The organism is Phenylobacterium sp. SCN 70-31, from assembly GCF_001724605.1.
GTDB lineage: Bacteria > Pseudomonadota > Alphaproteobacteria > Caulobacterales > Caulobacteraceae > Phenylobacterium.
Window position 1 is genome coordinate 1 of sequence record NZ_MEEX01000017.1, and the last position, 84,213, is coordinate 84,213.

The 84,213-nt window shown below is 69.4% G+C and carries 85 protein-coding genes, 3 pseudogenes and 1 riboswitch; of the genes and pseudogenes, 46 read left to right on the top strand and 42 right to left on the bottom strand.

Annotation, left to right across the window (positions count from 1 at the left end; genetic code table 11):
• The 11 genes from ABS78_RS13565 to ABS78_RS23920 all read left to right on the top strand — a co-directional run.
• A partial coding sequence (locus ABS78_RS13565; protein ID WP_293380000.1) for a hypothetical protein occupies positions 1 to 481 on the top strand: 481 nt, incomplete at its 5' end.
• Positions 474 to 764, top strand: a complete 291-nt coding sequence (locus ABS78_RS13570; protein ID WP_293380003.1) for a hypothetical protein — start codon at positions 474 to 476, stop codon at positions 762 to 764. The genes ABS78_RS13565 and ABS78_RS13570, both read left to right, overlap by 8 nt.
• On the top strand, positions 757 to 1,248 hold the full coding sequence (locus ABS78_RS13575) for a hypothetical protein (protein WP_293380006.1): 492 nt from the start codon (positions 757 to 759) through the stop codon (positions 1,246 to 1,248). The genes ABS78_RS13570 and ABS78_RS13575 overlap by 8 nt, the downstream gene beginning before the upstream one ends.
• A complete protein-coding gene (locus tag ABS78_RS13580; RefSeq protein ID WP_293380009.1) occupies positions 1,235 to 1,576 on the top strand; it encodes a hypothetical protein in 342 nt (113 codons plus the stop codon). The genes ABS78_RS13575 and ABS78_RS13580 overlap by 14 nt, the downstream gene beginning before the upstream one ends.
• Positions 1,566 to 2,093, top strand: coding sequence for a hypothetical protein (locus ABS78_RS13585; protein WP_293380012.1), 528 nt, complete (start codon positions 1,566 to 1,568; stop codon positions 2,091 to 2,093). Before ABS78_RS13580 ends, ABS78_RS13585 begins: the two co-directional genes overlap by 11 nt.
• Positions 2,090 to 2,407, top strand: coding sequence for a hypothetical protein (locus ABS78_RS13590; protein ID WP_293380015.1), 318 nt, complete (start codon positions 2,090 to 2,092; stop codon positions 2,405 to 2,407). The genes ABS78_RS13585 and ABS78_RS13590 overlap by 4 nt, the downstream gene beginning before the upstream one ends.
• Positions 2,404 to 2,565, top strand: a complete 162-nt coding sequence (locus tag ABS78_RS13595; RefSeq protein ID WP_293380018.1) for a hypothetical protein — start codon at positions 2,404 to 2,406, stop codon at positions 2,563 to 2,565. The genes ABS78_RS13590 and ABS78_RS13595 overlap by 4 nt, the downstream gene beginning before the upstream one ends.
• Positions 2,558 to 2,905 (top strand): DUF551 domain-containing protein, encoded by a 348-nt coding sequence (locus tag ABS78_RS13600; RefSeq protein ID WP_293380022.1) that lies wholly within the window; start codon positions 2,558 to 2,560, stop codon positions 2,903 to 2,905. The genes ABS78_RS13595 and ABS78_RS13600 overlap by 8 nt, the downstream gene beginning before the upstream one ends.
• 2 nt (positions 2,906 to 2,907) lie before the next feature.
• Complete coding sequence (locus ABS78_RS13605) at positions 2,908 to 3,138, top strand: hypothetical protein (protein WP_293380025.1); 231 nt, start codon at positions 2,908 to 2,910, stop codon at positions 3,136 to 3,138.
• Positions 3,135 to 3,554, top strand: a complete 420-nt coding sequence (locus ABS78_RS13610) for a thermonuclease family protein (RefSeq protein ID WP_293380027.1) — start codon at positions 3,135 to 3,137, stop codon at positions 3,552 to 3,554. The genes ABS78_RS13605 and ABS78_RS13610 overlap by 4 nt, the downstream gene beginning before the upstream one ends.
• Before the next feature lie 42 nt (positions 3,555 to 3,596).
• Positions 3,597 to 3,734 (top strand): helix-turn-helix domain-containing protein, encoded by a 138-nt coding sequence (locus ABS78_RS23920; RefSeq protein ID WP_363083271.1) that lies wholly within the window; start codon positions 3,597 to 3,599, stop codon positions 3,732 to 3,734.
• Here the strand turns inward: ABS78_RS23920 and ABS78_RS13615 are convergent.
• From ABS78_RS13615 to ABS78_RS13630, 4 genes and pseudogenes are all read right to left on the bottom strand, one after another.
• Positions 3,679 to 4,914 (bottom strand): site-specific integrase, encoded by a 1,236-nt coding sequence (locus tag ABS78_RS13615; RefSeq protein ID WP_293380030.1) that lies wholly within the window; start codon positions 4,912 to 4,914, stop codon positions 3,679 to 3,681. The genes ABS78_RS23920 and ABS78_RS13615 overlap by 56 nt on opposite strands.
• Before the next feature lie 218 nt (positions 4,915 to 5,132).
• Positions 5,133 to 5,986: pseudogene (locus tag ABS78_RS13620) on the bottom strand (IS630 family transposase); the annotation flags it as partial.
• A gap of 229 nt (positions 5,987 to 6,215) precedes the next feature.
• Entirely contained in the window at positions 6,216 to 7,244 is a 1,029-nt protein-coding gene (locus tag ABS78_RS13625) for an acyltransferase (protein ID WP_293380033.1), read from the bottom strand.
• Between the two features lie 284 nt (positions 7,245 to 7,528).
• Positions 7,529 to 8,158, bottom strand: coding sequence for a TetR/AcrR family transcriptional regulator (locus ABS78_RS13630; protein WP_293380036.1), 630 nt, complete (start codon positions 8,156 to 8,158; stop codon positions 7,529 to 7,531).
• A gap of 114 nt (positions 8,159 to 8,272) precedes the next feature.
• Here ABS78_RS13630 and ABS78_RS13635 point away from each other — a divergent pair, with 114 nt between their 5' ends.
• From ABS78_RS13635 to ABS78_RS13645, 3 genes are all read left to right on the top strand, one after another.
• A complete protein-coding gene (locus ABS78_RS13635) occupies positions 8,273 to 9,679 on the top strand; it encodes a hypothetical protein (RefSeq protein ID WP_293380039.1) in 1,407 nt (468 codons plus the stop codon).
• 119 nt (positions 9,680 to 9,798) lie between these two features.
• Positions 9,799 to 12,129, top strand: a complete 2,331-nt coding sequence (locus tag ABS78_RS13640) for a TonB-dependent receptor (protein ID WP_293380042.1) — start codon at positions 9,799 to 9,801, stop codon at positions 12,127 to 12,129.
• 68 nt (positions 12,130 to 12,197) lie between these two features.
• Complete coding sequence (locus ABS78_RS13645; protein ID WP_293380045.1) at positions 12,198 to 13,205, top strand: glutathione S-transferase family protein; 1,008 nt, start codon at positions 12,198 to 12,200, stop codon at positions 13,203 to 13,205.
• Between the two features lie 47 nt (positions 13,206 to 13,252).
• Here the strand turns inward: ABS78_RS13645 and ABS78_RS13650 are convergent, their stop codons facing one another.
• Positions 13,253 to 14,092 carry an FkbM family methyltransferase gene (locus ABS78_RS13650; protein WP_293380048.1) on the bottom strand — a complete coding sequence of 280 codons (840 nt, stop codon included), beginning with the start codon at positions 14,090 to 14,092 and terminating at the stop codon, positions 13,253 to 13,255.
• 2 nt (positions 14,093 to 14,094) lie between these two features.
• A complete protein-coding gene (locus tag ABS78_RS13655; protein ID WP_293380051.1) occupies positions 14,095 to 14,535 on the bottom strand; it encodes a VOC family protein in 441 nt (146 codons plus the stop codon).
• Between the two features lie 305 nt (positions 14,536 to 14,840).
• On the opposite strand from ABS78_RS13655, the gene ABS78_RS13660 reads away from it, so the two are divergent.
• The 5 genes from ABS78_RS13660 (at position 14,841) to ABS78_RS13680 (ending at position 21,191) form a co-directional block, all read left to right on the top strand.
• The gene (locus ABS78_RS13660) at positions 14,841 to 15,905 is read left to right on the top strand and encodes an efflux RND transporter periplasmic adaptor subunit (protein WP_293380054.1); all 1,065 of its coding nucleotides are present in this window, start codon (positions 14,841 to 14,843) and stop codon (positions 15,903 to 15,905) included.
• Positions 15,906 to 15,929: 24 nt separating this feature from the next.
• Entirely contained in the window at positions 15,930 to 19,163 is a 3,234-nt protein-coding gene (locus ABS78_RS13665) for an efflux RND transporter permease subunit (protein ID WP_293380057.1), read from the top strand.
• A gap of 67 nt (positions 19,164 to 19,230) precedes the next feature.
• Complete coding sequence (locus ABS78_RS13670) at positions 19,231 to 19,701, top strand: GNAT family N-acetyltransferase (protein WP_293380247.1); 471 nt, start codon at positions 19,231 to 19,233, stop codon at positions 19,699 to 19,701.
• A 384-nt stretch (positions 19,702 to 20,085) separates the two neighbouring features.
• Positions 20,086 to 20,778 carry an alternative oxidase gene (locus tag ABS78_RS13675; protein ID WP_293380060.1) on the top strand — a complete coding sequence of 231 codons (693 nt, stop codon included), beginning with the start codon at positions 20,086 to 20,088 and terminating at the stop codon, positions 20,776 to 20,778.
• The gene (locus tag ABS78_RS13680) at positions 20,778 to 21,191 is read left to right on the top strand and encodes a group III truncated hemoglobin (RefSeq protein ID WP_293380063.1); all 414 of its coding nucleotides are present in this window, start codon (positions 20,778 to 20,780) and stop codon (positions 21,189 to 21,191) included. Before ABS78_RS13675 ends, ABS78_RS13680 begins: the two co-directional genes overlap by 1 nt.
• A gap of 298 nt (positions 21,192 to 21,489) precedes the next feature.
• On the opposite strand, the gene ABS78_RS13685 is transcribed toward ABS78_RS13680, so the two are convergent.
• The gene (locus ABS78_RS13685) at positions 21,490 to 23,247 is read right to left on the bottom strand and encodes an ABC transporter ATP-binding protein/permease (RefSeq protein ID WP_293380250.1); all 1,758 of its coding nucleotides are present in this window, start codon (positions 23,245 to 23,247) and stop codon (positions 21,490 to 21,492) included.
• 247 nt (positions 23,248 to 23,494) lie between these two features.
• Between ABS78_RS13685 and ABS78_RS13690 the strand changes: the two genes are divergently transcribed.
• Positions 23,495 to 24,097: a TIGR00730 family Rossman fold protein gene (locus ABS78_RS13690; RefSeq protein ID WP_293380066.1), complete on the top strand. Its 603-nt coding sequence runs from the start codon at positions 23,495 to 23,497 to the stop codon at positions 24,095 to 24,097.
• Positions 24,098 to 24,143: 46 nt separating this feature from the next.
• Here ABS78_RS13690 and ABS78_RS13695 read toward each other — a convergent pair whose 3' ends face one another.
• The 5 genes from ABS78_RS13695 to ABS78_RS13715 all read right to left on the bottom strand — a co-directional run bounded on the left by ABS78_RS13695 (position 24,144) and on the right by ABS78_RS13715 (position 29,823).
• Positions 24,144 to 25,805, bottom strand: a complete 1,662-nt coding sequence (locus ABS78_RS13695) for a sulfatase-like hydrolase/transferase (protein ID WP_293380069.1) — start codon at positions 25,803 to 25,805, stop codon at positions 24,144 to 24,146.
• Positions 25,806 to 25,883: 78 nt separating this feature from the next.
• Complete coding sequence (locus ABS78_RS13700; protein WP_293380072.1) at positions 25,884 to 26,321, bottom strand: DUF1330 domain-containing protein; 438 nt, start codon at positions 26,319 to 26,321, stop codon at positions 25,884 to 25,886.
• Positions 26,322 to 26,662: 341 nt separating this feature from the next.
• On the bottom strand, positions 26,663 to 28,708 hold the full coding sequence (locus ABS78_RS13705) for an NAD(+) synthase (RefSeq protein WP_293380075.1): 2,046 nt from the start codon (positions 28,706 to 28,708) through the stop codon (positions 26,663 to 26,665).
• Positions 28,709 to 28,866: 158 nt separating this feature from the next.
• Positions 28,867 to 29,295 (bottom strand): RNA polymerase-binding protein DksA, encoded by a 429-nt coding sequence (dksA, locus tag ABS78_RS13710; RefSeq protein ID WP_293380078.1) that lies wholly within the window; start codon positions 29,293 to 29,295, stop codon positions 28,867 to 28,869.
• A gap of 93 nt (positions 29,296 to 29,388) precedes the next feature.
• On the bottom strand, positions 29,389 to 29,823 hold the full coding sequence (locus tag ABS78_RS13715; RefSeq protein ID WP_293380081.1) for a flagellar assembly protein FliX: 435 nt from the start codon (positions 29,821 to 29,823) through the stop codon (positions 29,389 to 29,391).
• A 190-nt stretch (positions 29,824 to 30,013) separates the two neighbouring features.
• Here ABS78_RS13715 and ABS78_RS13720 point away from each other — a divergent pair, with 190 nt between their 5' ends.
• From ABS78_RS13720 to ABS78_RS13740, 5 genes are all read left to right on the top strand, one after another.
• Positions 30,014 to 31,141 (top strand): flagellar basal body P-ring protein FlgI, encoded by a 1,128-nt coding sequence (locus tag ABS78_RS13720; protein WP_293380084.1) that lies wholly within the window; start codon positions 30,014 to 30,016, stop codon positions 31,139 to 31,141.
• Positions 31,141 to 31,455: a rod-binding protein gene (locus tag ABS78_RS13725; protein ID WP_293380087.1), complete on the top strand. Its 315-nt coding sequence runs from the start codon at positions 31,141 to 31,143 to the stop codon at positions 31,453 to 31,455. The genes ABS78_RS13720 and ABS78_RS13725 overlap by 1 nt, the downstream gene beginning before the upstream one ends.
• Positions 31,455 to 31,898 (top strand): flagellar basal body protein, encoded by a 444-nt coding sequence (locus ABS78_RS13730; protein ID WP_293380090.1) that lies wholly within the window; start codon positions 31,455 to 31,457, stop codon positions 31,896 to 31,898. The genes ABS78_RS13725 and ABS78_RS13730 overlap by 1 nt, the downstream gene beginning before the upstream one ends.
• Before the next feature lie 91 nt (positions 31,899 to 31,989).
• Positions 31,990 to 32,156, top strand: a riboswitch (FMN riboswitch).
• An 86-nt stretch (positions 32,157 to 32,242) separates the two neighbouring features.
• Positions 32,243 to 32,773: a 6,7-dimethyl-8-ribityllumazine synthase gene (locus ABS78_RS13735; RefSeq protein ID WP_293380093.1), complete on the top strand. Its 531-nt coding sequence runs from the start codon at positions 32,243 to 32,245 to the stop codon at positions 32,771 to 32,773.
• On the top strand, positions 32,770 to 33,198 hold the full coding sequence (locus ABS78_RS13740) for a PaaI family thioesterase (protein ID WP_293380096.1): 429 nt from the start codon (positions 32,770 to 32,772) through the stop codon (positions 33,196 to 33,198). Before ABS78_RS13735 ends, ABS78_RS13740 begins: the two co-directional genes overlap by 4 nt.
• A gap of 21 nt (positions 33,199 to 33,219) precedes the next feature.
• Here the strand turns inward: ABS78_RS13740 and ABS78_RS13745 are convergent.
• Positions 33,220 to 34,954, bottom strand: a pseudogene (locus ABS78_RS13745) (ABC-F family ATP-binding cassette domain-containing protein).
• A gap of 31 nt (positions 34,955 to 34,985) precedes the next feature.
• Entirely contained in the window at positions 34,986 to 35,954 is a 969-nt protein-coding gene (locus tag ABS78_RS13750) for an SDR family NAD(P)-dependent oxidoreductase (RefSeq protein WP_293380099.1), read from the bottom strand.
• Positions 35,955 to 36,114: 160 nt separating this feature from the next.
• On the opposite strand from ABS78_RS13750, the gene ABS78_RS13755 reads away from it, so the two are divergent.
• From ABS78_RS13755 to ABS78_RS13775, 5 genes are all read left to right on the top strand, one after another.
• Complete coding sequence (locus ABS78_RS13755) at positions 36,115 to 37,017, top strand: AraC family transcriptional regulator (RefSeq protein WP_293380102.1); 903 nt, start codon at positions 36,115 to 36,117, stop codon at positions 37,015 to 37,017.
• 86 nt (positions 37,018 to 37,103) lie between these two features.
• The gene (locus ABS78_RS13760; RefSeq protein ID WP_293380105.1) at positions 37,104 to 37,427 is read left to right on the top strand and encodes a hypothetical protein; all 324 of its coding nucleotides are present in this window, start codon (positions 37,104 to 37,106) and stop codon (positions 37,425 to 37,427) included.
• 186 nt (positions 37,428 to 37,613) lie between these two features.
• On the top strand, positions 37,614 to 40,514 hold the full coding sequence (gene uvrA / locus ABS78_RS13765) for an excinuclease ABC subunit UvrA (protein ID WP_293380108.1): 2,901 nt from the start codon (positions 37,614 to 37,616) through the stop codon (positions 40,512 to 40,514).
• Positions 40,515 to 40,609: 95 nt separating this feature from the next.
• Positions 40,610 to 40,990: a DUF3597 family protein gene (locus ABS78_RS13770; protein WP_293380111.1), complete on the top strand. Its 381-nt coding sequence runs from the start codon at positions 40,610 to 40,612 to the stop codon at positions 40,988 to 40,990.
• Positions 40,991 to 41,096: 106 nt separating this feature from the next.
• Positions 41,097 to 41,708, top strand: a complete 612-nt coding sequence (locus ABS78_RS13775) for a glutathione S-transferase family protein (RefSeq protein ID WP_293380114.1) — start codon at positions 41,097 to 41,099, stop codon at positions 41,706 to 41,708.
• A gap of 4 nt (positions 41,709 to 41,712) precedes the next feature.
• On the opposite strand, the gene ABS78_RS13780 is transcribed toward ABS78_RS13775, so the two are convergent.
• Positions 41,713 to 42,612, bottom strand: a complete 900-nt coding sequence (locus tag ABS78_RS13780; protein ID WP_293380116.1) for a hypothetical protein — start codon at positions 42,610 to 42,612, stop codon at positions 41,713 to 41,715.
• A gap of 122 nt (positions 42,613 to 42,734) precedes the next feature.
• Between ABS78_RS13780 and trmFO the strand changes: the two genes are divergently transcribed.
• Positions 42,735 to 44,132 (top strand): methylenetetrahydrofolate--tRNA-(uracil(54)-C(5))-methyltransferase (FADH(2)-oxidizing) TrmFO, encoded by a 1,398-nt coding sequence (trmFO, locus tag ABS78_RS13785; RefSeq protein ID WP_293380119.1) that lies wholly within the window; start codon positions 42,735 to 42,737, stop codon positions 44,130 to 44,132.
• Positions 44,133 to 44,144: 12 nt separating this feature from the next.
• Here the strand turns inward: trmFO and ABS78_RS13790 are convergent, their stop codons facing one another.
• From ABS78_RS13790 to yajC, 6 genes are all read right to left on the bottom strand, one after another.
• Positions 44,145 to 44,816: a squalene/phytoene synthase family protein gene (locus tag ABS78_RS13790; RefSeq protein WP_293380122.1), complete on the bottom strand. Its 672-nt coding sequence runs from the start codon at positions 44,814 to 44,816 to the stop codon at positions 44,145 to 44,147.
• A 78-nt stretch (positions 44,817 to 44,894) separates the two neighbouring features.
• Entirely contained in the window at positions 44,895 to 45,503 is a 609-nt protein-coding gene (locus tag ABS78_RS13795) for a urate hydroxylase PuuD (protein ID WP_293380125.1), read from the bottom strand.
• Positions 45,504 to 45,575: 72 nt separating this feature from the next.
• Positions 45,576 to 45,935: an MTH938/NDUFAF3 family protein gene (locus ABS78_RS13800; protein ID WP_293380128.1), complete on the bottom strand. Its 360-nt coding sequence runs from the start codon at positions 45,933 to 45,935 to the stop codon at positions 45,576 to 45,578.
• Between the two features lie 4 nt (positions 45,936 to 45,939).
• Positions 45,940 to 46,923: a protein translocase subunit SecF gene (gene secF / locus ABS78_RS13805; protein ID WP_293380131.1), complete on the bottom strand. Its 984-nt coding sequence runs from the start codon at positions 46,921 to 46,923 to the stop codon at positions 45,940 to 45,942.
• An 8-nt stretch (positions 46,924 to 46,931) separates the two neighbouring features.
• Positions 46,932 to 48,530, bottom strand: a complete 1,599-nt coding sequence (gene secD / locus ABS78_RS13810; RefSeq protein ID WP_293380134.1) for a protein translocase subunit SecD — start codon at positions 48,528 to 48,530, stop codon at positions 46,932 to 46,934.
• 24 nt (positions 48,531 to 48,554) lie between these two features.
• Positions 48,555 to 48,905: a preprotein translocase subunit YajC gene (yajC, locus tag ABS78_RS13815; RefSeq protein WP_293380138.1), complete on the bottom strand. Its 351-nt coding sequence runs from the start codon at positions 48,903 to 48,905 to the stop codon at positions 48,555 to 48,557.
• A gap of 131 nt (positions 48,906 to 49,036) precedes the next feature.
• On the opposite strand from yajC, the gene ABS78_RS13820 reads away from it, so the two are divergent.
• Positions 49,037 to 49,876, top strand: a complete 840-nt coding sequence (locus ABS78_RS13820) for an ATP-binding protein (protein ID WP_293380141.1) — start codon at positions 49,037 to 49,039, stop codon at positions 49,874 to 49,876.
• A gap of 9 nt (positions 49,877 to 49,885) precedes the next feature.
• On the opposite strand, the gene ABS78_RS13825 is transcribed toward ABS78_RS13820, so the two are convergent.
• The 13 genes from ABS78_RS13825 to ABS78_RS13885 form a co-directional block, all read right to left on the bottom strand.
• Positions 49,886 to 51,799 carry a LysM peptidoglycan-binding domain-containing protein gene (locus ABS78_RS13825; protein WP_293380144.1) on the bottom strand — a complete coding sequence of 638 codons (1,914 nt, stop codon included), beginning with the start codon at positions 51,797 to 51,799 and terminating at the stop codon, positions 49,886 to 49,888.
• Positions 51,800 to 51,896: 97 nt separating this feature from the next.
• The gene (locus ABS78_RS13830) at positions 51,897 to 52,553 is read right to left on the bottom strand and encodes a protein-L-isoaspartate(D-aspartate) O-methyltransferase (protein ID WP_293380147.1); all 657 of its coding nucleotides are present in this window, start codon (positions 52,551 to 52,553) and stop codon (positions 51,897 to 51,899) included.
• A 2-nt stretch (positions 52,554 to 52,555) separates the two neighbouring features.
• Positions 52,556 to 53,329 (bottom strand): 5'/3'-nucleotidase SurE, encoded by a 774-nt coding sequence (surE, locus tag ABS78_RS13835; RefSeq protein ID WP_293380150.1) that lies wholly within the window; start codon positions 53,327 to 53,329, stop codon positions 52,556 to 52,558.
• Positions 53,329 to 54,657 (bottom strand): serine--tRNA ligase, encoded by a 1,329-nt coding sequence (gene serS, locus ABS78_RS13840; protein WP_293380153.1) that lies wholly within the window; start codon positions 54,655 to 54,657, stop codon positions 53,329 to 53,331. Before serS ends, surE begins: the two co-directional genes overlap by 1 nt.
• A gap of 119 nt (positions 54,658 to 54,776) precedes the next feature.
• On the bottom strand, positions 54,777 to 55,676 hold the full coding sequence (gene tatC / locus ABS78_RS13845; protein WP_293380156.1) for a twin-arginine translocase subunit TatC: 900 nt from the start codon (positions 55,674 to 55,676) through the stop codon (positions 54,777 to 54,779).
• A complete protein-coding gene (gene tatB, locus ABS78_RS13850; RefSeq protein ID WP_293380159.1) occupies positions 55,673 to 56,317 on the bottom strand; it encodes a Sec-independent protein translocase protein TatB in 645 nt (214 codons plus the stop codon). Before tatB ends, tatC begins: the two co-directional genes overlap by 4 nt.
• Positions 56,318 to 56,387: 70 nt before the next feature.
• Positions 56,388 to 56,591 carry a twin-arginine translocase TatA/TatE family subunit gene (locus ABS78_RS13855; RefSeq protein WP_293380162.1) on the bottom strand — a complete coding sequence of 68 codons (204 nt, stop codon included), beginning with the start codon at positions 56,589 to 56,591 and terminating at the stop codon, positions 56,388 to 56,390.
• 119 nt (positions 56,592 to 56,710) lie between these two features.
• The gene (scpB, locus tag ABS78_RS13860) at positions 56,711 to 57,355 is read right to left on the bottom strand and encodes an SMC-Scp complex subunit ScpB (RefSeq protein WP_293380165.1); all 645 of its coding nucleotides are present in this window, start codon (positions 57,353 to 57,355) and stop codon (positions 56,711 to 56,713) included.
• Positions 57,352 to 58,164 (bottom strand): ScpA family protein, encoded by an 813-nt coding sequence (locus tag ABS78_RS13865; RefSeq protein ID WP_293380168.1) that lies wholly within the window; start codon positions 58,162 to 58,164, stop codon positions 57,352 to 57,354. Before ABS78_RS13865 ends, scpB begins: the two co-directional genes overlap by 4 nt.
• A complete protein-coding gene (gene nagZ / locus ABS78_RS13870) occupies positions 58,161 to 59,180 on the bottom strand; it encodes a beta-N-acetylhexosaminidase (RefSeq protein WP_293380171.1) in 1,020 nt (339 codons plus the stop codon). Before nagZ ends, ABS78_RS13865 begins: the two co-directional genes overlap by 4 nt.
• A complete protein-coding gene (locus tag ABS78_RS13875) occupies positions 59,177 to 60,007 on the bottom strand; it encodes an SPOR domain-containing protein (protein ID WP_293380174.1) in 831 nt (276 codons plus the stop codon). Before ABS78_RS13875 ends, nagZ begins: the two co-directional genes overlap by 4 nt.
• A gap of 106 nt (positions 60,008 to 60,113) precedes the next feature.
• Positions 60,114 to 60,338 carry a hypothetical protein gene (locus ABS78_RS13880; protein ID WP_293380177.1) on the bottom strand — a complete coding sequence of 75 codons (225 nt, stop codon included), beginning with the start codon at positions 60,336 to 60,338 and terminating at the stop codon, positions 60,114 to 60,116.
• 4 nt (positions 60,339 to 60,342) lie between these two features.
• Positions 60,343 to 61,521: a deoxyguanosinetriphosphate triphosphohydrolase gene (locus ABS78_RS13885; protein ID WP_293380180.1), complete on the bottom strand. Its 1,179-nt coding sequence runs from the start codon at positions 61,519 to 61,521 to the stop codon at positions 60,343 to 60,345.
• Positions 61,522 to 61,626: 105 nt separating this feature from the next.
• Between ABS78_RS13885 and erpA the strand changes: the two genes are divergently transcribed.
• Complete coding sequence (gene erpA / locus ABS78_RS13890) at positions 61,627 to 61,968, top strand: iron-sulfur cluster insertion protein ErpA (protein WP_293380183.1); 342 nt, start codon at positions 61,627 to 61,629, stop codon at positions 61,966 to 61,968.
• A 21-nt stretch (positions 61,969 to 61,989) separates the two neighbouring features.
• On the opposite strand, the gene ABS78_RS13895 is transcribed toward erpA, so the two are convergent.
• The 3 genes and pseudogenes from ABS78_RS13895 to ABS78_RS13905 form a co-directional block, all read right to left on the bottom strand.
• Positions 61,990 to 62,853: a hypothetical protein gene (locus ABS78_RS13895; protein ID WP_293380186.1), complete on the bottom strand. Its 864-nt coding sequence runs from the start codon at positions 62,851 to 62,853 to the stop codon at positions 61,990 to 61,992.
• Between the two features lie 13 nt (positions 62,854 to 62,866).
• Entirely contained in the window at positions 62,867 to 63,130 is a 264-nt protein-coding gene (locus tag ABS78_RS13900; RefSeq protein ID WP_293380189.1) for a glutathione binding-like protein, read from the bottom strand.
• Positions 63,131 to 63,329: 199 nt separating this feature from the next.
• Positions 63,330 to 63,512 (bottom strand): annotated as a pseudogene (locus ABS78_RS13905) (glutathione S-transferase N-terminal domain-containing protein); the annotation flags it as partial.
• 105 nt (positions 63,513 to 63,617) lie between these two features.
• On the opposite strand from ABS78_RS13905, the gene xth reads away from it, so the two are divergent.
• The 6 genes from xth to pyrC all read left to right on the top strand — a co-directional run bounded on the left by xth (position 63,618) and on the right by pyrC (position 68,875).
• A complete protein-coding gene (xth, locus tag ABS78_RS13910; protein ID WP_293380192.1) occupies positions 63,618 to 64,412 on the top strand; it encodes an exodeoxyribonuclease III in 795 nt (264 codons plus the stop codon).
• Positions 64,413 to 64,492: 80 nt separating this feature from the next.
• The gene (locus ABS78_RS13915; RefSeq protein WP_293380195.1) at positions 64,493 to 65,215 is read left to right on the top strand and encodes a hypothetical protein; all 723 of its coding nucleotides are present in this window, start codon (positions 64,493 to 64,495) and stop codon (positions 65,213 to 65,215) included.
• Positions 65,216 to 65,248: 33 nt separating this feature from the next.
• A complete protein-coding gene (locus ABS78_RS13920; RefSeq protein WP_293380198.1) occupies positions 65,249 to 65,941 on the top strand; it encodes an NnrU family protein in 693 nt (230 codons plus the stop codon).
• 73 nt (positions 65,942 to 66,014) lie between these two features.
• Positions 66,015 to 66,482 carry a Holliday junction resolvase RuvX gene (gene ruvX / locus ABS78_RS13925; RefSeq protein ID WP_293380201.1) on the top strand — a complete coding sequence of 156 codons (468 nt, stop codon included), beginning with the start codon at positions 66,015 to 66,017 and terminating at the stop codon, positions 66,480 to 66,482.
• Positions 66,483 to 66,608: 126 nt separating this feature from the next.
• Positions 66,609 to 67,589, top strand: a complete 981-nt coding sequence (locus tag ABS78_RS13930) for an aspartate carbamoyltransferase catalytic subunit (protein WP_293380204.1) — start codon at positions 66,609 to 66,611, stop codon at positions 67,587 to 67,589.
• Positions 67,586 to 68,875 (top strand): dihydroorotase, encoded by a 1,290-nt coding sequence (pyrC, locus tag ABS78_RS13935; RefSeq protein WP_293380207.1) that lies wholly within the window; start codon positions 67,586 to 67,588, stop codon positions 68,873 to 68,875. The genes ABS78_RS13930 and pyrC overlap by 4 nt, the downstream gene beginning before the upstream one ends.
• Before the next feature lie 33 nt (positions 68,876 to 68,908).
• On the opposite strand, the gene ABS78_RS13940 is transcribed toward pyrC, so the two are convergent.
• Positions 68,909 to 70,432: a PAS domain-containing methyl-accepting chemotaxis protein gene (locus tag ABS78_RS13940; RefSeq protein ID WP_293380210.1), complete on the bottom strand. Its 1,524-nt coding sequence runs from the start codon at positions 70,430 to 70,432 to the stop codon at positions 68,909 to 68,911.
• Between the two features lie 377 nt (positions 70,433 to 70,809).
• Here ABS78_RS13940 and plsY point away from each other — a divergent pair, with 377 nt between their 5' ends.
• From plsY to topA, 3 genes are all read left to right on the top strand, one after another.
• The gene (plsY, locus tag ABS78_RS13945; protein WP_293380213.1) at positions 70,810 to 71,469 is read left to right on the top strand and encodes a glycerol-3-phosphate 1-O-acyltransferase PlsY; all 660 of its coding nucleotides are present in this window, start codon (positions 70,810 to 70,812) and stop codon (positions 71,467 to 71,469) included.
• Positions 71,466 to 72,557: a DNA-processing protein DprA gene (gene dprA / locus ABS78_RS13950; RefSeq protein ID WP_293380216.1), complete on the top strand. Its 1,092-nt coding sequence runs from the start codon at positions 71,466 to 71,468 to the stop codon at positions 72,555 to 72,557. Before plsY ends, dprA begins: the two co-directional genes overlap by 4 nt.
• A gap of 122 nt (positions 72,558 to 72,679) precedes the next feature.
• Entirely contained in the window at positions 72,680 to 75,331 is a 2,652-nt protein-coding gene (gene topA, locus ABS78_RS13955; protein WP_293380219.1) for a type I DNA topoisomerase, read from the top strand.
• A 302-nt stretch (positions 75,332 to 75,633) separates the two neighbouring features.
• On the opposite strand, the gene ABS78_RS13960 is transcribed toward topA, so the two are convergent.
• On the bottom strand, positions 75,634 to 77,133 hold the full coding sequence (locus ABS78_RS13960) for a hypothetical protein (RefSeq protein WP_293380222.1): 1,500 nt from the start codon (positions 77,131 to 77,133) through the stop codon (positions 75,634 to 75,636).
• A 371-nt stretch (positions 77,134 to 77,504) separates the two neighbouring features.
• On the opposite strand from ABS78_RS13960, the gene ABS78_RS13965 reads away from it, so the two are divergent.
• The gene (locus ABS78_RS13965) at positions 77,505 to 78,341 is read left to right on the top strand and encodes an alpha/beta fold hydrolase (RefSeq protein WP_293380225.1); all 837 of its coding nucleotides are present in this window, start codon (positions 77,505 to 77,507) and stop codon (positions 78,339 to 78,341) included.
• Here ABS78_RS13965 and ABS78_RS13970 read toward each other — a convergent pair.
• Entirely contained in the window at positions 78,287 to 78,841 is a 555-nt protein-coding gene (locus tag ABS78_RS13970; RefSeq protein ID WP_293380228.1) for a hypothetical protein, read from the bottom strand. The two genes, ABS78_RS13965 and ABS78_RS13970, sit on opposite strands and share 55 nt — an antisense overlap.
• The gene (locus ABS78_RS13975; RefSeq protein ID WP_293380231.1) at positions 78,841 to 79,989 is read right to left on the bottom strand and encodes an iron-containing alcohol dehydrogenase; all 1,149 of its coding nucleotides are present in this window, start codon (positions 79,987 to 79,989) and stop codon (positions 78,841 to 78,843) included. Before ABS78_RS13975 ends, ABS78_RS13970 begins: the two co-directional genes overlap by 1 nt.
• A gap of 35 nt (positions 79,990 to 80,024) precedes the next feature.
• Between ABS78_RS13975 and rnr the strand changes: the two genes are divergently transcribed.
• From rnr to rpmG, 3 genes are all read left to right on the top strand, one after another.
• A complete protein-coding gene (gene rnr, locus ABS78_RS13980; RefSeq protein ID WP_293380235.1) occupies positions 80,025 to 82,313 on the top strand; it encodes a ribonuclease R in 2,289 nt (762 codons plus the stop codon).
• Positions 82,314 to 82,508: 195 nt separating this feature from the next.
• Positions 82,509 to 83,222, top strand: coding sequence for an NUDIX hydrolase (locus ABS78_RS13985; RefSeq protein ID WP_293380238.1), 714 nt, complete (start codon positions 82,509 to 82,511; stop codon positions 83,220 to 83,222).
• Between the two features lie 128 nt (positions 83,223 to 83,350).
• Entirely contained in the window at positions 83,351 to 83,518 is a 168-nt protein-coding gene (gene rpmG / locus ABS78_RS13990; RefSeq protein WP_293380241.1) for a 50S ribosomal protein L33, read from the top strand.
• A gap of 125 nt (positions 83,519 to 83,643) precedes the next feature.
• On the opposite strand, the gene ABS78_RS13995 is transcribed toward rpmG, so the two are convergent.
• Positions 83,644 to 83,997: a TM2 domain-containing protein gene (locus ABS78_RS13995; RefSeq protein ID WP_293380244.1), complete on the bottom strand. Its 354-nt coding sequence runs from the start codon at positions 83,995 to 83,997 to the stop codon at positions 83,644 to 83,646.
• Positions 83,998 to 84,213: the final 216 nt, after the last annotated feature.

The following is an 84,213-nucleotide window of genomic DNA, read 5'->3' on the forward strand; positions in this document are numbered from 1 at the left end:
CTTCGACAACGACGGCGAGGACCTCTGGCGGTTCGCCGGGTGGAACTGGAGCCAGGACTTCTGGTGCGAAGGCGATGGAACGCCCGTCGCTTTCATCGAACTGGACGCCGTGACCGCCCCCGATCCCTCTGCCGACGCCTGGGAACTGGTCGATAAGCTCACCAGGGCGCTTACGGGACTGACGTCCGGCGGCTCTGAGTTCTTTGTTCGTTGCGGCGAACGGTTCGTCGCTGACACCGATTCCTGCCTCGCCTACATCAAGGCCGCGCGCGACGGGCGTCTCGCCACTCTCAAGGCCGCCATCGCCGCCAAGCAAAAAGCTCAGGCCGAAGCCGACGCCCTACGGGCAGAGAACGAGCGGCTGAGGGCGGAGAACGCCGAGTTGGCCGCCGCGAACCAGCGCCTCGGACGTCTAGGTCGCATCGTCGAACGCGAGCGCGATGAACTCGCCGCCCGGAGCGTGGAGGGCCGCGATGGGTAAGCTGACACCCCACGCGCTCATAATGCGCGAGGCTCGCTCGACGGGGCAACTGAAGGACAAGGCGTCGACGCCGAGGAAGGCGCAACGGGATGCGCTGATCTACATCCTAGAGAACGGCCCAGGCACGATCCCGATGACGAAGGCGCTCCGCGTCCCGGCGCCTGTCCAACAGTGCGTCGAAGCGGGTTGGCTGGAGCCCCTGAACCGGCTGCGGCCGGGCCCACCAATGTACGAAATCACCGCGTCCGGCCGCGCAGCCCTGAAAGGTGGCGAGCATGACTGACCTGACCTCCCTCATCGAACGTATCGAAGCCGGAGACGGCGCGGATCGGGCGCTCGAATGCGACGTCGCTCGCGCGTTCGGATGGCATCGGGTCGAGCCGCGCTTCACCCGCAGCCGGCGCGGCGGTTGGATCGCGCCAGAGGACTTCATGGGCGTGGATCGCGACGGGCGCCCGATCCTCAGTGAAAGCGGAACCCCCATGTGGCCCGATCCGCCTCGGGTCACCACAGACCTGAACGCCGTCATCGCGCTGTGCGAGCGGGTGTTGCCGGGGTGGCAGGTTGTTCTTTCGACGGGCGACGCAGACCGAGTTCGGGATGAAGAGCGGCTGCCCAGCGCCACCTTGATACCGCATCTGCTCAATGACGCAGGGTGGGCGCTTGGGTCTAAAGCGCGCTCGCCATCATACGCCAAGACCCCCGCCCGCGCCCTTCTGGCGGCGCTGCTGCGGGCGAAGGAGGGGCAGAGCCATGACCCCCGCTGAACGGCGCGAGGCTATCGCGCGGATCGTGGACCCGGAGGGTTGGGAACTCGCAGACCAGAAGCAGGCCGCATTTCCTAATGACCCGCTTATCTACGAAACAGTACGCCTGAAACGTTCCCTCTCCAAGGCCGAACAGATCATGGCTCTGGAGGAATCCATGGGCACAAACGATGGATTCTTTTCGCAAGTATTCAAGATGTTGATCTCAGAGGCGGACCCAATGCCTCACGGAAGGTTGCTCTATCTGAGTGGCGAGCAATTTCGAATGGTCGAGCGTGCTTACGAGAAAGCCTCAACCGTCCTGAAAGCCCCCTCCCATGACCACTGAACCAGACATCAACGCCGCTGTTGAGCGGGTGAAGGCCAAAGCCGCGCGCCTGGAACGCCTCGCCGGGAACATGAGGGAGTCGGGCCAGAAGACGCTTGCAAACGAGCGAGCGAAGAGCGCCGCCGACCTCCGCCTCCTCCTCTCAGCCCTCAAGGCAGAGCGGGAGAAGGTGGCGGGGCTGACTGGGGAGCGGGACGAAGCGCGAGCGGTGGCAGGATACCCCGGATACGTTCGCGACCTTGTGCCTATGTGTTCCGACGAGATCGAGGGGCTGGCCGAGAAGTGGCCACGGGTCGTCAACACGATGATGGCCGCAGAGCGCGACAAAGAAGCCGCCGAGTCCCGCGCCCAATCCGCCGAAACCCTACTCGCTGAAGCGGCGGGGGTGCTGGAGGAGCTTGAACCCTTCCTGGACGCGATTGTCTGCTACGCGAGCAGCATGGACGAGCACGACCCCAATCGTCTCGCATTCAACGCCCGCACCCTCTCCGCCAAGCTGAAGGACCGTCAGCAATGACCGAGATCACCGACATCGACCGCGCGAGGGCGGAGGAAGCGAGGGCTCGCCACTTTGCCCAGTTCGCCCATTCCAGCGAAGCTGAGAGCGAAGCTGAGATCGCCGCCATGCTGGCCCGCATCGGCTGGGAGCCCGTCGATCCCGACCTGATCGCCACAAGGGAGCTTTGCGCCGAGGACGCGCGGCGCTGCGGCTTCGGAGAGTGGATGGCCGTCCAGTACCTTTCCGGACGACGCGACAGTTGCCCTCTGTTTCAACGCTCCCTCGCCGCCATCAAGCGAGGCCGCCAGCTTGAGCGGGAGGCAGGCCGATGATGCAGGTCATCCCAACCGGCCCATGCCGCCGATGCGTCCAGTGCGAGGGCATGGACCACCACTGGATGTATGTCGGCGACGAGGACGCGGACGGTGAGCCCGTCATGTCCTGCAAGCACTGCGACGCCGCGCGGCCATTCGAGGACGACGATGTCTGACCTCACAGACCAAGAGCTGATCGCGGCGCTGCGGGCTATGTCCGGCGAAGACGAGATGATCCACACGCTGCCCTGGCCGCTCATCAAACGGCTCCTCTCCCTCGCCGCCGACCGCCTTGAAGCGCAGGGGTGGAAGCCGATTGAGAGCGCGCCGAAGGATGGGACGCGGGTTCTCGTAACTCGCTGGCCTCGCACGGGACACACAGACCCGACTAAGATCGCGTGGTGCTACGCGGACAGTCCGGCGTTCAAGGAGTGGCGCATCCGACTCAACAAGGGCCTGCGTTACGATCCCACCCACTGGCGTCCCCTCCCCGCCCCTCCGAGCGAGGAAGCGTGAGCATGGCCGATCACATCAACATTTCTCAGATCGACCGCTTCGACTCCGAGTGGAACAGCCGGCTGGAGTTCAACAAGCTCAAGGCCGAATTGGACATCATGACCCAGCGCTTCAAACAAGCGCAGTCGAACCTGGACGCGATCTTCACCCGCATCGCTCGGGGTGAGGACGTCGAGTTGCACTACAGCAACGGGGACGTTGTTCGCGTCGGGCGGCTGAGCGAGGAAGCATGACCCCCGCGATCCTCGCCGCCGCCTTCCTGGCCAGCCTGATCGCAACGCCTGCCCTGGCAGACCCGTGCAAGGCGATCCCTGATCGCGGGCCCATGCCGACGTACCTGGCGGCCGGAAGCACGTTCACCGGCCCCGTCTCGTACATCGGTGACGGCGATAGCCTGTGCGTCTCGGTAGGCCCCTCGCCTGACGAGTGGGTCGAGGTTCGCGTCGCCGACTTCTACGCGCCCGAGCTGCACGAGCCCGGCGGCCCTGAGGCCAAGGCTGCGCTCGAACGCATCGTCATGGGCCGGACGCTCCACTGCACCGCGGGCCGTCGGTCCTATGACCGCGTTGTCGCCAGATGCACGCTCGATGGCGTCTCTGTCGGGGATCTCATGCGCCAGGCCGGCGTGCAGGAGGGAGGGAGGCGGTAGATGGAACAGAAGCTTTCATACACGATCCCCGAGGCCGCTCGGATGACGGGCGTGTCGAGGTCGTCCCTCTACAAGCTCATCAAGGCCGGCGATCTGCGCACATTCACGTGGTGCGGTCGCACGCTCATTCGGGCGGAGGAGCTGGTTCGCCATCTTGATCAGGCTTCGCGGGCTGCATGAGATACGTCGCCCAGGCATCCATGAGGTCCCTGCGTTTAGCCAGCGCGTCCCCGCGGCGGTAGGCGCGCTCGGTTTCATCCCCCACGACGTGGGCAAGGGCCGCCTCTATGGTCTCCTTCGCAAACTCCGTCCTGTCGCCCGCGTAGTCGCGAAAGGTGCTCCGGAACCCGTGCACCGTGATGACGCCTTGGTACCCCATGTCATCGATCGTGCGATCCATCGCGCCAGTTGAGAGCGGCTTTCCCCTTCGAAACAAGCTCGGGAACACCCACCCCGTCGCCTTCGCCGAAGCCGGGTTCTTGGCTTTCGCCAGGATGTCTAACGCCGCCTTGGATAGCGGGACTCTGTGCGCCCGGCCCGCCTTCATACGGCCGGCCGGCACGGTCCATATCTTGGCTTCAAGGTCGATTTCCGACCACGTCGCATTGATGACTTCGGACGTGCGAGCCGCGGTCAGGATCGCAAAGCCCAACGCGTAAGCCGCCATTGCATCCCGCTTCCCCAGGTCCGCCATGAACGCGGGCGCGTCGGCATACGGAAGCGCGGGATGGTGGCGGACCTTGATCTCCTGGCGCGGAAGGAGGTGTTGGAGATGGCCCTTCCATCGCGCCGGGTTCGGCGAGTCTGCCGGCGCCTTTCCCCCAGCGCGGGCGGCGTCCAGCACAGCTTCAATTCGCATACGCATCCGCCGCGCTGTCTCGGGTCGTGATGACCAGTAGGGTTTGAGCGCTGCGATCACGTCTTCCGTGGTGACCTCGCCGACGGGCGTGGTCTTCAGGGCGCCGACCCACTCCGTCATCATCCGCAGCCAGGCCGCGTGAGCCTTCTCCTGCTTCGGAGCGAGCGCGGGCGCCACCTCCCTCGCCCAAGCCGAGAACGTTAGATTGCGCGCCGCCATCGCAGCTCGGTTGGCCTTCCTCGCTGTGATCGGGTTGACGCCTTCGCGGATCAGCTTCCGAGCCTTGTCCCGCTCGGATCGAGCCTCGGCCAAGCTGACCTCCGAGGGGGAGCCCAAGCCCATCTCGGATCGCTTGCCGGCCAGGTGAATGACGAGAACCCACCGCTTGAAGCCGTCTGTGCCTATGCGAAGGTAGAGCCCCCCGCCGTCCGCGTACCAACCCGGTTCACGCGCCTTTCGCACCGCAAGATCGGTCAGCCGATTGAGGGTTCGGGGAGCCATCTACCGTCCTAAGTCTCGTCCTAAGCCGCGCGCGCGCTTCGTAGGCGATCACATGGACGCGGGCGGACGATCAAGCCTGGAAAGTTTAATGTTCACAAGGGCCGCATGGACGGATATCGTATCCCTTGTGTTCGCGTTCGGAAGGTGCTCGGGGAGCCACCGCAGAGAATTTCCCGGTTCCTTCCGTGCATTAGAGCGTGACCGCTTCGGCATGAAGCGTAACCGCTGTTGACGAGGTAGTTGGCGCACTCGGTCGGTGTGAAGTGGTCGAGGAGTTGTCCGATGCGTCGCCAGGTGGCTTCGACGGTGCGCTCGGCGGCCTTGCGCAGGAGAGTCTTCAGCTTGGCCAACACCTGTTCGATGGGGTTGAGATCGGGGGAATAGGGCGTCAGGAAGATGAGGTGGGCGCCGCGGGCCCGGATGGCTGCGCGGGCGGCCTTGCCGCTGTGGCTGCCGAGGTTGTCCATGATGACCACATTGCCGGGCTGGAGCACGGGAGCCAGGATCTTCTCGACGTACAGCCGGAAGGCCTCGCCGTTGATCGGCCCGTCGAAGACGAAGGGCGCGTCGATCCTGTCGTGCCTGAGGGCTGCGATGAAGGTCAGCGTCTTCCAGTGGCCATGGGGCGCGTAGGCCCTTAAGCGGCGGCCGCGCGGTCCCCAGCCGCGCAAAGGCGCCATGTTGGTCTTGATCCAGGTCTCGTCGATGAACACCAGGCGCGAGGCCTCGATCCGCCCCTGGTGCGCGCGCCAGCGGGTCCTGCGGCGAGCCACGTCAGGCCGCGCCTGCTCCTGGGGCGGCAGCGCTTTTTTGAAGCTCAGCCCCTCGGCGTGGACGGTCCGGCCGCGATCCGCCGCCGAAGCCACTCGGCGACCTCGCCAGACAACGTCCGCGGCTTGTAGCCGCCAACCTGCGCCGGCGCCGGCGAGCCGGTCTCCCGAACGCGCTTGGTCCACTTCGACACGCACGAGGGGGCGATTTGCAGGGCCTCGGCGATCTGCCGGTGCGTCTCACCCGCTGCCTTCCGCGCCAACGCGCGCTCACGAAGGTCCATCGAATAAGGAGTCGTCATCCAAGCTGCCTCCAGCCAGCTACCCAGATGAATCAGCTCCCAAGTGCCTTGAGAATCCCGATTCCGTCAGATCGGGGCACGCTCTAGATCAGCCGCCTCTCTGCTCCCACCCCACCAGGAGTAGGTGGACCCGTTCCTGCGATGTCTGCGGCGCACCGGAGGGCTGACGGACTGTCGGCGCAGGTCGATCGGGGGCTTCGGCGGTCTTTGGGGAGAAATTTCCGCCAATCTAAGCTGGGATCGTTGCTTTCCGGCGGTCTGCTAGGACTTTAAAGTACTTCCGCGCCGCATCTTCGAATGGATACGCGATGCCCGCGACGACTATGATGCCCGCCAAGTAGGGAAGGGCCAGTAGGTCACCCACCGCGCCCACGTCCATCCGCCCCCCCTCGGAGCTCCAGCCGAGAGCCCGCCCGATGTGCCAGAGCACAGCGACGACCAGCGCATGCACGATGTAGGCCGTGTACGACCGCTCTCCAAGCCATTGAACGGGCCTTGAGCGGAGCCAAGACGTCAGGCGTCCTCGCGACCCTGCAAAGACATACACGGCGGCGCCGAAGACGAAGGGCGCCACGAATTGCGCTTCCCCCGACGCGACGAACACTACCACACTGATTGCGGCGACCGCCTCGCCCCAGGTCCCGAAATCTCGTATCGGCGCACGCGCGATCAAGGCTCCCACAAAGAACCCAGCAACCCCCCTGGCAACCCCGAAATCAAACGTCGATCCCATGCCCGCTGGCGCGAAGGAAAAGAGGATGAAAATCGCTATGACAACGAGCGCCGCATAGACGAAGCGTCGCCACGGCACGAACGCCAGAAAGGCGAACATCAAGTACAAAAACCACTCGACGCTGATGGACCAACTCGGATCGTTCCACGTCAGCTCTCGATGAACACCCCAGGAGTGCACCATGAAGATATTGGTGATCAGGGCGATGGCGGAGTGCCGTTCGTCCGCGTTGAAATCGCCCTGAACCAGCGAAACAAGTACGAAGGCCAGCAGGACAGCCATATGCATTGGCCAGATACGTCCGAACCGCTTGAGGAGAAACGGCAGAGTGGCATCCGGTCGCCGATCCTGCACCGCCGCGATCACGAAGCCAGAAAGTACAAAGAAGAAATCGACGAACAAATAGCTGTGGCGAATGAACTCGTTCCCGGAGATCTGGCCAACGACAGGGAAGTGAAAAAGCGCTACCAGCAAGGCGCACAAGCCTCGCCAACTATCTAGCGAATTTCCTCTCAACGCATCCACTGTCGCACGCTAACATAACGATGATTCATGAGAACTCCTCATGCGGTCTGTTACTCACTATCCTCTGCGGCGCGCAAGTTCACGGCATAGGCGACGAATTCATCGACGGCGTCGAAGCTGTCCCCATTGTCTATGAAAAGTGCGGCGACATGAAAAAGCAAGACATCGCATGCCTTCTCCTACCCAAGACTAAATGAAGCGGTAGAACGGGTCCACGCTTTGACGACGCTTGCTCAGAGAGCCGCCGACATCCGCCCGAAGGCGGACCTTCGCGAACCCACACATCACCCTGCCGCATCGGCGCCCTCAGCATCCAGCGCCGCGACGCGGGCCTGGAGGTCGGCGAAGGACTCGGGAGTCATGGTGCGATTCAGGATGGCCAGCTTCAGGTCGAATCCCCTGCGCCATTGACCCGGCGTGGGCGCCGCCACGCCCTCGATCTCCCGCAGATGATCGGGCCAATGGCGGACGACCATCCACAGCGCCGCAGCCAGGTCGTCGATATCTACAGGGCCCGAGACGAACGCGCCCTCCCCCGCCAGTTCGTCCAGCAGGGCGCGCAGCCGATCGTACTGCTCGCGCATGAGGCCGGCGCCGGCCGAGGCGCGCCGGGCCGCCGCGTCCTCGGTGAGGAACCTGTGGTCCCACATCGCCCGCATGGTGCCCAGGGTGTAGCGGACGTAGCGCTCGGTCGCCGGCGCCGGGCCGTCGGCCTGTCGGAGGGCGGCGCGGTAGTCTCGGGCCGCCGCGAGCGACAGGGCCGCGCGAAGGTCGTCCCGGGTTCGGAAATGGTACCAGAGGTTTCCCACGGCGATACCCGCCGCGGCGGCCACCTGCTGGTTGGTCGTGTGCGCCTCGCCCTGTTCGTTGAACAGCCGCCGGGCCACGTCCAGGATGCGCGCCTTCGTCTTCATCGCCCCCTTCCTGCCTGTCCCCGCTCGCCTTGTCCCGCCTAGAATTAGGCTATACGACCTAGACTCGCCCGACCTGCGACGAACCGCGAGGTGGCCCGACGCAGGAGGCGAACCATGACCGCGCGAGACCACCTCTCCCCGCCCCCCGGCTACTATCCCTCGGTCTGGCCGGGCGAATGCGGCGGCCCGCGGCGACAGAAGGTGACGCGTGCGCCGGGCCTGCGGCTGCAACCCGGGGAAGCCCTGGCCGCCCGGACAAGGCGTCTGGACGACGACCGCTGGCCGGTGATGTTCGTGCTGCGAGATCCCGGCGAACTGTACCTCCAGGGCGGGACCCGGGCGGGCCAGAACCGCACCTCGTACGGCTGGGTGGAGCAACTGCACCCCGAGACCCTGGAACCGGTGAAGCGCTCGCCCGATCTTCCGTCCGGCGGGCACAACTGGTGCGGCGCAGCCTGCGTCCACGCCAACGGCGACATCTATGTGGTCAACGGCGCCTACGCCCACCGGCTGACGCCGGACCTCGAGGTCGTGGCCGAGCGCCGGCTGTCGGTGGACAACGCCCACAACGGCCACCTCGTCCTGAGCGACGGGGCGCTGGTGGCCAAGGACATCCAGAACGACCCGGCCAGGCGCTCGGTCTTCACCGTGCTGAGCCCGGACCTGGAGATCATCGACCGCTACGAGTTCCCCTGGAACAGCGTCGGGCGCTTCTCGGCCGACGCGCAGGACGGCGAGGACCACCTCTACGTCACCAGCGGCGCCGAGATCCGTCGGCTGATCTACCGGGACGGCCGGCTCTCGCTGGATCCCGACTGGTCCGCTGGATACCGGATCGCCGGCGAGGATCAGGCCTTCGCCTGGGACAGCACGCTGGGCGACGACTGCGCCTGGTTCATGGACATGGGCGAGAACGCCGTGGTCCGCGCCGTTCTGGCGGCCCACCCGATCGGGACGCAGGCGGTCGAGGTGCTGCCTCCCGCCGCGCTGGAGGCGCCGGACTCCCTGCGCCCGGCCCTGCGCCAGACGACGATGCAGCGCTATCCGAACGGCGCGCCGATCCATGCGGCGCCGCAGCGCCTGTTCCGCGTCTCGCTCCGCGACGCCGCCGACCGGGACGCCTTCGTGCTGTTCGATCAGCCCCAGGGCAACATCATCGCGCCGCCCCTCTACGACCAGGACCGCCGCATCCTGGTGGCGTTCGACACCGCGAACCGGCGGCTGGGCGCGTGGCGCTATCACGGACCGGGCGACCTGCGGCCCCTGTGGCAGCATCCGTGGCGGACCAGCAACCAGCTCACCCTCTACGCCGACACCGGGGAACTGTTCGTCGACGACTGCACCACGCCGGGACGTTGGGACGCCGTCGTGGTCGATGTCGAGACCGGCGTGGAGCGTGGCCGGGCGGACACTGGCTGCATCCTGTCCGGAGGCATGTGGTACACGCCCGGCTTCGGTCGCGACGCCTACACCAGCTCTCCGCTGGGCGCCATCGCGCGGCTGCACGTGGCCGACAGCTGAGGCCGCGGCGACCCCTTCCGGCGAATCAAGCGGTTGCCATCGCCCGAAATCCCGAATACGGACGCTAACCAGAATAGTAGTTCCGATTCCAATTAGCGGACTGATCCGGGAGGGATGAGATGCAAAGAGACGCTGGACGTCGTCGATGGCTGCTGGCGGCCACAGCCCTGGCGGCTGGAGGCCTCGCCACGGGCGCCTGGGCCCAGGCGGGCTCGGCTCAGCTGGAGGAACTGGTGGTCACCGCGCAGAAGCGGGCCGAGAACGTGCAGGACGTGCCGCTGTCGATCACGGCGGTGAGCGGCCGCGACCTCGAGGCGGCCAACGTCACCAATTTCCGCGAGCTGACCGCGATGGTCCCCGCCCTGCGGATGGAAGGCTCCAACAACACCCGCAACACCACCGTGTCGCTGCGGGGCATCGGTAATTCCGGCAACAACCCAGGGATCGAATACAGCGTCGGCGTCTTTCTGGACGGCGTGTACCTGCCGGGCCTGAGCGTGCTTCAAGGCGACCTCGTCGACATCCAGGCGGTCGAGGTCCTGCGCGGGCCTCAAGGCACGCTCTACGGCCGCAACACGCCGGTCGGGGCGATCAACATCATCACCCGCGAGCCCCAGGCCGAGCCCGAGGCGATGGTGACCGCCGGCTTCGGCAACTACCAGCAGCGCTACGCCAAGGGCTATCTGGGTGGCGCGCTGGGCGAAGACCTGTCGGCCCGAGCGTCGTTCTGGCTGCGCGACCGCGACGGCTTCGCCCGCAACCTGGCCACCGGCGGACGCGTGAACGACATGAAGGGCGGCGGCGCCCGGCTCCGCACCATGTGGACGCCGAACGACGACCTGAAGTTCAACCTGGTCGGTCACTACTCGATCGTGCGGTCGAAGGGCGGCGTCGCCGATGCGATCAACCCGACGGGTCCGGGTGGCGTGGCCACACCGGGCTTCCTCGCGGCGACCGCAGCCCTGGGCTACACCTTCCAGAACTTCACCGGCGGCGACTTCGTGGTCCAGGCCGACGACGTGACCAACGACAAGGCGATCTCCTACGGGGCCTCGGTCACGGGCGAGTTCGAGCTGCCGGCCGGCCACACCCTGACCTCGATCACCGCCTGGGACGTGAACGTGGGCGGAGCCGACCCCTACTCGGCCGACGCCCTGCCGCAGAACGTGGCCAAGCTGATCGAGCGGGGCGAGATCGAGTCGTTCAGCGAGGAATTGCGGCTGAACTCTCCGACCGGCGGCTTCTTCGAGTACATCGCGGGTGTCTACCTCTACCGGCAGACCTACGACTTCTGGTCCACCTTGACGGTCGGGCCGGACGCCAACCGGCTGTTCCCGCTCCCTGCGGCGGCCGGCGGGCCGCAGCCATTCCGCCAGGGCGACCAGCTGCGCTCGGAAGCCGACCTGAAGACGCGCAGCACCGCGCTGTTCGGCACCGGCCGGTTCAACTTCACCGACCGCTGGCGGGCCTCGCTGGGCGCCCGCTACGTCTGGGAGAAGAAGGACGGCGTCATCAATCACACCAACTCGCCGGGCGCCAACGCCGCCTTCCAGGCCCTCTTCGGGCCAAACCTGATCGGAGCGGTGGAGCGTAGCGAGGAGAAGTTCACCTGGCTGATCAGCACCCAGTACGACCTGACCCCCGACATCATGGCCTTCGCCAGCGTCTCGACGGGCTACAAGTCCGGCGGCTTCAACGCGCGTCGGCAAGCGCCGACCGCGCCGGTGCAGTTCGAGCCCGAATCCTCGATCGACTACCAGCTCGGCCTGAAGTCGCAGCTCCTCGACCGCCGGCTGCGCCTGAACCTGACGCTGTTCAACATGGTGCTGAGCGATTTCCAGGAGTCGATCCTGAATCCCGTCACCCGTTCGGGCTTCCTGACCGGTAACGCGGGCGAGCGGCGCGTGCGGGGCCTGGAGGGCGATTTCGTCGCCGTGGCCGGGCCGAACCTGAGGTTCTCGGGTGGCCTGACCTATCTGGACGCCGAGTTCACGGACTACACGATCGGCCCCTGCTTCGCTGGCCGCACGCCCAACGGCAGCCTGCCCAACACCTGCTCGTTCAACGGCCTGACACCCGTCAGCTCGCCCAAGTGGAAGTTCAACCTGGCGGGCGACTATAGCCGCCAGATCGCCGACGACCTGATGTTGAACGCCCGCCTGGAGGTGCAGCACACCAGCACGATGCTGCTCGACGCGGCGCTGGACCCGCGCTCCAGGCAGAAGGCGGTCACCCTGCTGAACGGCAGCCTGTCGCTCGGCGCCGAGGCGCGCGGCTGGTCGGGCCGGCTGTGGGTCAAGAACCTCACCGACGAGCACTACTACCAGCGGATCGGCGGCATCCCGCTGGCGCCGTTGGTCAGCACCGGCGGCACCGCCGGGGCGGAGGGCTTCCACGGCTACTACGCCGAGCCCCGGACGTACGGGCTGGAACTGACCTACCGCTACTGAGGCGGCGGGGGCCGGGCGGATCGCCCGGCCCCTCGCCTCGTCCATCCCCAGAAGACCGGAGTGCTCACATGGCCCAGAGCCACTACCTCATCCACGGAAGCCTCGGTTCGCCCTATACGATGAAGATGCGGGCGGTGATGCGCTACCGGCGGCTGCCGCACGTCTGGATCCGCGACGGCAACAGCCGGCTGGCCGGCCGCACGGGCCTGAAGGTCGCGGTGATCCCGGTGATCCAGTACCTGGACGGCTCGTATCACAACGACTCCACGCCGATGATCGACGATCTGGAACGGCTGCACCCCGGCGAGCGGTCGATCGTTCCGGACGATCCGGGCGACGCCTTCCTGGCCTATCTGCTCGAGGACTTCGCGGACGAGTGGGTGACCAAGGCCATGTTCCACTACCGATGGTTCCGGGCGCGCGACCAGGACCAGATGGGCCACTGGCTGGGCTTCGACCTCTATCAGGGACAGGGCCTGGCGAAGATCCGCGCCTTCGCGCGCGAGTTCCGCGACCGCCAGGTGGGCCGCCTCGCCCTGGTCGGATGCACCGAGGCGAACCAGTATCTGGTCGAGGAGACCTGCCGGCGCACGCTGGCGGCGCTCGAACGGCACGTGACCGACAGCTGGTTCTTCTTCGGCAGCCGGCCGTCGCGCGCCGAATTCGGACTGTACGGTCAGCTCTCGCAGTTCATCGTCGACCCGACGCCGACCGACATCCTGCGCGCCACGGCACCCTACACCGCCCGCTGGGTGATGAACATGGACGACGTGGGCGGGATCGACGGCGAGTGGTCGGTGAAACCCGTGTCGGCCAGCGTGGAGGCCATGCTGCAGCTCACCGGCGAGGTCTATCTGCCATTCCTCGTGGCCAATGCGCAGGCCTATGCGCAGGGCGCGGAGACGATGTCGTTCACCGCGCTCGGGGAAACCTATTCCCAGGGCGTGTTCCGATACCAGGTGAAGTGCCTGGAGACCCTCCGCACAGCCTACGCGGCGCTCGACGAAGCCACGCGAGGTCGGATCGATCCGCTCCTCGATAGGACCGGCTGCCTGCCGTTCCTGTGCAAAGCCTGACAGGGCCGGAGATCAGGGCCGGAAGATCAGGGCCGGAAGATCGCCGCCTAACCCGGCCTGTAGCCATAGCGGGCGAGGTAGGGATAGGCGTCGATCCCGCCCGGACGCTGCTGGTCGGGACCCGCAACCCGGGTGAGGCCCCACTGCTCGCCGGTTCCCGGCGGCAGGGCGACGATGTTGGAATCGCCCCGGCCCGGCGTCTCCGGCGCCGCCCGGCCGTTCGCCGGCGTCGCGAACGGCGCGAAGAACCAGCACACCTCATAGCCGGCGGCCTGGAACGTGCGGATCACCTCCGCGGTCGCCTCCGGGTGCTGGATCGTGGCCTCGACCAGCCAGACGGCGCGCCGGGCGGCGATCAGCGCCGCCGCCCCCGCCAGAACCTGCGGCTCGAATCCCTCCACGTCGATCTTCACCAGCCGGACATCCCGGGTGGAGATGGCGTCGAGCGTGACCATCGGAACCGGTCGCATCACCTCGGCGACGCTGTCGAAGCCGATGTCGCCGAAGTTGCGCTCGCCTACCAGCGGGACCGCGGGGAACTCGGTCACGCCGGACTCGGCCCCGGCCGCCGCCCGGACGACCGAGAGATTCGCCAGGCCGTTGGCCGCCGCATTCGCTTCCAGGATGTCGGCCAGTTCGGCATGGGCCTCGATCGCCAGGACCTTCCAGCCCGGCCGGCGATGGGCGAACGGCAGGGAGATCGCGCCGATATTGGCGCCGACGTCCAGCAGCGCACCCGCCTCGTCCGCATGATCGACGAGGAAATCCAGAATCACGCGGGCGAACTCGCCATAGTCGCGCAGCGAGGCGCCCACGGCGGTGTCGCCGGCCGGGAACCGGAATTCGAGGTCGTAGGCCCGAGCGGTCTCCAGCGGAACGGCCGACACCGTCACCACGTCCCCACATTGGGCATCGAGGCCCAGGGCTCGGCCGGCGCAAGGGCGGGGCCGGCCTGCAGCAGTTCCACGGAGATGTTGTCGGGGGAGCGGACGAAGGCCATGCGGCCGTCGCGCGGCGGCCGGTTGATCACCACCCCGGCGTCCTTCAGACGCTGGCAGACGGCGTAGATGTCGTCGACGGCGTAGGCCAGATGGCCGAAATTGCGGCCGCCCTGATACGCCTCGGCGTCCCAGTTGTAGGTCAGCTCCACCGTGGGCGCCCGCGCCTCGCGGGCAGCGGCCTCATCCCCCGGCGCGCAGAGGAACACCAGCGTGAAGCGACCGGCCTCGTTCTCGGTGCGCGAGACTTCCTTAAGCCCCAGCCTGTCACAATAGAACGCGAGTGATTCGGCGAGGTCGGTCACGCGGACCATGGTGTGGAGGTATCTCACGAGAGTGTGCGTCCTTCGATCATCGGGTATGGCGTTGGGCTGGCGCATGCCTCTTTACCGCGTAAAATGACACCGATGCGGACGACCGCATCGGCGAGGCTCCACCGAGACGTGCACTGAACTCTGGCCATGTTCCGATTAGACCCGCGACGCCACGTGACCGCAATTTCATTTGCGCTGACAGAACGGCGGCATCACAACCGGGCCAAGCCGCGAGATGACGGCGCCCGCGCATGGTGGAGACCACAGCGTACGTCGCCGGCTACCGAGCCGGGTCTGGTTCCGGGTACGGGGGAAGTCGCGTCATGCGCCTGAAGTCTCAGCACATTTTCATCCTCGCGGTGATCGGCGTGCTGATGATCTATTTCGTCGGCAGCCTCATCTTCCGACCGCTGAATCACGGCGGCGAACGGGCCGAGGCCAAGGCCGATCCCCTGCCCACGGTCCAGACACGGGTGACCCCCGAGACCACGCGGCCCGTGCAGGTGCTGATGCGCGGCCGCACCGAGGCGGCGCGCGCCGTGGTGGTGCGTTCCGAGACCGCCGGCGTGGTCGCCGCGACACCTACCCCCGAAGGCAGCCTGGTCCGCGAGGGGCAGGTTCTCTGCCGGCTGTCCGTCGACGCCCGCCAGGCCAGCCTTGACCAGGCGCGCGCGCAGCAGAAGTCGCGGCAGCTCCAGCGCGAGGCCGCGGCCCAGCTCGCCGAGAAGGGCTTCCGCTCGCCCACCCAGGTGCTCGAGGCGCAGGCCAACCTCGACGCCGCCAACGCCTCGGTGCGGGCGGCCGAGATAGCCTTGGGCCAGGTGAACATCCGGGCGCCGTTCGCCGGCGTCTTCGACCGCCGCGACGCCGAGATCGGGACCTATCTGTCGCCCGGCCAGCCGTGCGGCACGATGATCGAGCTCAATCCCCTCATCGTCGTGGGCGACGCCCCGGAAACCCAGGCCGTGAAGCTCCAGGTGGGCGCGCCCGCCCAGGCGCGGCTGGTCTCGGGTCAGGTGCTGACCGGCAAGATCCGCTACGTCGCGCGCGACGCCGATCCGCAGACCCGGACCTATCGGGTGGAGGTGGCGGTGGCCAACCCCGGCAACGCCGTGCGCTCGGGCCTCTCGGCCGAGCTGCGTGTGAGCGCAGGCGCAGGCGCGGCCCACCTGGTGCCCGTCTCGGCCCTGGTGCTGAACGCCGATGGCCGCCAGGGCCTGCGGTATGTCCAACCCGACGGTCGGGTGGCCTTCACGCCCGTGACCGTGCTGGAGGAGACGGCGGAGGGGATCTGGGTCAGCGGCCTGACCGGCCAGGCGAACGTCATCACGGTCGGGCAATCGTTCGTGGCCGACGGACAGAAGGTGCGCGTGACGGCCGCCCGCTAGGGCGCCGTCACCGGGGAGCAACAGATGATCGGTCCGCTCATCGACGGCGCCATCAAGCGAAGGAAGGTCGTCCTCGCGGTCACCCTGATCGCGGCGCTGTTCGGCCTGTTCGCCTATATTTCGATGCCGCGGGAATCCGAGCCCGACATCGACCTGCCCTACATCTCGGTTGTCGTTCCCTACCCCGGCGTCTCGCCCGAGGACGCCGAGCGCCTGCTGGTCAAGCCGCTGGAACTGGAGCTCCAGACCATTCAGGGCATCGAGTCGATGAATGCGGTCGCGCGCCAGAACGCGGCGGTCGTGACCCTGGAATTCGAGGCCGATTTCAACAAGGACAAGGCGCTCGAGGACGTGCGCGCCAAGGTCGACATGGCCCGCGGCAAGTTCCCGCCCGACGCCGAAGAGCCGATCATCCAGGAAATGAACTTCTCGGGCGAGCCGATCATCGGCATCGTCATCTCCGGCTCGGCGCCCGAACGCGAGCTGTTCCGCGTGGCCAGGCAGCTCAAGGAGCGCCTGGAGGGGACCGACGGCGTCCTGGAAGTCTTCATGAGCGGCGGACGCGAGGAAGTCCTCGAGGTCGCCATCGATCCCTTGCGGATGGAAGCCTACAACGTCACCACCAGCGAGCTGGCCCAGGTGATCGGGCGCAACAACCAGCTCGTCCCGGCCGGCAATCTACGCTCGGGCTCGGGCCAGTTCGCGGTGAAGGTGCCGGGGGTGGTCCAGGAGCCTGCCGACATCATGGCTCTGCCGATCAAGCGCAACGGGGACCGGCTGGTGACCGTGGCCGACATCGGCGACGTCCGGCGCACCTTCAAGGAGCCCACCTCCATCAGCCGGTTCAACGGCCATCCCGCCTTCGTGCTGGAGGTGACCAAGCGCGGCGGCGCCAACATTCTCGCCACGGTGGAGACGGTGCGCAAGGCCACCGAGGAGGACGCCCGGAGGTGGCCGTCGACGGTCCGCCTGGACTACATCTACGACGAGAGCGAGTTCATCGCGCGCACGCTGGTGGTCCTGGAGAGCGGCCTGATCATCGCCGCCATCCTGGTGATGATGATCATCGTGGTCAGCCTGGGCATCCGCCAGGGCCTGATCGTCGGCACCTCGATCCCCCTCTGCTTCCTTATCGCCTTCCTGCTGATCAACAGCATGGGCGTGACGCTGAACATGATGGTCATGTTCGGCATGGTCCTGGCCGTGGGCATCCTGGTGGACGGCGGCATCGTCGTGACCGAGTACGCCGACCGCAAGATGGCCGAAGGCATGCCGAAGGAGGAGGCGTTCACCGCCGCCGGCAAGCGGATGTTCTGGCCGGTGGTGAACGGCACCCTGACCACGCTGTGCGCCTTCGTGCCGTTCATGTTCTGGAACTCCATCGCCGGCAAGTTCATGAGCTACCTGCCGCTGACGCTGTTCTTCGTGCTCGGCGCCTCGATCTGCATCGCGCTGATCTTCATCCCCGCGCTCGGTTCGCTGGCCTCGCGGAAGACCGCGGTGGACGAAGAGCACCTGGCCGAGATCATGAAGTCCGAGCACGGCGACCCGCGCGAGATGTCGGGCTTCATGGGCTGGTACGCGCGGGCGCTCACCTACCTCGGCCAGCGCCCGACCCGGACGATCGCCGCCGGCGGCCTCATCGTGCTGGCGATCGTCGTCTCGTTCGCGATGACGAAGCACCGGACCGAGTTCTTCTTCGAGGACGACCCCGAATTCACCCAGGTCTTCGTGAAGGCTCGGGGCAACCTCTCGCCCGAGGCCCAGGACGGACTGGTGCGGCAGGTCGAGGAACGTCTGGTCGGCGTCAAGGGCGTGGAATCGTTCTACGTGCGGGCGGGCGGCTTCAGCGCCAACGGTGGTCCGAACTCGGCGCCCAACGACACGGTGGGCCGGATCCGCGTCGACTTCCTGGACTTCGAGGAACGGACCGCCCTCGGCCTGACCGGCAAGGCGATCGAGGACGAGGTCCGGCGCCGGGTGACGAACATCCCCGGCCTGCAGATCGAGGTGCGCGGGCCGCAGAACGGCCCCCCTGTGGGCAAGGACGTCCAGGTCCAGCTCCTCAGCAACGACCCGACGGCGCTGAACAAGGCCGCCGACCTGGTGTTCGACAAGCTGGCGTCGGACCGGCAGCTCATGGAGCTTGAAGACAACCGGACCTCGCCCGGCATCGAATGGAACCTGATCGTCGATCGCGAAGCGGCCGGCCGCTACGGCGTCGACGTGCTGTCGGTGGGCCAGACCATCCAGTTCCTCACCGGCGGGGTCCTGATGGGACGTTTCCGGCCCGACGACGCCGACGACGAACTGGACATCCGCGTCCGCTTCACCGCCGACGCGCGCAACGTGGCGGCGCTGGAGGAGCTGAAGGTCACGACGCCGCTGGGCCCCGTGCCGGCCAGCTACTTCATCAAGCAGGCCCCCTCCCAGCAGGTGACCCAGATCCAGCGCCGGGACGGCCAGCGCCTCGTCATCCTCCAGGCCAATGCGGTCGAGGGGGTCGCGGCGAACCAGAAGATCGCCCAGCTCCGGCCCTGGCTTCAGCAGGCGCCGATCGATCCGGCCGTGACCTGGAAGTTCACCGGCGCCGACGAGGAAGGCGCCGAGGCGGCGGTGTTCTTCGCCACCGCGATGCTGGCGTCCCTGTTCATGATGTTCGTGATCCTGCTGTGCCAGTTCAACAGCTTCTACGGGGTGTTCGTGACCCTCTCGGCGGTGATCCTGTCCACCGTGGGCGTGTTGCTCGGCGTGCAGGTGAACTTCGCCGACACCTTCCCGTACATCTCGGTGATCATGCTGGGCACGGGCGTCGTGGCCCTGTTCGGGGTGGTGGTGGGCCACAACATCGTGCTGGTGGACACCTTCTACCACCTCCGGCAGGCGGGCTATGCGGCGGACGAGGCGGCGATGCGGGCGGCGGTCCAGCGGTTCCGGCCGGTGCTGCTGACCACTCTGGTGACGGTGGTGGGCCTGTTGCCGCTGATGTTCCAGATCCACCCGAACTTCCACACCGGCCACATCGAGTACAAGGCGCCCGGCTCGGCCTGGTGGGTGCAGCTTTCGGCCTCGGTCGTCTGGGGCCTGTCGTTCGCCACCCTGCTGACGCTGGTGCTCACGCCCGTCATGCTGGCCGCGCCCAAGGTCTACTCGCGCCGGTTCGGCTGGCTGCGCGACCACCTGCCATGGGTGCGTCGGCGGGTGGCGACGCCGCCGGCGGCCGACCGGTCCGACGACCTGCCCCGCGCCGCGGAGTGACGGCTTGAGCGAAGGGCTGACGCATCGCCTGGCCACGCCCGAAGACGCGGCCGCCCTGGCCGCGGTGATGGACGCGGCGATCGCCGAGCTGCAACGCGGGTTTCTCGACCCGGGGCAGATCGCATCCAGCCGCACGATCATGGGCCTGGACCGGCAGCTCATCGCCGACGGCACGTACTTCCTGGTTCAGGACGGCGCGCATATCGCCGGTTGTGGCGGCTGGAGCCGGCGCGCCACGCTCTACGGCGGCGACCACACCCCCGGGCGCGACGCCGCCCTGCTGGACCCGGCCACCGAGCCGGCGCGGGTGCGGGCGATGTACACCCATCCCGACTTCGCCCGTCGGGGCGTGGGTCGCCTGATCCTCTCGCTGTGCGAACAGGCGGCCCGGGCCGAGGGCTTCCGGCGCGTGGAACTCATGGCCACGCTGTCGGGCCGCGCACTCTACAGCCAGTGCGGCTACCAGGACATCGAGGCGATCGAGGACGCCCGCGGCGGCGCCCCGGTGCCGCTGGTCCGGATGGGCAAGGCGCTCTGAGCGATCCCCTCCCGACCCCCGCGTCCTAAGGAGGCCGCGGGCGCGCATCCAGGCCATGAAGTCGGCCGGCCGCTGCATCGGCGTGGCGCCCTCGCGGCCGGGATAGCCGTAGCCGTGTCCGCCCGTCTCATAGAGATGAAGTTCGACGGCGCCTCCCGCCTCGCTCAACTCGGCCTTGACCGCGCCAGCCCGGGGATGCCGGTTCAGGGTCGGCGCCTCGCCCATGAACCGACCCGGGTGAAAGACGCTTCGCACGACGGTGATATGGGCCTCCGTACCGGTACCTAGGGGACGGACCCGGATAGTTGCGCCTCCGTGCTGCGGGCTATCTCCACAGCCGTCGCCGCCATGGGAGCGGCGACGCCGACATCACGAGAAGCCGCCATGTCACCTCCCCCGATCGACCTGACCGTCACCCATCGGCCCCGCGGCCTTTCCGACCGCGTCGCGTTCGGCTTCGTCAAGGCGCTGCGCTTCTGCGCCGACACCTTCTTCGCCAAGCGCTACGGCCACCGCGCCGTGGTGCTGGAGACCGTCGCGGCCGTGCCCGGCATGGTAGGGGCTACGCTCAACCACCTGAAGTGCCTGCGCCGGATGGAGGACGACCGCGGCTGGATCAAGACGCTGATGGACGAGGCCGAGAACGAGCGGATGCACCTGATGACCTTCATCGAGGTGGCCAGGCCGACGGCCTTCGAGCGTTTCGTGGTCGTCGCCGCGCAGTGGGTGTTCTACCTGTTCTTCTTCGGCCTCTACCTGATCTCGCCGCGGACGGCGCACCGGGTGGTGGGCTACTTCGAGGAAGAGGCCGTGATCAGCTACACCCACTACCTCGCCGAGATCGACAAGGGACGTTCGCCGAACGTCGCGGCGCCGCAGATCGCCCTGCGGTACTGGAATCTTCCCGCGGACGCGACCCTGCGCGATGTGGTCGAAGTGGTGCGCGCCGACGAGGCCCACCACCGGGACGTGAACCACGCCTTCGCCGACGAACTGGCCGGCGTGCGGCCGGCGACGAAGATCCCGGCGGTCTGGCCGCACGAGCCGCTGGAGCCCCACTGGCGCGAGGCGGCCTGATGGAGCCGCACCTCCGGATCGGCCCCGGCGTCGCCGCCGGCGTGGACGAGGCGGTGATCCGCACCCAGGTGCATACCTTCTATGGCCGGGTGCGGGTTCATCCCGTGCTCGGCCCCGTCTTCAATTCCGCCATCGACGACTGGGACGAGCATCTGGCCAAGCTGTGCGACTTCTGGTCGTCGGTGCTGCTCATGACCGGCCGGTTCAAAGGCTCGCCCATGGCGGCGCACGCGCGCCGGCCCGACATCCGCGACGAGCATTTCGCCGTCTGGCTGGACCTGTTCGAGGCGACCGCGCGCGAGGTCTGCCCGCCCGCGGCCGCCGACCTGTTCATCGACAAGGCCCGGATGATCGGCCGCAGCCTGCGCCTGGGGCTGGCCGTCCAGCGAGGCGCGCCGCTGCCGCGGGAGTGAGGCGCGCCAGGCCGGCGCGTCGCAGGCGCCGTATATCTTGGCTGCGAACCCGCACAAAACCACGAGCGGGCCCGAACTCCTCCTAGGCCCCTCGCGAGCGGAGGATCCGTCATGGAAAACCACGGAAGACACAGAAGGACACGGACGGTGAAGCTGCGATTTCCGTATCCTTCTGTGTCTTCCGTGGTTCCTTAGATTTGGAAGGCGCCGCTTCGCAGCCTTGCAGAACCAAACGCGGCGATCTCCATCGCGCGTCCATGGCTTTCAAATGCTGCCGTGGCCCATTTTTCAGCTGCGCCTAACCCGCCCGCGTCTGACGCCGCCAGAGGGCGGCGTACTCGGCGCCCTTGGCCAGAAGCTCGTCGTGCGTCCCGCGCTCCACGATCCGGCCGCGGCGCAGCACCAGGATCTGGTCGGCGTCGGCGATTGTGGACAGGCGGTGGGCGATCACCAGCGTGGTGCGGCCCGCCTTCACGCGGCGCAAAGTCTCCTGGATCGCCGCCTCCGTCGGGCCGTCCAGGGCGCTCGTCGCCTCGTCCAGGATCAGCAGCCGCGGGTCGGCCAGCAGGGCGCGGGCGATGCCGACACGCTGGCGCTCGCCGCCCGACAGCTTCAGGCCCCGCTCGCCCACGCGGGTCTCGAGGCCGTTCGGAAGGCCGTCGATGAACGGCCCCAGTTCGGCGGCGTCGGCTGCCGCGCGAACCTCGGCCAGCGTGGCCGACGGCCGGGCGAAGGCGACGTTGGCGTAGAGGGTGTCGTTGAACAGCGCCACGTCCTGGGGGACCAGGGCGACGGCGCGGCGCAGGTCGGCCTGGCGGGTCCGGCGCAGGTCGACGCCGTCCAGGGTGATGCAGCCGTCCTGCGGGTCGATCAGGCGCATGGCCAGCCGCACGGCCGTGGTCTTGCCCGCGCCCGAAGGCCCGACCAGGGCCACGGTCTGGCCGGGCCTGGCCTCGAAGCTCACCCCCAGCAGGCCCGACGACCTGGCGTCGTGGCGGAAGCTGACGTCCTCGAAGGCCAGGGCCGCCCCCTGCCCGCTCGCCGGCGGCAGAGACCGGGCGTCAGGCGCATCCACGATGTCGGGCGCCCGAGCCTTCAGCGCCACCATCTGCTCCATGTCGATGAGGCCCTGGCGGATCTCACGGTACTGGAAGCCCAGCATGCCCAGAGGCGCGTAGAGGCCCGAGAGCAGGAACACCGCCATGGTGATGTCGCCGATGTTCAGCCGGCCGCCCGAGACCTCCATCCCGGCCATGACGGTCATGGCGGCCAGGCCCACGTTCAGGATCAGCGCCTGGGCGCCGTTGAGCAGGTTGAGGGACGCGTTCGCCCGGGCGCTGGCGTCGACGTAGCGGCCCATGGCCTTCCCATAGGCGTCGACGAGGCGGTCCTCGGCGCCGAAAGCCTTGAGCGTCTCGTAGTTCATGAGCGCGTCGGACGAGAGGCCGGCCGCACGCGTCTCGGCCTCGTTCAGCTCCCGGCGGTGCGACAGGCGCCAGTCGGTGATGCGGAAGGTCAGCACGGCATAGACCACCAAGGTGGCGAAAGCCGTCAGGGCGAAGCGCCAGTCCAGCCGCACGGCCATGACGACCATCGCCAGGATCAGCTCCAGGAAGGTCGGCCCCAGGCTGAAGATCACGCTGCGGATCAGGAAGTCGGTGGACCGCGCGCCCCGATCGATCACCCGCGCCAGGGCACCCGACTGCTTGGTCTGGTGGAAGTCGAGCGACAGCGACAGGGCGTGGCCGAAGCTCTCCACCGCCGCGCGGGCCATGGTGGACTGCGAGACCCGGGTGAAGATGGCGTCGCGGGCGTAGGGCGCGCAGGCCGCCACCAGCCGCAGGATCGCGAAGCCGACCGCCAGGCCGATGAAGCCGGCGCCCACGACGACGGCTCCCTGCGCGACGGGCGTCAGGGTGTTGATCGCCTCGCCCAGGAGAACCGGGGCCAGGACTCCGCACAGCTTGCCCACGAAGACCAGCGCCAGGGCCGTCGCGATCCGCAGGCGAAGCTGTGGCGCGCCCGAACGCAGGACCAGCGCCACGAGGTCGCCCATCGCCCGCCAGAAAGCGAACCGGGCGTCGGCGGGCTCGACCGCGCCGGGGCCCGAAAAATGGGGGTGGGTCGTGTGGGCGTGAACCAAGGCGTCAACTCTCCCGGCCGACCGGGCGGCGCCGCGCAGGGCGATGGTGGGGCGCACAATTCACGGTTTACTTGTCACTCCATAACCCCGAGCCTAGCGACCTGGGACCCGGCGCTTCGCGAGCGCGTTGGGCCCGTGTGTTTCCACTGGAGTATGCGCGATGCGGCGTCAGAGCCAGCGCCTCGAATCGGCCTGCGTGTTCTGCGGCTCCTCCGACGCGGCGGACCCGGAGTTTCTGGCGGCGGCGGCGACCGTCGGCAAGGCGCTGGCGGACTCGCGTATCCGGCTTGTCTACGGCGGTGGCGGAGTCGGGCTGATGGGCGCGACGGCGAAGGCGGCGCACGAGGCGGGCGGCGACGTCCTGGGAATCATTCCGACCTTCCTGGTGGGCGTGGAACGCGCCCTGGAGACGGTGGAGCACATCATCGTCGACAACATGCACGAGCGGAAGATGTTGATGTTCCAGCGCTCGGACAGCTTCGTGGTCCTTCCGGGCGGGATCGGCACGCTCGAGGAGGTGGTGGAGCTGCTGTCCTGGCGGCGGCTCGACCTGCACGCCAAACCGGTGGTGTTCTACAATCCGCGCGGCTTCTGGGACCCGCTGTTCGCCCTCTTCAAGCACACGGTGGACGAGCGGCTGACCCCGCCCGATTTCATGGAAGCCTGGGTCTCGGTGACCGAAGCGGACCAGGTGGTGCCGGCGCTTCTGGGGCAGGCTCGCGAGCCCTTCCCCTCCGAGGCTGCGGTCGGGCGACGCGGATGAGGGGCGGCCGTTTCGCGCCTTAGCCGCCCCCGACCGCCGACGGGGGTCACCCGCCCCAGTAGATGTACTCGCCGTCCGGCGTCTGGGGCTCGGCCAGGGTCTGATCGAGCATGACCGGCGACAGGCCGAGCTGGGGCCAGAGCGGCTTGACCTGGGTGGCGTTGTGCCCGGCCAGCAGACGCTTTAGTTCGGCCACCTTGTCGGGCATGTTTTCGGCCAGGTTGACCCGTTCGGTGGGGTCGTTGGCGAGGTCGAAAAGCCAGTCCTTATCCGGACGGTCGGTGACCTGAAGCTTCCAGTCGCCTGCACGAACGACCTGATAGTCGCCGCTGCGCCAGAAGAGGACCTCGTGCGGCCGGCCCCGGGCCTTGCCCGTCACGTAGGGAACCAGGTCCACGCCGTCGATCACCCGGTCCTTGGGCAGGCCGACCTTCGCCGCCGCGACGGCCGTCGCGAAGATGTCGAAGTGCGAGACCGGCGCGCGATAGATGGTCCCGGCCGGGATGGCCGCCGGCCAACGCATGAGGTAGGGCGTCCGGACGCCGCCTTCGAAATAGGTCAGCTTCCATCCACGGAAAGGCCGGTTGAGTTCGGGCAGTCCGACGTAGCCGGCCCCGCCGTTGTCGCTGACGAACACCACGAGCGTGTTGTCCCGAAGGCCATCCTCCTCGAGCTGCTGCAGGACCCGGCCCACACCCCGGTCCAGCGCTCGGATCATGGCGGCGTAGACCCGCATCCGATGATCCTTGATGTGCGAGAGCGCGTCGTAGTCCGCCTTGGTCGCCTGTAGCGGCGTATGCGGAGCGTTGTAGGCCAGATAGGCGAAGAAGGGCCGGTTGCGGTTGGCGTGGATCGCCTTCACAGCTTCATCGGTCAGGTAGTCGGTGAGATAGGCCTTGGGCTGGAAGCCCGGACCGCCGTCTTTCTGGGCGTAGAACGGCATCGACTGCCAGAGGAACCGGTCGATCGGATCGAAATCCTGCTTGGAGTTGACGACGCGCGGGTCGTCCTTCGGCAGGTACATCGAGCCGCTGGTCAGCAGGCTTTCCTTGAAGCCGCGCTTCGTCGCCGCGAATTCGGGGGACTCCCCCAGATGCCACTTGCCGAAGTGAAGGGTGTGATAGCCGGCGCGCTGCAGCAGATCGGCAAGGGTGATCTCGCTCTGGGGCAGTCCCATCTTGGCGAACGGGATCATGTCCTTCTCCCGCTCGGGGAAGGAGATGCCGTTGTGAATGCCGTAGTTGAACGTCCGCATGTTCTTGGTGAGCGCAGCCGGGGCGGGCGTGAACTCGAAGCCGAACCGGGTCGGATAGCGTCCGGTGAGAAGGGCCGCACGGGACGGCGCGCAGGTCCCATGACCGGCATAGCCCTGTGCGAAGTTGACGCCTTCCCGGGCGATGGAATCGATATTGGGCGTGGGCGCCGCGCCGCCGGCGATCCCCCCGCCATTCACCGACAGGTCGTTGTACCCGAGGTCGTCCGCGACGATCAGCACGATGTTGGGCGGACGGCGCGTCCCGGACGGACGATCCGGGCCCTGCTGCCACGTGATCTCCACCGGCGGCCCCACCTCGGCGGGTCCGAAGGCTTTCGGGGCGGCCGGCGTCTGCGCCCGGGCGTCTGCGAAGATCGATGTGCTGGCCGCGAACGCCAGGACGGTGGCGACGGCCGCCGACGCCGCCAGGCGAAATTTGGTGTGTAGGATCATCTGCGAGCCTTCTTCGTATAAGCTGGGCGGACCTGCCGCCGTGGGTCGCCGCGCGGCGCGCGCTCTCACTCCTGCCCGCTAGGGAGCTTCGGCGACGACCTCGTTGCGAACATGCGGCCGGGTGCGGATATTCAGCTGGCCGGCGAGGCCGGCGTGGCGATGGTGGGAGATGGCCTGCATGCCCGGGCATCGCATCATCTCGCTCATCGCGGCGAGAGACGGGTACTCTGCGAGCGCGATCATGTCCCAGAGCTCCCCCACCTCACCGAGCAGGATCCCGGTCACGGCGCCAGCGTAGAGCGAACGACCGCCATACGAGGCCAGGAGCTTGCGCACCTCCACCGTGTAGCGCGCATACGCCTCGGCGCCCGTGATGTGAGCGTCCGATCCGTCGGGGTACTCGGCGAAGGGCTTGAACTTCAGAAGGTTGACCATGACGAAGCGACCGTCCTCCGGCCCGCTGAAGAACGCCTTCGCCTGTTCGCCGCCCGGCTGCACTGCGTTGGTCACCAGCATCACGACACCTCATCGGATTGGAGGTCCCGCCGGCCTTCCGGTGCGGAAATCGGAACCATAATTCCTATTTGTAAGCTGGAATCGCCGAAAGCATCAAGACGCTCCATCCGGATCGCCGGATCGAACCCTCGCCAGGAGCGCGCCATTTCAGAACACGGGCAGAGGCCGGGGACGCGACACGCGGACACTGCTGTCGCGGGTCACTGCGGGCGGCGTCAGCGCAGATCCGCGTCGCATGAGGGCGCGCTGCCGCCCAGCTTCGCCGTCACCCAGCCGGACGGCGCGGCCGGCGTTCCTCGCTGCGACCTTCGGCTTGGGAGCCAGATGGTCGGCTCACCGACCTAAGGAACGTTCGCCTCCAGTTCCTCCAGCCAGACCCGGGCCGTCCCGTCGCTGGGCGCCCGCCAGTCGCCGCGCGGGGAAAGCGCGCCCCCCGAGATGACTTTGGGACCGTTGGGCATGGCCGAGCGCTTGAACTGGCTGATCTCGAAGAAGCGGAACAGGAAGACCCCCAACCATTTCTTGATGGTGGCCAGGTCGTAGGCGTTGCGCGCCTCGGGCGGGAAGTTCTCCGGCCACAGCCCGTCCTGCACGTCGCGCCACGCATGCCAGGCCAGGAACGCCACCTTCGACGGCCGCAGGCCGTAGCGGGTGATGTGGAACAGGTTGAAGTCCTGGAGTTCGTACGGTCCCACCTTGGCCTGGGTGCTCTGGATCGCGCCCGTCGCGTCGGCCGGCACCAGTTCGGGCGAGATCTCCGTGTCCAGGATCGATAGCAGGGTGGCGGCCGGCCCGTCCGGGAACTGCCCGGTCTTCACGACCCAGCGGATGAGGTGCTGGATCAGCGTCTTCGCCACGCCCGAATTGACGTTGTAGTGGCTCATCTGGTCGCCGACGCCGTAGGTGCACCAGCCCAGGGCCAGTTCCGAGAGGTCGCCGGTGCCCAGGACGAAGCCGTTCCTCTGGTTGGCCAGCCGGAACAGGTAGTCGGTGCGCAGCCCTGCCTGCACGTTCTCGAAGGTGATGTCGTAGACCGGCTGGCCGTCGGCGAAGGGATGGCCGATCTCCTCCAGCATCAGGCGCGCCGTGGGGCGGATGTCGATCTCGGCGCCGGTGACGCCCAGGCCGTTCATGAGCGCCCAGGCGTTGGATTTCGTCCCCTCGCTGGTGGCGAAGCCCGGCAGGGTGAAGGCCAGGATGTTCTCGCGCGGCAGGCCCACGGCGTCGAACGCCTTGGCCGCCACGATGAGCGCATGGGTCGAATCCAGGCCGCCCGAGACGCCGATGACGATGTGCCGGCTCTTCGTGGCCTCAATCCGCTTGGCCAGCCCGTGGACCTGGATGTTGAAGGCCTCGTAGCAGTCCTTGTCCAGGCGCGCCGGATCGTCCGGCACGAAGGGGAAGCGGTCCAGCGGACGGATCAGGCCCACGTCGGCGAAATGCGGCTGATGGGCGAAGCGCACGCGGCGGAAGCGCTGCTCGGGATGGCCGGCGGCTGCGGCGGCGTCGTTGAAGGTGGGCGTGCGCATCCGCTCCAGGCGCAGGCGCTCGACGTCGATGTCGGCGGTCGCCATCTGCGACGCGGCGGGGAAGCGGTCGGTCTGGGCGAGGCGACGGCCCAGTTCGTGGATCGAGGCCTGGCCGTCCCAGGCGAGGTCGGTCGTGCTCTCCCCCGGCCCCGCCGCGGAATACAGGTAGGCCGACTGGCACCGCATCGACTGGCTGCCGCAGAGGATCTCGCGGTCGTCGGCCTTGCCGACCACGATGTTCGAGGCCGACAGGTTGCAGAGGATCAGCGCGCCGGCCAGCGCGCCCTGGGTGGAGGGCGGCGCAGGCGCCCAGAAGTCCTCGCAGATCTCGAGGTGGAACACGAAGTCGGCCAGATCCTGAGCCTCGAAGATCAGGTCGGTCCCGAACGCGACCTCCTGACCGGCCAGCACGACGGTCAGCCCCGTGACGCCCGCGCCAGGCGCAAACCAGCGTTTCTCGTAATATTCCCGATAGTTGGGCAGGAAACTTTTCGGAACGACACCGAGAATCCGCCCCCGCGAGATGGCGATCGCACAATTGTAGAGCCGCCCCGCCCGCGCCACCGGCGCCCCCACGACCAGCACCGGCTTCAGGCTTTCCGTCGCCGCCGCCAGGGCGGCGATCTCGGCCTCCACGCGCTTCAGCAGGGCGTCCTGCAGGAACAGATCATCCACCGCATAGGCCGAGATCCCCAGTTCGGGGAACAGCATCAGGTCGCAGCCTTCGGCGTCGCCCTGCCGCGCCATGCGCAACGTCTCGGCGGCGTTGAAGGCCGGATCGCCCGGCAGCACGGCGGGCGTACAGACGGCGGCGCGGACGAAGCCGTGCGTGTGGATCGCGTGGAACGGCCTCGTCACCGATCGCCCCTGTCCGGAGTAATGCTCAATTTGAGCATATATATATCACCGCATCACGGCCCGCAAAGCCGATCCCGAAGGCCTCGGATGTGCGAACGCCGGACGCGCCGGAGATTCACGCCGCCTGAAACGGACGGGAGCGGCCCAGGACGACAGGCTCAATCGTCGCGGTGGACGCGCTCGCGGCGCTCGTGGCGCTCCTGGGCTTCGAGGCTCAGGGTGGCGATGGGCCGCGCCTCGAGCCGGGCCAGACCGATCGGCTCGCCCGTCTCCTCGCAGAAGCCGTAGCTGTTGTCCTCGATGCGGCGCAGGGCCTCATCGATCTTGGAGATCAGCTTCCGCTGCCGGTCCCGTGTGCGCAGTTCAAGAGCGCGGTCAGTCTCCGAGGACGCCCGATCAGCAAGATCGGGATGGTTCTCGGTTTCCTTCTGGAGATGAGAGAGCGTTTCGCGAGATTCGCGAAGGATGTCCTCTTTCCATGCCAGGAGCTTCTGCTTGAAATATTCAAGCTGCCGCTCGTTCATGAACTCCTCGTCCTCGGAGGGACGATAGTCGGATTTGTCAGCCAGGACCGTGGCTGTCTTCATGAAAACCTCACGCCCCTTGGGGACCTTGAGACACGCGGCGGCTGTATAGCAAAACGACCGGCGGTTTCAACGCCGCCGAAAAGCACGGTTTCGTCAGGCCGCGCCAGCGGCCGACTCCAGCTTTGCAAGCTCCACCGCCGCGCGGGTCTCGATCTCGTCCAGAACCGCTTCCAGCCTGGGATCGTCGGTGGCGGCCCTCTGTTCGCGAGCCGCGCGGGCCAGGCGTTCCACCTGGGCCTTCGAGAGCTCTCCGCCCAGCAGGGCGACCTTGAGACCGTCCAGTTCGTCCAGGAGGCGGCCGGCCCGGTTGACCGACCGACGCCGACGCTCGACCGCGCTCTCCACGTCCTGCAACGCCAGCAGCGCCTCGACGCCCATCACGCCCGCAGGCCCGGCGACCGAAGAGGGCTGAACCGGAGCCGCAGGCGCGGCCGCGCCGGAGACGCTGAAACCCTGGCCGCCGGCCGCGCCGCGCGCGGGCCGGGCGACCGACGCGGGCGCGGGCCCGCTGGCGCCGTTGACCTTCATGGATGCGCTGTCCGGGCATTCCAAACCATGCGCCACCTTTTACCGGCTAAACTTGCAGCATGGTTAACAGGCGGCGGAATCTGCCTAGTCGATCTTGCCTCCCGCCGCATCGGGGCGCTGTTTTTAAAGCATTTTTCTCTTGGCATGGTTCTGGCCCTACTCTCCCGAACCCATACGCCCGAAGGTTGCCATGCGTCCGGCCCGCTTCCCGCTTCTCCGCCTCGTCTCCGCCCTGGTCCTCGCCGCCGGCGTCGCCGCGAGCGGCCCGGCCTGCGCGAAATCGCGGATCAAGGACATCGTCGAATTCGAAGGCGTCCGCGAGAACCAGCTCGTCGGGTACGGCATCGTGGTGGGCCTGAACGGCACCGGCGACGCCCTGCGGAACGCGCCGTTCACACGCCAGAGCCTGGAGGCCATGCTGGAGCGGCTGGGGGTCAATGTCCGCGACGCCAACCTCAACACCAAGAACGTGGCGGCGGTGATGGTGACGGCGAAGCTGCCGCCCTTCGCCGCGCCGGGCTCGCAGATCGACGCCACCGTCTCGGCGATGGGCGACGCCAAGAGTCTTCTGGGCGGCACGCTGCTGGTGACGCCGTTGCTGGGCGCCGACGGCCAGGCTTACGCCGTCGGACAGGGAACCATCCAGACAGGTTCGGTGAGCGCCGGGGGCGCCTCGGGTTCGGCGGTGCTGAAGGGCGTGCCCACGGCGGGTCGCATCGCCGGCGGGGCCACGGTGGAGCGCGAGGTGGGCTTCCAGCTCGCCAACATGGGCCAGATGCGCCTGACGCTGCGCAATCCCGACTTCACCACCGCCCGTCGCATCGCCGACGCGGTGAACACGCTGCACCCGGGGACGGCCGTGGCGGAAAACCCCACCATCATCGCCCTGCGCCCGCCCGCGGGCCGCGACATGGTCAGTTTCATGGCGCAGATCGAGAACCTCACCGTCGAACCGGACAACGGCGCCAAGGTGGTGATCGACGAAGTCGCCGGCGTGATCGTGATGGGCGAGGCGGTGCGCGTCTCCACCGTCGCCATCCAGCAGGGAAACCTGACCATCACCGTGCGCGAACAGCCGGCGGTCAGCCAGCCCGGAGCCTTCGCCCCGCGCGGAGCCGAGACCGTGGTCATCCCTCAGTCCGACGTCTCGGTGGACGAAGAGAAGGGCAAGCAGTTCCTGACGGTCCGTTCGGGCGCCTCGCTCTCGACCCTGGTGGCCGGCCTGAACGCCCTGGGCGTCACGCCCCGCGACATGATCTCGATCCTCCAGACCATCCGGGCGGCCGGCGCGCTTCAGGCCGAAATCGAGGTGATGTGATGACGTCTCCGCTCTCCCCGGCCCTCCTGTCCCCCACCCTGCTGTCGCCGACCTCGACCGCCACCGCCCAGGACATGGCCCGCAGCAAGGCCAGGGACGCCGCGCAGAAGTTCGAGACCCAGTTCCTGTCGGTCATGTTCCAGCAGATGTTCGCCGGTCTGGAGACGGATGGCCCCTTCGGCGGCGGCGCAGGCGAGGAGATGTTCCGCTCGCTGATGACCGACGCCATGGCGCAGCACACGGTGAAGGCCGGCGGCGTCGGCATCGCCGACACGATCCAGCGCGAGCTTCTCAAACTTCAGGAGTCGAACTGATGGCCATCGCCGCCACCGACGCGACCGACCGTGTCGACCAGCTCATCATCCTGACCGAACGGCTGACCGAGATCATCGCCGCCCAGGCCCAGGCCTTCGAATCGCGCCGACCCCAGGACGCGGCGAAGATGCAGGAAGAAGCCTCGCGGCTGGCCAACCTGTACCGGCACGAGAGCGCCCGCGTGCGCGCCGACCCGCGCCTGGTGGAAGGCGCGCCGGCCAAGGACCGCCAGCGGCTGATCCAGGCGACCGAGGCGTTCGACGCGGTGCTGGCCCGCCAGGGCCGCGCCATCGAAGCCGCCCGCACCGTGACCGAGGGGCTGGTGAAGTGCATCGCCGAGGAAGTCGCGGCCCAGCGCAGCCAGGCCAGCGTCTACGGCGCCACCGGAACCCAGAACGCCGCGCCGCTGGCGACGGCGATCACCCTGAATCGGCGGGCCTGACGCGGCGTTCGATCGGGCGACCACCTTCAAACACTTGTTTGACGGCGTGCAGGCGGCTTATACTCGGTCCGCCGTCGGATGGACCGGCGGCCTACGTTCTCAGGGCGGGGTGAAACTCCCCACCGGCGGTAATGCCCTCCCCTCGCGAGAGAGAGGGACGAGCCCGCGGGCGCCCTCCCGAGCTTCGGCGACGGAGGGGACGAGCAGAGCCGGTGCGATCCCGGAGCCGACGGTCATAGTCCGGTTATGAGAACGGTCATGTCGCGCATGAGGGACACTGTCCGTCGCGCGCCCGTGGCCTGCCCCTGAGTCGTGGTCCTTTGAACCCGGTCAGGGAGAAGACCATGACCCAAACTGCGACCTCCAAGCTTGAGACCCCCAAGCTCGAGACCCTCGAATTCCCCACCGCCAACGGCGCCTTCCGCGCCGGCCGCATCGCCTTCGTGCATGCGCTCTGGCACGCCGACATCGTCCGCGAGGCCTACCACGGCTTCGTGGAGGAGCTGGAGGCCCTGGGGCTGCCGGCCTCGGCCGTCGAGAAGTTCGAGACGCCAGGCTCGTTCGAGATCCCCCTGCATGCCCAGACCCTGGCGCGGACCGGCCGCTACGCCGCCATCGTGGCCGCGGGCTTCGTGGTGGACGGCGGCATCTACCGGCACGACTTCGTCGCCCAGACGGTGATCCAGGGACTGATGCAGGTGCAGCTCGCCACCGAGACGCCGGTGTTCTCGGTGGTTCTGACGCCGCATCATTTTCACGAGCACGAGGAGCACCAGACGTTCTTCCGCACCCACTTCCGGGTGAAGGGCGCCGAGGCGGCGCGGGCCTGCAAGGGCACGCTGGAGAGTCTGGCCAAGTTGGCCGGCGCCGCATGAGCGACGCCGCCAACGTCCCCGCGGGTTTCGAGCGCCACGACCGGCGCAGTCCCGTGACCGAGCCCTGGGAGCCACTGTGGCGGCGGCTCCAGGACGACGTGATGGTGCTGGGCGTCAGGGCCGCGCAGGCGCACTGCAACAGCCGCGGCTTCGTCCACGGCGGCGTCATCTCGGCGCTCTCGGACATCGCCATGGGAATGAACGGCTCCCGGCGCCTCGGTGGAGTGTCGATGCTGGTCACCGTGAATCTGTCCGTGGACTTCCTCCACAGCGCCCAGATCGGGCAGTGGCTGGAGTTCGAGACCGTGTTCGTGAAGACAGGCGGGACGCTGTGCTTCACCCAGGCCTTCATGAACGCCGACGGCCACCCCTGTGCGCGGGCCAACGCCGTCTTCCGCGTCGGGCGCAAGGCCGTCGCGGCCTGACCTGAGGGAGATCGCCCGGCTTCACGCCAGGGCGATCTCCCGCTCCACGCCGATGGCGGCCAGGAAGTCCCGGTCGTGGCTGACGACCAGGAGCGCGCCGTCGTAGCCGCGCAACGCCGCCTCGACCGCGCCGATGGAGTCCAGGTCCAGGTGGTTTGTCGGCTCGTCCAGGATCAGGAGCTGGGGCGGCGTCGCACCCGTCAGCACGCAGGCGAGCGCCGCGCGCAGGCGCTCGCCGCCGCTCAGCGCGGCGACGGGCTTCTCGGCGGCCGTGTTCCGGAACAGGAAGCGGGCCAGCGCGGGCGGCGTTTTCCCCCAATGTGGGATTCAACCGGCGGAACGCCGCGACCAGACTGACGTCGTCGCCCAGTAGCGCCGTCTGCTGATCCAGGAACGCGGTGCGCACGCCACGGCGGACCTGCCCGGCGGTGGGCTCGAGGTCACCCGCAGCCAGTCGCAGCGCCGTGGTCTTGCCGGCGCCGTTCGGCCCCACGATCGCCACCCGCTCGGGCCCGTCCAGGCGGAAGGTCAGGCCCGAAGGCCGGGGCGCGGCGCCGGGCCAGGCGAAGCCGGCCGCCTCGAACCTCAGGAGAGACCGCCCCGCGGGCAGCCCCGACGGCGGCAGCTCGAAGGCCAGCGTGCGCCCGCGTTCGACACGGGCCTCGGCCGCAGCGAGGCTTTCCGACGCGGCGGCCATCAGCTTCTCCGCCAGGCGACGTTCGCGGCCGCCGCTGGCCTCCGCGCGCTCGGCGCGGGCGTCGAGCAGCAGCTTGGGCGCATCGTTCTTGGCGCGGGCGCGTCGCCCGGCCGCGTCGCGCCGCGCCTTTCGCTCCGCCGCCTGCTGGACCTCGCGCGCCACCCGGGCGGCGGCCTTGCCGGCCTCGGCCACCTCCCGGGCGGCGGCAGCCTCCATCTCGGCCTTGCGTGCGGCGTAGGGGTCGTAGCCGCCGCCGTAGACCTGGGCGCCCAGGGGAGACAGCTCCACGATCCGGTCCAGGCCGCGCAGCAGGGCGCGGTCGTGGCTGACGACGATCGCCCCACCCTTCCACCTCGCAAGCGCCTGGGCGACGAGGCCGCGCGCCTCAGCGTCGAGATTGTTGGTGGGCTCGTCCAGCACCAGCAGGTCGGGTTGGGCGGCCATCAGGCCGGCCAGGGCCGCGCGCGTCACCTGACCGCCGCTCAGCGTGGCGGCGGGGCGGTCGAGGGCGAGGCCGGGCAGCCCCACGTCGGCGAGGGCCGCGTCGAGACGGGCCTCGAGGCTCCAGTCGGCCTGAGCGAGATCGGCTTCGGTTCCCTCCCCGGCCTCGATCCGGCGCAGGCGCGCGAGGTCGGCTTCGATCCCGAGCAGGGCGGCCACGGTCGCGCCGGGCGGCGGCCGGAGCGCCTGGCGCAACACGCCCAGCCGCCCGCGCACGCTCACCGCGCCGGCGGCAGGCGACAGTTCGCCCAGGATCAGGCGCAGCAGCGTGGACTTTCCCACGCCGTTCCGCCCGACGAGGCCGGTGCGCTCCCGCCCGAAGGCCAGGGTCAGGTTGTCGAAGAGAACACGGCCGTCAGGCGTGGCGTAGCTGAGACCGTCGAGCGTGACGAAGGCGGAGACAGGAGCGGACATGGGAGCAGGACATCGCGGCGTGGACGTTCGGGGTGGTCGGATTGTCCAGCGCGCGCCGCATCGGCCTGCTCCTCGTTCGCGGGCGGTATCTAGGAGCATCGGCGCCCGCCCGCAAGCGGACGCCGACGACGCCTCACGCCCCATGTCTCAGGCCCCATGTCTCAGGCCCCATGTCTCAGGCCTCGGGGAAGGTCTCGCCGACCATCGCCTCGCTCAACGCCCAGAGCGCCCGTGCGCGATCGGGGTCCAGCGCATAGGGGCGCACGCCGCCCCGGAGTCCCTCGCCCTCCACGATCCCGGCGACGTGGCAGTCCTCGCAATAGCGGCCCCCGACCTCGTCCGCGGGCGCCACGACCCCGGCCCAGACGCTGGTGGCCGCCCCCTGCGGGATCGTCTTCCAGGAAAACGCCTCCCCGCCGGCGTTCCGCATGTTGGCCACCAGGGCGTCCATCGTCTCCTGGGTCATGTGACGACCGAGTTCGGTCTGGATGCCGCCGGGATGCACCGCCGTAGCCCGCACGCCGCGGTGGCGGTGACGCCGGTCGAACTCCACCGCGAAGTGGATGTTCGCCGTCTTCGACCGCCCGTAGGCCACGAACTCGGCATACGGCGTGCGATCGAAGTTCGGGTCCTCCAGATCCACGTCCGAGAAGCGGTGCCCTGCGGACGACAGGTTCACCAGGCGCGCGCCCGGCCCCATCAGCCCGGCGATGCGGTTCACCAAAACGAAGTGGCCCAGGTGGTTGGTCCCGAACTGGGTCTCGAACCCGTCGGACGTCTTGCCGAACGGCGTCGCCATCACGCCGGCGTTGGCGATCACCAGATCGAAGGTCTCGCCGCGGGCGACCAGGGCGTCGGCGCAGGCGCGGACGCTGGCCAGCGACGCGAGGTCCAGTTCCACCAGATCCAGTCGCCCGCCATTGGCCGCGCCGGAGCGTACGATTTCCGTGGCCTTGCGGGCCTTGTCCAGGTCGCGCGCGGCGCCGACCACGTGCGCGCCGCGGGCCGCCAGCACGCGGGCGGTTTCCACGCCCAGGCCCGCCGAGACGCCGGTCACGAGAATTCTCCGACCGGAGAGATCGACGCCGTCCAGGACGTCGTCGGTTGTGGACTGGGCGCCGATGGCCTGGGTTGCGCTGGTCATGGTTGGTCGTCCTTCCGGAGTTTCGCTTGACCTTCATCTGGGGCCGCCCGGGAGGCGCCGTGCGCCTGTTCGTCGCGAAGTCTTGCCCGATCCTCTCAACCCGGCCAGTGGCGGGCGAGCGCCCCTTGCCGCCGCGCTGCCGCGATCCGATCATCTCCCCATGCAGGATATTCTGTCCGAGATGGGCGATATCGCCGCGCGGCACACGTTCGGCGCCCGCAGCCAGACGCCGGCGCCGCGCGTGTCGCTGTTCCAGAGCTTCGCCCGCACGACGCTTCAGCCGGTGCTGTACGAGCCGATGCTGTGCGTGGTGATCCAGGGCGCCAAGGCGGTGACCATCGGCGACCGTCGTCTCCGCTACGATCCGGCCAGCTACGCCATCGGCTCGGTGGAGATGCCCGTCACCAGCGGCGTGATCGAGGCCAGCGCCCAGCGGCCATACCGGGCGGTGTCGCTCGGGCTGGACCGGGGAATCCTGGCCGGGCTGCTGCCCCAGGTGGACGGCGGCGCGATGGAGCCCACCCCCTTCGGCTTCGACGTCTGTCCGATGACGCCGGACCTCGCCGACGCCTGGCTGCGGCTTCTTCGGTTGCTGGACCGGCCGTCCGACATCCCCGTGCTGGCCCCCATGCTGGAGCGCGAGATCCTGTATCGCCTGCTCCAGGGCCCGCAGGCGCGCATGCTGCGCCAGATCGCGGCCGCCGACAGCCGCCTGTCGCAGGTGCGCCGGGCCATCGCCTGGATCCGGGAGCACTACAGCAAGCCCTTGCGGGTGGAGCATCTCGCCGGACGGGCGGGCATGAGCGTGGCCACCTTCCACCGGCACTTCAAGGCCGCGACGGCGATGAGCCCGCTCCAGTTCCAGAAGACGCTCCGCCTTCAACACGCGCGAAGCCTGCTGATCGCCGAACCCGACGCGGCCCGCGCAGGCTACGCGGTGGGCTACGAGAGCGCGTCGCAGTTCAGTCGCGAGTATGCGCGGCTGTTCGGCTCGCCGCCGGCGCGGGACGCCCAGCGCCTGCGCCGCGACGCGGCCATGCTGGAGGGCGTGATCGCCCCGTGAAGACAGGAGACTGACGTTCTCGTGAGTCTGGAAACCAAAGGGTTCTGAAGGGGTTATGACGGTCGGTTCCATAAGGGAGATCGACCTTGTCCCACCGTCTTCCGGTTCTTCTGGCCGCCGCGGCCCTGGCCGCAGCTCCGCTGGCCGCCCACGCCCAGCCCGCCGCGCCGGCGACGGCGGCGTCCGGCGCTTCGAAGATGGCGGCGAGGGCTGAGGCGAAGCCGGCGCAGCGCACGCCGAAGCTGCGGGCCGTCCCCCGCATTCTTCCGGCGCCCTCGGTCTCGGAACGACTGGCGGCCCCGTCCCGCGACGAGCTTCCCGACGTGGGCGTACGCGCCAGGGCCGAGTGGTTCGACGACCAGGGCCTGCGCGTCGACGGCACGAAGATCGCCTATCGGCAAAGGTTCTGATCCGCCCTCGCCACGGCTGCGCCACAGATCCGATCTGCTGACAGCGTGGTGTCAGCAGGCCCTTCGCGCCCGCGAGACGCCGGCTTTGTTCCCACTCCGTTCCCGTGTTATCCGTGAGTCGCCTCACCTACATTGGGCGGTCCCGCGGGCGGTGGCCCGGCGGGCCGTCCCAGCTTACGGACTCCCATGGCCGACCCGCACAATCTCATCCGTGTCCGCGGCGCGCGCGAACACAATCTGAAGGACGTCAACGTCGACATCCCGCGGGGCGAGCTGGTGGTGATCACCGGCCTCTCGGGTTCGGGCAAGAGTTCGCTCGCCTTCGACACCATCTACGCCGAGGGGCAGCGTCGTTACGTCGAGAGCCTGTCGGCCTACGCTCGCCAGTTCCTGGAGCTGATGAGCAAGCCCGACGTGGACCTGATCGAGGGCCTGTCTCCGGCCATCTCCATCGAGCAGAAGACCACCAGCCGCAACCCGCGCTCCACCGTGGGGACCGTCACCGAGATCCACGACTACATGCGCCTGCTCTGGGCGCGCGTGGGCGTGCCCTATTCGCCGGCCACGGGCCTGCCCATCGAGAGCCAGACCGTCAGCCAGATGGTCGACAAGCTGACCGCCCTGCCCGAAGGGACCCGCATCTACCTGCTCGCGCCCGTCGTCCGGGGCCGCAAGGGCGAGTACCGCAAGGAATTCGCCGAGTGGCAGAAGGCGGGCTTCCAGCGCGTGAAGGTGAACGGCGAATTCTTCCCCATCGAGGACGCGCCGACTCTCGACAAGAAGTTCAAGCACGACATCGACATCGTGGTGGACCGGCTGGTGACCAAGCCGGGCCTGGAGGGCCGCTACGCCGACAGCCTGGAGACGGCGCTGCGGCTGGCCGAAGGGATCGCGGTGGCCGAATGGGCCGACAGGGCCGAGGGCGAGGCGGAACCGAAGCGCCTGATCTTCTCCGAGAAGTTCGCCTGTCCGGTCTCAGGCTTCACGATCAGCGAGATCGAGCCGCGCCTGTTCTCGTTCAACAACCCGTACGGCGCATGCCCGGTCTGCGACGGCCTGGGCGCCAAGCTGGCCTTCGACGCCGACATGATCGTGCCCGACAAGGACAAGAGCCTGCACAAGGGCGCCGTCGCGCCGTGGGCCAAAGGGCCCTCCCCGCTCTACACCCAGACGCTGCAGGCGCTGTCCCGGCATTACGGCTTCTCGATGGACGAGCCGTGGCGCAAGCTTCCGGAGCCGGCGAAGAACGTCGTGCTGTACGGCTCGGGCTCGGAGAAGATCCGGTTCGTCTACGACGACAACGCCCGCAAGTACGAGGTCAACAAGACCTTCGAGGGCGTGCTGCCCAACCTTGAGCGCCGCTGGCGCGAAACCGACAGTTCCTGGGTGCGCGAGGAGCTGGGCCGCTACCAGTCCGAGACTCCGTGCCTGGCCTGCGAGGGCTATCGCCTGAAGCCCGAGGCTCTGGCGGTGAAGATCGCCGGCCGGCACATCGGCGAGACCTCGCGCCTGTCGATCCGCCACGCCCAGGAGTGGTTCGAGGGGCTGGAGAGCCAGCTCACCGACAAGCAGATGGAGATCGCCCGGCGGATCCTGAAGGAGATCAACGACCGGCTCCGGTTCCTCGTCAATGTCGGCCTCGACTATCTCAACATGTCCCGAAGCTCGGGCACGCTGTCGGGCGGCGAGAGCCAGCGCATCCGTCTGGCCAGCCAGATCGGCTCGGGCCTGACCGGCGTGCTCTATGTGCTGGACGAGCCCAGCATCGGCCTGCACCAGCGCGACAACACCCGCCTGCTCACCTCGCTCAAGGGTCTGCGCGACCTGGGCAATTCGGTGCTGGTGGTGGAGCACGACGAGGAGGCGATCCTCACCGCCGACCATGTGATCGACATGGGTCCTGCGGCGGGCGTCCATGGCGGCCGTGTGATCGCCTCGGGCAAGCCGGCCGACATCATGTCCAACCCGGAGAGCGTCACGGGCCTCTACCTGTCGGGCGCGCGCGAGATCGCCGTGCCCGAGGACCGCCGCCCGATCTCGAAGAAGAAGGTGCTGCGCGTCGTCGGCGCGACGGGAAACAACCTCAAGAACGTCACCGCCGAAATCCCGGTCGGGACCTTCACCTGCATCACCGGGGTCTCGGGCGGCGGCAAGTCGACCTTCACCATCGAGACCCTCTACAAGGCCGCCGCGCGCCGGCTGCACAACGCCGCGGACGCGCCCGCGCCGCACGAGCGGATCGAGGGCTTGGAGCACTTCGACAAGGTCATCGACATCGACCAGTCGCCCATCGGCCGCACGCCGCGCTCGAACCCGGCGACCTACACCGGCGCCTTCCAGCCGATCCGCGACTGGTTCGCCGGCCTGCCGGAATCCAAAGCCCGCGGCTACGGCCCCGGCCGGTTCAGCTTCAACGTCAAGGGCGGGCGGTGCGAGGCCTGCCAGGGCGACGGCCTGATCAAGATCGAGATGCACTTCCTGCCGGACGTCTACGTCACCTGCGACGTCTGCCACGGCCGCCGCTACAACCGCGAGACGCTGGAGGTGATGTTCAAGGGCAGGAACATCGCCGACGTCCTGGACATGACTGTCGAAGAGGCGGCCGAGTTCTTCAAGGCCGTGCCCCCGATCCGCGAGAAGATGGAGACCCTGAAGCGCGTGGGCCTGGGCTATGTGAAGGTCGGCCAGCAGGCGACCACACTCTCGGGGGGCGAGGCCCAGCGCGTGAAGCTCAGCAAGGAGCTGTCGCGGCGGGCCACCGGCAAGACGCTCTACATCCTCGACGAGCCGACCACGGGCCTGCACTTCGAGGACGTCAAGAAGCTGCTCGAGGTGCTGCACGAACTGGCCGACCAGGGCAATACGGTCGTGGTCATCGAACACAACCTGGACGTCGTGAAGACGGCCGACTGGCTGGTGGACTTCGGCCCCGAAGGCGGCGACGGCGGCGGCGAGATCGTGGCCCAGGGCTCGCCCGAGGCCGTGGCGGACAATCCGCGGAGCTGGACGGGCCGCTACCTCCGGGAACTCCTGGAACGGCATCGGGCGCGGAAGGCCCCGCCGGCCCGGCAGATGGCGAGCGCCTAGGACCAGCTTCCTCCGGCGAAATGGGACAAGGCGGAAGCAACCTCTGCCTTGGATGAACCGTTATGGCGTCTGACAGCACTCCCGGAGGCGAGACCATGGGCATCTTCAGCTCGATGATGGACAAGATCTTCAACCGCAAGAAGCCGGCGGCCCCGGCGGCCGCCCCAGCTTCAGCGCCCGCCGCCACGGCCGCTCCAGCGGCGGCCCCGCCTGCCGAGCCCGTGGACGTCGAGGCCGTCCTCGTGGAACTCGCCGCCTCCAAGGGCGGCGGCGGCAACTGGCGCACCTCGATCGTCGACCTGCTGAAGCTCCTCGACCTCGATTCCAGTCTTGCGGCGCGCAAGGAACTGGCCGCGGATCTGGCGGTCGACGCCGGGCCGCACGGCAGCGCCGAACAGAACATCGCCCTGATCAAGGCGGTCTGGGTGGCCCTGGAAAAGAACGGCGGCAAGGTTCCGGCGTCGCTCCGCGACTGAGCGCGGCAGGCGGTTGGACGGCGGCCTGGCCGTACCGACCGCCCCTGTTGCTCCCGGGCGCATTTGCACTACCGTCCTCCCAAACAAGACCGCCCGGGAGGTGAATTTGATCCTGTATGGCGCGCCGATGCCGGCGCCGAATCCGCGCCGCGTGCGTATCTTCCTGGCCGAGAAGGGCGTCGAGCTGGCCGAGACGCCGGTCAGCCTCATGAAGCGCGAGCACAAGAGCCCCGAACACCGGGCGCGCAACAGCCTGGGCCAGGTGCCGACCCTGGAACTGGACGACGGGACCTGTATCTCAGAGACCGTGGCCATCTGCCGGTACTTCGAGGAGACGCATCCCAAGCCGCCCCTGTTCGGCACGACCGCCGTGGAGAAGGCCCAGGTGGACATGTGGATCCGCCGGGTGGAGTTCACCGTGATGTCGCCGGTCGGGAACTTCTGGCGCCACGCCCACCCGCTCACCGCGTCGCTGCTGACCCAGTACAAGGACTTCGGGGAGTCCAATCGCGAGACCTACGCGGGCGCACAGCGCTGGCTGGACGGCGAGCTGAAGGACAGGCCGTTCGTGGCCGGCGACCGTTACAGCGTGGCCGACATCTGCCTGATCTCCACGGTGGACTTCGCCGACTGGATCGGCCTGCCGATCGCCGACGAGCATGCCAACCTGAAGGCCTGGCGCGAGCGCGTCTCGTCACGGCCCAGCGCCGCCGCGTAGGCGCCTATTCCGTGCGCCCCGTCAGCCCCCGGTAGGCCCACGCCCCGGGGGCGGCGATGACCGCGTAGTAGACGGCGGTGAAGATGGCGCCGACCACCATGTAGGCGATCATGAAGGGGTTCAGGTACGTCCGGATCGTCGTCTCGTCCGGCTGGAACACGCGCGAGAGGTCGGCGAGGCTTCCGCCGATCGACAGCATGACGATCCCCGACAGCATGAAGAAGATCATCATCACCAGGATCGCCACGACGATCACGCAGCAGATCGCCAGGACATAGGCGCCCAGAAGCCGCGGGAACTGTCCTCTGGTGAGCGCCCACGAATCCAGGATCGCCAGCCGCTTGCGGTCGAACGTGACGACCGGCGCCAACGACATCCTTACGGCGACGTAGAACAGCAGGCCGAGGAGAAACAGTTCGGCGGCCATGAAGACGAAGGTGAAGGCGGCCTGGCCGGCCAGCGAGGCCACGAAGGACACCAGCCCCACCGCGATCTGGCCCGCGGCGAACAGACAGACGCCCAGCACGACATAGATCAGCGTGAGCGCCATCAGCCGGAACTCGTCAGGGCCCAGCCGCAGGTAGCTGAACTTGCCGTCCTCGGGCGCCAGGACGATCCGGTAGACCGCGGCCGCCATTACGCACTGGACCGCCAGACCGAAGAGGATTACCGGCGAAAGGACCGTGAGCGTCTGGATCAGCACCGCAGGGTCCGGCGGCTGGCTGGGGTCGCTCTGAAGCTGCTCCATCGCCTCGCGCGCCTCGGCCGGCATGTTGACCGTGATCAGGACGCTGACGACGCTGACCGCGAAGCAGAAGAGGGTCCAGGCAATGAGGGCTCGGGGCCTTTCTCGGGTGATCCGAAAGCCTTCCAACGCGGCGTCAGTCGCCGAAAACCCTGTCATCCTCATCCCTTCGGCCCGGCGTACGACGCAGGCCACCCTTCCCGTCGCAATGTGGCGCGCACCGGGGCGCGCCCGCAAGGCCTCGCTCGCGATCCTGCGACGGAGTTGCTACTAGGCCACGCATGTCGAAACCCATCCATGTGATCGGCGGGGGCCTGGCCGGCTCGGAAGCCGCCTGGCAGATCGCCCAGGCGGGCGTGCCCGTCGTGATCCACGAAATGCGTCCCGTCCGCGGCACCGACGCCCACCAGACCGACAAGCTGGCCGAACTGGTCTGCTCCAACTCGTTCCGGGCCGACGACTGGGCCGGCAACGCCGTGGGCCTGCTCCACGCCGAGATGCGGGCGCTGGACTCGATCATCATGGCGGCGGGCGATGCGCACCAGGTCCCGGCCGGCGGCGCCCTGGCCGTCGACCGCGAAGGCTTCAGTCAGGCCGTGACCGACCGCCTGTCGGCCCATCCGCTGGTCACCCTCGCCCGCGAGGAAGTGGCCGGCCTGCCGCCCGCCGAGTGGGACAGCGTGATCGTGGCCACCGGCCCCCTCACCTCGCCGGCCCTGGCCGGGGCCGTCCTGGCGTTGACCGGCGAAGACCAGCTCGCGTTCTTCGACGCCATCGCCCCGATCGTGAACGTCGAGTCGGTCGACATGGACGTGGCCTGGCGGCAGTCGCGCTACGACAAGGAAGGTCCTGGCGGCGACGCGACCGCCTACATCAACTGCCCGATGGACCAGGCGCAGTATGAGGCCTTCATCGACGCCCTGCTGGCCGGTCCGAAGTCCGAGTTCAAGGACTGGGAGAACGTGCCCTACTTCGACGGCTGCCTGCCGATCGAGGTGATGGCCGAGCGCGGGCGCGAAACCCTGCGCCACGGCCCCATGAAGCCTGTCGGCCTCACCAACGCCCACAAGCCGGACGAGAAGCCCTACGCCGTGGTCCAGCTCCGGCAGGACAACGCGTTGGGCACGCTCTGGAACATGGTGGGCTTCCAGACCAAGCTGAAGCACGGCGCCCAGACCGAGATCTTCCGCACCATTCCCGGCCTGGAGAGGGCGGTCTTCGCGCGCCTGGGCGGGCTGCACCGCAACACCTTCATCAACAGCCCGCGCCTGCTGGACAGGTCGCTGCGGCTGAAGGCCCAGCCGCGCCTGCGGTTCGCGGGCCAGGTCACCGGGGTAGAGGGTTATGTGGAGAGCGCCGCCGTGGGCCTGCTGGCCGGGCGCTTCGCGGCGGCCGAACGCCTGGGTCGCCCCATCGACCCGCCGCCGGCGACCACGGCCCTGGGCGGCCTGATCGGCCACATCACCGGCGGCCACCTGGAAGGCGGGGCCGGCTCGTTCCAGCCCATGAACATCAACTACGGGCTCCTGCCCCCCATGGCGCCGCCGAAACGCGACGCAGAGGGACGCCGCCTGGGCGCCAAGGAGAAGACGCGGGCGAAGAAGCGCATGATGGGCGAGCGCGCCCTGGCCGATCTCGCCGTCTGGCGAGAAGACGCCCGGGCGGCCGAACCCGCATAGGCTCCGCGCGGCTCAGATTCGCCCGCGGGCGACCGCCCAGGTCACACGCAGGCGCTTGCCCAGTTCGGTGCGCGCCGGATGCAGGGCCAGGGCGGCGTGGGCCACCGCGGGAAACGCCCGGACGCCCAGCCGGCGCGCGCCGGCCCTTGCGCCAACGGTGAGGGCCGCAGACAGGTCCGAGGCCGGCTTCGACACCAGGGCGGGATCACGTCGTCCCATCGCCCAGACGGCGCCGGCGTCCAGCGCGGCATCCGACGGCCCCCGGGGATCGAGGATGTACGCGACGGCCTCGGCCGCCCGTCCGCCGGTTTGCCTCGCCCACTCCAGGACCTCCGTCTCCGTCATCGGCGTGGCGTCCAGTTCGCGATAACGGCCGTCGATCATCGCCTCCAGCGGCGCCCGCGACAGGCCGTGGCGCGCGACCGCGGCCGCCAGCGCCTGGGCGGTCGGATGATGGCGGACGTGGCGCCCCTCGTAGATCTCGTCCAGCGCCTCGCGCCACCAGGTCAGGCGGATCTCGGCCAGCAGCGGATTGGAGGCCACGCGCGGCGCGCGGGCCAGTTCGTGATCGTAGGCGTAGATTGCGACCGCATCGGCCCGCAGGCCGCCATCGGCCACGAACCGGCTGGAGAGCCAGCGGTCGGGGTCGGTGCGGCGGATCAGGTCGTCGAGGTCGTCGCTCATGATCTCGAAACGCGGAATGGGGCGTAAAACGAAAAAGGCCCGCCGCAGGGGCGGGCCTTCCCGTCGGATGACTCCGGCCTAGCCGAAGATCGTCTGGCTCATGGTCATGGTGACCAGCATCGGCACCGACAGCAGCGTGTTGGTGCGCGAGAAGATCATGGCCTTGCGACCGGCCGCAGCCTTGGCGTCGGCGTCGCCCTCCACGATACCCAGCGCGATCTTCTGCGCCGGCCAGATGAAGGCCCAGACGTTGAAGAACATGATCGTGGCCAGCCACATGCCCAGGCCGATCAGCGTGATCTGCGGGTTGGCGAAGCCGCTCAGCGCGCCCAGGCTGAACGCGTCGAACAGATAGCCGCGCAGGTACGCCAGGATCACGCCCATGACCCAGGTGGCCAGGGCGGCGTAGCGGAACCAGAACAGCGCCTCGGGGGCGATGTACTTGGAGACCGCCGGCTTCAGCTCGGCCGGGATCTCGGGCATCTTCCGGATCTGGACGAAGTTGAAATAATACAGCAGCCCGATCCACAGGATGCCGAAGAAGGTGTGGAGCCAGCGCGCCACCGCCGTCCAGAAGATCTGATCCGCGCCGCCGCCGCTGTGTGCCGCGTAGCCGCCCACGATGACCAGCGCCAGCACGAAGCTGACGATCATCGTGTTGCGAAAGTTGGAAAGTAGTCCTGCCATCAACTTGCCCTCGTGAATCCCTGCCCTGGCGTGGAGGTATAGGGCCATTCGCGGCCCGCCGGAAGCTGACGCTCAGACAGCGATCAGCGCGGCCGCCAGCCGCCGGCCTTCCGACGTCAGCAGATTGTAGAGCCGCGCGGCCGAGGGGGTGTCCATGAACTCCAGGCCGATGCCGGCCGCCTGGAGCCCCTCGCGCACGCCGCGGGGCGGCAGGGCGTTGCGTGCGCCCACACCCAGCAGGACGAATTCCACCTCCGACGCCCCGGCGGCCAACACCGGTTCGAAGTCCGCCATCGTCAGGTCGGACAGCGCGCCGACAGGCCAGTTCCGCGGCTCGTCCCCGAGGATGAGGACCGACCCCTCGTGTCGCCCGCCCGACAGGCGGAATCCTCCGCCGCCGTAGGCCTCGATGACCGGGGCGTCGCGGGCCACCGCGTCAGGGCCGCGCGTCGAGCGGCTTGGCGGCCTCGGTCTCGGTCTCCTCGCCGCGCTTGACGCCGAGCAGGAGAACCACCGAGGCGGCGATGTAGAACGACGAGTAGGTGCCCACGACGATGCCGAAGATCATCGAGATCGAGAAGCCGAACAGGGTGTCGCCGCCGAAGGCCGCCAGCACGCCCAGGGCCATGACCCCCGTCACGCCGGTGATGATCGTCCGCGACAGCGTCTGGTTGATCGACAGGTCGATGACTTCGGCCAGCGACATGCGCTTGTATTTCCGCAGATTCTCGCGGACGCGGTCCAGAACCACGATCGTGTCGTTCACCGAGTAGCCGATGATGGTCAGGATCGCCGCCACCGCGTTCAGCGAGAACTCCATCCCGGTCACGGCGAACAGGCCGAACGTCAGGATCACGTCGTGGAACAGCGCCGCCATGGCGCCCAGACCGAACGTCAGGCCGAAACGGAACCAGATGTAGACCGCCATCAGGCCGATGCCGAGCAGCAGCGCCAGCACGCCGTTGGTCAGCAGTTCGCCCGACACCTTGGGACCGACCACCTCTGTCCGCACGAAGTTGACCGGACCCAGTTCACGGGTCAGCGCCGCCTTGACGCCCTCTGAGACGGCGTTCGCGTCCTGCCCCTCGGGGCTCTCGAAACGGACGAGCACGTCGTTGGGGCTGCCGAAGGCCTGCACCTGGACGTCGCCCAGGCGCATGCTCGACAGGGTCGAGCGGATCTGGCCGATGTCGGCGGGCTGGACCGTCTTCAGTTCCAGGACCGTGCCGCCCCGGAAATCGACGCCGCAGTTCAGTCCGCCGCATGGCGGCTTCAGCGGAAAGACCGTGACGGCGAGCGACGCCAGGCTCACGGCGATGGACAGCCCCAGCGCCAGCTTGGCGTAGCGCATGAACCGGAAGTTGGTCTGGACCGGCAGCAGCTTGATGAGCGGCCACCAGGACGAACGGGTCTTGCTCATGGGCGGGCTCACACGATCGGAAGAGACTTGGGACGGGCCGTCTTCAGCCAGACCGCCAGCAGGACCTGGGTGATCAGCACGGCCGTGAAGACCGAGGTGAACACGCCGATGGAGAGAGTCCAGGCGAAGCCCTTCACAGGGCCGGCGCCCAGGCCGAACATGATCAGCGCGGCGCCCAGGTTGGTGATGTTGGCGTCGAGGATCGTCAGCATGGCGCGGCCGAAGCCTGCGTCCATCGCCGATATGATCGTCCGTCCCGCACGAATCTCGTCGCGTATCCGCTCGTAGATCAGCACGTTGGCGTCCACCGCCACGGCCAGGGTCAGGATCAGGCCGGCGATCCCCGGAAGTGTCAGCGTCGCCTGGGTCAGCGACATGGCGGCCACGATCAGCAGGCCGTTCACCAGCAGCGAGACGATCGCCACGCCCCCGAAGAGGAAGCCGTAGGCCAGGATCATGAAGGCCAGCACCAGCACGAACGATCCGACCGCCGAGATCTGGCCGGCGACGATGGCGTCGGCCCCCAGTTCGGCGCCGACGGTGCGCTGCTCCTCGACGTTCAGGCGGGTCGGCAGCGCGCCGGCGCGAAGCACCACGGCCAGGTCGTTCGCCGTCTGCGGCGTGAAGCTGCCGCTGATCTGGCCCGAGCCGCCGGTGATCGGCTCGTTGATGTTGGGCGCCGACATGATGCGGTCGTCCAGCACGATGGCGAAACGCTTGCCGACGTTCTGGGTGGTCACCTGGCCGAACCGGCGGGCCCCGGTGGAATTGAAGCGGAAGTTCACGACCGCCTGGCCGGTCTGCTGGTTGAAGCCCGACTGGGCGTCCGTCAGCATCTCGCCGGTGATCAGCGACCGGCGCTCGACCACCAGCATCCCGCCGTCGTCGCTGGGCAGCAGCAGGCGGCCCGGCGGCACCCGGCCGGCCATCGCCGCGGCGACGTCGGCGGTCTCGTCCACCATGTGGAAGGTCAGTTTGGCCGTGCGGCCCAGGATGGCCTTCAGGCGCTCGGGATCGCTCTCGCCGGGCGCCGCCACCACGACACGGTTGACCCCCTGACGGACGATCGTCGGCTCACGCGTGCCGAGTTCGTCGATCCGCCGGCGGATGATCTCGATGGACTGCTCGACCGCCTTGGCGGCCTCGGCCGAGAACGCCTCGGGCACGAATTCGATGCGCAGCCGTTGGTTGCCCCGGTTGCTGATGTTGACGTCCCGCCCGCCCATCACGCCGACCAGCGCGTTGCCGATGTTGTTCCGCAGGAGCGTCAGCGCCGGACTCACCTGCCCCGCGTCGTTGATCCGCAGGTTGATGCCCCCATCCGCCACGGCCAGTTCCGAGAACGCGATGTCCTCGCCGCGGAGCGTGGTCCGCACGTCCTCGGCCATGTTGGCGAGCCGCTCGGCGCGCAGCGCCTCGGTATCCACCTCGAGCAGCAGGTACGAGCCGCCCTGGAGGTCCAGCCCGAGGTTCAGCGTGTTCTTCGGTATGAAGCCGGGAAGGCTGTCCCGCACCGACTGCGGCAAGAAGTTCGGCAGCGCGAAGAGCACGCCGAACACCACCGACACGACGACGAGAATGACCTTCCAGCGCGAAAGGGTGAGCATCGGAAGGGGCGTCCCTTAAGGGCCTCAGGCCTTGGAATCGTTGGCGGGCGCCGGTTCGCCCTTGGCGCGGACGTCGGCGATCATCGACTTCACCACCTTGACGGTCACGCCCGAGGCGACTTCGACCCCCACTTCGGCGTCCTCGACCCGGACCACCTTGCCCAGCATCCCCGAGGACAGCACCACCTGGTCGCCGCGCTTCAACCCGTCCAGCATGGAACGGTGCTGCTTCATCCGCCGCTGCTGCGGCCGGATCATCAGGAAGTAGAACAGGACGACCAGCGCGATCAGCGGCAGGAAGTTGATCAGCATCGCCTCCATGCCCCCCGGGGCGGCGGCTCCGGCGGCTTGGGCGTAGGCAGGGGTCGCGAACATCGTCTCTCCGAGAATCTCGCCGTGTATGGCCGCGGGCGCTCCCGCATATGGGCGCCCGCCAAAGTCGGCGGAAGCTATGCGCAGCGTCCCGCTTTTGCAATGGAACGGGACCGTGTGATAGGCGCCACGCCATGCAGAGCGACACCTCCCCCTTGCTGGCCCGCATCGCCGAGGCGCTGGAGCGCCTGGCGCCCCCGCCGCCCGCCCCGCCCGCGTTCGATACGGCGCGCCTGTTCCGGCACGACCCGGCCACCGGCGCGTTTCATCCGGCCCCCGACTATCCGCTCGGCCTGGACAGCCTCGTGGGCGTCGATCGGCAGAAGGCCCGGTTCGTCGAGAACCTGGATCGCTTCGCCCGCGGCGTGCCCAGCAACCACGCCCTGCTGTGGGGCGTCCGCGGGACGGGCAAGAGCTCGCTGGCCAAGGCCGCCTTCATGGCCGTCGCGACCCAGCGGACCGATCTGAAGCTCGTGGAGGTGGACCGGGATCAGGTCACGGCGCTGCCGGCCCTGTTCGATGTCCTGCGCGCGCGGCCCGAACATTTCGTCGTACTGTGCGACGACCTCTCGTTCGAGGAAGGCGCGGCGGCGGCCAAGGCGCTGAAGTCGGCGCTGGAGGGCGGCGTTTCGGGACCGCCGGCCAATGTCATGTTCGTGGCGACCTCCAACCGCCGCCACCTGATGCCTCGCGGCCACCAGGAAGATCGCGGGATGCTGGCCGCCAACGAGGACGCCGAGGAGGAAGTCAGCGTCTCAGACCGGTTCGGCCTCTGGATCGGCTTCCCGCCCATGGACCAGCCCACCTATCTGGCCGCCGTCGCCGCCTATGCCGAGCGCTTCGGCCTGGCGGCGCCTGACATGGAGCGCCGGGCCCTGCAATGGGCGCAACTCCGCGGCTCCCGCTCGGGCCGCGTGGCCTGGCAGTTCATCCGCGACCTGGCCGGGGAGCAGGGCAAGGCCCTGCCCCTCTGACGCCGACATTCAGCGCGGCAGGACCAGGTTCGGGTCGATCGGCCGCGCGCGTTCCTGCGGATTGGGCGCGTAGCGGATCTCGAAGTGGAGCTGGGGCTCGGACACGCCGCCCGTGGCCCCGGCCTGGCCGATCTGCTGGCCCTGGGTCACCTTCTGCTGCATCCGGACGTCCACCCGGCTCAGGTGGCCATAGGCCGTGACCCAGCCGTCGTCGTGCTTGACCAGCACGAGGTTGCCGAAGCCCGGCACCTGATCGCCCGCATAGACCACATCGCCATCGGCCGCCGCGCGGACCGGCTCGCCCGCTCCGGCGCGGATGTTCAGGCCGTCGTTGCGCGGCCCCTGTCCCCGACCCCCGAAGTTCGAGATGATCGCCCCCCGCAAGGGCCAGATGAACAGGCCGCGGCCCATCTCGGCGATCTGGGCGTCGGACGGCGCCGGCGTCGGAACCGGTGCGCCGGCCACGCCGCCCGGCGGGGCCTGGTACGGCTGCGGGCGGTCGGGCAGGCCTGACGACGGCGGGCGCGGCGGCGGACGCGAAGGCTGCGCCACGGGGGGCGGCGGCGCCACGGACGGCGGCGTTTCGGACGTCGGCGGCGGCGCAGGGCGTCCCGGCGCCGGAGTGGGCACGGGCGCCGGAGCGGGTGCGCGCACGGTCGTGGTGATCGGGCCGCGGTCGCGGTATCCCGCCGGCAGCGTCAGGCGGCGTCCCGCGGCCAGGCTCGCGCCCCGGCGCAGGCCGTTGGCCGAACGGAGCTGGGCCTCGGTGACGCCGAATCGACGGGCCACGTCGGCGACCGTGTCGCCACGCACCGTCACATAGGCCTTGGCCGTGCTGCCCGGTCCGCGGATCGTCTGCCCCGGCTGCAAGGTGTAGGGCGTCTTCAGCTTGTTGATGCGGGCCAGCTCGGCGACCGTGCTGTCGAGGCGTCGGGCGATGCGGTCCAGGTTGTCGCCAGCCTTCACCTTGTAGGCTTCGCCCGGGACCTGAACGTCCACCACCCGGCCGGTGACGAGACGCGTGGTGGTGGTCCGCTCGCCATCGGTGGCGGCGCTCGGCGCGCGGGACGGCGGACCCTGGGATGGCGGCGGCGACTCGGGGGCGACCTGCGTGCGGGACGCCAGCCGTTCGGCGAGTTCAGCGTCCTCGTCGGGCGCCGGCGCAGGGGCGCCCTGCCCCGGAATGCGCAATGTGCGTCCGGCCAGGAGCTGCGCGCCGTCCGACATGCCGTTGGCGGCGCGAAGGGCGTCGACCGTGACGCCGAAGCGCACCGCGAGACCGAACAGGGTGTCGCCCGGCTGCACGCGGTAGCTTTCGCCGGAACCCGACGCCGGAGCCTGCGCCGGCCGCTCGGGCGGACGGGCCCTGGCCGGAGGCGCGGCGTTGGGATTCTTGAGCACCTGGCCCGGCCGGATGCGATAGGGCGAGTTGAGGTCGTTGGCCCGCGCCAGGGCCTGCACGTCGGTCCCCAGCCGCTGGGCGATGGCCGCCAGCGTATCTCCGCTGCGAACGGTGTAGGTCGCCGGCCCTCCGCGCCCCTGCGCGCGGGCGGCGGCGTCCTGGCCGGTCGGAGCCAGCGCCAGGACTGGAGGTTCCGCGCGCGGCGTCCCGGCCGAGTACGGGGTGGCAGAGTACGGGGTGGCCGAGTTCGAGGTCGTCGAGTTCGGGGCGACCGGGCGTGGGGCGGCGGGAGCCAGCGGCGCGAGTTCCGCCGCCTGGACCGGCGTGGTGGCGGTAGGAACCGTCGGTGACGCGCCCCAGGAGTCGCCGGGCGCCTGGGCCAGCCCCGCAGGCGGCGGCGCCGCAGGATGGGGTGGGACCTGAACGAGCGGCGTGTGGATCGGATAGCTGGGGCTGGCGCAGGCGGTCAGCGCCGTGCCCGCCAGGAGGATCAGGGCCGTGCGTTCGAGGGGAAGAGTCATCGCCGCTCCGGGGTCGTTATTCAGAATCAGTCGGGGGCTGTCGGATGATGGCGGCGGGGCAGCGCCCCCGCCAACCCGCCTGCCGAACACGAAAAGGTCAGAGTTCCTTGGCCACGCCGTCCAGCAGCGGGACGAAGCGGACGTCGATCAGATCTTCCACCGCGAAGCCCCCCTGCCCGTCGCCGACGTATCGCCGCAGCACCTGCACCGGCCCACGGCCGATCGGCGCCACGAGGATGCCGGCCGGCTTGAGCTGGGCGAGAAGCGCCGCGGGCTCATCAGGCGCTGCAGCTGTGACCATAATGCGGTCGAACGGGGCCTGTTCGGGCCACCCTTCCCCGCCGTCGCCGAAGCGGGTGATGATGTTGGTCAGCGTCAGTTCCCGGAACCGCGCCTCGGCCTCGCGCATCAGCGTGCGGTATCGCTCCACCGTGTAGACCAGCCGCGCCAGCTTGGAGAGGATGGTCGTCTGGTAGCCGCTGCCGGTGCCGATCTCCAGCACCCGGTCGCGTCGGTCGATCTTCAGCGCCTGGGTCATCAGGCCCACGACGAAGGGCTGGCTGATGGTCTGGCCGCAGGCGATCGGCAGCGCCGAATCCTCGAAGGCCCGATCGCGGAACAGCTCCTGGGTGAACAGCGGCCGCGGCGTGGTCTCGATCGCCGTCAGCACCTTGGGCTCGGTCACGCCCTGCGAACGCAGCGCCAGCACCAGGCGCGCCATCTGGGTCTCGGGCGGGTCGATCGGCTCGGCCATGCTCAGACCTTCGGCGGAACGCCGCCGAGCTGCCCTTTCAGGTCGCGCAGGGTCGCGTTGTGCGTCAGGTCGATGTGAAGCGGGGTGACCGAGATCTTGCCGTCGTACAGCGCGCGCAGATCGGTGCCTTCCGGCGGGCTGGACCGCTCCTGGCGGAAGCCGACCCAGTAGTACTCCTTGCCCCGCAGGTCGGTGCGCTTTTCGGCGTGGCGGACGTGGACGTCCCGGAAGCCCTGCCGCGTCACCTCGACCTCCTGGATCTCCTCGACGGGCCGGTTCGGGAAGTTGATGTTCAGCACCACGTCGCCGGGCCAGCCCAGCTCGACCAGCCGCTTGACGATCCCGGGGCCGAACGTCTCGGCCGCCTCGTACGACGCGCCGGGTTCGTAGAAGCCCATCTGCGAGAGCGCGATGGCCGGAATGCCCAGCGCCATGCCCTCGATGGCCCCGGCGACCGTGCCCGACATGGTCACGTCCTCGGCGAGGTTCGCGCCCCGGTTCACGCCCGAGAGGACCAGATCGGGCCGCGCCCCCTGCACCAGTTCGTGGACGCCCAGCATCACGCAGTCCGTCGGCGTGCCGGTGGTCGAGAACTTGCGATCCGAGAGTTTGCGGATGCGGATCGGTTCGTCCAGCGTCAGGGCGCGGCTGGCGCCCGACTGCTCGTATTCGGGCGCGACGATCCAGACGTCGTCGGACAACGCCCGCGCGATGCGTTCCAGCGCCTCCAGGCCTTCGGCGTTGATGCCGTCGTCGTTGGTCACCAGGATGCGCATCAGCCCCGCCCCCCGATGTGCGTCACGCCGGGCATGTAGGGGTGCAACGCCTGCGGGATGGCGATGCGGCCGCCCTCGTCCTGGTAGTTCTCCATGATCGCCACCAGCGTGCGGCCCACGGCCAGGCCCGATCCGTTCAGGGTGTGGACGAACCGCGTGCCCTTCTCACCGGCCTTCTTGGTCCGGGCGTCCATCCGGCGGGCCTGGAAATCTCCGCAGTTCGAGCACGAGCTGATCTCGCGGTAGCGGTCCTCGGACGGCAGCCAGACCTCCAGGTCGTAGGTCTTGCGGGCCGAGAAGCCCATGTCGCCGGCGCACAGCAGCATGGTGCGGAACGGCAGCTCCAGGCGCTTCAGCACCGCCTCGGCGCATCCGACCATCCGCTCGTGCTCGTCTTCCGACTGCTCGGGCGTGGTGATCGAGACCATCTCGACCTTCTGGAACTGGTGCTGGCGGATCATGCCGCGCGTGTCGCGGCCCGAGGCGCCGGCCTCGGCCCGGAAGCAGTGGGTCAGCGCCGTGAGGCGCATCGGCAGCTCCTCCTCGGCCGTGATCTGCTCGCGCACGAGGTTGGTCAGCGAGACCTCGGCGGTGGGGATGAGCCAGCGCAGCTCGGGCGCCTCGCTGGGGTCGGCCACCGCGCGGGCGGTCTCCAGCCCCGGGAACGCCGCGAACTGATCGTCCGTGAACTTCGGAAGCTGGCCGGTGCCGAACATCGTCTCGCTGCGGACCAGCAGCGGCGGCGCCACTTCGAGATAGCCGTGCTCGCGGGTCTGGATGTCGAGCATGAACTGGCCCACCGCCCGCTCCAGCCGCGCCAGCTCGCCCTTCAGCACCACGAACCGGGCGCCGCTCATGCGGGCCGCCGCCTCGAAGTCCATGAGGCGCGACGCCTCGCCCAGGGTCGTGTGATCCTTCGGCGCGGCGATCGCGAAGGGCTGGCCCCAGCGCCGGACCTCGACGTTGTCGTTCTCGTCGGCCCCCGGGGGCACGTCGGGCGCGGGAAGGTTCGGCAGCGACGAGACGATCGCCCGGAGTTGCTCGCCGGCGGTCCGCTCGGCCTCGGCGTGCTCGGCCAGGGCGCCCTTGAGGGACTCCACCTGCGCCATCAGCGCCTGGGCCTCGGCCTCGTCCTTCCGGGCCTTGGCCTGGCCGATCCGCTTCGAGGCGTCGTTCCGCTCGGCCTGCGCCTGCTGACCGGCCGTCTGGGCGGCGCGCAGCCGGGCGTCCAGGTCCAGGATCTCGGCCACGCGGCCGGACGAGCCCTTCGCCGCCCAGGCTTTCTCGTAAAGCTCGGGGGTTTCGCGAATGGCTCGGATGTCGTGCATGGGCGCCGCTGGAGGATGTGGGAAGCGGTTTCTCTAGAGCGCGTCGGAAGCCGCGCCAACCCTTACCTCCCCCCTTACTTCCCCCGCCCTACTTCCCCTGCGAAGCGGCGGGGGCGGGATCAGGTGGCGACGATGTCCGTGCCAGGCGCTTCGTCGGCCTTCTTGCGGCGCAGCTCGATCAGCTTCACGCAGCCGATGGAGACGAAGTAGAGTCCCACGATGGGCGTCGCCAGCAGGAGTTGGCTGATGGGATCGGGCGGCGTCACGATGGCGGCCACGACCACCACGCCGAAGACGGCGTAGCGCCAGCCCTTCATCAGCATGGCCGAGTTCACGATCCCGGCCAGGCCCAGCAGCGTCAGCACCACGGGGAGCTGGAAGCAGAGGCCGAACGCCAGCAGCAGGGTCGTGACCAGGGTAAGGTAGTCCGACACCTTCGGCAGCAGCTCCACCGCCACGCCAGCGCCCATGATCTGCTGGCTGAGCGAGAACCACAGCACGAACGGCAGGATGATGAAGTAGACCAGCGCCGCACCCAGCAGGAACAGCAGCGGCGCGGCGAACAGGAACGGCAGGAACGCGTGGCGTTCGCGCTTGTAGAGCCCCGGAGCCACGAAGGCGTAGACCTGCCAGGCCAGGATCGGGAAGGTCAGCACCACCGCCCCGAAGCCGGCCAGCTTCAGTTTGGTGAAGAAGAATTCCAGCGGTGCCGTGAACATGAGACGCAGGTCGCCCGAGGCCGCCGGAGCCTCCTTGATCCCCGTCAGCACGAAGAGCAGGTCGAAGGGCCCCGCCCCGCCCCCGTGCCCCTCCTTGGAAGCGGCGTAGATCTGGGCCGCCATTTTGAAGGGATGCAGCAGGAACTGATAGATCGGGTCGGCGAACGCGAAGCACAGCGCGAAGCCGGCGATCACCGCCGCCACGCAGACGATCAGGCGCTTCCGCAGCTCGACCAGGTGATCCAGCAACGGGGCGCGGGACGCCTCGATCTCGGCTTCGTCGCGGTCGTAGTCGTTCACGCGCCGCCCTCGACGATCTTGGCCGAACGGCGGCGCGTCCTGGACGCCTCCGCCACCGTCTCGGCGGCTTTTCCAGCCGCCTTGCGGGCCGCGGGTTTGCGGACTGCGGGCTTGCCCGCCTCGGACTTGCTGGCCGCGGACTTGCGCGTCGTGCTCTTGGAAGAGACGGCTGCGGGCGCGGGCCCCTTCGCGGCCTTGGGCGACGCCTTCGCGGCGGCTGCGGGCTTACGCCGCCTGGACGGCGTCTTCGCGGGCTCGGACGTCGCAGCCGGCGCCTCCGCGATCTCCGGAGGCGGCTGCGGGGCGTCGTACGCGTAGCTCGAGGGTTGATTGAGCTGCACGCCCACGTCGCCCAGGCTGGACTCGATCTCGCTGACGGCCGACCGCATCTCGCCGCCCACGTCGCCGATGGCGCCGAACTGGCCGCGACGCATGGCCTCGACCTCCTTCCGCAGGTCTTCCAGCTCGGACTGCCGCGCCATTTCGTCGAAGCTGGAGCGAAACTCGGCCGCCATTCCCCGCAGCTTCGCGGTGAACTGACCCAGCCTGCGCATCATGACGGGCAGGTCCTTGGGACCGATCACCACGAGTGCGACGACCGCGATCACCAGCCACTCGAGACCGCCGATTTCCGGGAGCATCAGGGACGCCTAATGAGAAGCGCCGGCCCCATCAAGGCGGCCGGCGCGAAAAGCCGTGACCGACGCAGCCTCAGCTGCGCGCGCTGTCCTTCTCGTCCTGCGGCAGGCTCTTCTTGGCCTCGTCCGGAGCGTCTTCGTTCTTCAGGCCGTCGCGAAAGGCGCGAATGCCCTTGGCCGTGTCGCCCATCAGGCTGGAAATCTTCCCCCGGCCGCCGAACAGGACGGCGAAGACGACCACCACGAGAAGGATGTGCCAGATGCTGAGTGCGCCCATGCGCGGAACTCTCCCTGGGCGAAACCTGCGGCACCTGCGCCGCGCGCCCGTTCTTCAAACGCCTATATAGTCGCGACGGGGCGTCCAAGCCAACGCCCCGTCGCCGCACGCTTGCGCGATCAGCGCGGATCGTCCTCCGCAAGGAAGTCGACGTGGAATTCCGGCGAATCCGGCTCCAGCGGGTCCTCGTCGGGCGCGGGCGCATCGGGATTGGGGACTGCGAAGTCCGACGGCAGGTCCAGGGCCAGCAGCCCCGCGGCCTTCATTTCGGCCATTCCCGGCAGGTCCGCGAGGCTGGCCAGGCCGTAGTGCTCCAGGAAGGCGTCGGTGGTGCCGAAGGTGACGGGGCGGCCCGGCGTGCGCCGTCGGCCGCGCATCCGCACCAGTCCCAGCTCCAGCAGGACGTCCAGCGTCCCGCGGCTGGCCTGCACGCCGCGCACCGCCTCGATCTCGGCGCGGGTGACCGGCTGGTGATAGGCGATGATGGCCAGCGTCTCCTGCGCCGCCCGCGAGAGCCGGCGCGGCTCGTCCCGCTCCTCGGTCATCAGCCAGGCCAAGTCCTGGGCCGTCTGGAATCGCCAGCCCCCGGCCACGTTCGCCAGGACCACGCCCCGCCCCTCGTACAGGCCCGCCAGCAGCGCCACGCCGCCGGCGACATCCGCACCCTCGGGCAGGCGACGCGCAAGGTCGGCCTCGGTCAGCGGCCCGGCCGCCGCGAACAGCAGCGCCTCGATCTCGCGGGCGGTCTCGTGCGGGTCGGTCATGCCGTCGCCTCCCCGCCCTTCCGCGCCCGAAGATAGATGTCGGCGAAGGCCTCGAGCTGGCGGGCCTCCATCGCCCCCTCCTTCACCAGCTCCAGGCTGGCCGAGAGCGTCGAGGCCACGTAGCTGGCGCGGGTCGGCCCCGCCGTGGGCGTTCCCATCGGCGCCACCCCGGCCAGGGGCGTCCAGCGATCCAGGTCGGGCAGCAGGCGGCGCAGGCGGTCGCGGGCGTCCTCCAGGGGATAGGCGGCCGGCGGCTTGGGCTTGTAGCTGCGCTGGGCCTCCTTCTGGCGCTGGGCGATATAGGCGCCCATCAGTTCGTAGAGGTCGCCTTCGAGGCGTCCCGACGGGACGATGCGGATCGCCTCGGGATCGCCGCGGCCGAACACGTCTCGGCCCAGCAGGGATAGCTCGGCCAGTCGGTCCGACGCCGTGCGCATGGCCTCCAGCTTGGCCAGGCGGAACGCCAGCCGCTGGGCGATCTCCTCGGCCGGCGGCTCCTCGGCCTTGGGGCGCTCGGGCTTGGGCAGCAGCAGGCGAGACTTCAGATAGGCCAGCCAGGCGGCCATCACGAGGTAGTCGGCCGCCAGCGAGAAGCGCCGGCGGCGCGCCTCCTGCACGAACGCCAGGTACTGCTCCGCCAGCTTCAGCACCGACAGTCTGAGCAGGTCCACCTTCTGGGTGCGGGCCAGAGCCAGGAGGACATGCAGCGGGCCTTCGTAGCCGTCGATGTCGACGATCAGCGCCTCGCCGTCCTCGGCGGCCGTGGCCGCCGCGTGGAAGTCGAGCGTGGGCTGGAACGGGCCGCTCATGCCGCGAACCTTCCCCCGAAGGCGGCGTCGAAGCGAGCCTGGGATTCCCGCGCATCGAACGGCTCGGGCGCCCGCGGCCGCCGGGCCAGCGCCGCCCGCGCGCGGCGCGCCGAGGCGCCGCCGAGGCGACCCGCGCCGGCGGCGACCTCCCGCATGCCGCCCAGGTCGCCGGCCCCGTGCAGGACGACGTCGCAGCCGGCGACGCGGGCCGCCCGGGCCCGCGCTTCCAGAGGCCCCGACAGGGCCTTCATGCCGATGTCGTCGCTGATCAGCAGGCCGTCGAAGCCGATAGCGCCGCGCACGGCCGCCCGGATCGTGCGCCGCGACAGCGTCGCCGGCCGCCGGCGGTCCAGCGCGGCGAACCGGACGTGGGCCGTCATCGCCAGCGGCATGTCCGACAGCGCCCGGAACGGGACGAAGTCGCGCGCCGCCAGTTCGTCGAGCGAGGCCTCGACCACGGGCAGGACCTCATGGCTGTCCGCCCGGGCGCGCCCGTGCCCCGGGATGTGCTTGACAACCGGCAGCACGCCGCCGGCGATCAGGCCCTCGGCGGCCGCCCGGCCCAGGACGGCGACCACGTCCGGATCGCCGCCATAGGCGCGGTCCCCGATGACCCTGTGGGCGCCGGGGTCCGGCGTATCGAGGACGGGCAGGCAGTTCACGTCGATGCCGACGGCGGCGAGGTCGTGAGCCAGGAGGCGCGCGCCCAGCCTCACGAGGTCGGGAGTCGAGGCCAGGTCGCGCAGCCGGGCGAAATCCCCGGCCGCCGGGCGGCGGGGCCAGTGTGGCGGTCCCAGGCGCTGGACGCGCCCCCCCTCCTGGTCGACCAGGATCGGCGCATCCGCGCGCGCCACCGCCTCGCGCAGGGCGCCGGTCAGCGCCCGCACCTGATCGGGCGCGCCGATGTTCCGGGCGAAGAGGATGAACCCCCAGGGCTGCGCCTCGGCGAAGAACGCCCGCTCGTCCCGCGTGAGGACGGTCCCCGAACAGCCGAGGATGCAGGCGCCGACGGTCACCGGACGAAGCAGCTCTTTCCGGCCGCCTTGAGCCGGTCGCAGAACGCGGCCGCGTCGCTTCGCGAGGCGAAACCCGTGACGGCGGTGCGATAGAGCGTGGCGCCGTCGCGTTCGATCTTCTCCACGCTCTTGCCCTTGCCCGCGGCCAGGCCCGGCGCCGCGGCCACCGCCTCGTTCCAGGCCCGGTCGGCGAGCGCGGTCGAGGAGACGGCCCCGATCTGCACCGCGGCTCCGCCGGCGACGGCCTGAGGCTTGGGCTGTGGAGCCGTCTTGGGCTCGGCCGCCGCGACCTTCTTCTCGGGCGGCGGCGCGGGAGTCTTCTGAACCGGCGCGGACGCCACCGGGGCGGGCGCCGGCTTCGGCGCAGCCGGAATCGCCGGCTTCAGCGCCTGGGCGGTCTCGGCGGACGGCGGCGCGGCGGGCTTCACGGGCGGCGCCTGGGCCACCACCACCGGCGTCGTCGGGCGCGGCTGCGGCTGCTCGGGCGGCGGCGTGAACTTGGGCTCGGGCAGGGTTTCGAGCGGCGCCGTCGCGTCGGACTGGTAGATCTGCAGGCCCGCTGCGGGGTCCTGCGGCTGGGCCTCGGCCGGCGCAGGCGCCTTCAGTTCGGCCACCGGCGCGCCGACGACGGGCGGCGCATCGCCCGCCTGCCGGACTCCGGACTGGTAGAACCAGAAGATCGCCGCCACCAGGCCGGCCAGCACCAGCACGCTCAGCACGAGGGTCAGCGGCAGAGGCCGCGCGCCACGTTCGGGCTGGCGTGGGTCGAAGCTCAGCGGCGCGTCGGCGTGGGGGGGCGCATAGGCGCCGCGCTCTGGGTCGGACATGGGCCGCTCCGAAGGATCGAGGCGCGAATCGCACCCTTTCGGTCACAGTCTATCCAACCCGCTGCGGGCCGCAGTGTGGCGCCGCGCGGAAACCTGTGGGCGGACCTCAGAGTCCGTCCAGCCCCGAGGTGTCCATCCCGTAGCGATGGAAGATCGAGCGGAATTCGCGCCGCTCGTCCGCCGAGATGGCGCCCGGACGAAGCTGGATATGGAGATCGTGGCCGCGGCTGGAGACGCGCTGCACGGCGCGGATACGCCGCATCCACCAGAAGAACGCCTCTTCGTCGCCCCGGGAATGGAACATGGGGCCGCGGACGACCAGCGCCTCCATCCGGTCAGTTCCAGATGTCGAGGTGGAACAGCTTGCGATGCTCCTCGATGGCGAACCGGTCGGTCATGCCGCCGATGTAGTCGCAGACCACCCGCGCCCGCCCCGCATCGTCCCGCCCCTGGACGCGGGCGTACCACTCGGCCGGCAGCACGTCGGGCTCGGCCATGAAGAGCTGGAACATCTCGGCCAGGATGCGGCGCGCCTGACTGCGGGTGCGGTTCACCTTCCAGTAGCGGTACATCCGCTCCATCAGGAAGTGACGCAGCGAGCCCAGGTCCTCGACCATGTCGCGCGAGAAGGCGACCAGCGCGTGGCCCAGCACCCGGACGTCCTCGGGCGAGCCCACCCGGCCCGCTGCGGCCCGCCGCCGGGTCTCGGACATCACGTCGTCGACCATCGCGCCGATCATGCGGCGCACGGCCTCCAGCCGCACGATTCCGGGCTCGCAGCCGGGATAGTCGGCCCAGGTGCTCTTCACATGCGGGCCGATGAGCGGGATCTCGGCCAGCTCCTCCAGGGCGAACAGTCCGGCCAGCACGCCGTCGTCCACGTCGTGGTTGTTGTAGGCGATGTCGTCCGACAGGGCCGCCACCTGGGCCTCGGCCGACGCCCAGGTGTCCAGGCGCAGTCCGTACTCGGCGTCGAACTCCGAGATGGCGCTCCACGACGGCTTGGCGAGCTGGTCCACCACCGGGCCGTTGTGCTTGATGACCCCTTCCAGGGTCTCCCAGGTGAGGTTCAGGCCGTCGAAGCGCGGATAGCGGCGCTCCAGCTTCGTGACGACGCGGAACGTCTGCACGTTGTGGTCGAAGCCGCCGAAGCTCTGCATCTGCACCTGCAGCTCGTCCTCGCCGGCGTGGCCGAAGGGCGGGTGGCCCAGGTCGTGCGCCAGCGCGATCGTCTCGGCCAGGTCGGCGTCCAGTCCCAGGGCGGTCGCCAGCGAACGGGCGATCTGGGCCACCTCCAGGCTGTGGGTCAGGCGCGTGCGGAAGTGGTCGCCCTCGTGGGCCACGAAGACCTGGGTCTTCTCCTTCAGCCGGCGGAAGGCCGTGGAATGGATGATCCGGTCCCGGTCTCGGGCGAAGTCGGTGCGGGTGCGGCTGGCGTCCTCCGGAACCTTGCGGCCGCGCGACGCAGCGGGACTCTCGGCGTAGGCGACGCGGGCGGGATTGAAGGCGGCCATCGAACGGTTCTGCGTGACGGCCTCTTGGTCGAAGCCGGGAAGGCCCTCATATAGTCCAGGCCCACAATTCGTCTAAGCACCCGTGAGCACGAGCCCAGACTGAGCATGAGCCCAGACAACGCGTCCGGCGTCACCCTCTCCCCCGCCGCCGCCCGGCGGCTCCAGGCCATCGGCGCCCGCGAGGGACGCGCCGTGATGCTGCGCGTCGCGGTGGAAGGCGGCGGCTGTTCGGGCTTCCAGTACCAGTTCGATCTGGTGGAGGAGGCCGCCCCCGACGACCTGCGGATCGAACGTGACGGCGCCGCGGCCCTCGTGGACGAGGTGTCCCTCGCCTTCCTGAAAGGCTCCGAGATCGATTTCGTCGACGAACTGGCCGGCGCCGAGTTCCGCGTGCGCAACCCCAACGCCAAGTCGAGCTGCGGCTGCGGCGTCAGCTTCTCGATCTGATCCTTTCGGACTCCGAACAGCTCAGGGATCGACCGGCAGCGGGCGCGGCGGCGGCCCCTCTCCGGCCGGTATGATCTTGAAGTTCCTGGGCGGCGCGAACAGGTCGGGCCGGTCGGGCAGGCCCCGGCGGTAGTCGTCGTAGCGCAGCACCATCACCGGCCGGCCGGCCCGCTGGTAGCTGACCATCAGCGGCCGTTCGCGCCGCAGGTCCATCAGGAACGCGATGCTGTGCTCGCCCGAGGTGACGGTGTGCAGCGTGGCCTGCGCCGAGCCCCACGGCACGGTGCGCTCCGGCTGGGGCGCATGGCGGGCGACGAACTCGGGCTCGCAGCCGAACTCCAGGCCGCGGAAGGTCGCCGGAAGGTCTGGGGCCAACGGCAGGATCGGCGCGCGCACCACCAGCTCGGGACCGGGATCGATGGTATGCCGCGCCTCGCGGGTGGCCAGGTTCGCCATCCAGATGTCCGGCTCGGCCACGATGGCGACGGCCTGGTCGCCCCGAACGGGATCGGGCTGCTCCTCGCTGCGGAAATAGAGCTGGCCCTGGCGCCACATCTGCCGCGGCTGGGCCGCGCGGGCGGACGCCGGCAGGCCCGGCGAAATGTTGCGGACGGTGGCGCGGAACAGCTTCTCGGGCGCACAGGCCTCGCCCAGCGAGGCGCCCAGCGGAAGAATCGGCGGCTCGGCCTCCGGATCGGCCGCCCCGGCCTCCCGGGAACCGGTTTCGGAGGGACCGGCCGGCTGCGGACCGGCCTGCGGGCGGGCGTCGGCCGCGGGCTGGGCGTGCGCCGCCGATCCCACCGCCAGCGCCAGCCAGCCTGCTGCGCCCATGAGCGTCCCGGTCCTCATGGAGCCGAATGGCCCACGCCGGGCGCGGGCGGTCAAGCCGGGCCTCCGCTCAACCGGTCGGGAACATGTGGGCGTAGGGCGCGACCTCGGCCAGGACGCGGGCGAAGCTGGGCCGCGCCTCCAGCCGCGCGAGATAGGCGGTCAGGGCCGGATGGGCCGGCGAAAAGGGTTCGACCTTCTCGCCGTAGGTCAGCGCCGGCGCAGCCGCGCAGTCGGCCAGGGTGAACGCCTCGCCGGCCGCCCAGGTCCGGCCGACCATCACGCCTTCCGCATGGGCATAGGCTTCCCGAAGCTGTTCGCGGGCGCGCGCCACGCCGAATGGGTCGCGCGGCCGCCGGGCGCAGTCGGTCGGCCACGATGCGCTGCATCGGCCCCTGGACGTAGAGATCGTAGAACCGGTCCCAGAAGCGGACCTCCTGCGCGGCCGCGGGATCGGCCGGCAGGAAACGCGACTCGCCGCGACGGAGGTCGAGATGCTCGATCACCAGGCTGCTTTCGAGAACGACCCGGCCCGCCGCGGTGTCCTCCAGCGCCGGCATCATGCCCAGCGGCGATATCCGCCGGAACCGGGCCGCCGCCTCCGGGTCGGACAGGTCGACCAGCACGAACTCGAATTCGGCGTCGTCCTCGTAGAGTGCGGTCAGGGCCTTCCAGCAGAACGACGACAGCGGGTGGCCGTGGAGGCGGAGACTCATAGGGTCGCTCCTTGCAGGCGCCCGCCCTGCGCGGTTGCGCCGGACAGGGGGCCGTTGAGCCGCGGGGCGGACACCCCTAGGTTCGCCGCCGAACGGGAGCCTTCGATGCGCATCGCCACCTGGAACGTCAACTCGGTCAACGCCCGGCTGGAGACCGTCGTCCGCTGGTTCGAGGCCGCCAGACCCGACGTCGCCTGCCTCCAGGAGATCAAGTGCATCGACGAGAAATTTCCGGCCGAAGCCTTTGAAAGACTTGGCTATAATATCGCCGTCCACGGCCAGAAGACCTACAATGGCGTCGCGCTGTTGTCGAAGCCCCCCCTGGAGGACGTTCGCCGCGGACTGCCCCTCCTTCCCGGATCTGGCGACGAGGTCGACGAACAGGCCCGCTATGTGGAGGCGCTCGTGTCGGGGCCGACTCCGGTCCGGGTCGCCTCCATCTACCTGCCCAACGGCAATCCCGTCGCGACCGAGAAGTTCGCCTACAAGCTGGCCTGGATGCGGCGGCTGCATCGCCACGCCCAGGACCTCCTGTCCTGGGAGGAGCCCTTCGCCCTGATGGGCGACTACAATGTGATCCCCGAACCGCGGGACGCCGAGCACCCCGACAAATGGACGGACGACGCCCTCTTCCAGCCCGAGAGCCGGGCGGCGTTCCGGGCGCTGAAGAACCTGGGCCTGACCGAAGCCTACCTGCAAGCCGACGGCGCGCCCGGCGCCTATACCTTCTGGGACTATCAGGCAGGCGCCTGGCAGCGGAACAACGGCATCCGGATCGACCACGCCCTGCTCTCGCCCCAGGCGGCGGACCGCCTGCTGGGGGTGTCGATCCATCGCGACGTACGGGGCTGGGACAAGCCCTCGGACCACGTGCCTCTGGTCATCGAACTGGACGTCTGAGGCCTTCGTCCCGAAGCGCGAGCGCCGTGCGTCGGTCGGCGGCCGTTCCGGCGACTCGCGGAACGGCGTAGCCTGGGCTCATGGACGAGGCCGCCCGGCTCCTGACGCTGCTCGCGCTCGTCGGCGGGGCGCTGACCCTCGCCGGCGGCGCCGTCGCCTGGTCGCTGGACGAGGTTCGGCGCGTCCGCGCCACCCTTCGCGCCGGCCTGGGCGCCGAACCCGACCCCGTCCTGATCGCGCGCGGGCGCGGCGCGGGGGTGGGGATCGACCTGGCCTCCGGGCGAATCGCCGTGGCCTGGGACCGGGGCGGCTGGCGGCTGGTCTACCGCTTCGAAGAGTTGGTCGGCGTCGAACTCATCCTCGACCGGAAGATCGCCGCCCGCGCCTTTCGCGGCGAACCGCGGCGAGGCCTGGACGCGATGGACGAGCCTCAGGAGCGCGTGCGCCTGCGCTTCGTGTTCGACGACCCGGCCTATCCCGAGTTCGAACTCGACCTCTGGCGTCCCGAGGACGTCGGCCGCCGCCGTCGCCTGGCCCCCGACGAGGCCATCCGGCTAGCCAACGGGTGGATGGCCCGGGTCGAGGCGCTGTTCCGGCGTTCGCCGACAAGGCCCTCGCCATCGCCCGCAGGCGTCGCCCCGACGCCCCATCCGGCGCCCGATGCGCGACCTCGGACCCCGCAAAGGGCCGCCCCTGCCGCGCCGCTGTTCGACGAGCCCCCGCCGTTCGACGTCGAAGAGCCCGGGGACGAGCCCGGGGACGAGCCCGACGACGAACTGGACGATTTGCGGCCGACGTCATAATTTGACGCCGTAAATGAAAGCGGAGTTCCTGGCATGACCCACTTGCTCGCCGCCGCCGTTTTCTTCGTGCTGCTCCACCTGCTGGTGTCGGGCACGCCGCTGCGGAACGCCATCGTCGCCAAGATCGGCGAAGGCGCCTACATGGGCCTGTTCTCCCTCGCGTCGGTCGCCGGCCTCGCCTGGCTCGGCTGGGCGTTCGGGCAGGCGCGGGCCGAGCCCTGGAACACCGCCTGGTGGACCGTCGGCGACGCCTCGCGCCAGGTGCAGCTCGGTCTCCAGCTCCTGGCGCTGCTGCTGATCGTGCCCGGCCTGACCACGCCCAATCCCACCAGCGTCAGGCAGGAAGGCGTCCTCGGGCGGCCCGACGCCGTGAAGGGCATGCTGCGGATCAGCCGTCACCCGTTCCTGTGGGGCGTGGCGATCTGGGCGTTCGGCCATCTGATCGTCAACGGCGACCGGGCGTCCCTCGTCCTGTTCGGCTCCATGCTGCTGCTGGCCCTGTTCGGGACCGCCAGCATCGACGCCAAGCGCCGTCGCGCCCTGGGCGAGACCTGGGACGGTTTCGCCGCCCAGACCTCCAATGTTCCCTTCGCCGCCGTCCTGGAAGGTCGCCAGAAGCTCAGCCTGGGCGAGATCGGCTGGTGGCGGATTGCGCTGGCGGTTGCGGCCTGGGCGGCCCTGATCTGGGTCCACCCCATCGCCTTCGGCGTCGCCGCCCTCCCCTGAAGAGCCCGCCCTGAACTTCCAAGACTGGAGATGGAGCGCCTGCGCGCGGCGCCCGACGTGCTAGGAGGCGCGGATGGCGATCCACGACCTCCCCGAACTGTCCGGCCAGGCGCCGCCGCGCACCCCGCTGGTGGGCCTGGACCTGGGCGAGAAGACCATCGGCGTCGCCGTCTCGGACGCCACCCGCATGATCGCCAGCCCGCTGGAGACGATCCGCAAGACGAAGTTCACCGACGACGTCGCCGCCCTCTTCCGGCTGATGGAGAGCCGCGGCGCGACCGGGATCGTCATCGGCCTTCCGGTGAACATGGACGGGAGCGAGGGGCCGCGCTGCCAGTCCAACCGGGCCTTCGCGCGCAACCTCCTGCGCCTGCGCGACCTGCCGATCGCCTTCTGGGACGAGCGGATGTCGACGATGGCGGTGAACCGCATGCTGATCGGCGAGGCCGACGTCAGCCGCGCCCGTCGGGCCGAGGTGGTGGACAAGGCCGCCGCCGCCTGGATCCTCCAGGGCGCGCTCGACCGCCTGCGGAACGCCTGAACCCGCCCGCGCGATCGCGCCGGCCTACCGAAGCGCCGCCTCGGAACAAGCCGCCCACAGGAAATTGGGACTCACCGCCGCCGCCGGCTTCCCATGCGCCGCCGGGTCACCTAAAGGGGCGCTTTAATGAGCGGCGCCCCCCCTGGTCTGAACGAGGTCCTGAGCCGGACCTTCTCCTTCCCCAGGCGACATTTCCTGTCGGCGACCGACCTGAACGAGGTCGAGGTGGCTAGCCTCCTGGACCTCGCCGACGGCTTCGTCAGCCTCAACCGCCAGACCTCGAAGAAGCTCGACCTGCTGAAGGGCAGGACGCTGATGAACCTGTTCTTCGAGAATTCCACACGAACGCAGAGTTCGTTCGAGCTGGCCGGAAAGCGGCTGGGCGCCGACGTGGTCAACATGAGCCCGCGCAGTTCGTCGATCTCCAAGGGCGAGACCCTGATCGACACCGCCGTGACGCTGAACGCCATGCAGCCCGACCTCCTGGTGGTGCGCCACGCCTCGTCGGGCGCGGCGTCGCTCCTGTCGCAGAAGGTGGGCTGCTCGGTGGTCAACGCCGGCGACGGCCAGCACGAGCATCCGACCCAGGCGCTGCTGGACGCGCTCTCGATGCGCCGCGCCTTCGGCCACATCGCGGGCCTGCGCGTGGCGATCTGCGGCGACGTCATGCACAGCCGCGTGGCCCGGTCGAACATCGCCATGCTCCAGATGCTGGGCGCGCACGTCCGGCTGGTCGGCCCACCCACCCTCATCCCCGCGGCGGCCGACCGCTGGAACGTCGAGGTCTTCCACGACCTGCGCAAGGGCATCGCCGGCTGCGACGTGGTGATGATGCTGCGGCTCCAGCTCGAGCGGATGGACGGGGTGATGGCGCCCTCGCAGCGCGAGTATTTCCGCTTCTACGGCCTGGACCGCGAGAAGCTGGCGCACGCCGCGGCCCACGTCCGGGTCATGCACCCCGGCCCCATGAACCGCGGCGTCGAGATCGATTCCGAAGTGGCGGACGACCTTTCCGTCAGCCTGATCCAGGACCAGGTCGAGATGGGCGTGGCCGCGCGCATGGCCGTGCTCACCTCGCTGGCCGCGCGCCTGGAGAACGCGCGTTGAGCCGCCCCCTGGCCATCCTCAACGCCCGCGTGGTCGATCCGGCCTCGGGCTACGACGGCCCGGGCGCGGTCATCGTCGCCGAGGGCGTCATCGCGGACGTGCTGCGACAGCCGGGGCCGGCCGGCCTGACAAGCGACACCGAGGTGATCGACGCGGGCGGCGCGCTGCTGATCCCCGGGCTGGTGGACATCCGGGTGAAGACCGGCGAGCCCGGCTTCGAGCCCAAGGAAACGCTGAAATCCGCCGCCCAGGCCGCCGCGGCGGGCGGCGTCACCACCATGGTCCTGCAACCCGACACCCATCCGGTGATGGACGAGCCGGCCGTGGTGGACTTCGTGCTGCGCCGGGCGCGCGACATCGAGCTGGTCAACGTCTATCCCGCCGGCGCAGCCACCAAGGGCTGCCAGGGCGAGCGGATGGCCGAGATCGGCCTGATGCACGAGGCCGGCTGTCTCTATGTGACCGACGCCGACAGGCCGATCGTTGATTCGAAGGTCCTGCGCCGCGTGCTGAGCTACGCCAAGGCGTTCGGGACCCCCGTGGCCCACCGCCCCTCCGACCCCTGGCTCTCGGCCGGCGCCGCGGCCAGCGAGGGCGAGTTCGCCGCCCGCATGGGCCTGCCCTCGGTCCCCGCGGTGGCCGAACGGATCATGCTGGAGCGCGACCTGGCCCTGGTCGAGCTGACCGGCGCGCCGTTCATCGTGGACCAGATCACCACCGCCGGCGCGCTGGAGACGCTGAAACGCGGGCTGGACCGCGGCCTGCCGGTGACGGCCACCACCTCGATCAACCACCTGTCGTTCAACGAGATCGACATCGGCGACTACCGCACCTTCTGCAAGCTGGACCCGCCTCTGCGCTCGGAAGACGACCGTCAGGCGGTGATCGACGCCGTCGCCTCGGGCCTGATCCAGGTGATCGTGTCGGCGCATGCGCCCGCCCCGGCCGAGGACAAGCGCCTGCCCTACGACGAGGCTGCGCCGGGCGCCGTGGGCCTGCAGACCCTGCTGCCCGCCCTCCTGGCCTTCCACCACGAGGGCCGCATCCCGCTGATCGATCTGATCCGCGCGGTTACGGCGGCGCCGGCCAGGCTGCTGGGCCTGCCCTGCGGGCGGATCGCCAAGGGCGCGCCCGCCGACCTCGTGCTCTGCGATCTCGACGCGCCGGTGGTCGTCGACGCCGACAAGCTGGTCTCGAAGTCGAAGAACTCGCCGTTCGACGGTCGGCGCCTGCAGGGCAAGGTGCTGCGCACCCTGGTGGACGGCCGGACGGTCTACGCACCCTGACCTTCCACCGGAGGCGGCCCGCCTACGGACGGATCAGAACTCGCTCCAGCTCTCGTTGACCGCGGCCCGCAGCCGCTGCTGGACCGCGGGCGCGCCCGCCGGAACCGCCGGGGTTCGGGCCGGCGAACGGGCTCCAGACACATCCCGGACGGGCGCCAGGGTCGCGACGGGGGCCACGACCGGGGCGGCCGTCTCGCCGCCCACGTCGAAACGTCCCATCAGCTGGGCCAGGTTGCTCGCCTCCTGCCGCAACTGGGCGGCGGCCGCGGTGGCCTCCTCGACCATCGCCGCGTTCTGCTGGGTGACCTGATCCATCTGGTTGACGGCCGTGTTCACCTGGCTGAGCCCGGTGGACTGCTCCTGGGAAGACACCGAGATCTCCGAGACCAGGCTGTCGATCTCGGCGACGCGCTCGACGATCGCCCCCAGCGCCTTGCCGGTGTCCCCGACCAGTCCGACGCCCCGGTCGACCTGCTGGGTCGAGGCCGAGATCAGCGACTTGATCTCCTTGGCCGCCTCGGCCGAGCGCTGGGCCAGCGAGCGCACCTCCGAGGCGACGACCGCAAAGCCCTTCCCGGCTTCGCCGGCCCGCGCGGCCTCGACGCCCGCGTTCAGGGCCAGCAGGTTGGTCTGGAAGGCGATCTCGTCGATCACCCCGATGATCTGGCTGATCTTCACCGAACTCTGCTGGATGTCGTGCATGGCGGCGACCGCTTCGCGCACCACCTCGCCGGAGCGCTCGGCCTCGCCGCGGGCCCCCGAGGCGACGTCCGACGCCTGCTTGGCCCCCTCGGCGCTGCGCTTGACCGTCGCCGTGATCTCATCCAGGGCCGCAGCCGTCTCCTCGAGGCTGGCGGCCTGCTGCTCGGTGCGCCGCGACAGGTCGTCGGAAGCCGACGAGATCTCGTCCGAACCGCTGCGCAAGGACCCGGTGGCCTCCATCACCGACTGGACGACCCCGCGCAGGGCGTCCACGGCGCTGTTGAAATCGTCCCGGACCCTGGCGTACGCGCCGTCCAGGTCGTCGCTGATCCTGGCGGTCAGATCGCCGTCGGAGAGCCGCTTCAACCCGGCGCCCACGTGGGTGACCACCTTCTCCTGTTCGGCTTCGATCGCCGCGGCGCGCTCGACTTCGGCCTGCGCACGCTCATGCTCGGTGGCGGTGATGTCGGTGGCGAACTTGACCACGCGCACCGGCTTGCCCGCCGGGTCGAGGATCGGGTTGTAGGACGCTTGGATCCAGATTTCGCGCCCGCCCTTCCCGAGGCGCCGGAACTTCGTGGCGACGAATTCCCCCCGGTTCAGCGTCCGCCAAAACGCCTGATAGGCCTCGCTGCCGGCTTCGGCCGGATCGACGAACATCGCATGCTTGCGCCCCACGACCTCGGACTCTGTATAGCCCACCGTGCTCAGGAAGTTCTCGTTGGCGCGCACGATCGTGCCGTCCAGCTCGAATTCGATCACGGCCTGAGACCGCTCGATCGCCGCCACCATGCCTTCCAGGCCCCGGACGTAATCGTCGGCCGGCTTCTTCTTCGACGTGCTTAGAAAACCCATCTCTGTCCCCTGCAGCGAGTCCGACCGGCAAGGTCGACCCTTGAATTTCCGCACAACGCAGAGATGATTTTCACGGGGAAAGCTAACGTCCGGATAACGAAAAAATCCAAACAAGATAAATCTTTATGTCCGCCGCTCCCTGGCGCCTGCGGATCGGACGCCGCACGCGCTGGGATTGCGAAATCAACCTTGAGAAATCTTCAGTATTATCACGCGGATAAGTAGATATCGACGCTCCACCCCATCGACTCCGGACATGATCGTTCGGTTTTTGTTCCAAACATGACGATCGAGCGCTACTGTTCGCCCGCCGGCGATCGCCACCCGCTGACGGCGCCCGCCGTCCGCGCTAGGAGTGACGCAGCGAGGGAGCGTTGATGACCCAGATTCTCAGCCCGACCATGATCGGCGCCGCCTTGGTCGGCGGCTATCTGTTGGGATCGATCCCGTTCGGGATGATCGCGACCCGGCTCGGCGGCGCGGGCGACCTGCGCGCGATCGGCTCGGGCAACATCGGGGCCACGAACGTGCTGCGCACGGGCCGCCGCGACCTCGCCCTCGTCACCCTGCTGGGCGATGGCGGCAAGGGTGCGGTGGCGGTGTTCCTGGCGTGGCTGGCCACACGGAACGGCACGACCGAACAGCAGGCGCTGCTCACGGCGCTCGCCGGCGGGGCGGCGTTCCTCGGCCACCTCTTCCCGGTGTGGCTCGGCTTCAAGGGCGGCAAGGGCGTAGCGACCTTCTTCGGCACCCTGCTGGCGGCGGCCTGGCCCATCGGCGTGGCCGCCGGCGCCACGTGGCTGATCGTCGCCTTCCTGTTCCGGATTTCCTCCCTGGCGGCGCTGGTGGCGGTGGCGGTGGCGCCCGTGCTGGCGCTGGCGCTGGGCCGCCCCAACGCGATCGCGCTGCTCGCCCTGTTCATGGCGCTGCTGGTCTACATCCGTCACGCCGAAAACATCCGCCGCCTCCTCAAGGGACAGGAGCCGAGGATCGGCAAGAAGTCCGCCGCCACGTCCGGTGAGACGACCGGCGAGTGATCCGCGCGCTCTCCGACGCCCAGCGACGCGACTGGCTGCGGCTGGCGCGGACCGAGAACGTGGGCCCGGTCGCCTTCGACCAGCTCGTCGGCCGGTTCGGCGAGGCCTCGCTGGCGCTGGCCGCCCTCCCCGACCTGGCCCGCCGCGCCGGACGGGCGACGCCGCTCAGGCCGGCCGGCGAAGCCGCGGCCGACCGCGAGCTGGCGGCGGGCGCGGCCCTGGGCGCCCGGCTGATCGCCTCGTGCGAACCCGACTTTCCCCAGGCCCTCGCGGCGCTCGACCCGCCGCCGCCGCTCATCTGGGTGCGCGGAGACCCGCGCCTGCTCGACCGCAGGACCGTCGCCGTGGTGGGCGCGCGCGTCGCCTCGGCCGCCGGCCAGCGGTTCGCCCGCGGCCTCGCCGCCGACCTGGGCCAGGCGGGCAGCGTCGTCGTCTCGGGGATGGCCCGCGGCATCGACGCCGCCGCGCACGAAGGCGCGCTGCCGACCGGGACGGTCGCCGTCCTGGGCGGGGGCGTGGACGACGTCTACCCGCCCGAGCACCGGCCCCTCTACGAGCGGATCGTCGAACAGGGCTGCGTGGTGTCGGAGAACGAACCCGGTCGGACGGCCGTGGCGCGCGACTTCCCCCGCCGCAACCGCATCATCGCCGGCCTGTCGCGCGCCGTCGTGGTCGTCGAGGCCGAGGTCCGGTCCGGCTCGCTCATCACCGCCCGCCTGGCCAACGAACAGGGGCGCGAGGTCCTGGCGGTCCCCGGCTCGCCGCTGGACCCGCGGGCCAAGGGCTGCAACGACCTCATCCGCCAGGGCGCGGCGCTCTGCGAGGGCGTCGAGGACGTTCTCCGGGCGCTGGAGGGCCTGGGCGACCTCCGCGAGCCCGAGGCGCCGCGGTACCGCCCCGCGCCGGCCGAACCCGACGACGCGCTGCTCGGGCGACTCGCCGAGCTGCTGTCGCCGACGCCCGTCTCGAGAGACGAACTCGTGCGCGCCGCCGCCGCGCCGCCCGCCGCCGTGTTCGCGGCCCTCACCGAACTGGCGCTGGCCGGCCGCGCCGAGCTCCTGCCCGGCGGAATGGTGGTGAAGGGGTGACGATCCGACGGCCGAAGAAAGGAGCCCCTAAGGGGCTCTGCGCCCCTGTCGCGATCCGCGCCGTTGACAGGCCGTATCGGCCGCCCCCACTTTCCGCGCTCTTTTGGGAACAGCGCGCCTAGATGAACGTCGTCATCGTCGAGAGCCCGGCCAAGGCCAAGACCATCAACAAGTACCTGGGCTCGGACTACAAGGTTCTCGCCTCGTACGGCCATGTCCGCGATCTGCCGCCGAAGGATGGCTCGGTCCGTCCCGACGACGACTTCGACATGTCGTGGGAGGTCGACGCCAAGGCGGCCAAGCGGCTGTCCGAGATCGCCGAGGCCACCAAGGGCGCCGATCGCCTGATCCTGGCCACCGACCCCGACCGCGAGGGCGAGGCCATCTCGTGGCACGTGCTGGAAGTGCTCCAGCGCAAGCGCGCTCTGAAGGGCGCGAGCGTCCAGCGCGTGGTCTTCAACGCGATCACCAAGAACGCCGTCACCGAGGCGATGGCCAACCCGCGCGACATCGACATGGAGCTGGTCGAGGCCTACCTCGCCCGCCGCGCGCTGGATTACCTCGTGGGCTTCACCCTGTCGCCGGTGCTGTGGCGCAAGCTGCCGGGCGCCAAGTCGGCCGGCCGGGTGCAGTCGGTCGCCCTCCGCATCATCGTGGACCGCGAACTCGAGATCGAGCGGTTCAGGACCCAGGAATACTGGACGGTCGAGGCCCAGGTCGCCGCCGGCGCCGATCCCTTCGCCGCCCGGCTCGTGGTGCATGAGGGCAAGCGCCTCACCAAGTTCGACCTCGCCGACGAAGCCGCCGCGTTCGCCGCCCGCGACGCCGTGCAGGCCGCCACCTTCAAGGTCTCCAGCGTCGAGCGGAAGCCGGGACGCCGCTCGCCGCCCCCGCCCTTCACCACCTCGACGCTCCAGCAGGAAGCCTCCCGCAAGCTGGGCTTCAACGCCCAGCGCACCATGATGGCCGCCCAGAAGCTGTACGAAGGCGTCGACATCGGCGGCGAGACGGTCGGCCTGATCACCTACATGCGGACCGACGGCGTGCAGACCGCCCCCGAGGCGCTGGACGAGGCCCGCGGCGTCATCGGCGGCCTGTACGGCAAGGAGTATGTGCCCGAGAAGCCGCGGCTCTACTCGACCAAGGCCAAGAACGCCCAGGAAGCGCACGAGGCGATCCGGCCCACCAGCCTGGCCCGCAACCCCGGCCGGCTGCGCCTGGAAGGCGATCTCGGGCGTCTGTACGAGCTGATCTGGAAGCGGATGATCGCCTCCCAGATGGAGGCCGCGCGGATCGAGGACACGATCGTCAACCTCGACAGCGCCGACGGCCGGACCGGCCTGCGCGCCAGCGGCCGCGTCGTGACCTTCCCGGGCTACCTCGCCGTCTACGAGGAGGGCCGCGACGACCCCGCGTCCGGCGAGGGCGGCGACGAGGAGACCGGCCGCCTGCCCCAGGTCGCCGAGGGCGCCGCCGCCAGCGTGCGCAGCGTCAAGGCCGACCAGCACTTCACCGAGCCGCCGCCGCGCTACTCCGAGGCCAGCCTGGTCAAGAAGATGGAGGAGCTGGGCATCGGGCGGCCGTCGACCTACGCCTCGATCCTGGAACGCCTGCGCGACCGGTCCTACGTCCGCATGGAGAAGCAGCGGTTCATCCCCGAGGACCAGGGCCGCATCGTCTCGATCTTCCTGGAGAAGTTCTTCGGCAAGTACGTCGAATACGACTTCACCGCCGACCTCGAGAACCAGCTCGACCTGGTGTCGGCCGGCGACCTCGACTGGAAGGTCCTGCTCCGCGACTTCTGGACCGACTTCAACGCCAAGATCGGCGAGATGGGCGGGCTGGGCACGCGCGAGGTCATCGACGCGCTGGACGAGACGCTCAGCCCCTACCTGTTCCCGCCCCGGCCCGACGGCTCGGACCCCCGCGCCTGCCCCAAGTGCGGCGACGGCCGCCTCAGCCTCAAGCCCAGCCGCACGGGCGCGTTCGTCGGCTGCTCCAACTATCCCGAGTGCCGCTACACCCGCCCGTTCGGAAGCCCCGACGCCGAGGCGGCCCAGGCCGAGGGCGACCGCGAGCTGGGCGTCGATCCCGTCACCGGCGAGACGGTCTTCCTGAAGTCGGGCCGCTTCGGCCCCTACGTCCAGCTCGGCGAGGCCGAGAAGCCCAAGCGGGCCAGCCTGCCCAAGGGCTGGAGCGCCCCCGACATGGACCTGGAGAAGGCCCTGCGCCTGCTCCGGCTGCCGCGCGAGGTGGGCCTGCATCCCGAGGACGGCAAGCCGATCCTGGCCGGCATCGGCCGCTTCGGGCCCTTCGTGCTGCACGAGGGCACCTACGCCAACCTGCCGAACGTGGACGAGGTGTTCGAGGTGGGCGTCAACCGCGCCGTGGACCTGATCGCCACCAAGCGGGCCGGCCGCCGCGGCGGCGCCGAGGCCGCGGCCCTGAAGGAGCTGGGCGCGCACCCCGTCGACGGCCAGCCCGTCCGCGTGCTCTCCGGGCGCTACGGCCCCTACATCAAGCACGGCGCGACCAACGCCAATGTCCCCCGCGGCGCCGACCCGCTGGAGGTGACGCTGGAACAGGCCGTGGCGCTGATCGCCGAACGCGAGGCCAAGGGCGGCGGCAAGAAGGCCAAGAAGCCCGCCAAGGCCACCGCGAAGAAGGCGCCCACCAAGAAGGCCACGGGCAAGAAGACGGCGGCCAAGAAGCCCGCTGCGAAGAAGGCGGCCACCTCCGCCGGCGACATCACCGACGACGAGACGCCGTTTTAGGCCCAGCTCCACGCTAGACGATGTCGCCCCCTCTCCCCCCCCGGCGCAGCGTAGAGGGAAGAGGGTAGGGAGAGAGGAGACGCCGAGCCCTTCGCGGACAAGACGGTCCAGCCATCACCCATCCTGCGGCGCCTTCTGGCTGAACCGCGAGCGGCAGCCGATGGTTCTGCACCCATCTCGCTTCGCCTGGAGCGAGGAGGTGCGTGGATCAATGTCCACAATCGACCCGTTGTTGACTTGGAGATGGTCCGGTTCGCGGCCCCTGCCCGAACCGCGCGTCGGATGCCCATGGGGCAACCGCGTTAAGCGAGATCAAACCACCCATCGGCCTGCAGGCCCTTCAAGAGCTCGCCGACACCAACGACTGCGATCCGGCCATCGACCGTGCCGAGCGCGAGACGATCCCCGCTGGCATCCATGCAGAAGATGATCGTGCGGACACCATCAACCCGAGCCTTGCCCGCGAACAGGATGTGGCCGTCAGCGGCGCGCAACAGCATGAGCGTTCCGTCAAGGAACGCCGCCGCGATCAATCCTTCGTCGGGCACAAACGCGACGGCACTCGCGCATGCATCGGTCTGGTGTCGCCACAACTCCCGATCCGCGCCCAACGCCTTGCGATAGATGAACGCTGCGACTGGCCTTGAAGGGTTGGGCTCATAGTGCCTGCCGCTGACGACAACGCCCTCGCCCGCGCCGTCGCCCACAAAGCAGCCGCAGCACTCCATGGCATGGCTTGCATTCGTCCCGTCAGCGGCCAACAGCGGCCACTGCGTCCGCACGTCGCCGGTCGGCTGAACTACGCACAACCGCTTGTCCTCGTGCGAGGATTGCGGAGTTCCTTGGAGGAAGAAGAGGTAGGGCGCCCCGTCGATCCCGATGTAGTGGTTGAAGCAATCGTAGTGCCCAAGATCAATCTTCTTGGCCTCTCCGCTTCCCGCCAAGTCGAGCAACACATCCTTGGTCGAGTTGCCAGCCGGGATGCGGTTCAACCGCCCAAGGACAAGGCCGCTCGGGGAAGATGAGAAGGTATACTCCCCCTCAAATGAGCCGACCTCCGTTAGCTCCCCGTTGGAGATCGCGCACAGTTTGGCGACACCTCGCTGCGGCGAATAGCGGTCTGCCAGCGGAGGCGGCTCAACGATGTGAACGCACGGGGGAGTCGATTTTAGAATCTCCGCGCCGTAGCCCTCGCCGTAGAACGCGCCCGTCCGATCTCCCGTCATGTCGAAGATTTCCAGCAGACATCCGTCATGGACGACGGCGAGATGTTGGTCATCCAGCCAGCCCACGTCCCGAATGGCGTGCCTCAACTTTTGATGAGGGAGGCTCAGCCACGACAACGCGCGCGATTCCGCCTCGTCAGCGTTGGCGGTGGCGATCTCGGCGAACCCATGGGCAACTGCTTGAGCACGTTCGAGCCGGGTGCCCGGCGTTAGCTCGATCTCGACGGAATCCGTTCCGGCGAAGGCTGCTCCCGAGTAGGAAATCCGAACCGGGAACAGGCTATCGAACGCCGTATCCTCACGAGGCTCCGGTAGCCCTTCCCATTCCTCGTCCCATGGTCGGACGAGGGACTCGACGGCCCCGCCTGACTCGTCAAAGCGACAGCGCACCACCTCGGGAATCTGCGCGACTGGCCGAGCGTGCAAGTCGTCAATCCAGTTCCACAGAACGAGATCGCCCTCGAAGAAATACCCCCCGTCGTAGCTGCCGGTCGCAATCGCAACGACCGGTTCAGTTGGGTGAAAGGCCACGTCGTTGATGTTGAACCGGAGCCGATCAAAAGCGGCGAAAGGCACGGCCTCGCCGCGCCTATAGAGGGCGACCCTGTAGCGAAGCGTTTGACCTGCGTAGCAGGCCCTCGAACGCGGATTCACAAGAAGCGAGAACTCACTCGCTATTGCCAGCACGTCGCCGTCCGGGCTTGGAAATGCCCCGGTGATCAGTCCGCTACCCCGGACGGCTGGATCAGAAATTGTTGTCAAGCCGCGATCCGGCAGGTGGACAGACCGGCTCTGTCCAACTCCTCTCTACCTAAGCCTGCCGGCGAGATCCGCTCAAGCTTGGTCTGGCGCGTTGACACCGCTCTGATGTCCCCACCCCACCCATCTCTGACCTTCAGTCCGTCCGCTTGCCGGCTGCGGTGGAAGCTCTCGACGTCGACGCCAGGATGCCTACCCTGCCCCCCATGCCCTACGCCCCCCTCGACAGCCTGACCCTCTATTTCGAACGCGCCGGCGACGGCCCGCCGCTGCTGTTCATCTCGGGCACCGGCGGCGACCTGCGGGTGCAGCCGAACGTGTTCGCCTCGCCGCTGGCCAAGGCGTTCGACCTTCTGGCCTACGACCAGCGGGGCCTGGGACGCAGCGACAAGCCCGACGTGCGTTACACCATGGCCGACTACGCCGACGACGCCGCGGCGCTCATGGCCCATGTCGGCTGGGACCAGGCCCTGGTGGTCGGCGTCTCGTTCGGCGGCATGGTGGCCCAGGAACTGGCTCTGCGGCATCCGGCGCGGGTGAAGCGCCTGGTCCTGGCCTGCACCTCGCCCGGCGGGGCCGGCGGGGCGTCCTTCCCGTTCCACGAGATCGAGCACCTGAAAGGCGAGGCCCGCGCCCGCCACATGATCCCGATCAGCGACGTCCGCCGCGACGCCGCCTGGGCCGCCGCGCATCCGGACGAGCACGCCCGGCTGGTCGAACTGACCGCCGCCGACCCGATCGGCGACGAGCCCGGCCGCGCCGCGGGCGCGCACCGCCAGCTCGAAGCCCGCGCGGACCACGACACCTGGGACCGCCTGCCGCAAATCGCCTGCCCCACCCTGATCGCCGCCGGCCGCCACGACGGGATCGCCCTGCCCGCCACCCAGGAGAAGATGGCCGCCCGCATCCCCGGCGCCGAGCTGCGCTGGTACGAGGGCGGCCACCTGTTCATGCTCCAGGATCGCGCCGCCTACCGCGACATCATCGCCTTCCTCACCGCCTCACCCCTCGGCGAAAGGCGGTAGCCGACCTCCAGGCTCTCGGTCAGGCCCAGCGCCTTCAGCTTGCGGACGTTCAGCTTGAAGGGCGCCGTCTCCATCCCGAGCATCCCGGCGAGGTCGCCGGCGCGGCGCCCGGGATGCCGGGCGATCAGTTCGAGGACCCGGGCCGTCCAGGCGCCGCGGGCGTCCAGCCGCCCCAGCCGCTCCAGCACGCCCGTGAGGTCCAGGTCCCGGCGCAGGGCGTCCCGCGGGTCGGCGCCCACATACCGCACCCGGACACGATACGCCGTCCCCTCGCCCGCCAGACTCGCCCGCAGCCCATCCGCCGACGCCGCACCGGCCGCCAGGGCCTCGGCGTCGGTGATCCCGGCCGGATCGACCTCGGCCACCTCGTCGATGGCGAGCTGGCCCACGGCGGTGTTCAGCGTGCCGCCGGTCTTCACGGACGGCCGCTTCCAGCGGCGGAAGACCAGGCTGACCTCGCCGCGGCGAACGGCCTCCAGTTGGGCGACCTTCAGCAGCATCAGCCGGCCGCGATCTCGAGGATCTCCACGATGTCGGCCGGCCCCGAGATCGGGCGCGGGCTGTTGCGGACCCCACCGTCGTGCATCGTGTGCTCGGCGATGGCCTGGAAGTCGCCGCGCGTCACGCCCACGCTCCTCAGGTCGGACGGCAGGTCCAGCCGCCGGACGAGATCGCGGACGGCTCCCGCCGCATCCCCGCCGCCCAGGGCCTCGGCGACGGCGCCGTCCGGGCCGCTGGCCCCCGTCCACGCCAGCACCGCCGGCAGGATCACGCACGAGGTGATCCCGTGCGGCACGCCGTAGCCGCCGCCCAGGGTGTGGCCGATGGCGTGGCTTGGTCCCATCCCACGCCCCGATCCGACGCCGCTGATCGCCAGCCACATGCCGAACTGGCATTCCAGCCGGGCCGCCAGGTCGCGCGGGTCGGCCTGCGTCGCCGCGAGGCCGGCCGCCAGCCGCTTCAGCCCGTCGATGGCCAGGGCGTCCGCATATGGCGCGCGCTGCGGGTGGCGGAGCTGCTCGACGGCGTGGTCCACCGCCTTCATGCCGGTCGAGGCCCAGAGCCGCGGCGGGGTGTCCAGCGTCATCGCAGGGTCCAGCACCACCGCGCGTGGGGCCAGCATCGGGTGGGTGTAGCCCTCCTTCACGCGCCGGGCCGGATCGCTGACGCCGGCGAACGGGGTGAACTCGGCGGCCGACAGCGTCGTGGGCACGGCGATCATGCGGACGCCGGGCGCCACCTTCGCCACATCGATACGGTCCGCACCCCGTCCGGCGCGATAGGCGTCGAGCTGGCCCGCCTCGGTCAGGCCCGCCCACAGGCAGAGCTGCATCACCTTGGTGGCGTCGATCACCGAGCCGCCGCCCAGCGCCACCAGCAGGTCGGCGCCCGCCGCCCGCGCGGCGTCGGCCCCGCCGATCACGCCCTCGCGCGGGGAATGCGCGCCGATGTCGGCGAAGACCCCGACGCAGAGCCCGCCCAGCTCCGCCGCGAATCGCGCCGCCGCCCCGTCGGCCAGCGAGCGCGTCGTGGTGAGGAACAGGCGCGTGCAGCCCCAGGCGCCCGCCAGTTCGCGCACCACCTCCGCCGCCGGGCGCCCGTAGACGATCTGGTCCTGCCTTGGAAAGCGGTGCGTTCCGGTGAGCATCTGCGTTCCTCCCAAAACGGTGCTAAGCACGCCGGATGGCCCGCTCCAAGATGCCGAAGTCGACCCGCTTTGCGAAAGGCCTGCCCGACCGCGAGACCCTGCTGAAGTTCATCCGCGAGAGCGGCGAGACCGACAAGGCCGCCATCGCCCGCGCGTTCGGGCTGAAGGGCGAGGACCGCCGCCAGCTTCGCGCCCAGCTCCAGACCCTCCAGGCCGAGGGCGCGCTGGGCAAGCGCGGCCGCCGGGGGCTGGCCGAGGCCGGCGCCCTGCCCGAGGTGGGCGTGGCCGACGTGGTCGAGCGCGACGCCGACGGCGAGCTTCTGGTGCGGCTGACGCGCGGCGAGGACGCCCCCCTGGTCCCCCTGGCCCCCGGCGGCGACGTGAAGGGGCCGGCGCCCGGCCTGGGCGACCGTGTGCTGGTCCGCTTCGTCCCCCTCGAGAACGGCGAGACCGAGGCGCGGCTGATCAAGCGCCTGGGCCAGAGCGCGCACCGCATCCTGGGCGTGGTCCGCAAGGCGCGGCGCGAGGTGCGGGTCGAGCCCGTCGACCGCCGCTCGAAGGACACCCTGCTCCTGCCCGAGGGCGAGGACGTCCGGGACGGCGACCTCGTGCTGGCCCAGGTCGAGCCGCACGGTCCCCGCTACGGACCAAAGCGCGGCAAGCTGCTGGAGGTGGTGGGCCGCGAGGACGAACCGCGCGCCTATTCGCTCATCGCCATCCACGCCCACGGGATCCCCATCGGCTTCTCGGACGCCGCCGAAGCCGAGGCCGAGGCCGCCCAGCCGCCGACCCTGTCGGGCCGGGAAGACCTGCGCGACGTCCCCCTCATCACCATCGACCCCCAGGACGCGCGCGACCACGACGACGCCGTCTACGCCCACCCCGACGACGATCCGAAGAACCCCGGCGGCTGGGTCTGCTGGGTGGCCATCGCCGACGTGGCCGCCTACGTCCGGCCGGGCTCGGAGCTGGACCGCATCGCCCGCGACAAGGGCAACAGCGTCTACTTCCCCGACCGGGTCGAGCCCATGTTGCCCGAACGCCTGTCCAACGGCCTGTGCAGCCTGCGCGAGGGCGAGAACCGCGCCACCCTGGCCGTCCGCATGGTGTTCGGCGCCGACGGCAGGAAGCGCGGCCACCGGTTCGTCCGCGGCCTGATGCGCTCGGCGGCCAAGCTCAGCTACGAACAGGCCCAGGCGGCCATCGACGGCCAGACCGACGACAAAACCGCGCCGCTGCTGGAACCGGTCCTGAAGCCGCTGTGGGCGGCCTACGCCTGCCTGAAGACGGGCCGCGACGCCCGCTCGCCCCTGGCCATCGAGAGCGCCGAGCGGCGCATCGCCATGACCCGCGAGGGCGAGATCGCCGCGATCACCCCCCGCGCGACGCTGGACGCCATGAAGCTCATCGAGGAGTTCATGATCCAGGCCAACGTCTGCGCCGCCGAGACGCTGGAGCAGAAGAAGACCCCGCTGATCTACCGCATCCACGACCAGCCCAGCCGCGAGAAGATCCAGGCCCTGGCCGACCTGCTGGACACCCTGGGCCTGCCCTGGGCCAAGGGCGAGGCGCCCCGCACCGAGCGCTTCAACCGCCTGCTGGACGAGACCCGCGGCGGGCCGCACGCCGACATCGTCAACGAGGTGGTCCTGCGCACCCAGATGCAGGCCCACTACTCCACCGACAATATCGGCCACTACGGGCTGAATCTGGCGAAATACGCCCACTTCACCTCGCCGATCCGCCGCTACGCCGACCTGATCGTCCACCGGGCGCTGGTGACGGCGCTCGGCTTCGGCGACGACGGCCTCTCGCAGTTCGACATCTCGCAGATGGCGGGCACGGCCGAGATCATCACCTTCGCCGAGCGGCGCGCCATGGCGGCCGAGCGCGACGCCACCGACCGCTACGTGGCCGCCTTCCTGGCCGACCGGGTGGGCGCCGAGTTCGCGGGCCGGATCACCGGCGTCACCCGCTTCGGCCTCTTCGTGCGCCTGGCCGAGACGGGCGCCGACGGCCTGGTTCCCGTCTCGCGACTGGGCGGCGAGTTCTTCGTCCACGACGAGCGGACCCACGCGCTGGTGGGCGAGCGGTCGGGCGCCCGCTGGCCCCTGGGCATGACGGTCCAGGTCCGCCTGGCCGAGGCCACGCCCATCACCGGCGGCCTGCTGTTCGACATGCTGAGCGACCCGGCCCCGCCCGACCGCTCCATGCCCCTCCCCCGCCTCGGCGTCCGCGGCCGCGGCGACCGCCGCCCCCCTTCTGGTCGTCCGCCGGGTATCCGCACCGGCCGCAAGAAGAAGATGGGCGGCAAGAAGCGCTAACGGCCGCGAAGCGGCGCCTCCCGATTCGAAAACCACAGAAGACACGGAAGCGCACAGAAAGCGCCCGGTCTTCCTTCCGTGTTTTCTGTGCCCTTCTGTGGTTCCAAGACGGAACCCCGCTCGCGCGAAGGCTGCGACGATCCTTCCGCCACGGCAGGCTTCCCAGCCCCGTGCGGCGGGTCATACAATTGTTTCATGCCGACCGACGCCCCCATCGTCCACAAGCCCGAAGGCCCGCCCCGCGTGCCCGGCCAGCGGGCCGTGCGCCCCAAGAACGCCGCCACGGTGATGATCATCCGGCGCGACGGACCCAAGCCGCGCGTCCTCATGGGCAAGCGACACGGCGGCCACAGCTTCATGCCCGACCGCTGGGTGTTCCCCGGCGGGAGGATCGACCGGGCCGACTATCGCGCCCCCTACGCCACCGACCTGCGGACCGACGTGGGCGGCCTGTTCGACCGCTACCTGCCCGCCGGTAAGGGCCGGGCCCTGGCCCTGGCCGCCGTCCGCGAGACCTGGGAGGAGGCCGGCCTCCTGCTGGCCCGGCCAGGCGAGGCGCGCGGCCGCGGCCCCTGGAAGGACTTCGTCGACCAGGGCGTCCTGGCCGACCTCGACGCCATGGACGTGATCGCCCGCGCCATCACCCCGCCGGCGGTGGGCAAGCGGTTCGACACCTGGTTCCTGATGGCCGACGCCGAGCGCCTCACCAGCCTGGACCGCCAGGCCGACTGCGGCGAACTGGAGGAGATCGCCTGGGTCGACTTCGACGACGCCCAGGGCCTGCCCCTGCCCGCCGTCACCCGCATGATGATCCGCGAGGCCGTCCTGCGCATGGACGACCCCACCCGTCCCAAGCCCTTCCTGCGCTACAAGGATCGCGAAGGGGGCATGCGGCCGGTGAGCCTCTGAACGCTTCCGCCCTCCCACGGCGGGAGAGGCAGGTTGACTTCCGGGCGCGGATTCGTATTTTCCGCGCCTCCTGAACACCGCCGGCGGTGCGACCCCGCTTGGCCCCGCAATCTTAAGGGACCCGCACCATGGCGAAGCCCGCCTCCATCAAGATCCGCCTGAATTCCTCGGCGGACACCGGCTTCTTCTACGTCACCAAGAAGAACGCCCGCACCAAGACCGACAAGATGGTGCTGAAGAAGTACGACCCGATCGTGCGCAAGCACGTCGAGTTCAAGGAAGGCAAGATCAAGTAGGCCGACGAGGCCTCTGATTCCGAACGAAGACGCCCGGCCTCACCGCCGGGCGTTTTTCGTTGCGCTCGACGGTGTCACGTCGCCGCGGCAAAATAGGAGATCGGGATCGCGAATATCGCACAAGATCAATTCGCTGCCATTACTCCAAGCGCTGACGAACCGCCGCTCAGTTTCGCCATTAGCATCATGTTGTGCGTCTTAACTTTTCCAGCAAGGGTGAAGAGGTCGATCAGCAACCAGATGCCAAGGGCGGCAAGGAAGAGGAATCCGATGCCGAACCAGATCGTTGCCCACCCAAGGACGCTGAGCACAAGCTGACCGATCGCAGAACCGGTGAGGCCCATGTAAAAGCGGTGCGCCCCTACTCCACCGAGAAAAAACCAAAGAAGGTAAGCCGCCCCTGCGGACTTCTTTCCCGTTTGAAAAGCCATCAAGGCCTGTGCGTCAGCGCTCAGTCCTGCGTTGATAGTCGTGCTCATTTCTCCCCCCGGAGCCTGAAAGGGAGAAAATATACCCTAGTTTGGTGAACGACAATCGACGAACTTCAGGTTGCATTGATCTCCGCGGAAGCGACAACGCCGGGAACCGGCCCCCGCCCTAGAGCGCGTTGGCCCTAGATTGAATCGAAGATTCCGCGGGGAGGCGGATCATGATTCAAGCTGTGTGCTGGGTGGAGGTCAGCACAGATGGTGAAG

Coding starts and splice junctions, on each gene's coding strand:
- ABS78_RS13570 (WP_293380003.1), top strand. CDS start 474: ATGGGTAAGCTGACACCCCACGCGCTCATAATGCGCGAGGCTCGCTCG.
- ABS78_RS13575 (WP_293380006.1), top strand. CDS start 757: ATGACTGACCTGACCTCCCTCATCGAACGTATCGAAGCCGGAGACGGC.
- ABS78_RS13580 (WP_293380009.1), top strand. CDS start 1,235: ATGACCCCCGCTGAACGGCGCGAGGCTATCGCGCGGATCGTGGACCCG.
- ABS78_RS13585 (WP_293380012.1), top strand. CDS start 1,566: ATGACCACTGAACCAGACATCAACGCCGCTGTTGAGCGGGTGAAGGCC.
- ABS78_RS13590 (WP_293380015.1), top strand. CDS start 2,090: ATGACCGAGATCACCGACATCGACCGCGCGAGGGCGGAGGAAGCGAGG.
- ABS78_RS13595 (WP_293380018.1), top strand. CDS start 2,404: ATGATGCAGGTCATCCCAACCGGCCCATGCCGCCGATGCGTCCAGTGC.
- ABS78_RS13600 (WP_293380022.1), top strand. CDS start 2,558: ATGTCTGACCTCACAGACCAAGAGCTGATCGCGGCGCTGCGGGCTATG.
- ABS78_RS13605 (WP_293380025.1), top strand. CDS start 2,908: ATGGCCGATCACATCAACATTTCTCAGATCGACCGCTTCGACTCCGAG.
- ABS78_RS13610 (WP_293380027.1), top strand. CDS start 3,135: ATGACCCCCGCGATCCTCGCCGCCGCCTTCCTGGCCAGCCTGATCGCA.
- ABS78_RS23920 (WP_363083271.1), top strand. CDS start 3,597: ATGACGGGCGTGTCGAGGTCGTCCCTCTACAAGCTCATCAAGGCCGGC.
- ABS78_RS13615 (WP_293380030.1), bottom strand. CDS start 4,914: ATGGCTCCCCGAACCCTCAATCGGCTGACCGATCTTGCGGTGCGAAAG.
- ABS78_RS13630 (WP_293380036.1), bottom strand. CDS start 8,158: ATGAAGACGAAGGCGCGCATCCTGGACGTGGCCCGGCGGCTGTTCAAC.
- ABS78_RS13635 (WP_293380039.1), top strand. CDS start 8,273: ATGACCGCGCGAGACCACCTCTCCCCGCCCCCCGGCTACTATCCCTCG.
- ABS78_RS13640 (WP_293380042.1), top strand. CDS start 9,799: ATGCAAAGAGACGCTGGACGTCGTCGATGGCTGCTGGCGGCCACAGCC.
- ABS78_RS13645 (WP_293380045.1), top strand. CDS start 12,198: ATGGCCCAGAGCCACTACCTCATCCACGGAAGCCTCGGTTCGCCCTAT.
- ABS78_RS13660 (WP_293380054.1), top strand. CDS start 14,841: ATGCGCCTGAAGTCTCAGCACATTTTCATCCTCGCGGTGATCGGCGTG.
- ABS78_RS13665 (WP_293380057.1), top strand. CDS start 15,930: ATGATCGGTCCGCTCATCGACGGCGCCATCAAGCGAAGGAAGGTCGTC.
- ABS78_RS13670 (WP_293380247.1), top strand. CDS start 19,231: ATGGACGCGGCGATCGCCGAGCTGCAACGCGGGTTTCTCGACCCGGGG.
- ABS78_RS13675 (WP_293380060.1), top strand. CDS start 20,086: ATGTCACCTCCCCCGATCGACCTGACCGTCACCCATCGGCCCCGCGGC.
- ABS78_RS13680 (WP_293380063.1), top strand. CDS start 20,778: ATGGAGCCGCACCTCCGGATCGGCCCCGGCGTCGCCGCCGGCGTGGAC.
- ABS78_RS13685 (WP_293380250.1), bottom strand. CDS start 23,247: ATGGGCGACCTCGTGGCGCTGGTCCTGCGTTCGGGCGCGCCACAGCTT.
- ABS78_RS13690 (WP_293380066.1), top strand. CDS start 23,495: ATGCGGCGTCAGAGCCAGCGCCTCGAATCGGCCTGCGTGTTCTGCGGC.
- ABS78_RS13695 (WP_293380069.1), bottom strand. CDS start 25,805: ATGATCCTACACACCAAATTTCGCCTGGCGGCGTCGGCGGCCGTCGCC.
- ABS78_RS13700 (WP_293380072.1), bottom strand. CDS start 26,321: ATGCTGGTGACCAACGCAGTGCAGCCGGGCGGCGAACAGGCGAAGGCG.
- dksA (WP_293380078.1), bottom strand. CDS start 29,295: ATGAAGACAGCCACGGTCCTGGCTGACAAATCCGACTATCGTCCCTCC.
- ABS78_RS13715 (WP_293380081.1), bottom strand. CDS start 29,823: ATGAAGGTCAACGGCGCCAGCGGGCCCGCGCCCGCGTCGGTCGCCCGG.
- ABS78_RS13720 (WP_293380084.1), top strand. CDS start 30,014: ATGCGTCCGGCCCGCTTCCCGCTTCTCCGCCTCGTCTCCGCCCTGGTC.
- ABS78_RS13725 (WP_293380087.1), top strand. CDS start 31,141: ATGACGTCTCCGCTCTCCCCGGCCCTCCTGTCCCCCACCCTGCTGTCG.
- ABS78_RS13730 (WP_293380090.1), top strand. CDS start 31,455: ATGGCCATCGCCGCCACCGACGCGACCGACCGTGTCGACCAGCTCATC.
- ABS78_RS13735 (WP_293380093.1), top strand. CDS start 32,243: ATGACCCAAACTGCGACCTCCAAGCTTGAGACCCCCAAGCTCGAGACC.
- ABS78_RS13740 (WP_293380096.1), top strand. CDS start 32,770: ATGAGCGACGCCGCCAACGTCCCCGCGGGTTTCGAGCGCCACGACCGG.
- ABS78_RS13750 (WP_293380099.1), bottom strand. CDS start 35,954: ATGACCAGCGCAACCCAGGCCATCGGCGCCCAGTCCACAACCGACGAC.
- ABS78_RS13755 (WP_293380102.1), top strand. CDS start 36,115: ATGCAGGATATTCTGTCCGAGATGGGCGATATCGCCGCGCGGCACACG.
- uvrA (WP_293380108.1), top strand. CDS start 37,614: ATGGCCGACCCGCACAATCTCATCCGTGTCCGCGGCGCGCGCGAACAC.
- ABS78_RS13770 (WP_293380111.1), top strand. CDS start 40,610: ATGGGCATCTTCAGCTCGATGATGGACAAGATCTTCAACCGCAAGAAG.
- ABS78_RS13780 (WP_293380116.1), bottom strand. CDS start 42,612: ATGACAGGGTTTTCGGCGACTGACGCCGCGTTGGAAGGCTTTCGGATC.
- trmFO (WP_293380119.1), top strand. CDS start 42,735: ATGTCGAAACCCATCCATGTGATCGGCGGGGGCCTGGCCGGCTCGGAA.
- ABS78_RS13790 (WP_293380122.1), bottom strand. CDS start 44,816: ATGAGCGACGACCTCGACGACCTGATCCGCCGCACCGACCCCGACCGC.
- ABS78_RS13795 (WP_293380125.1), bottom strand. CDS start 45,503: ATGGCAGGACTACTTTCCAACTTTCGCAACACGATGATCGTCAGCTTC.
- secF (WP_293380131.1), bottom strand. CDS start 46,923: ATGAGCAAGACCCGTTCGTCCTGGTGGCCGCTCATCAAGCTGCTGCCG.
- secD (WP_293380134.1), bottom strand. CDS start 48,530: ATGCTCACCCTTTCGCGCTGGAAGGTCATTCTCGTCGTCGTGTCGGTG.
- yajC (WP_293380138.1), bottom strand. CDS start 48,905: ATGTTCGCGACCCCTGCCTACGCCCAAGCCGCCGGAGCCGCCGCCCCG.
- ABS78_RS13820 (WP_293380141.1), top strand. CDS start 49,037: ATGCAGAGCGACACCTCCCCCTTGCTGGCCCGCATCGCCGAGGCGCTG.
- ABS78_RS13825 (WP_293380144.1), bottom strand. CDS start 51,799: ATGACTCTTCCCCTCGAACGCACGGCCCTGATCCTCCTGGCGGGCACG.
- ABS78_RS13830 (WP_293380147.1), bottom strand. CDS start 52,553: ATGGCCGAGCCGATCGACCCGCCCGAGACCCAGATGGCGCGCCTGGTG.
- surE (WP_293380150.1), bottom strand. CDS start 53,329: ATGCGCATCCTGGTGACCAACGACGACGGCATCAACGCCGAAGGCCTG.
- serS (WP_293380153.1), bottom strand. CDS start 54,657: ATGCACGACATCCGAGCCATTCGCGAAACCCCCGAGCTTTACGAGAAA.
- tatB (WP_293380159.1), bottom strand. CDS start 56,317: ATGCTCCCGGAAATCGGCGGTCTCGAGTGGCTGGTGATCGCGGTCGTC.
- ABS78_RS13855 (WP_293380162.1), bottom strand. CDS start 56,591: ATGGGCGCACTCAGCATCTGGCACATCCTTCTCGTGGTGGTCGTCTTC.
- scpB (WP_293380165.1), bottom strand. CDS start 57,355: ATGACCGACCCGCACGAGACCGCCCGCGAGATCGAGGCGCTGCTGTTC.
- ABS78_RS13865 (WP_293380168.1), bottom strand. CDS start 58,164: ATGAGCGGCCCGTTCCAGCCCACGCTCGACTTCCACGCGGCGGCCACG.
- ABS78_RS13875 (WP_293380174.1), bottom strand. CDS start 60,007: ATGTCCGACCCAGAGCGCGGCGCCTATGCGCCCCCCCACGCCGACGCG.
- ABS78_RS13880 (WP_293380177.1), bottom strand. CDS start 60,338: ATGGAGGCGCTGGTCGTCCGCGGCCCCATGTTCCATTCCCGGGGCGAC.
- ABS78_RS13885 (WP_293380180.1), bottom strand. CDS start 61,521: ATGGCCGCCTTCAATCCCGCCCGCGTCGCCTACGCCGAGAGTCCCGCT.
- erpA (WP_293380183.1), top strand. CDS start 61,627: ATGAGCCCAGACAACGCGTCCGGCGTCACCCTCTCCCCCGCCGCCGCC.
- xth (WP_293380192.1), top strand. CDS start 63,618: ATGCGCATCGCCACCTGGAACGTCAACTCGGTCAACGCCCGGCTGGAG.
- ABS78_RS13915 (WP_293380195.1), top strand. CDS start 64,493: ATGGACGAGGCCGCCCGGCTCCTGACGCTGCTCGCGCTCGTCGGCGGG.
- ABS78_RS13920 (WP_293380198.1), top strand. CDS start 65,249: ATGACCCACTTGCTCGCCGCCGCCGTTTTCTTCGTGCTGCTCCACCTG.
- ruvX (WP_293380201.1), top strand. CDS start 66,015: ATGGCGATCCACGACCTCCCCGAACTGTCCGGCCAGGCGCCGCCGCGC.
- ABS78_RS13930 (WP_293380204.1), top strand. CDS start 66,609: ATGAGCGGCGCCCCCCCTGGTCTGAACGAGGTCCTGAGCCGGACCTTC.
- ABS78_RS13940 (WP_293380210.1), bottom strand. CDS start 70,432: ATGGGTTTTCTAAGCACGTCGAAGAAGAAGCCGGCCGACGATTACGTC.
- plsY (WP_293380213.1), top strand. CDS start 70,810: ATGACCCAGATTCTCAGCCCGACCATGATCGGCGCCGCCTTGGTCGGC.
- topA (WP_293380219.1), top strand. CDS start 72,680: ATGAACGTCGTCATCGTCGAGAGCCCGGCCAAGGCCAAGACCATCAAC.
- ABS78_RS13965 (WP_293380225.1), top strand. CDS start 77,505: ATGCCTACCCTGCCCCCCATGCCCTACGCCCCCCTCGACAGCCTGACC.
- ABS78_RS13970 (WP_293380228.1), bottom strand. CDS start 78,841: ATGCTGCTGAAGGTCGCCCAACTGGAGGCCGTTCGCCGCGGCGAGGTC.
- ABS78_RS13975 (WP_293380231.1), bottom strand. CDS start 79,989: ATGCTCACCGGAACGCACCGCTTTCCAAGGCAGGACCAGATCGTCTAC.
- rnr (WP_293380235.1), top strand. CDS start 80,025: ATGGCCCGCTCCAAGATGCCGAAGTCGACCCGCTTTGCGAAAGGCCTG.
- ABS78_RS13985 (WP_293380238.1), top strand. CDS start 82,509: ATGCCGACCGACGCCCCCATCGTCCACAAGCCCGAAGGCCCGCCCCGC.
- rpmG (WP_293380241.1), top strand. CDS start 83,351: ATGGCGAAGCCCGCCTCCATCAAGATCCGCCTGAATTCCTCGGCGGAC.
- ABS78_RS13995 (WP_293380244.1), bottom strand. CDS start 83,997: ATGAGCACGACTATCAACGCAGGACTGAGCGCTGACGCACAGGCCTTG.